At 55.1% G+C, this 115,343-nt stretch carries 96 protein-coding genes and 1 pseudogene (2 of these 97 cut by a window edge); 30 read left to right on the forward strand and 67 right to left on the reverse strand.

Going from position 1 to position 115,343, the window contains the following annotated elements:
• The 4 genes from NYE48_RS26125 to NYE48_RS26140 all read right to left on the reverse strand — a co-directional run.
• Positions 1 to 1,561 carry the 5' portion of a spore germination protein gene (locus tag NYE48_RS26125; RefSeq protein WP_212951100.1) on the reverse strand. It extends 47 nt beyond the left edge of the window, so 1,561 of the gene's 1,608 nt are visible here — the first part of the coding sequence; its start codon is at positions 1,559 to 1,561; its stop codon lies beyond the left edge, outside the window.
• A gap of 245 nt (positions 1,562 to 1,806) precedes the next feature.
• Complete coding sequence (locus NYE48_RS26130; RefSeq protein WP_341000402.1) at positions 1,807 to 3,738, reverse strand: methyl-accepting chemotaxis protein; 1,932 nt, start codon at positions 3,736 to 3,738, stop codon at positions 1,807 to 1,809.
• Between the two features lie 330 nt (positions 3,739 to 4,068).
• Entirely contained in the window at positions 4,069 to 4,485 is a 417-nt protein-coding gene (locus NYE48_RS26135) for a MerR family transcriptional regulator (protein WP_036706279.1), read from the reverse strand.
• A 176-nt stretch (positions 4,486 to 4,661) separates the two neighbouring features.
• Complete coding sequence (locus tag NYE48_RS26140; RefSeq protein ID WP_036706450.1) at positions 4,662 to 5,603, reverse strand: aldo/keto reductase family protein; 942 nt, start codon at positions 5,601 to 5,603, stop codon at positions 4,662 to 4,664.
• Between the two features lie 141 nt (positions 5,604 to 5,744).
• On the opposite strand from NYE48_RS26140, the gene NYE48_RS26145 reads away from it, so the two are divergent.
• A complete protein-coding gene (locus tag NYE48_RS26145) occupies positions 5,745 to 7,301 on the forward strand; it encodes an FAD-dependent oxidoreductase (protein WP_341000403.1) in 1,557 nt (518 codons plus the stop codon).
• 197 nt (positions 7,302 to 7,498) lie between these two features.
• A complete protein-coding gene (locus NYE48_RS26150; RefSeq protein WP_341000404.1) occupies positions 7,499 to 8,167 on the forward strand; it encodes a hypothetical protein in 669 nt (222 codons plus the stop codon).
• Between the two features lie 48 nt (positions 8,168 to 8,215).
• Here the strand turns inward: NYE48_RS26150 and NYE48_RS26155 are convergent, their stop codons facing one another.
• Together NYE48_RS26155 and NYE48_RS26160 are read right to left on the reverse strand one after the other, a co-directional pair.
• Entirely contained in the window at positions 8,216 to 9,304 is a 1,089-nt protein-coding gene (locus NYE48_RS26155) for a nitric oxide synthase oxygenase (RefSeq protein WP_341000405.1), read from the reverse strand.
• A 110-nt stretch (positions 9,305 to 9,414) separates the two neighbouring features.
• Positions 9,415 to 11,634, reverse strand: a complete 2,220-nt coding sequence (locus NYE48_RS26160; protein ID WP_341000406.1) for an MMPL family transporter — start codon at positions 11,632 to 11,634, stop codon at positions 9,415 to 9,417.
• A 163-nt stretch (positions 11,635 to 11,797) separates the two neighbouring features.
• On the opposite strand from NYE48_RS26160, the gene NYE48_RS26165 reads away from it, so the two are divergent.
• Both NYE48_RS26165 and NYE48_RS26170 read left to right on the forward strand, forming a co-directional pair.
• Positions 11,798 to 12,457: a TetR/AcrR family transcriptional regulator gene (locus NYE48_RS26165; protein ID WP_341000408.1), complete on the forward strand. Its 660-nt coding sequence runs from the start codon at positions 11,798 to 11,800 to the stop codon at positions 12,455 to 12,457.
• 82 nt (positions 12,458 to 12,539) lie between these two features.
• A complete protein-coding gene (locus NYE48_RS26170; RefSeq protein ID WP_341000409.1) occupies positions 12,540 to 12,977 on the forward strand; it encodes a ferritin-like domain-containing protein in 438 nt (145 codons plus the stop codon).
• Positions 12,978 to 13,032: 55 nt separating this feature from the next.
• Here the strand turns inward: NYE48_RS26170 and NYE48_RS26175 are convergent, their stop codons facing one another.
• Positions 13,033 to 13,503 (reverse strand): hypothetical protein, encoded by a 471-nt coding sequence (locus NYE48_RS26175; protein ID WP_341000410.1) that lies wholly within the window; start codon positions 13,501 to 13,503, stop codon positions 13,033 to 13,035.
• 87 nt (positions 13,504 to 13,590) lie between these two features.
• On the reverse strand, positions 13,591 to 15,141 hold the full coding sequence (locus tag NYE48_RS26180) for an MDR family MFS transporter (protein WP_341000411.1): 1,551 nt from the start codon (positions 15,139 to 15,141) through the stop codon (positions 13,591 to 13,593).
• Between the two features lie 161 nt (positions 15,142 to 15,302).
• Between NYE48_RS26180 and NYE48_RS26185 the strand changes: the two are divergent.
• A pseudogene (locus tag NYE48_RS26185) lies at positions 15,303 to 15,558 on the forward strand (IS3 family transposase); the annotation flags it as partial.
• Between the two features lie 413 nt (positions 15,559 to 15,971).
• On the opposite strand, the gene NYE48_RS26190 reads toward NYE48_RS26185, so the two are convergent.
• From NYE48_RS26190 to cidR, 5 genes are all read right to left on the reverse strand, one after another.
• Positions 15,972 to 18,263, reverse strand: coding sequence for a 5'-nucleotidase C-terminal domain-containing protein (locus NYE48_RS26190; protein WP_445324084.1), 2,292 nt, complete (start codon positions 18,261 to 18,263; stop codon positions 15,972 to 15,974).
• 289 nt (positions 18,264 to 18,552) lie between these two features.
• Complete coding sequence (locus NYE48_RS26195) at positions 18,553 to 20,433, reverse strand: ABC transporter ATP-binding protein (protein ID WP_341000413.1); 1,881 nt, start codon at positions 20,431 to 20,433, stop codon at positions 18,553 to 18,555.
• Entirely contained in the window at positions 20,430 to 22,166 is a 1,737-nt protein-coding gene (locus NYE48_RS26200) for an ABC transporter ATP-binding protein (RefSeq protein ID WP_212951114.1), read from the reverse strand. The genes NYE48_RS26195 and NYE48_RS26200 overlap by 4 nt, the downstream gene beginning before the upstream one ends.
• On the reverse strand, positions 22,160 to 22,702 hold the full coding sequence (locus NYE48_RS26205) for a MarR family winged helix-turn-helix transcriptional regulator (protein ID WP_052146731.1): 543 nt from the start codon (positions 22,700 to 22,702) through the stop codon (positions 22,160 to 22,162). The genes NYE48_RS26200 and NYE48_RS26205 overlap by 7 nt, the downstream gene beginning before the upstream one ends.
• Positions 22,703 to 22,854: 152 nt before the next feature.
• Positions 22,855 to 23,748 carry a cidABC operon transcriptional activator CidR gene (gene cidR / locus NYE48_RS26210; RefSeq protein WP_341000414.1) on the reverse strand — a complete coding sequence of 298 codons (894 nt, stop codon included), beginning with the start codon at positions 23,746 to 23,748 and terminating at the stop codon, positions 22,855 to 22,857.
• A 178-nt stretch (positions 23,749 to 23,926) separates the two neighbouring features.
• On the opposite strand from cidR, the gene NYE48_RS26215 reads away from it, so the two are divergent.
• Positions 23,927 to 24,301: a CidA/LrgA family holin-like protein gene (locus tag NYE48_RS26215; protein WP_036706259.1), complete on the forward strand. Its 375-nt coding sequence runs from the start codon at positions 23,927 to 23,929 to the stop codon at positions 24,299 to 24,301.
• The gene (locus NYE48_RS26220) at positions 24,298 to 24,972 is read left to right on the forward strand and encodes a CidB/LrgB family autolysis modulator (RefSeq protein ID WP_341000415.1); all 675 of its coding nucleotides are present in this window, start codon (positions 24,298 to 24,300) and stop codon (positions 24,970 to 24,972) included. Before NYE48_RS26215 ends, NYE48_RS26220 begins: the two co-directional genes overlap by 4 nt.
• Before the next feature lie 23 nt (positions 24,973 to 24,995).
• On the opposite strand, the gene NYE48_RS26225 is transcribed toward NYE48_RS26220, so the two are convergent.
• Complete coding sequence (locus NYE48_RS26225) at positions 24,996 to 25,979, reverse strand: Gfo/Idh/MocA family protein (RefSeq protein WP_341000416.1); 984 nt, start codon at positions 25,977 to 25,979, stop codon at positions 24,996 to 24,998.
• A gap of 82 nt (positions 25,980 to 26,061) precedes the next feature.
• Positions 26,062 to 28,356, reverse strand: coding sequence for a helicase C-terminal domain-containing protein (locus NYE48_RS26230; protein WP_341000417.1), 2,295 nt, complete (start codon positions 28,354 to 28,356; stop codon positions 26,062 to 26,064).
• A 287-nt stretch (positions 28,357 to 28,643) separates the two neighbouring features.
• On the opposite strand from NYE48_RS26230, the gene gdhA reads away from it, so the two are divergent.
• Positions 28,644 to 30,023, forward strand: coding sequence for an NADP-specific glutamate dehydrogenase (gene gdhA, locus NYE48_RS26235; RefSeq protein ID WP_052146730.1), 1,380 nt, complete (start codon positions 28,644 to 28,646; stop codon positions 30,021 to 30,023).
• A gap of 310 nt (positions 30,024 to 30,333) precedes the next feature.
• The gene (locus tag NYE48_RS26240; RefSeq protein WP_445324085.1) at positions 30,334 to 32,187 is read left to right on the forward strand and encodes an LTA synthase family protein; all 1,854 of its coding nucleotides are present in this window, start codon (positions 30,334 to 30,336) and stop codon (positions 32,185 to 32,187) included.
• A 68-nt stretch (positions 32,188 to 32,255) separates the two neighbouring features.
• On the opposite strand, the gene allC is transcribed toward NYE48_RS26240, so the two are convergent.
• On the reverse strand, positions 32,256 to 33,503 hold the full coding sequence (gene allC, locus NYE48_RS26245; RefSeq protein ID WP_341000419.1) for an allantoate deiminase: 1,248 nt from the start codon (positions 33,501 to 33,503) through the stop codon (positions 32,256 to 32,258).
• A 272-nt stretch (positions 33,504 to 33,775) separates the two neighbouring features.
• Between allC and NYE48_RS26250 the strand changes: the two genes are divergently transcribed.
• Both NYE48_RS26250 and NYE48_RS26255 read left to right on the forward strand, forming a co-directional pair.
• Positions 33,776 to 35,098, forward strand: a complete 1,323-nt coding sequence (locus NYE48_RS26250; protein ID WP_212951120.1) for an NCS2 family permease — start codon at positions 33,776 to 33,778, stop codon at positions 35,096 to 35,098.
• A gap of 25 nt (positions 35,099 to 35,123) precedes the next feature.
• Positions 35,124 to 36,896, forward strand: a complete 1,773-nt coding sequence (locus NYE48_RS26255; RefSeq protein ID WP_341000420.1) for an adenine deaminase — start codon at positions 35,124 to 35,126, stop codon at positions 36,894 to 36,896.
• Positions 36,897 to 36,995: 99 nt separating this feature from the next.
• Here the strand turns inward: NYE48_RS26255 and NYE48_RS26260 are convergent, their stop codons facing one another.
• From NYE48_RS26260 to NYE48_RS26270, 3 genes are all read right to left on the reverse strand, one after another.
• The gene (locus tag NYE48_RS26260; RefSeq protein ID WP_036706251.1) at positions 36,996 to 37,961 is read right to left on the reverse strand and encodes an alpha/beta hydrolase; all 966 of its coding nucleotides are present in this window, start codon (positions 37,959 to 37,961) and stop codon (positions 36,996 to 36,998) included.
• Between the two features lie 156 nt (positions 37,962 to 38,117).
• Complete coding sequence (locus NYE48_RS26265; RefSeq protein ID WP_036706250.1) at positions 38,118 to 38,573, reverse strand: hypothetical protein; 456 nt, start codon at positions 38,571 to 38,573, stop codon at positions 38,118 to 38,120.
• A gap of 12 nt (positions 38,574 to 38,585) precedes the next feature.
• Positions 38,586 to 39,140: an NAD(P)H-dependent oxidoreductase gene (locus NYE48_RS26270; RefSeq protein WP_341000422.1), complete on the reverse strand. Its 555-nt coding sequence runs from the start codon at positions 39,138 to 39,140 to the stop codon at positions 38,586 to 38,588.
• Positions 39,141 to 39,322: 182 nt separating this feature from the next.
• Here NYE48_RS26270 and NYE48_RS26275 point away from each other — a divergent pair, with 182 nt between their 5' ends.
• From NYE48_RS26275 to NYE48_RS26285, 3 genes are read left to right on the forward strand one after another with little or no spacing between them, the layout of a single operon-like run.
• Complete coding sequence (locus tag NYE48_RS26275) at positions 39,323 to 39,958, forward strand: HlyD family secretion protein (RefSeq protein ID WP_036706245.1); 636 nt, start codon at positions 39,323 to 39,325, stop codon at positions 39,956 to 39,958.
• Positions 39,959 to 39,976: 18 nt separating this feature from the next.
• The gene (locus tag NYE48_RS26280; RefSeq protein ID WP_341000423.1) at positions 39,977 to 41,521 is read left to right on the forward strand and encodes a DHA2 family efflux MFS transporter permease subunit; all 1,545 of its coding nucleotides are present in this window, start codon (positions 39,977 to 39,979) and stop codon (positions 41,519 to 41,521) included.
• Between the two features lie 25 nt (positions 41,522 to 41,546).
• The gene (locus NYE48_RS26285) at positions 41,547 to 41,750 is read left to right on the forward strand and encodes a helix-turn-helix transcriptional regulator (RefSeq protein ID WP_341000424.1); all 204 of its coding nucleotides are present in this window, start codon (positions 41,547 to 41,549) and stop codon (positions 41,748 to 41,750) included.
• A 51-nt stretch (positions 41,751 to 41,801) separates the two neighbouring features.
• On the opposite strand, the gene NYE48_RS26290 is transcribed toward NYE48_RS26285, so the two are convergent.
• Complete coding sequence (locus NYE48_RS26290) at positions 41,802 to 43,058, reverse strand: alkaline phosphatase (RefSeq protein ID WP_212951130.1); 1,257 nt, start codon at positions 43,056 to 43,058, stop codon at positions 41,802 to 41,804.
• Positions 43,059 to 43,312: 254 nt separating this feature from the next.
• Here NYE48_RS26290 and fumC point away from each other — a divergent pair, with 254 nt between their 5' ends.
• Entirely contained in the window at positions 43,313 to 44,701 is a 1,389-nt protein-coding gene (gene fumC / locus NYE48_RS26295) for a class II fumarate hydratase (protein ID WP_036706241.1), read from the forward strand.
• Between the two features lie 145 nt (positions 44,702 to 44,846).
• On the opposite strand, the gene NYE48_RS26300 is transcribed toward fumC, so the two are convergent.
• The 19 genes from NYE48_RS26300 to NYE48_RS26390 form a co-directional block, all read right to left on the reverse strand.
• The gene (locus tag NYE48_RS26300; protein ID WP_341000425.1) at positions 44,847 to 46,067 is read right to left on the reverse strand and encodes an MFS transporter; all 1,221 of its coding nucleotides are present in this window, start codon (positions 46,065 to 46,067) and stop codon (positions 44,847 to 44,849) included.
• A 164-nt stretch (positions 46,068 to 46,231) separates the two neighbouring features.
• The gene (locus tag NYE48_RS26305) at positions 46,232 to 46,819 is read right to left on the reverse strand and encodes a TetR/AcrR family transcriptional regulator (RefSeq protein WP_036706240.1); all 588 of its coding nucleotides are present in this window, start codon (positions 46,817 to 46,819) and stop codon (positions 46,232 to 46,234) included.
• Between the two features lie 253 nt (positions 46,820 to 47,072).
• Complete coding sequence (locus NYE48_RS26310) at positions 47,073 to 47,228, reverse strand: hypothetical protein (RefSeq protein WP_197069894.1); 156 nt, start codon at positions 47,226 to 47,228, stop codon at positions 47,073 to 47,075.
• A 74-nt stretch (positions 47,229 to 47,302) separates the two neighbouring features.
• Positions 47,303 to 49,066 (reverse strand): thiol reductant ABC exporter subunit CydC, encoded by a 1,764-nt coding sequence (cydC, locus tag NYE48_RS26315; RefSeq protein ID WP_341000427.1) that lies wholly within the window; start codon positions 49,064 to 49,066, stop codon positions 47,303 to 47,305.
• A complete protein-coding gene (gene cydD / locus NYE48_RS26320) occupies positions 49,063 to 50,802 on the reverse strand; it encodes a thiol reductant ABC exporter subunit CydD (RefSeq protein ID WP_341000428.1) in 1,740 nt (579 codons plus the stop codon). The genes cydC and cydD overlap by 4 nt, the downstream gene beginning before the upstream one ends.
• Positions 50,802 to 51,821, reverse strand: coding sequence for a cytochrome d ubiquinol oxidase subunit II (cydB, locus tag NYE48_RS26325; RefSeq protein ID WP_212951140.1), 1,020 nt, complete (start codon positions 51,819 to 51,821; stop codon positions 50,802 to 50,804). The genes cydD and cydB overlap by 1 nt, the downstream gene beginning before the upstream one ends.
• Complete coding sequence (locus NYE48_RS26330; RefSeq protein ID WP_341000429.1) at positions 51,808 to 53,214, reverse strand: cytochrome ubiquinol oxidase subunit I; 1,407 nt, start codon at positions 53,212 to 53,214, stop codon at positions 51,808 to 51,810. The genes cydB and NYE48_RS26330 overlap by 14 nt, the downstream gene beginning before the upstream one ends.
• A gap of 359 nt (positions 53,215 to 53,573) precedes the next feature.
• Complete coding sequence (locus tag NYE48_RS26335; RefSeq protein WP_036706234.1) at positions 53,574 to 54,059, reverse strand: hypothetical protein; 486 nt, start codon at positions 54,057 to 54,059, stop codon at positions 53,574 to 53,576.
• A 137-nt stretch (positions 54,060 to 54,196) separates the two neighbouring features.
• Entirely contained in the window at positions 54,197 to 55,837 is a 1,641-nt protein-coding gene (locus NYE48_RS26340; protein WP_341000430.1) for a hypothetical protein, read from the reverse strand.
• A gap of 3 nt (positions 55,838 to 55,840) precedes the next feature.
• On the reverse strand, positions 55,841 to 56,641 hold the full coding sequence (locus NYE48_RS26345; RefSeq protein WP_036706226.1) for an ABC transporter ATP-binding protein: 801 nt from the start codon (positions 56,639 to 56,641) through the stop codon (positions 55,841 to 55,843).
• A gap of 150 nt (positions 56,642 to 56,791) precedes the next feature.
• On the reverse strand, positions 56,792 to 57,643 hold the full coding sequence (locus NYE48_RS26350) for a copper amine oxidase N-terminal domain-containing protein (RefSeq protein WP_341000431.1): 852 nt from the start codon (positions 57,641 to 57,643) through the stop codon (positions 56,792 to 56,794).
• A gap of 183 nt (positions 57,644 to 57,826) precedes the next feature.
• Positions 57,827 to 58,843, reverse strand: a complete 1,017-nt coding sequence (locus tag NYE48_RS26355; RefSeq protein WP_341000432.1) for a S66 family peptidase — start codon at positions 58,841 to 58,843, stop codon at positions 57,827 to 57,829.
• 58 nt (positions 58,844 to 58,901) lie between these two features.
• Positions 58,902 to 60,209, reverse strand: coding sequence for an MFS transporter (locus NYE48_RS26360; protein WP_341000433.1), 1,308 nt, complete (start codon positions 60,207 to 60,209; stop codon positions 58,902 to 58,904).
• Positions 60,210 to 60,267: 58 nt separating this feature from the next.
• Positions 60,268 to 61,428: a winged helix-turn-helix domain-containing protein gene (locus tag NYE48_RS26365; RefSeq protein WP_341000434.1), complete on the reverse strand. Its 1,161-nt coding sequence runs from the start codon at positions 61,426 to 61,428 to the stop codon at positions 60,268 to 60,270.
• A gap of 283 nt (positions 61,429 to 61,711) precedes the next feature.
• Complete coding sequence (locus tag NYE48_RS26370; protein WP_445324086.1) at positions 61,712 to 62,695, reverse strand: siderophore ABC transporter substrate-binding protein; 984 nt, start codon at positions 62,693 to 62,695, stop codon at positions 61,712 to 61,714.
• 242 nt (positions 62,696 to 62,937) lie between these two features.
• The gene (locus NYE48_RS26375; RefSeq protein WP_036706213.1) at positions 62,938 to 63,696 is read right to left on the reverse strand and encodes an iron ABC transporter ATP-binding protein; all 759 of its coding nucleotides are present in this window, start codon (positions 63,694 to 63,696) and stop codon (positions 62,938 to 62,940) included.
• Positions 63,693 to 64,637: an iron chelate uptake ABC transporter family permease subunit gene (locus NYE48_RS26380; protein WP_341000436.1), complete on the reverse strand. Its 945-nt coding sequence runs from the start codon at positions 64,635 to 64,637 to the stop codon at positions 63,693 to 63,695. The genes NYE48_RS26375 and NYE48_RS26380 overlap by 4 nt, the downstream gene beginning before the upstream one ends.
• The gene (locus NYE48_RS26385; RefSeq protein WP_341000437.1) at positions 64,634 to 65,587 is read right to left on the reverse strand and encodes an ABC transporter permease; all 954 of its coding nucleotides are present in this window, start codon (positions 65,585 to 65,587) and stop codon (positions 64,634 to 64,636) included. Before NYE48_RS26385 ends, NYE48_RS26380 begins: the two co-directional genes overlap by 4 nt.
• 247 nt (positions 65,588 to 65,834) lie before the next feature.
• Entirely contained in the window at positions 65,835 to 66,539 is a 705-nt protein-coding gene (locus NYE48_RS26390) for a CPBP family intramembrane glutamic endopeptidase (protein ID WP_341000438.1), read from the reverse strand.
• A 108-nt stretch (positions 66,540 to 66,647) separates the two neighbouring features.
• Between NYE48_RS26390 and NYE48_RS26395 the strand changes: the two genes are divergently transcribed.
• The 3 genes from NYE48_RS26395 (at position 66,648) to NYE48_RS26405 (ending at position 68,539) form a co-directional block, all read left to right on the forward strand.
• Positions 66,648 to 67,448, forward strand: a complete 801-nt coding sequence (locus NYE48_RS26395) for a MerR family transcriptional regulator (RefSeq protein ID WP_341000439.1) — start codon at positions 66,648 to 66,650, stop codon at positions 67,446 to 67,448.
• Positions 67,445 to 67,576, forward strand: a complete 132-nt coding sequence (locus NYE48_RS26400; protein WP_081991960.1) for a DUF4023 family protein — start codon at positions 67,445 to 67,447, stop codon at positions 67,574 to 67,576. Before NYE48_RS26395 ends, NYE48_RS26400 begins: the two co-directional genes overlap by 4 nt.
• Before the next feature lie 360 nt (positions 67,577 to 67,936).
• The gene (locus NYE48_RS26405; RefSeq protein ID WP_212951159.1) at positions 67,937 to 68,539 is read left to right on the forward strand and encodes a DedA family protein; all 603 of its coding nucleotides are present in this window, start codon (positions 67,937 to 67,939) and stop codon (positions 68,537 to 68,539) included.
• A gap of 25 nt (positions 68,540 to 68,564) precedes the next feature.
• On the opposite strand, the gene NYE48_RS26410 is transcribed toward NYE48_RS26405, so the two are convergent.
• The 4 genes from NYE48_RS26410 to NYE48_RS26425 all read right to left on the reverse strand — a co-directional run bounded on the left by NYE48_RS26410 (position 68,565) and on the right by NYE48_RS26425 (position 74,998).
• Complete coding sequence (locus NYE48_RS26410) at positions 68,565 to 70,382, reverse strand: ABC transporter ATP-binding protein (protein ID WP_052146723.1); 1,818 nt, start codon at positions 70,380 to 70,382, stop codon at positions 68,565 to 68,567.
• Positions 70,383 to 70,455: 73 nt separating this feature from the next.
• Positions 70,456 to 72,201 (reverse strand): ABC transporter ATP-binding protein, encoded by a 1,746-nt coding sequence (locus NYE48_RS26415; protein WP_341000440.1) that lies wholly within the window; start codon positions 72,199 to 72,201, stop codon positions 70,456 to 70,458.
• 96 nt (positions 72,202 to 72,297) lie between these two features.
• Positions 72,298 to 73,299 carry a glycosyltransferase gene (locus NYE48_RS26420; protein ID WP_036706204.1) on the reverse strand — a complete coding sequence of 334 codons (1,002 nt, stop codon included), beginning with the start codon at positions 73,297 to 73,299 and terminating at the stop codon, positions 72,298 to 72,300.
• A 34-nt stretch (positions 73,300 to 73,333) separates the two neighbouring features.
• Complete coding sequence (locus NYE48_RS26425) at positions 73,334 to 74,998, reverse strand: PucR family transcriptional regulator (RefSeq protein ID WP_445324087.1); 1,665 nt, start codon at positions 74,996 to 74,998, stop codon at positions 73,334 to 73,336.
• A 217-nt stretch (positions 74,999 to 75,215) separates the two neighbouring features.
• On the opposite strand from NYE48_RS26425, the gene ald reads away from it, so the two are divergent.
• On the forward strand, positions 75,216 to 76,343 hold the full coding sequence (gene ald, locus NYE48_RS26430; protein WP_341000442.1) for an alanine dehydrogenase: 1,128 nt from the start codon (positions 75,216 to 75,218) through the stop codon (positions 76,341 to 76,343).
• Between the two features lie 71 nt (positions 76,344 to 76,414).
• Here ald and NYE48_RS26435 read toward each other — a convergent pair whose 3' ends face one another.
• The 4 genes from NYE48_RS26435 to NYE48_RS26450 form a co-directional block, all read right to left on the reverse strand.
• The gene (locus NYE48_RS26435) at positions 76,415 to 76,639 is read right to left on the reverse strand and encodes a cold-shock protein (protein ID WP_212951165.1); all 225 of its coding nucleotides are present in this window, start codon (positions 76,637 to 76,639) and stop codon (positions 76,415 to 76,417) included.
• Positions 76,640 to 76,855: 216 nt separating this feature from the next.
• On the reverse strand, positions 76,856 to 77,827 hold the full coding sequence (locus NYE48_RS26440) for an alpha/beta hydrolase (protein WP_246537043.1): 972 nt from the start codon (positions 77,825 to 77,827) through the stop codon (positions 76,856 to 76,858).
• 61 nt (positions 77,828 to 77,888) lie between these two features.
• Positions 77,889 to 78,644 carry a glycosyltransferase gene (locus NYE48_RS26445; RefSeq protein ID WP_036706199.1) on the reverse strand — a complete coding sequence of 252 codons (756 nt, stop codon included), beginning with the start codon at positions 78,642 to 78,644 and terminating at the stop codon, positions 77,889 to 77,891.
• A gap of 25 nt (positions 78,645 to 78,669) precedes the next feature.
• Positions 78,670 to 79,257, reverse strand: coding sequence for a TetR/AcrR family transcriptional regulator (locus NYE48_RS26450; protein ID WP_212951168.1), 588 nt, complete (start codon positions 79,255 to 79,257; stop codon positions 78,670 to 78,672).
• A gap of 751 nt (positions 79,258 to 80,008) precedes the next feature.
• Here NYE48_RS26450 and NYE48_RS26455 point away from each other — a divergent pair.
• The 5 genes from NYE48_RS26455 to NYE48_RS26475 all read left to right on the forward strand — a co-directional run bounded on the left by NYE48_RS26455 (position 80,009) and on the right by NYE48_RS26475 (position 84,933).
• Positions 80,009 to 80,293: a GNAT family N-acetyltransferase gene (locus NYE48_RS26455; protein WP_341000443.1), complete on the forward strand. Its 285-nt coding sequence runs from the start codon at positions 80,009 to 80,011 to the stop codon at positions 80,291 to 80,293.
• A 24-nt stretch (positions 80,294 to 80,317) separates the two neighbouring features.
• Entirely contained in the window at positions 80,318 to 81,163 is an 846-nt protein-coding gene (locus tag NYE48_RS26460) for a lipoate--protein ligase family protein (protein ID WP_341000444.1), read from the forward strand.
• A gap of 337 nt (positions 81,164 to 81,500) precedes the next feature.
• Positions 81,501 to 82,760 carry an MFS transporter gene (locus NYE48_RS26465; RefSeq protein ID WP_212951173.1) on the forward strand — a complete coding sequence of 420 codons (1,260 nt, stop codon included), beginning with the start codon at positions 81,501 to 81,503 and terminating at the stop codon, positions 82,758 to 82,760.
• A gap of 213 nt (positions 82,761 to 82,973) precedes the next feature.
• On the forward strand, positions 82,974 to 83,660 hold the full coding sequence (locus NYE48_RS26470; RefSeq protein WP_341000445.1) for a response regulator transcription factor: 687 nt from the start codon (positions 82,974 to 82,976) through the stop codon (positions 83,658 to 83,660).
• A complete protein-coding gene (locus NYE48_RS26475) occupies positions 83,653 to 84,933 on the forward strand; it encodes a sensor histidine kinase (RefSeq protein ID WP_341000446.1) in 1,281 nt (426 codons plus the stop codon). The genes NYE48_RS26470 and NYE48_RS26475 overlap by 8 nt, the downstream gene beginning before the upstream one ends.
• 151 nt (positions 84,934 to 85,084) lie before the next feature.
• On the opposite strand, the gene mprF is transcribed toward NYE48_RS26475, so the two are convergent.
• Positions 85,085 to 87,727, reverse strand: coding sequence for a bifunctional lysylphosphatidylglycerol flippase/synthetase MprF (mprF, locus tag NYE48_RS26480; RefSeq protein ID WP_341000447.1), 2,643 nt, complete (start codon positions 87,725 to 87,727; stop codon positions 85,085 to 85,087).
• Between the two features lie 139 nt (positions 87,728 to 87,866).
• Here mprF and NYE48_RS26485 point away from each other — a divergent pair, with 139 nt between their 5' ends.
• Both NYE48_RS26485 and NYE48_RS26490 read left to right on the forward strand, forming a co-directional pair.
• On the forward strand, positions 87,867 to 88,178 hold the full coding sequence (locus tag NYE48_RS26485; protein WP_036706189.1) for an ArsR/SmtB family transcription factor: 312 nt from the start codon (positions 87,867 to 87,869) through the stop codon (positions 88,176 to 88,178).
• Between the two features lie 119 nt (positions 88,179 to 88,297).
• Positions 88,298 to 89,422, forward strand: a complete 1,125-nt coding sequence (locus NYE48_RS26490) for an NADH:flavin oxidoreductase (protein WP_341000448.1) — start codon at positions 88,298 to 88,300, stop codon at positions 89,420 to 89,422.
• A gap of 134 nt (positions 89,423 to 89,556) precedes the next feature.
• On the opposite strand, the gene NYE48_RS26495 is transcribed toward NYE48_RS26490, so the two are convergent.
• The 6 genes from NYE48_RS26495 to thrC all read right to left on the reverse strand — a co-directional run bounded on the left by NYE48_RS26495 (position 89,557) and on the right by thrC (position 99,078).
• Positions 89,557 to 92,682 (reverse strand): MMPL family transporter, encoded by a 3,126-nt coding sequence (locus tag NYE48_RS26495; protein WP_341000449.1) that lies wholly within the window; start codon positions 92,680 to 92,682, stop codon positions 89,557 to 89,559.
• Between the two features lie 134 nt (positions 92,683 to 92,816).
• Positions 92,817 to 93,428, reverse strand: a complete 612-nt coding sequence (locus NYE48_RS26500) for a helix-turn-helix domain-containing protein (protein WP_341000450.1) — start codon at positions 93,426 to 93,428, stop codon at positions 92,817 to 92,819.
• 345 nt (positions 93,429 to 93,773) lie between these two features.
• Positions 93,774 to 94,403: an immunity protein Imm33 domain-containing protein gene (locus NYE48_RS26505; RefSeq protein ID WP_341000451.1), complete on the reverse strand. Its 630-nt coding sequence runs from the start codon at positions 94,401 to 94,403 to the stop codon at positions 93,774 to 93,776.
• A gap of 138 nt (positions 94,404 to 94,541) precedes the next feature.
• The gene (locus NYE48_RS26510) at positions 94,542 to 95,993 is read right to left on the reverse strand and encodes an FAD-dependent oxidoreductase (RefSeq protein WP_341000452.1); all 1,452 of its coding nucleotides are present in this window, start codon (positions 95,991 to 95,993) and stop codon (positions 94,542 to 94,544) included.
• A 277-nt stretch (positions 95,994 to 96,270) separates the two neighbouring features.
• Complete coding sequence (locus NYE48_RS26515) at positions 96,271 to 97,536, reverse strand: MFS transporter (protein WP_341000453.1); 1,266 nt, start codon at positions 97,534 to 97,536, stop codon at positions 96,271 to 96,273.
• A 303-nt stretch (positions 97,537 to 97,839) separates the two neighbouring features.
• Complete coding sequence (thrC, locus tag NYE48_RS26520; RefSeq protein ID WP_212951416.1) at positions 97,840 to 99,078, reverse strand: threonine synthase; 1,239 nt, start codon at positions 99,076 to 99,078, stop codon at positions 97,840 to 97,842.
• A 175-nt stretch (positions 99,079 to 99,253) separates the two neighbouring features.
• Between thrC and NYE48_RS26525 the strand changes: the two genes are divergently transcribed.
• Complete coding sequence (locus NYE48_RS26525; protein ID WP_341000454.1) at positions 99,254 to 100,141, forward strand: LysR family transcriptional regulator; 888 nt, start codon at positions 99,254 to 99,256, stop codon at positions 100,139 to 100,141.
• A gap of 4 nt (positions 100,142 to 100,145) precedes the next feature.
• Here NYE48_RS26525 and NYE48_RS26530 read toward each other — a convergent pair whose 3' ends face one another.
• Positions 100,146 to 100,514 carry a MerR family transcriptional regulator gene (locus NYE48_RS26530; protein WP_036706184.1) on the reverse strand — a complete coding sequence of 123 codons (369 nt, stop codon included), beginning with the start codon at positions 100,512 to 100,514 and terminating at the stop codon, positions 100,146 to 100,148.
• 119 nt (positions 100,515 to 100,633) lie between these two features.
• Between NYE48_RS26530 and NYE48_RS26535 the strand changes: the two genes are divergently transcribed.
• Positions 100,634 to 100,972 (forward strand): hypothetical protein, encoded by a 339-nt coding sequence (locus NYE48_RS26535; RefSeq protein WP_036706183.1) that lies wholly within the window; start codon positions 100,634 to 100,636, stop codon positions 100,970 to 100,972.
• A gap of 751 nt (positions 100,973 to 101,723) precedes the next feature.
• Here NYE48_RS26535 and NYE48_RS26540 read toward each other — a convergent pair.
• From NYE48_RS26540 to NYE48_RS26560, 5 genes are all read right to left on the reverse strand, one after another.
• Complete coding sequence (locus NYE48_RS26540; protein ID WP_341000455.1) at positions 101,724 to 103,694, reverse strand: FUSC family protein; 1,971 nt, start codon at positions 103,692 to 103,694, stop codon at positions 101,724 to 101,726.
• A gap of 122 nt (positions 103,695 to 103,816) precedes the next feature.
• A complete protein-coding gene (locus tag NYE48_RS26545) occupies positions 103,817 to 104,260 on the reverse strand; it encodes a MarR family winged helix-turn-helix transcriptional regulator (protein ID WP_341000456.1) in 444 nt (147 codons plus the stop codon).
• A 242-nt stretch (positions 104,261 to 104,502) separates the two neighbouring features.
• Positions 104,503 to 105,402 carry an ROK family protein gene (locus NYE48_RS26550; protein ID WP_341000458.1) on the reverse strand — a complete coding sequence of 300 codons (900 nt, stop codon included), beginning with the start codon at positions 105,400 to 105,402 and terminating at the stop codon, positions 104,503 to 104,505.
• A 31-nt stretch (positions 105,403 to 105,433) separates the two neighbouring features.
• Positions 105,434 to 106,135 carry an N-acetylmannosamine-6-phosphate 2-epimerase gene (locus NYE48_RS26555; protein ID WP_341000459.1) on the reverse strand — a complete coding sequence of 234 codons (702 nt, stop codon included), beginning with the start codon at positions 106,133 to 106,135 and terminating at the stop codon, positions 105,434 to 105,436.
• Between the two features lie 215 nt (positions 106,136 to 106,350).
• Complete coding sequence (locus NYE48_RS26560) at positions 106,351 to 106,629, reverse strand: hypothetical protein (protein WP_036706178.1); 279 nt, start codon at positions 106,627 to 106,629, stop codon at positions 106,351 to 106,353.
• 424 nt (positions 106,630 to 107,053) lie between these two features.
• Here NYE48_RS26560 and yedE point away from each other — a divergent pair, with 424 nt between their 5' ends.
• Positions 107,054 to 108,208, forward strand: coding sequence for a selenium metabolism membrane protein YedE/FdhT (yedE, locus tag NYE48_RS26565; protein WP_445324088.1), 1,155 nt, complete (start codon positions 107,054 to 107,056; stop codon positions 108,206 to 108,208).
• Entirely contained in the window at positions 108,198 to 108,425 is a 228-nt protein-coding gene (gene yedF / locus NYE48_RS26570; RefSeq protein WP_036706176.1) for a sulfurtransferase-like selenium metabolism protein YedF, read from the forward strand. Before yedE ends, yedF begins: the two co-directional genes overlap by 11 nt.
• A gap of 82 nt (positions 108,426 to 108,507) precedes the next feature.
• On the opposite strand, the gene NYE48_RS26575 is transcribed toward yedF, so the two are convergent.
• The 7 genes from NYE48_RS26575 to NYE48_RS26605 form a co-directional block, all read right to left on the reverse strand.
• Complete coding sequence (locus NYE48_RS26575) at positions 108,508 to 108,915, reverse strand: hypothetical protein (RefSeq protein WP_341000462.1); 408 nt, start codon at positions 108,913 to 108,915, stop codon at positions 108,508 to 108,510.
• Between the two features lie 280 nt (positions 108,916 to 109,195).
• Entirely contained in the window at positions 109,196 to 110,203 is a 1,008-nt protein-coding gene (locus NYE48_RS26580) for an NADP-dependent oxidoreductase (protein ID WP_246537071.1), read from the reverse strand.
• Between the two features lie 174 nt (positions 110,204 to 110,377).
• Positions 110,378 to 110,668: an ArsR/SmtB family transcription factor gene (locus NYE48_RS26585; RefSeq protein ID WP_036706172.1), complete on the reverse strand. Its 291-nt coding sequence runs from the start codon at positions 110,666 to 110,668 to the stop codon at positions 110,378 to 110,380.
• Positions 110,669 to 110,802: 134 nt separating this feature from the next.
• On the reverse strand, positions 110,803 to 111,237 hold the full coding sequence (locus NYE48_RS26590; RefSeq protein ID WP_341000463.1) for a hypothetical protein: 435 nt from the start codon (positions 111,235 to 111,237) through the stop codon (positions 110,803 to 110,805).
• A complete protein-coding gene (locus NYE48_RS26595; protein ID WP_341000464.1) occupies positions 111,165 to 112,949 on the reverse strand; it encodes an IS1182 family transposase in 1,785 nt (594 codons plus the stop codon). Before NYE48_RS26595 ends, NYE48_RS26590 begins: the two co-directional genes overlap by 73 nt.
• A 107-nt stretch (positions 112,950 to 113,056) precedes the next feature.
• Complete coding sequence (locus NYE48_RS26600; RefSeq protein ID WP_341000465.1) at positions 113,057 to 114,940, reverse strand: M56 family metallopeptidase; 1,884 nt, start codon at positions 114,938 to 114,940, stop codon at positions 113,057 to 113,059.
• A gap of 28 nt (positions 114,941 to 114,968) precedes the next feature.
• Positions 114,969 to 115,343 carry the 3' portion of a BlaI/MecI/CopY family transcriptional regulator gene (locus NYE48_RS26605; RefSeq protein WP_212951427.1) on the reverse strand. Its footprint extends 33 nt past the window's final position, so 375 of the gene's 408 nt are visible here — the last part of the coding sequence; its start codon lies off the right edge, out of view; its stop codon occupies positions 114,969 to 114,971.

Raw genomic sequence — 115,343 nt, forward strand, 5'->3', positions numbered from 1 at the left:
CCCGCTCCGAATTTTTCTTCGACAGCCAGGACGGCCGCGTACGCATTTTCCACCATGGGACGCGAACGAAAATATCTTTGTGGTCCTGCCCATGGAACGGGCTGACGCCCGACATGTACGGAACGCCAAGCGAAGACAACTGCGTCACGTGAACGAGAATCCAGGTAATGCCGAGGATAATGCCGAAAAGCCCCAGCACGCCTGCCAGCAGCATCAGCGGAAAACGCAGCAGGCGAATCGTGATCGCCAGATTGAAATGGGGGATCGTAAAGGACGCAATCCCCGTCATCGAGACGATGATAACCATCGGCGCCGAAACGATCCCTGCCTGGACGGCCGCCTGCCCGATGACCAGCGCACCGAGGATGCTGACCGCCTGGCCGACCGTCTTCGGCAATCGAATCCCGGCTTCGCGCAGCGCTTCAAAGGATATTTCCATCATTAACGCTTCGACCAGCGCCGGAAAAGGAATGGCCTCCCGCGCCGCGGCGATGCTCAGGACAAGCGTCGTCGGCAGCATGTCCTGATGGAACGTCGTGACCGCAATGTAGAGGGATGGCAGAAACAATGCGATAAACAGAAAGATATACCGGATCCACCGGATGAAATTCGTGATGAAAAAACGTTCGTAATAATCCTCGTTCGCCTGCATCAACTGGAAAAACGTCACGGGCGCGATCAGCACGAGCGGCGTCCCGTCCACGAAAATGGCGCACCGGCCTTCAAGCAGCTGCGCCGCGACGCTGTCCGGCCGCTCCGTATAGAGCATTTGCGGAAACGGCGAATACGGGTGGTCCTCGATCATTTCTTCGATGTAGCCCGATTCGAGCACCCCGTCGATTTTAATGTCCTTGAGCCTGTTTTTGACGTCGTTCACCATCTTTGGATCCGCAAGGCCTTCGATATAAGAAACGACGATGTCCGTCTTGGTATCCGTCCCCAGCACCATGCGGTACATCTTGAGATTCGGCGTCTTCACCTTGAACCGGACGAGCGCCGTATTGATGCGGATCATTTCGGTAAATCCTTCGCGCGGGCCCCGGATGACCGATTCCGTCTCCGGCTCTTGGACCGGGCGCCGGATGCCGCCCTTGATGTTGAACAGATGCGCTTCGCTCAGGCCGTCCACGAACACCGCCACGCTGGAATTGAGGATGCCCTCCACCGCGTCGATCCATTTCGTGGCGCTCATCACCTGCGGCAGGGAAACGCGGGTATTTTCCAGCGGTTCCAGATCGGCAGCTTTGATCTGCTCCGGAGGATGTTCATTTTTCATCCGCATGTACGCTTCGACGATCGGCTCAAGTATATGCCCTTCAAGCTCCAGCGAGAGCACGATGCCCTCCACGTAAGCAATGAATGCATTGATGCCCGGAGCGATTTCGATGGAGCGGAATACCATATCCGAGCAGTCTCTAAAAATCGTTTTTAAGGTCTGGATGTTCTGATCGAGGCTTTTCTGGATCTCCAGCTTCTCCCAAGGGGGAGAGGGGAGCCCGAGCGGAGTGCCGGAGGCAAGCCCTTGAGCGCTGCTTCCGGGGTTCTTTCCGCGTTTACTCATGTTCTAACCCCCTCGTATGCCGGCTATAATATGGACGTATGAGCCATAGGTTGTGCCAAAATTGGATAAATTATGTGTTGCCGGCGCCGGCACCCCAAAAAAATGAACATGCCCGCAAAAGCAGACCTCGACCGCTCGGCCGGTTGAGTTGCTTTGCGGGAAAGTCGAAGGATATCATTCGGTCAAATGCGCGAAAAAAAAGCCGTGCCTGTCATGGGCACGACCTTTTCCCTGCCGGGAGACCTTTATTCGATTTTAAATTTGGCCACCAAATGCTGCAGCTTCTCGGCCAGGCTGCTCAAATGCTCGGCGGAAGAAGCGATTTCTTCGATGGACGCAAGCTGTTCCTGGGCGGAAGCCGATACCGACTGCGTATTATCGGCCGCCACCTCCGACAGGCTCCGGATATGGCGGATCGCCTCCACGGCGCTTTCACCGTTCCGCGCAAGCTCTCTCGAAGCTTCCGCCGCGGAGTGGATGCCTTCCGCCGCGCCTTGAACCGCTTTGAGGATCCGGGTGAACGATCTGCCCGTAATGTCTGCGGCTTCCATGCCTTCGGCCACCCGGCCCTTGGCATCTCCCATCGCCGCAAGCACCCGCTGCATTTCCGAACGCATGCCCGCCACCAATTCTTCGATGCGCTTCGCCGAATGGCCGGACTGTTCCGCCAGCTTGCGGACCTCGACGGCCACGACCGCAAAGCCTTTCCCGTGCTCACCTGCACGCGCCGCCTCGATGGAGGCGTTCAGCGCAAGCAAATTGGTCTGCTTGGCGATTTCCGCCATGAGCGTGACGATTTCCCCGATTCGGCCGGTACGTTCGCTCATATGCATGACGACTTCGTCCAGCTCGTGAACGGTGGCATGGATTTCGCCCATTTTGCCCGTGACGTCTTCGACCGCGGCGTTGCCTTCCTCGGCCGACCGTGTGGTCCGCTCCATTTTGGACGAGGCATCATCCATGTGGGTGCGGATTCGCTCCGACTGCGTGGACATGATGTCCATGCTGCCCATGCTTAGCTCCACGCTGCGAAGCTGCTGTTCGCTTCCCGCGGCTACTTCCTGTATCGCTTCCGTCACGGTTTCGATCGCTTGGGTCGTCTGGTCGGCGCTCGTCGACAATCCTTTGGCGGACAGGCTTACCTGTCCGGTAATTTCCTGGACGTTGACGATCATGCTCCGAAGGTTGTCCACCATCGCTTGGAAATGCCGGCTGAGGTGGCCGATCTCGTCCCTGCTGGAGGTATCGATCCGTGCCGTCAGATCCCCTTGGCTGATCCGCTCCGTCGCCTGCGTCAGCTTGCTGATCGGACGGATGATCGACCGGACGTTCAAGAAGATGATCGCCAGCGCCGCCAAGATGGACGCCGTCATCACGATGATCACCGAATTGCGGATTCCGTGCGCGGACGCTTCAATGTCGGCCTCGAACATCGATCCGGCCACCTTCCACCCGGTCAGCCTGTTCGTCGTAAAAGCGAGGCGGCGTTCCTCATTTTCAAAGGTATATGAGAAGTTGCCCTCAGACTTGCCGTAAAGCGGTTTGAGAAATTCGCCCTCCGCCTTTTTGCCGGTATATTTCGGATGGACGACGTAGTTTTGGTCCTGGTCGGTAATGAATATGTATCCTTTGTTGCCAAGCTTCATATTGGTGAGCGTCCGGATATTGTCGAGATTCAGCTCGATCGAGAGAACGCCTTTCCCGGACGGAGCCGCCTGCGAGATCGACACGGCCATCTTTCCGTTGGCTGCCTGGAATACCGGCGATACGACCGGCTTGTCCCCTTGCTTTAAAGACTGGATATACCAGTTCTGCTTCGTGACGTCATATTGCTGCGGCAGAGGATCTTCGGAAGCGCGGACGAAATAACCGCCCTCGATGCCCAGAACGACGTCCTTCACGTCGGAATGCATATCCATGTATTCACGCAGCTGCAGCTTCAGTTCCCCTCCCTTTCCGAGCGGATCGCCGATGGCCCGTTCCAAATGGGGCTGCTTCAGCAGATATTCGATATCGTTCATTTTCGCCTGGATGTTCTGGGAGATGATATTGTCGGCCGATTTCGTGCTTTCGAGCGCGCTGTTCATCAATTCCTTCGCATTTGCGTTTTTGGCGGATTGGTAGGATAGAATGCCGATCATGAAGCTGGGGACGAGCAAAACGATAAGATACGTCATGAATAGCTTTCTCTTAATGGAAATTGAAAATCGTTTCACAATGGCATTTTCCTTTCTGCATCATTAGGACTTAAGGCATGTAAACAACGACATACCAAGGACATAGTTATTTGGGCACTTCTTCATAATATATCGGAAAAGCACACAAATTTTTTTCAACTATTATCCAGTTCATTGAGAATATTCTATCACCTTCCGCTTCATAGGCAAAGAGGCCCAGTTTCAAAATGTGAAGCCAAAAAAAATTTCGCAAAATAACATGACCTGTGCCCCCCTTGGCTTTCCCTAAACGTAAAAAAGGACAACCCTCGTCGTTGGGCTGTCCTTTTTTCAGCTGCGCTTCGCCTTCGTGATCCGTCCGCTGAGATCCGCAAGCTCCTGCCTGACCTTGGTCATCTCCGCGATTTTGTAATCGACAAGTTCGAGCTGCTTGCTTACCGCCTGGGACATCTGCTCCAGCTCGGCTTGCCGCTGCGCCTCGTCCAGGGACGAGGAGGCGTTGCTCCGGTGCTTCATCACCTGGTCGTGGATCTGCAGAAACTCTTGGATTTCCTGAAGCGAGAAACCGAGAACTTTTTTGGCAAGAACGATATTTTTAAGCTGCTGGACATCTTCTTCCGTATATAATCGGATTCCTCCATCCGACCGCTCCGGCGATTTGATGAGGCCGATTTCCTCGTAATAGCGGATGGACCGTTTGGTTAATCCCGTTTCCTTGGCGACATCGTCGATTTTAAGCCATTCCAAGCCGTTCTCCCCCTAGGTAAAGGTATACTTCAAGTATATCGTTCCGTGGAGGCGAAAGCCAATTTTTCAACTGCTCAACGGTACGAAAAACAAAAAAAGAATGGCCGCCGCAGGCCATCCTTTTCGCTGCATCCACGTTTACGGCCGAGCCGCGTGAAGCCGTCTATATAATGGATTTATTTGGAAAGTATTTGCTCGATTCGCTCCAGCGCTTCGGCGGGGATTTCCACACCCGATGCCTTCACGTTTTCGGCGACCTGTTCCGGACGGCTCGCGCCGATCAGCGCGCTGGCCACGTTCGGCTGGCGCAGCACCCAGGCGAGCGCAAGCTGGCTCATCTTGAGGCCAAGCTCGTCCGCTATGGCGCCGAGTTCCTGCACCTTCGCGATTTTCGCTTCGCTGATCTGCTCTTCCTTCCAGTTGAGCTTGGCGGCGCGGCTGCCTTCCGGCGCTTGTCCCGCCGTTTTGTATTTTCCCGTCAGCAGGCCCTGCGCAAGCGGCGAATACACGACTTGGCCGATCCCTTTGGCTTCGCCGAGCGGAATGACTTCCTTTTCGATGTCCCGGTTGAACATATTGTACACCGGCTGGTTCACGACGATCCGGTCCAGCAGGTAACGATCGGCCGTGCCGAGCGCCGCTTCCATTTGAGCCGCCGTCCACATGCTGACGCCGATATACAGCACCTTGCCTTGGCGCACCAGGTCGTCCATGGCCCGCAGCGTTTCTTCGATCGGCGTTTCCTCATGATAACGGTGGCAGTAATACAGGTCGACGTAATCATGGCCGAGGCGCTTCAGGCTCGCATGGCATTGCTCCATGATATGTTTTCTGGACAGCCCCATGTCGTTCGGGCCATCGCCCATTTTGCCGAATACCTTCGTCGCAAGGACATAGGATTCGCGCGGATACGCTTTCAACGTGTTGCCGAGCAGCTCCTCGGCCGCGCCGCGTTCGTATACGTTGGCCGTGTCAAAAAAATTGATGCCCAGATCGTAAGCCGTCTGAATCGCCTTGACCGCGTTCTCCTGCTCCACGTATCCCCCGTACGTCAGCCAGCTGCCCAAGCTGATTTCGCTTACCTTAAGCCCGCTTTTCCCCAGTCTCCGATACTTCATCGTCACAAGCAAAACCTCCCCGTCGGATTATTCTTCCTCCCATATTGTAAACAACCGCGGTTTCGATGGAAAGCACGCCGGTTTCATTTCTGAAAAATATGGAAATAAATATGGTGTTGAATATGATGAGGAGGATACGCCATGCGTCAATCAGATTCCTTTTCCCGGCATTTGCCGCAGTTCCCTGAATCCCTGTGGAGAGCAACGACCGAATTGCCTTCCTTCCCGCGTTTGGACGAGGATATCGAGGTCGATGTCGCGATCGTCGGCGCGGGGATCGTCGGCATAACGACCGCCTACCTGCTGTCGAAGCAGGGGGTGAAGGTGGCCGTGCTGGAGGCAGGCGTCATTTTAAACGGCACGACCGGACATACCACGGCCAAAATTTCCGCCCAGCACGGAAAAATTTATGACGAACTGCTGAACCATTTCGGCAAAGAAAATGCGCAAATGTATTACAAAGCCAATATGGATGCCAAAGCGTTTATCCTGAACACGGCGAACGAGCTCGGCATCGAATGCGATCTCAGGCCGGAAAGCGCCTATATCTACGTCGAAAAAACCGATGACCTCCAAGGGTTGCAAAAAGAGTTCGACGCCTACATCAAACTCGGCATTCCCGGACAATGGAGGGACGAGCTCCCGATTCCGCTGAAGGTCAAAGGCGCGATCGAAATGCCTGACCAGGGCCAATTCCATCCGCTGCATTACTTAAAGCCGCTGGTCGAGGAAAGCGTGAAAAACGGCGCGAAGATTTATGAGCATACGACGATTACCCGGCTTGAAGACGACGGGCCTCCGTATACGCTCAGCGCTTATCACGGCAAAGCCAAGGTGCGCTGCCGCCGGATCGTGTCGGCTTCCCATTTCCCGTTTCTGGACAAAAAAGGGCTCTATTTCGCCCGGCTGCATGCCGTCCGTTCGTATGCCGTGGCATTCAGGCCGGAACGGCCGTTTCCCGGCGGCACGTACCTGAGCGTAGGAAACGCGACGCCCAAACGCTCTTTGCGTACCGCAAGCTATAACGGCGAGGATCTGGTCATTGCCGGCGGGGAAAACCATAAGACGGGTCAAAGCATTCGCACGTATGAGCGCTATGAGCAGCTCGAAAAGTTCGGCTCGGAGCTGTTCGGCATCAAGGAAATTCCGTTCCGCTGGTCGGCGCAGGATTTGGAGACGCTCGACAAAGTGCCGTACATCGGGCAGCTGACCGAAGGCGACGACGGGATTTATGTCGCAACGGGCTTCTATAAATGGGGCATGACCCAAGGCACGCTGTCGGGCATGATTCTTTCCGATCTCATTGTAGGAAAGCCCAATCCTTATGCGCTGCTCTATAACCCTTCGCGCTTCAAAGCCGATCCGTCGGTCAAAAACATGGTCGTGCAAAACGCGGACGTGGCCAAACATTTCATCGCGGGCAAGGTCGGCCTGATTCAGCGGAAAGCGGACGATCTCCAACCCGGCGAAGGCGGCGTCATTTCCTATGACGGCCGGCGGGCCGGCGGCTACCGGGACGACGAAGGCAATCTGTATATCGTGGACACGACATGCTCCCATATGGGCTGCGAAGTGGAGTGGAACGATGGCGAGCGCAGCTGGGACTGCCCGTGCCACGGCTCGCGGTATACGTATGAGGGCGAAGTCATTGAAGGGCCGGCAACGAAACCTTTGGACAAGCTGGAAAAACGAATATAAGCGGCCATTTCGGTCAATGTAAAGAAAAAGCGTTCTCCCTTGCCAAACGCGGCGGTCGGGAACGCTTTTTTATATTGGACGGGCTGTCTGCGGGCATGCGTTAATTTCCACAGGCAACCTTTTTAGGGAAAATTCGTTTATGATTAGGAGAAGAAAAAGCAGCGTTTCCTTCCATGCTGCCAAAAAGGAGAAATAGGATGAAAAGCACCCCATTCATGTTGCGGACGGCATTCGGCATCATTGCAACCGCAGCCGCGCTGTCTTTAACCGCCTGCTCCGGTCAAGGCGCAAGCGAACCGCCCGCCGCCAAATCTTCGGAACGGCCCGTCGCCGTGCAAAACAGCCATACCGAGGCCGGCACCGCTGCCAAAAAGCAGGAAACGCCGGAAGAAGCCTTCTACGCCGCGTATAAGGAAAGCTCGTCCGATCGGGACAAAATCGAAAACATGATGAGCCGCATCACCGGTTTGGATTGGAAAACGTATCGGGAGCTCCGGAAAGACGTTCCCCTTATGGACGAAACGCTGGGCTATCTATATAGAAACCGCAGCATGATCAAGCCGGAACATTACAAGGCGGTGTTCTCGGCCACCCGCAATCTGGACGGCGCAGGGAGCGAAAGTTACGCCGCCCTTGCGAGCGAACTGTTTTGGACGGACAAAAAAGCCGCGATCCAAGCTTTGTCCGGCATGGACGATCCGAATCGGCGGCAATCGGTCATCGGCTTGATCGCCTATGGCTTAAGTTATAAGGATGCCACACAGGTTCAAAAAGAAATCGAGGCATGGCAAGCCGGCGCCGAACTGACTTCGGCCGAACAGCAAATCGTTCATAGCTTGCTCGAGGCCGTCAAAGATCCCTATTAAAGAGATTCCCGGCCCATACATCTGCCCCGGTTTCATCCCCGTGTCGATCTAGTACGGCCGCTCCTGATAAAAGAAATTGGGATATACGATCGTATTGTCGTAAGATTGGTGAAAAATATGGGTCGTCGCCGGGGACACCGGCGGGATGAGCCAATTCCAGTACCCCGTCAGCTTCCGGCCGCATTGGGCCTCCCGCTGCTCGAACAATTGGAACTGGGCCGCCGCGGTATGGTGATCCACCATGCTGACGCCTGCCCGTTTGTACGAATGCAGCACGGCCACATTCATTTCGACCAGCGCGCGGTCGCGCCAAAGCGAGGTTTCGCTTGCGGTTTTTAACCCCATCACCTCTGCCACCTGCGGCAAAACGTCGTAGCGGTTCGTATCCGCAAAATTGCGGGCCCCGATCTCCGTCGCCATATACCAGCCGTTAAAAGGCGCCGCCGTATAATGAATGCCGCCGATGACCAGCTCCATATCGGAGATGAGCGGCACGGCATACCAGCGCAGTCCCAACTCCCCGAAGGCGGGGTAATCCGGATGCGTCAGCGGAACCTCCAGCACCAGCTCATCCGGGATCGAATACAGTGCCGGCTTCCGGCCCTCCGCCTGGATAACGAGAGGAAGGACGTCAAACCGCGTGCCTTTGCCCTGCCATCCCATCTTCAGGCATACGTCCGTAAACGGCACCGAAGCGGGGTCGCCGACGATCCCGCCTTCCGTCCGGTACCCCGCATACCGGATCAGCTGGTGATTCCAGATGCGCACGCCGCTCCCGGTCGGCCCCGCAGGTTTGAACACCGATATCGTCGGCACGATTTTGCCGCCGTTGGTCGCGGTCTCGATATGCTCCAGCAGCGCCGAATGGATGTCGTCCGCATGGGCCAAATGCCGCCGGTCCCGGACCACCATCGAATCCCAGAACAGTCGGCCGATGCAGCGGTTGCTGTTGCGCCAAGCCATTTTGGCCCCATGCTCCAGTTCCTCGAACGTATGCCCGTAGGTACCGGTCAAACCGATTTCCTTTTTGATTTCCTCCAGCCTGCCGTCCGCTTCCTGCTCCGTTTTTCCAAGTTCGGCATAACAAACCCGTATAAAATCCTCCGCTTCCTGCAGCAGAACGTTACGATCCGTCATTTTCCATCATCCTTATGCTCCGTCTACTATGTGTTCGTACCTATTATAGCCTTGAAGAAGGCTGCAGGACCGCGGCAAACTTGATATCTTCGTGAACTTGCATCCCCGTTTTAAGATTCCGTGCGCACGGAACGCTCCTTCGCTGCGGCCGGTCTGGACGGCCAAAACGCAAATCGTCCCAGCAGGGCCGTAATCGCCGGCACCAGGAACGGACGGACGATAAACGTATCCAGCAGCACGCCCACCGCCGTAATGATGCCGAATTGGACGAGAACCTGGATCGGCAGCGACGCCAGCACCGCAAACGTTCCCGCCAAAATGAGCCCGGCGGAGGTGATGACCGAACCGGTCTCCCCGACCCCTTCCTTGATCGCCTGCTTGAAAGGCATCTCCTTTCGCTTTTTCCAAATGCTCGAAATCATAAAGATGTTATAGTCTTCGCCGAGCGCCACCAGGAACACGAACGAATAAAGCGGAATGGCGCTTTGGATGGCATCGGCTCCAAGGCCGTAATGGATAATGATCCAGCCGAGGCCCAGCGCCGAAAAATAAGACAAAATGACCGTCAGCACAAGGTAAACGGTAGCCGTCACCGAACGCAAATAGACCAGCAGAAGCAGCGTGATCATGCCGATCACCACCGGAATGATGACCATCGTATCCCGGTCTCCCGTCTCCCTCGTGTCGTATTGGGTCGCCGTTTGGCCGCTGATCCACACGCGGTCCGCCGGCGAGGCGATTCCCGCTTCCTGCAGCGCTTGCTCCGCAATGCCGCGAAGCTCGGGGATGAGTTCGATCGCCTCCGGCGAATACGGATTCATGTTCAATTCGATATCGTAGGCGAGTATATCGGCGTTTCTTTCTCCTTGTTGCGGCTTGGACACGCTGCTGACAAAGGGCAGGCCTTTCAGTTTTTCGCCCAGCACATCCCCTTGGCCGCCGGTGTTCGCCATCAGCTTAACGGGAGCAAGCGTACCCGGGGAGAATTGTTTGCCGATCAGGTCGTATCCTTCCCGCGAAGCCATGTTTTTCGGGAAAGAAGACATGATGTCGTTGGTGAACTTCACTTGGCTTGAAAAGACGGCGAGCCCTCCGAGGACGACCAGCGTGACGACGACGATCAGCCACGGTTTCGTGACGACCCAGCGTCCGGCAAAGCTCTCCTTTTTCGGCTTCGGAGCAGGAATAGCTTTGCCCTTCCGCCGGGCACGTGCTTCCTCCATCTCCGGCGTCCGCGGAACGAACGGATAAAACGAAGCGCGGCCAAAGACCGCCAGCAGCGCGGGAACCAGCGTCAAACTTGCGATGACCATCACCAGGATGGATACGCTGAACGGCACGGCAAAGCGGTGATAGGCGCCGTATTTGGCCAGCAATAGCGCAAACAGCGACAGCACCACGGTAAACCCGCTCATGGCGATGGCCCCGGAGGTTTCGGTAATGGCCCGGACCAGCGCCTTGCCTTTGCTTGCCTCCTCCTTCAGCAGATGGCGGAAATGAGAGATCAGGAACAGGCAGTAATCCGTCCCGGCGCCGAACAGGAGCACCGTCATGATCGACACCGCCTGCGAATCGACGGTAATCCAGCCTTTGGCCGCCATCAGGCCCAGCAGCGGACTGATCGCTCCGTATGCAAAACCTACCGCCACGATCGGGATCAATGCCAAAATCGGAGAACGGTAAATCAGCAGCAAAATGACCAGGACCAACAGAACGGTCGCCATCATCAGCTTAAAGTCGGCGTTTTTGAACAGCCCGGACGCATCGATGGAAATGCCGACCGGACCCGTCACGCGGGCGCTGAGCTCGGTGCCGGAGTCCACCCCCGCCGCAAAGGGATCGGTTCCGAACGTTTTGGCCGCCTGCTCCTTCAGCAGCTCGGCCCCTTCCTTCAGCTGGTCGCTGCTCGCGGTGCTGCTGAAAAGAACGGGCGTCACCAGCGTGCTTCCATCTTTGGAGAGCTGCGCCGTCAGAGCCTGTGCAGGGACCTGATCCAGCGGCGGGACAAACTCTTGATAAGGGACAGGCGAAGCCCCGAGCCCGGCGTACAGCTGCTGGATCAGCTCGAGATCCTCGTTTTTGATGCCGCCTTCCCGATGCCAAACGATCAGGGCCGGAACGCTTGAGCTGCCGAATTGCTCCGCGGCGATCTTTTCCGCCTGAACGGACGGGGTGTCCTCCCGCAAATTGGCGGCGTTGTTTTTCACCTCTTTGTTGACCATCGGCCATAAGGAACTAAGCACGCCCACGACGATCATCCAAACCGCCAGCGTAACCCATTTGCTCCGTTTTCCGGCAACGAACCGCCCAAATCCCGATTTTTGTTCCATAATCTCCTCCTCACCCTGGTCCGGGCGTACATGGTATAGTGTGTGTATGTATGACCTTGAAGTGTTATGATTCATAGAGCATTCCCTTAAACCATACGCTCCTACAATAATTAAATATACCGGAAGGTTAATTATTGAACAAGCATTTTCAACGGAGGTAACCATGAACCATTCCGAGCAGCCAACCAAAACGAAACGTCCTCCCGGCCGTCCGAAACGGCAGGAACATGAAGAGGCGACCAGCGAGTTTATTTTGAAGACCGCTTCCGACCTGTTTATGGAATACGGTTATGAACCGATATCGCTGAAGCAAATTGCCGAAGCATGCGGGATCACCAAGGCAGCCATCTACTACCATTACGAAAATAAAGCGCAGCTCTTCACCGCGGCCGTCACGGCCATGATGGAGAGAGCGCGGAAGACGTCGGAGGAAATCATGCAGCAGCGGGACCTGCCGTTATACGACCGGCTTGTCATGTTGGCGGAACGCAAGCTTCGCTTCCCGCACGGCGATTTCGAGACCATCCTGCGCAAAGCGTCGGATGCACTGACCAAAGAGCAGCTGGAACGCATCCGCCGGAGCGAGGAAAGCATTCATCACGTTCTGACGGTCAGCTTCACCGAAGCGATCCGGAAAGAAGAGGTCCGACCGCTGCATCCGCTGCTGATGGCCCATACGCTGGCCTCGATGCTGATGCTCGGCAACCGCGAGGTGGCCAATGACATTCAACCGTCGCCCCAGGAGCTTGCCCGCGACATCATCGAAATGTTCTGGAACGGCGTCGGCATGGAGCCCAAACCCCGCTCCGGCGACCCTAAATAAAAGGCATCCGCACAACCGAACCTCTTCCTCTTCGCTTGCATAAGGTATATTAGCCCATCAAGTTGGAGAGGAGACCAGTCCCTTGAATCTATACGGAGCCTACTACCGGCCCTCAACGAGTCCCGACGCCGCGCTGGCCGGAGATCTGATCAAAGCCATCAATGGCGAATTTAGCTCGGTAACCTGTTACGAGCAATTGGCGAAACTCGCCCCATCCGAGAATGCCAGAAAACGCATTTTGGAAATTCGCGACGACGAAGTGAGGCATCTGCGATTTTTCCAACAAGCATACCGGCACCTGACCGGTCAAACCCATACCCCCGTTCAAACGGAGAACTGCCCGAGGGAGTACAGGGAAGGTTTGATATCTTCGTTTCTCGATGAGCAGGAAACCGTCGACTTCTATTTGAAAATGTCCGACCGGGCACAGGATCCTGCCCTGAAGGACACCCTTCGACGTATCGCCATGGATGAACAAAATCACGCCGTCTGGTTCCTGTACCTGATGAATCAGGGTTAGGACGGAACCGAAAAAGAGGCTTTCCTCCGGGAAAGCCTCTTTCATTCAACATTCACTAGGCGATGTCGGCCTCCATCTCGGCCTGCTGAACCCGGCTGCGGTAAGCTTCGAGGGATTCGTCGATGATGCTGCTAACCATGACCCTATCCGCCTCGGGAATCAGGGTCAGCGCGTAATTCCACGCATTCTCTTCAATTTGGAGAGCCGCCCGCATTCGCGTTCCTTCGCTGAGGCGCATATCCTCCGTTAGTTCGCTCAACGAGGACAGATCCGGATCTGCCGCATGTCCAAGCTCATGGGCCAGCACAATCGCAAAATATTCCTCCACCCGTTCAAGGGAGCCGAACATCTGCATGCACTGCTCCTCAATCACCCCGGTATACATCGTAACGCTTCTGGAATGCATGCCGAACTTCCCGCCGACCAGACGCCCGCCATCAAAACGGGATTCAAGCCGAACGGCAACATCAACCTTCGACCGCTCCAGCAGCCGCCTAGCGATCTGATTTAAGCGTAAGATCTCCAATTCCCTATCTTTGTCCCCTTTTTCATCGAAATACACAATAGCCATTATAAGAGGAATCGGCAAGAATGCAACAAGTTAGCAAGCACTTTATGCCCCGGTTTGCAATTCCTCGGCTTCCTTAGGTTTGGAGGACAAGACCTCTTTCTTCAAAAACCAGCACAATATGAACACGATGATCATCGCGGCAAAGGAGTACATGTAGATATACTGGAACGACTCTACGAACATCGTTTTTACCGTCGTGACCAGATTTGACGGAAGATCTTTAGGGATCCCGCCTGCAGCCAAATCGTGCATATGTCCTTTGACGCTCTCAGGCAGCTGCGAGCCTAAGCTTCCTATTTTCGAAATGAGCGTCGACGATAAAAGATTGCCGAACAAACTTACCCCGATGGTGGCGCCAATCGTTTGAAATAAGGGAACGGTTGCCAAGGCAACCCCTGTGTGCTCCTTTTCAACAGACTCCTGTACAATTAAGTTATCGCTGCCGAACAGGACGCCCATGCCAAGGCCCGAGATCACGAAGAACATGATAATCTGCATGATGGTCGTATCCATATTGATATGCGAAAAGAAATAGAAGCCGATAACCGGCAGGATAAATCCGATGCCGAAAATTTCGCGGTAGCGAACCTTCGTCAACAAAAATCCGCAAACCATGGACGAAGCGACGGCGCCAACCATCATGGGCAGCTGCAAATAGCCGGATTCCGTCGGCGTGAGCCCTAACACATTTTGCCCGAAATACGGAAACGACGAGAAGGCACCCATGAGCCCAAGACCCACGATAAATACGATCATGGATAAAACCACTATATTGCGGTTCTTGAATAGATGCAGCGGAACGATCGGTTCCTTTACCTTGGACTCAACCCATACAAAGATTCCAAACAACGCAGCTCCTACGACGAGTATGCTTACAATAAGCGGTGAGTCCCAAGCATATCCGTTATTTTGAACGAGCACCGGCGTGATTAACAGCGATACGATCGAAGCGACCAATAGAATGGCCCCGCCCCAGTCGATAGCCACTTTCTTCGCCTGCTTCGACTCGCGAAGTCCGCTTGCCAAAAAGATCGCCGCAATCACTCCGACCGGGATGTTCACGAAAAAGATCCAATGCCAGCTCACTTGGTCGACGAAAAATCCGCCCATCAATGGTCCGAGCAGCATGGGAATAAACATGACCGGCCCCATCAAACCTTGCACTTTAGCACGCTGCTCCACCGGAAAGAGATCGCTTGATATCGTCATCGCTAGCGGCATCAAACCGCCGGCGCCGATCCCCTGTATGCCGCGCCCAACCAATAATAAGGTCATCGAATGCGATAAACCGCACACGATGGAGCCTCCGATAAATAAGGCCATGCATATTAAATAAACCTTTTTTCGGCCATACAGGTCCGCCAATTTCCCTAGAATCGGCATGAACGCCGACATCGCCAGCATGTAAATCCCGGCTACCCATCCATAGAGGGACAGTCCGCCGAGCTCGCGGATGATCGTCGGCATCGCGGTACTGACGACCGTTTCGTCTAATTCTGAAAATATAATTCCTATGAGTAGGCCGATCATGACAAGGACTTTGTGATTTTTCTTCTCCAGGGTCCCCTGACCGCCCTTTAACACATTTTCCATTTTGTATAGCTCCTTTCCTTTGGTACCACGATTATAAAAGAGCTATATGAACTGAATATGAACTGAAAATATTTCAGAAAAAAAAGAGGGCTCCCGGCTGCCCATAGACTGGACGCTTTGAAAAAAGGTGTCTGGGCTATGGGTACTTAATACAAGCGACCTTTCAGAAACTGCTCAAGAAGTACAAGCTTGATCAGTCGATGTCCAGACGAGGTAACTGTCGGGATAACGCCCCTCAGGAATCCTTCTTCGGTCATCTTAAAGACCATGTTGACCACCAAAGCTGTACAACCTTAGAGAGCCTCAAACAGAAAGTATACCGATACATACGGTACTACAATAACCACAAATATCAGTGGGGACGTAAAAAAGATGACCCCTGTACAGTACAGGAATCATCTTTTATCCGCGGCTTAAAACCACAAGCCTTTTTTATAAGTGTCCTTGACAAAGGGGACCGTTCAGGTCTTCCCCCGTCTTTTTCACATCCAATTTTTCTGACTAGTCCCGATGGCCCAAGCCTTCACAATATTCTAACGGACCTTACAACCGCTAAGTGGCTAAGAAAAGCCGGTTTAAAATTCTAACGGTTATCTCTGCGCTTAATTCCTTCGAAACACTTCTAAAAAGAAGCTTTTTCAAGAAATAGCCGCACCTGCAACCGTTAAAAAACAAATTTATCGGCTTTGCCCTCAATAACGGCGACTGCAACCGTTAGAGTCGCGGGTGCGTATGATTGTTGCTGTTCCTTGACACAAGGTACAGTTCAGCGGGGAGTGCCCTCTCTTCTTTTTGGCGATGAAATTTCACATGATGCTTGGAATGCCGCTTTAAAGAAGCGTGACGTATTTTCCGTAAACAAAGGCCGTTTTTCCTTGGTAAACGACTTTCACCCAGCCGTACGGCGCCGTTCCCGTCACTTCAAGCACGGTTCCTTTCGGAGCCGCACCCAAAATTTTCGCTTTGGCGGAAGCCCCCGCCCGAATGTTCAGATATTCGGCCGTAATTTTCGCCTGCTTGCCGGAGGATGGCTTCGCAGCAGGCTTTGCCGGTTTTACAGGTTTAACAGGTTTAGCAGGCACCGGTTTCTCCGCCGGTTTGGTCGATGGCTTTTCCGCCTCCGGTTTGGCCGGCTTGCCCGGTTTTTCGGCAGGTTGCTCCGGCTTCGCAGCCGCTTTGCGCGCCTCGTTCAGCTTATGGTACAGCTCGCCGGTCGTTTTGACGCCGGCCAGCAGCGCCGGATCGACGCCCGCTTTTGCAGCCAATGAGGCTGCGTCTTCCGCCTTGACCGGATCAAGGATATTGATGGAAGCGATGTTGGTATATTTGCCGTCCGGCGTGGTCGGCACGCTCAAAATGCCTGCGTTCATCAGCTCCACCACATCCGCGCGTTCCTTTGCGGTCGTGTCGACGCCGATGATGTTCCAGTTGTTTTGCAATTTTGCTTCATATTTGCCGTTCGCGACCTCTTTCAGATAGCGGATGGAAAGGTTGCGGATCGTACCGCCGGTTTCCCCGTAGGCGCTTTCCGCTTTTGACGTCCACAGCTTTTCGAACTTGCGCCCTTCCAGCGCTCCGCCTTTGGCCACCAAGGCGTCCATGCGGTAAGCGTTCATGCCGAGCGTGAGCGTTTCATCCATATGGATCGGCGTGCCGTCCAGATGTCTCAGGTTGGTGATCCGGCTGCCGTAAGGTTTGGACAAATCGATGACGTATTTGACGCCCCCGAAGAAATCGTTGGTGCTGTATTTGGAGGATCGGCGTTTTTCATCGAAGCTGACCGTCACGTCGCCCGGACGAGTGCTGTTGAAATAGCCTGCGGCCCATTCCATGTAGTCTTTTAAGTCCTTGCCGGTGACTTTATAGTTGGTGACCTCGCCGAGCGCGAACTGATAGTTGTAGGCGATGTCCTTTTTGCGGATCGGACCGACGTCCAGCCTTGCTTTATCATTGTCGATCTGGTGCGCGACGACGTCCGCTTTGCTGTAATGCAGCATGACTTCGCTGAAAAAGTCGGACAGCGGCGTCTCCTGGACCTGTACGGCCGGAATGCCCTTGATCTCGTTTTCAGGGACCATATTGTGCTTTCCGACCAGTTCGCCGACCACGATATTGGCGTCCTTGCGGGCGAATTCATGGTAAGGCAGCAGCTCTTTTTCCAGATCCGGGTCGGAAACCGCCGGGGTGCCGTCTTCACCTTTGACCGGAATGGCCGTGGCCGTTTTGTCTTTCAGCACCATTTTGCCGCCTTGATTGACGAAGGTGAGATCGATTCGGGACACATGCGTTCCGTATTTGTCGGGTTCGCCGATCAAGACGCCGTTGACCGTCGCGCTTTTCACCAGCTTGTGCATATGGCCCGCAAAAATGGCGGTCAGCTCCGGCACTTCATTGGCGATATCGGTGACGCCCGTTCCCGGAAGTGCATTTTCGTTTTCCAATCCCATGTGCATCAAGCCGATCATGACGTCGACTTTGCCTTCCAGCTCTTGGACGGCTTTTTTCGTTTCGTCGATCGGATTTTTGACGACCAGCCCGTTCAGGTGATCGGTGTCTTTCTCGAAGTCGGTGATGAGCGGCGTCGTCATCCCGATGATGCCGACCTTGATGCCGCCTCTTTCGACGATCGTCGTGGCCGGAAGGAACCGCTCCCCGTTTTCTTTGTATACGTTCCCTGCCAGCTTCGCCGCTTTGAATTGCCCCGCGACTTTGTCGAAGGTATCGAGGCCGAAATTGAATTCATGATTGCCCATGGCCCAGGCATCGTATCCCATCTCGTTCATCGCGACCATCATCGGCGATTTCGGCTGGTCATTGAACAGCTCCGCGGAGTTGTCCTGAATGACGTCGCCCGCATCGAGCAGGATCGTGTTCGGGTTTTCGGCGCGAACCTTTTTGATCAGGGTGTACAGCTGGGTAAAGCTGCCGTTCGTGTTGGCCGTGTCCATCGCGTAGTCCCATGGCATAAACCGTCCATGGACGTCGGAGGTCGCCAGCAGCGTGATGTGCGTCTCCTGGTCTTCGGCGGCCTTCGCTTTTGCCGGCTGGAAACCCGCTGCGCCGGACAACGTGAGCGTGGCGGCGAGGGCCAGCCCCGTCAGCCTTTTGAAGCGGCTTTTCATGTTAAGCATGTTGGAGTCCCCTTTTCTCTTTATTCTTTTTTCGGAAAATGGTAGCGCTATCAAAAAGTTTTCCAAAGGCTCATTTTAATCTAAAAAAAACCATCCGTAAACCTTTATGCGCAAAATAACTCCCTCCCGCATGCCTTGGATTCTGCGGCGGTGACTCCGTTATTTTACAGGGTTCCCAAAATGGGAATCCCTTGTAATTCGCCAAAAAAGAACGCCCCGTATATTCGGAGCGTTCATATTTATAGATTATGCGTAAATCTGGAAATCTCTTTCTACCGCATCAGCCTACATGCTGCGCTTTTCCGCCCGTAAACTGGCTGTTGTACAGATCGGCGTAGAAGCCACCTTTCGCCAGCAGTTCCTCGTGCGTGCCCTTTTCGATGACGCTGCCGCCGTTCATGACCAAAATCAAATCGGCGTCGCGGATCGTGGACAGGCGGTGCGCGATGACAAAGCTGGTGCGGCCTTTCATCAGCTCGTTCATCGCTTTTTGGATATAAACCTCGGTCCGGGTATCGACGCTGCTTGTCGCTTCGTCGAGAATCAGAATGGACGGATCGGCCAAAATGGCGCGGGCGATCGTCAGCAGCTGCTTCTGCCCCTGCGAAATGTTCGAAGCTTCCTCGTTGAGGACCGTCTCGTAGCCGTCCGGCAGCGTCCGGATAAAGTGGTCGGCATGGGCCGCTTTCGCCGCCTCCACCACTTCCTCCTCGGTCGCGCCGCTGCGGCCGTAAGCGATATTCTCGCGGATCGTGCCGTTAAACAGCCACGTATCCTGCAGCACCATTCCGAAAATGCTCCGCAGGTTGCCGCGCTTCAGCTTCGTGATATTGACACCGTCGATCGTAATCGCGCCGTCATTGATTTCATAGAAACGCATCAGCAGGTTGATGAGCGTCGTTTTGCCGGCGCCGGTCGGCCCGACGATCGCAATCGTCTGCCCCGGCTTGACGTCGATGTTCATGTCCTCGATCAGCGTTTCGCCTTCATTGTAGCCAAACTTCACGTGCTCGAAGGCGACCGCGCCTTTAGGGTTCTTCAGTTCGACCGCATCGGCCGCTTCCGGCACCTCCTCCTGCTCGTCGAGGAGCTCGAAGACGCGTTCCGCCGAAGCGATCGTCGATTGAATGACGTTGGCTATATTCGCCGTCTGCATGATCGGCTGCGTGAACTGTCTCGCGTATTGAATGAAGGCCTGCACGTCCCCGATGGTGATCGTTTTATGCGTGACGAAAATGCCGCCGACGACGCAGACGAGCACGTAACCGATGTTGCCGATAAAGGACATCATCGGCATGATCATGCCGGAGATGAACTGGGCTTTCCAGCCCGAATGGTACAGCTTGTCGTTGATTTCGTTGAACGTCGCCACGGATTCGTCCTCGCGGCCGAACGCCTTGATGATTTTATGGCCGGTGTACATTTCCTCGACATGCCCGTTCAGCTGGCCGAGGGAACGCTGCTGGCCCATAAAATGCTTCTGGGACCGCGATGCGATCATCCGGATCACGATAAAGCTCAGCGGCAGCGTTACGATCAGAATGAGCGTCAGCCAAGGGCTGATCGTCAGCATCATCACAATGACCCCGACCAGGGTGACGATCGACGTCATCAGCTGCGTCAAGCTCTGCTGCAGCGTCGTGCTGATGTTGTCCACGTCGTTGGTCGCCCGGCTGAGAATTTCGCCATGCGTTTTCGAATCGAAATATTTGAGCGGCAGCCGCGACAGCTTGCGGTTGATCTGCTCGCGCATGTCGTACACGACCTTTTGCGCCACGCCGGCCATCATATACTGCTGCGCATAACTGAACACGGCGCTGAACAGATACAGCCCGATCAGCCAGAGCAAGATTTCCGTAATGTAGCCGAAATCGATGGAAGCGCCCGGCACGTGTTGCGTTTTGGCCAGGATGCCTTCAAACAGCGTGGTCGTCGCCTCTCCCAAAATTTTCGGGCTGACGATGCTGAACACGGTGCTGAGGATCGCCATCAGGAAGATGACCGCCAGCGCAACGCGGCGCGGCCGCAGATAGCCAAGGAGCCTGCGCAGCGTGCCTTTAAAATCTTTGGCCTTTTCGGCCGGCATCATCTGTCCGGGGTGGCCGCCGGGATGGCGCGGGCCCGGAGGCCGGCTTCCGGGATGTTTTCTGTGTTCGCTCATGCGATCTCCTCCTCCGACAGCTGCGAGGATACGATTTCACGGTATACGTCGCAGGTTTCCATCAGCTCGCGGTGTTTGCCGATGCCGGCCACGCGCCCTTCGTCCAGCACGATGATCCGGTCGGCATCCATGACTGTGCTGGCCCGCTGGGCCACGATCAGAACGGTTGCGTCCCCCGTCACTTCCTTCAGCGCTGCGCGCAGCTTGGCGTCCGTCTTGAAGTCAAGCGCGGAGAAGCTGTCGTCGAACAAATAAATCTCGGGTTTTCGGACGAGCGCCCGGGCGATGGACAAACGCTGCTTCTGCCCGCCGGACACGTTGGTTCCGCCTTGGGAAATCTCGGACTCGAAACCGTCCTTCATCTTGGAAATAAACTCGGTCGCCTGCGCGATGTCCGCGGCCCGGCGCAGCTCCTCGTCGGTTGCGTCGGCTTTGCCGTAGCGGAGGTTGTCCGCGATCGTGCCCGTAAACAGGACCGCCTTTTGCGGGACATAACCGATTTTGGCGCGAAGCTCCTCTTGGGTCATCTCCTTGACGTCCCGGCCGTCCACCAGCACGCTGCCGCTTTCCGCATCGTAAAAACGCGGGATCAAGCTGAGCAGCGTCGATTTGCCGGAACCGGTGCCCCCAATGATCGCGGTCGTTTCGCCCGGTGCGGCGCTAAAGGAAATTTGGCGAATCGCCGGCTGCTCGGCGCCCGGGTAACTGAACGTCACATCCCGGAACTCGAGATAACCGCGTTTCTCCGTTTCTTTGCTTTCGGCGGCCGGTGCGGCGGGATCGACGATTTGCGGCTCCATGTCCAGCACTTCGTTGATCCGGGTCGCCGACGCGGATGCGCGGGGCACCATCACGAAAATGACCGATACCATGATCAGCGAAAACATGATCTGCATCGCGTACTGGATAAACGCCATTAATGCGCCGACCTGCATATGGCCCTCGCTGATCCGGATGCCGCCGAACCAGACGATGGCGATCGTCGAGAAGTTCATGACGAGCATCATGATCGGCATCATGGCCGCCATGATTTTGTTGACTTTGACCGCCGTTTGCGTCAAATCGTAGTTGGCTTCATTAAAACGCTTCTGTTCATGTTCGATGCGGTTAAAGGAACGGATGACGCGTATGCCGGTCAAGTTCTCGCGCAAAACGCGGTTCAGCTTATCCAGCTTGACCTGCATCGCTTTAAAGAGCGGCAACCCTTTGCCCGCAATGATGAAAATGGCCCCGGCCAGCACCGGCACGATCACGACGATCACGAGCGACAGCGTCGCATCCTTCGAAACGGCCATAATGATCCCGCCGATGCACATCATCGGGGCGCTGATCATCATCCGCAGAATCATCGTCAGCACCTGCTGCATTTGCGTAATGTCGTTGGTCGTGCGCGTGATCAGCGAGGCGGTGCCCAGCTTATCGAATTCCTGCAGCGAAAAATGCTGGACATGCCGAAAGACGCGGCTGCGCAAATTTTTGGCGAAACCGCCCGCCACCTTGGCCGACAGGTAACTGGCTCCGATGGAGCAAAAAGCCCCGCCCAAGGCCACCAGCAGCATAAAGCCGCCGATTTTCCAAATATAAGGGATATCTCCGTGCGTGATGCCTTTGTCCACGATGTCGGACATCAGCGTAGGCAAATACAGGTCCGACATCGATTGGATGAACACGAGCAAAAAAACGAACAGAATCGGCCCTCTGTAAGGCTTCAAATTCCGAAACAGCTTCAGCATGTCGGCACTTCACCTCCATCCGATGAATCATCCTTCTTTTTGCTTTCATAATACTTATAGGCCTTGTTCAGCAGCTCGGACAGCTTCTCGCTCTCCTCGATGCCCAGGTAATCGACCAGCCCCCGGAAGGAATGGATCGTCGCCTTGCGGGCTTGCAGAATCACGTCCCGCCCCTCCTCGCTGAGCCTGATCCGCACGACCCTGCGATCGGCCTCATCCGGAGTCCGCTCAATCCATTTTTTCTTCTCCAGCGCTTTGACAAACTGGGTGACGGTCGGAGAGGTGACCCGCAGCATCGAGCTGATCTCGGACACTTTAAGTCCCGGTGCGCCCGGCTCGACATGCCGCATGAGCAGAACCATCAGCCCCATCTCGCTGAGCTTCAATCCTTCGACCACCCGGTGGCGAAATTCGCCCCTGTTAAACCGCATGACCGCCTGAAGCAGCTGGACGACGGTTTCGTGATGCCGATCATGCTCCTGCAGCTCGGGATCCTCGCAGCAAGGTCCCTGCCGGTTGTTGTTATCGCCGTTCATGACGTATATCATCCTCCTTTCCTCAGGTGTGCTATGAAGAATGTTTGCCCGCACAAAAAAAATAATTAGGTCACCAATTAAATAGGCAACCTAATTATATATCCGTTCCGATTTTTATGTCAATTAAAACATATGTAAAATACGATGAGCCGCTACCCCTTGTCTTCCATCAATATCCCCTGCGTAAATGCGATCCATTCCCGCGCGGCATAGGACAGGTAACGGTCCTTGCGCCAGATCATCCCAAGCTGCCACGGAATGACCGGTTCCACCAGCGGCATAATCCGGATCCGCTCCCGGTTGATTTCCCGGCAGATCGTTTCCGGCAGCAAGGCGATGCCCAAATTCGCAGCTACCATGCCGCTGATCAGGTCCCATTGGGAGCTTTCGTAAACGATATGCGGCTGGAAGCCGACCTTGACGCATTCGGTGATGATCCGGTCGTGCAGCGCAAAATCCTCCCGGAACAGCACGAAGTTCTCTTCCGCCAGATCGATAAGGCGGGCGCACTCCCGATCGGCAAGGCGGTGGGAGGGATGCATCAGCAGCATCAGGTTTTCCCTGACGAACGAAAACGAGTGGAACAGCGCGTCGTCGGTCGGCAGCACCACGACGCCGATGTCGAGCAAACCGCTCTCCACGTCGACCTCTACCTTTTTGGCCCCGTCTTCAAAGATCTGCATCGTCACCTGCGGATATTTCTGATGGAACTGCCCGATCACCTCCGGGAAAAAGCTCGATCCGACCATGGGCGGAAGGCCGAGGCGGATATGCCCCTTCTTCAGGTTTTTCAAATCTCCGAGCTCGGAGGACAAGCTTTGAAACGACTTCACGATCGGCTGCGCCTGCTCGTAAATAATCCGGCCGGCATCGGTTAGAACCACCTTTTTGCCGGAGCGGTCAAACAGGGTCACGCCAAGTTCCTCCTCGATGTTGCGGATCGTTTTGCTGATGGTCGGCTGCGTGATGTACAGCGTTTCCGCCGCTTTCGTAAAGCTCTGCAGCCGGGCTACCTCCATAAAGTACTGCAATTGCCTGATGTCCATCTCAAGCCTCAAACTCCTTTCAAAACGCCTGATCTGCAGCGGTATGTCCCAATTGCCGGCGTTCGGACGCGATCTTGTTATGTATAGAAAAAGGGAATGGTCATCATTCTTTTAATTCATTTTACTCATGAAAATAAGGGGTGTAAAATTTTCACGTAAATGAAAGGAGAGAATCCCTGTGAACAACATGATCAAAGGAACGGTGCAGGTTGCGGCGCTCATGGCATTCTCGCTGCTGATGAACAAGCTGGCCGGACTTTTGCATTTGCCGATTCCAGGCAGCATTCTGGGGATTGTCGTGGTGTTTGTTTTGCTGGAAACCGGCATCCTCCGCCTGGAATGGATCGAGCTCGGCGCCAATTGGCTGCTTGCGGAGCTGCTTTTGTTCTTCATTCCCGCGGCTGTCGGCATCATGAAATATATCCCGATGATGGAAAACGACGGCGTCCGCATCTTGATCGTAGTCATTTTCAGCACATTCATCGTCATGGCCAGTTCGGGGCTGCTTGCATCCCGAATCGCCAAACAAAAAGAACGGAGGGCTTCGCGATGATCGGCATTGTCTGCCTGCTCGTTACGCTCGGCATTTATTTCGCGTCCAAGCGCGTTTACGGCAAATACCGCAAAATTTATTTATCGCCGCTCCTGGTTACGCCCATCATCCTTGTCCTTATTTTGATCTGGGCGAATATTCCTTATGAATCCTACAATTCTGGCGGCAAATGGCTGAGCACCATGCTGCAGCCGGCGACGGTCGCGTTTGCGGTGCCTTTGTACAAAAACTTCAAGGTACTCAAAAAGTACGCCGTCGAAATTATCGTCAGCGTGCTTGCGGGTTCGTGCATGGCTATGGTCTCATCGGCGTTTCTTGCCAAATGGCTTCATCTCAGCGGATCGCTCGTCACGAGCATGATTCCCCGCTCCATCACGACGCCGATCGCGATGAACGTTTCGCAGGTCCTCGGCGGCGTGCCGAACATCACCGCCGTGTTCGTCATTATTTCCGGGCTTCTTGGCCCCGTGATCGGGCCGTTCGTGCTTCGCCTGTTCAAGATCGAAAGCGAAGTCGCCCGAGGCATCTTGTACGGCACCAGCTCGCACGGCGCAGGCACCTCGAAAGCCTTCGAGATGAGCGCCTTGTCCGGAACGATCTCGAGCATTTCGATGATTCTGGCCGCCTTGTTTACGCTCGGCGTGGCAACCTTCATGACGGCCATCACGTAAGATGGACATCTGATGGAACGATTTCACTCGTAATTGACGCGTACCGGCTTTCCGGTACCCGCCGATTCCAGCGCGGCGCAGGTGACGGCCTGCGTCTTGTACGCGTCGGCATAATCGGAACGAATCCGGGAGCGGTCACCCGTGCGCAGCGCATGGAGGAACGCTTCCGTTTCTTTTTGGTATGGATTCGAAGGCTCCCGGTATTCCGTCCGCTCGCCCGGCCTGATCCAGGATAAGCGCCGCGGGTTCCAATCCAGCACTCCCTGATCGGTATAAACGGCCAGTCCCACGCCGTCCGCTTCGGTTCCCGCCGGCAGCACGCACGTATTGGAAATATTGGCGACCAGGCCGCTTTTCAGCTTGAGCGTGACCGTGCCGACATCCGAGACTTCCACGCCTTCCTCCTGCTCATGTTTGACGCGGCTGCCGTACAGCGCATACACTTCCTCCACCTCGCCGGCCAAGTAACGAAGCAAATCCGCCAGATGCGTGGTTTGTTCGATGAACTGCCCTCCGGAACCGTTCTGCTTCCTCCACCAGGAAACGCCGGGCATGCCGTCCATCCAGCGGCCGAGAACCATGCCCGCCTTCTGCTGACGCAAAAGTTCCTTCATTTTATCCATGTTGGACTGGTAGCGGAAATGATACCCGACCGAAGTGAGCAAACCGGCTTCCTCCACCCCTGCCAGGATGCTCCGCGGAACGTCCGTATCCAGTCCGAGCGGTTTCTCCGCCAAAAACGGGATGCGGCGCAGGATCAGCTCCCGTTCGATCGCTCCGTGCGACATCGGGGGCACGCAAACGTATGCCGCGTCCAGCCGCTCCGTTTCCAGCATTTCCGTCAGGTCCCCATATCCGGCGGCCCCGTACGGCTGCGCCGCATGCTCCGCCTTCTCCTTGCTGGTCCCCAAAAAAGCCCGAACCTTTACGCCCTCGGCTGCGACCAGCAAATCCGCGTGTACCTTGCTGAACCAGCCTGTCCCGATGATTCCGATCTGAAGCGCCATGGCAGATCCCACCTTCTTCCGTATTTATCCCCTATCATACAGGACGTTCGGAAGGGTTGGCTACGGATTTCATCCGTTCCGCCTAGCTCTTCCATTCCTCCGGAAGCAGCGCCCGGTAATGCGGCTGCGTAAACCGGTCGTCGATCAGCATCAAAACCCCGGTATCCCGCTCCGAGCGGATCAGCCTGCCGCCGGCCTGCAGCACTTTGTTCATGCCGGGCAGAACGTAAGCGTAATCGTAGCCGCTTTTGCCTTCGCGGTTAAAATGGTCGCGGATCAGGTTCCGCTCCAGCCCGAGCTGGGGCAGCCCGACGCCGACGACGGCCACGCCGATCAGGCGGTCTCCCTGCAGGTCGATGCCTTCCGAGAAAATGCCTCCGAGCACGGCAAACCCGGCCAACGTATCGCGATTATCCGCCCGGAAAGCGGACAGGAAACGCTCCCGCTCCTCTTCGGCCATGCCGGGTCCCTGCACGATCGTCCCGACGTCCGGATATTTCATGGCGAAAACTTCATACACGCTCTGCAAATATTGGTAGGAAGGGAAAAAGAGCATGTAATTGCCCCGTTTTCCGGTAACCAGCCGGTAGAGCAAATCGGCCAGCGCTTCGCGCGTCCGCTCCCGGTCGCGGTACCTGGTGGACAGCGGGTGAATCTGCACGTCAAGCTGCTCCTTCTTGAAAGGCGTTGGGATCGAGACGGCATAATCGTCCGCATCCGCCCCCAGCATATCCCGATAATAGGAAAGCGGCGTCAACGTCGCCGAGAAAAACACCGTCGAACGATACCCTTTCTCCGCCTGCGCCAGCAAATAGGAAGGGTCCAGGCAAAACATCCGGATCGTGACGTCGCTGCGCATAATCTCCGCATAGGTCACGTACCGTTCGTCGTACAGCTTGGACGTGCGGATGAAGTTTTGGGCAGCAAAATACGTTTCCAGCAGAAGCTGCTGTTCTCCCGGGCCTGCGGCCAGTTCCCGTTCGGCCTCGCCTGCAAAGGCCTCCAGGAGACGAACCAGCTCTTCGGGAGCTTCTTCGGACACATGCGTCCGTTCGTCGCCGCAAGCCTTCCGAAATTCGATGAAGTATTTGTTCACGGCGTCCGCGGCCTGGGCAACGGCCCGGTTGCGCTGCTTGTAATCCCGTTTCAGCTGGAGAAAGCCGGCTTTGCCGATGTCGGCCGAGAACATCTCCCGCCCCCGATCGACCAGGTTATGCGCTTCGTCCACCAGCAGCACCGTACGCCGTTTTTGCTCTTCCATCAGCCTTTTGAACGACACGCGCGGATCAAAAACGTAATTGTAATCGCAAATGACCGCATCCGCCGCATATGCCGCATCAAGCGAAAACTCGAAGGGACAGACCCTATGCTTCCGGGCGTACCGCTCAAGCACCTCCCGCGTCATGATCGTTTCGTTGGCGAGAATGTCGAGCACCGCGCCGTTAATCCGGTCGTAATAACCGTCCGCATACGGACAGGCTTCCTTCGTGCATACGGTCTCCTCTTGAAAGCAGACCTTCTCCTTGGCGGTGATCGTGACGGACTGCAGGCGCAGCCCCTTCTCCTGCATCAGGCCTAACGCCTGCTCCGCGGCGGTCCGGGTAATGGTTCTTGCCGTCAGGTAAAAAATTTGCCCGAGCAGCCCTTCGCCGATCGCTTTGACGGACGGAAACAGGGTGGACATCGTTTTGCCGATCCCGGTCGGCGCTTTGGCCAGCAGCTTTTTCTTTTCCATGATCGCCCCGTACACCGACCCGGCCAGCTTTCTCTGCCCTTCGCGGTATGCGGGAAAAGGAAACGGCAGCGCCCGGATGCTCTCATCCCTGAGACGTACATTTTCGAGCCGCAGGGCGGCGTAGGGGGCGTACCGCCTGACGACGTCCGTCACGAAATCCGTCAGCTCGGCGAAGGTGCGGGTGCGCTTGAACCGCCTTTCCTCCCCCGTTTTGGCGTCTACGTAAGTGAGCTGAACGCCCACGCGCTCCAAACCCTGATCCTTTGCTACAATATAAGCGTATACCTCCGCTTGGGCCCAATGGACGGCTCGCCCGTCCTCAAGCATGTCCAGTCCGGCCGAGGTCGATTTGATTTCGTCGACGGTCAGCCCCTCGTCCGTGACGATCAAACCGTCGCATCTTCCTTCGATTTGATATATAATGCCGTCAAACGGGATTTCCGTTTTAAGATATACTTCTTTATGATCCCCTTCCCGGTACGCCCGCTGCACCTGCTGGTGAATCCGGGTGCCCTCATGCATCGCGGCCGGGGTCCGGAAACCGGAATCGATGCTCCCGCTGCTGAATACATATTCCACGAGCGGCCTAACCGAAATATGTACGATGTTGCTTTTCGTTTCTTCGCCAGTCAATGGGATCACCCGTTCCCCTGTTGTTTTTCAATATCATACCACATCGTTCTTCCCGCAGCCTACCTCCCCTTCCCAGAAAAAGGGTGTTCCTTCCAAAAAGTTGTCCAAAATGTTTCCGGAAGCCAAAAAAATATTGCCTGTTTAAAGTATTAAAGGGTTGAAGATTTCCGGCACTCTCGTGTATAATTCTTGTTTAAATACAGATTCATGCTTACAGAATGCGTAAGCCTTAAGTTAGATTTTCTTAATGCTTCAGCATTCTGTAATTTTGAATCCAGGGATAAGGAGAGAAGCCAATGACATTTTTGCATGTAGAACTGCCTGCGGAAAAGAAAGCCAAATCGTATGTCAATGAAGTCTTCGAAACGGTGTGTAAAAGGAACCCGAACGAAAGCGAATTCCATCAGGCCGTCAAGGAAATCCTCGACTCGCTCGTTCCCGTGCTGGCCAAAGAGCCCAAATACATGGAGAACGGCATTCTGGAAAGACTGGTTGAGCCTGAAAGACTGATTACCTTCCGGGTTCCTTGGGTAGACGATCAAGGAATCGTGCGCGTCAACCGCGGCTACCGCGTCCAATTCAACAGCGCTATTGGCCCTTACAAGGGCGGACTTCGCTTTCACCCCTCTGTAAACTCCAGCATCATCAAATTTCTCGGTTTTGAGCAAATTTTGAAAAACTCCCTGACAGGCCAGCCGATCGGCGGCGGTAAAGGCGGTTCGGATTTTGACCCGAAAGGCAAATCGGACGCCGAAGTCATGCGCTTTACCCAAAGCTTCATGACCGAGCTGTACAAATACATCGGATCGGACGTTGACGTTCCTGCCGGCGATATCGGGGTAGGCGCCCGCGAGATCGGATTTATGTTCGGCCAGTACAAGCGCATTCGCAGCGGCAACGAAGCCGGCGTCCTGACGGGAAAAGGCATCACTTACGGCGGAAGCTTGGCTCGTCCTGAAGCGACGGGCTACGGCACGGTATATTTCGTCAACGAAATGCTGAAAGCGAAGGGCGACAGCCTCGAAGGCAAAACGGTCGTCGTTTCCGGCTCCGGCAACGTGGCCATTTACGCCATCCAGAAAGCGAACCAATTCGGCGCGAAAGTCGTGGCATGCAGCGATTCCGCCGGTTACGTGTACGATCCGGAAGGCATCGATTTCGAAACGGTGAAACAGCTGAAGGAAGTCGAAAGAAAACGGATCAGCGAATACGTGAAGCTGCATCCGGGCGCAAAATATTTCGAAGGCTGCTCGGACATCTGGACGATCCCTTGCGACATCGCCCTGCCTTGCGCGACCCAAAACGAAATCGACGAAAACGCGGCGAAGCTGCTCGTAGCCAACGGCGTCAAAGCCGTGGCGGAAGGCGCCAACATGCCTTCGACGCTGGCCGCCATCGATGTATTCCTTGAAAACGGCGTTCTGTTCGGACCGGCCAAAGCGGCCAATGCCGGCGGCGTAGCCGTGTCCGCGCTCGAAATGTCCCAAAACAGCATCCGTACGTCCTGGACGTTCGAAGAAGTCGACGAAAAGCTGCATCAAATCATGATCAACATTTACAACAACAGCGCCCAAGCGGCCGAGCAATACGGCTACCCGGGCAACCTCGTGGTCGGCGCCAACATTGCCGGCTTCGTCAAAGTGGCTGACGCGATGATCGCCCAAGGCGTCATCTAATCCGGTCTCATTCATTTTTTACAAGCATCCGGTTTCCCGGAAGAAATTTGCCCCTTGCGGCAAACCTATTTTCTTCCGGAAGGCCGGATGTTTTTTGTTGTTGGCCGCGAAACGGCTTTTTACCCCGAATTTGCCTTGAAATGTTTTGTCCCCGGTTTTGACTTCTGATCTGGCGAGGGGCATAATATTTTTATTACGATCCGGAATTTTGCAAGTTTTTTTGACTCACGAAGCTCCGAAAATCCGCATCCATCACCTGCTTCGCTGCCCGCTGGGCGGCTAGTTGTTTTTCTCAACGGAGGGAAGTCGTATCGTGTCACGTGAATCCATTGCCCAAATTTTAAAAAAGCCGTTTGCGATCTTTACGATCATTCTGCTGTTGAAGGGGTACCTTGCCTGGGCCGTAACGTTTGGAGATTGGCTGCCCTGGAGGGTGCTGATCACGGAAATCCCTTTCATATGGCTGCTGTTTTGCCTGATCGAATGGTGCGCCTCCAAGCGCAAGCTCATGGCCTATACGATCGTAAACATCATACTCACCGGCGTTTTTTTCGCAGTCATCATGTATTTCAAGTACTACGGCGTCATCGTCAACTACCATGCCTTGGCGCAGGTCAACCAGGTAACCGAGGTCAAAAGCAGCGTGTTCTCGCTGATGGACCCGTATTATCTGCTTGTGTTTGCCGATATTATCGTGCTGCTCGTGCTTTTGCTGAAAAGCCGCAAGGTCAAGGAATGGAGAATCAGCATCAAGCGCAAGCCGAAAAAAAGCGTCGTATCCGTTGTCTTCATCTTGTGCCTGGTCGTCTGCCTGTTTAACATTTTGCCGAACCGGGCCAGCATGAACGAAATCAAAAAAGCCCAGCAAATGGGCATTCTCAACTATGAGGCTTATACGATTTTTTCGCAGAAGAAAGAGCCGCTCATTCCGCTGGAAAACATCCATCAGGCCGACATCGACAAACTGAAGGGCATTACCGTGCCCGACCATCCCAAATATTTCGGGAATGCCAAGGGGAAAAACCTGATCATCATTCAGCTGGAATCGTTCCAGAATTTCCTGATCGGCCTGAAAATCGACGGCAAGGAAATTACGCCGAACATGAACAAGCTTGCCAAGGAGCAGCTCTACTTCTCGAACTTTAACCAGCAAGTCGGACAAGGAAATACGTCGGATGCGGAATTCGTGGTCAACACCTCCTTCTACATTCCGCCGGACGGAGCCGCCACCCAACGTTACGTGGACAAAAAGCTGCCAAGCCTGCCGCGTCTGTTGGAGCAAAACGGCTACAATACGCTTACGCTGCACACCAACAAGGTGCATTTCTGGAACCGGGAGGAGCTGTATTCCTCGCTTGGCTTCCAGCATTATTACGACCAGTCTTATTTCGGGGAAGACGATCTGGTATTCTTCGGCGCTTCCGACGAGGTGCTGTACGCGAAGACGGCCAAGAAGCTGCAGGAGCTCGACCGGGAGGACAAACCTTTTTACGCCCAAATCATCTCGATGTCGGCGCATCACCCGTTTACGATTCCGGCCCGAAAATACAAAATGGAGCTGCCTGAACGTTACCAAGGCACTTTTGTCGGAGACTATATCCGGGCGCAAAATTATGCCGATTACGCTTTGGGGCTTTTCATCGAGGATTTGAAGCAAAAAGGGCTCTGGGACGACAGCCTGATCGTCATATACGGAGACCATATGGGACTGCCGATTTATTCCCTGGACCATGACGATAAAGAGCTCATGAAAGAAATTTACGGGCATGAATATTCGTACACCGACATGCTGAACATTCCGCTGATCATTGCCGGCAGCGGCGTTCCGCACGAGCAAATCCGCGAGGAGGTCGGCGGGCAAACCGACATTATGCCGACGGTGGCCAACCTGCTTGGCGTTTCCTTGAAGGATCACGTCCATTTCGGGCAGGACCTGCTGAACCAGACCTATAATTTGCTCCCGCAGCGGTATTACCTGCCTTCCGGATCGTTCTTGAACGACAACGCGATGTTCATGTCCGGCAGCGGATATGAGGATGGCACGCAATACCCGCTGAGCGGAAACGATTCGATCGGCAAAGGAACGACCAAAGATGAATTCAATCGCGCGCTCCGGCTGCTGAAGCTTTCCGACAGCTACGTGAACCAGCAGCCGCTGAAGTAAGCCCCCGCGCGGCAAATAAGCCCCGCTCCTGATGTCAATCAGGGCGGGGCTTTTTCATATCATTACGGCTAATACGCAAGCTGGTGCAGCAAATCGGTCAGCACCTGAACGCCGGCTTCCAAATGTTCGGGTTCCGTATATTCGAGCGGCGAATGGCTGATGCCTTTTCGGCTCGGGACAAAAGCCATGGCCGTCCGGCAGCAGGCCGCCAAGATTTGGGCGTCATGGCCTGCGCCGCTCGGCATCCGCCGGTACGGCAAATCCCGCGATTGGCAGATCCGCTCGATGGCATCCGTAAGCTCCGCATCCATGGCAATCGGCGCGGTATTCATCCAACGTTCGGTCTCGATGTCGACGTTGCGCCGCCCGGCAACCTCATGCAGCAGGCCGACGAAATGGGCGCAAGCCTCTTCCAGCTTGGCCCCGTCGGGATGGCGGACGTCCATGGTGAAGATGACTTCCCCCGGGATGACGTTAGGCGTGCCGGGAATCAGCTCCATGCGCCCGACCGTCGCCACAAGCGGCGCACCGATCTCATCCGCGCCGTCCATGACCGCCGCCACCATCTCGCCGGCAGCCCGCATCGCATCCCTGCGGTACGGCATCGGCGTCGTCCCCGCATGGTTCGCCTCTCCTTTCACGCGGACGGTATAACGCTGCAAACCGACGATTTGCTCGACGATGCCGATCGTTTGCCCTTCCTGCTCCAAGATCGCTCCTTGCTCGATATGCAGCTCGATAAAGGCGCCGATATCCGTCCGCGCCCCGCGCCCCCGGCTTCCGGGCCCGAAGCCCGCCGCCTTCATCGCCTCCATGAAAGAAATCCCCTGATGGTCCCGCGCATGCTCCACATCCTTGTAACCCGCAGCGCCGGTCAGAAACGTCGATCCCCAATAGTTATAAGGGAACCGGCTGCCTTCCTCTTCGCAAAAAGCGACGACCTCGATCGTTTTTTTCGGCGCTCCGTATTTCTCGCGCAGGCGGGCCAGCGCCGCGATTCCGGCCACGATCCCGTACGCTCCGTCGTATTTCCCCCCGCGCTGCACGGTGTCCACGTGCGAACCGGTCAAAATGCACTCGCTGTCCGCATCCGTGCCCTGCAGCCGTCCGAACAAATTGCCGGCATCGTCGAAAGCGGGTTCAAGCCCAAGCGATTTCATTTTTTCCGCCAATGCCTCCTGCGCTTCCTTCCAGGAACGCGTATATAAAAGACGGGTCACTCCGCCGTCCGCATCCGCCCCGTAGCGGCCCAACCACTCGATAAGCTGTTCGGTCATCTGCATGTCTTCCTGCTCCAATCCTGTCTCGGTTTTCAAGCTGATGCAAAATATCCCCGCTCATACCGGATTTTCTGCATACTCTTCTTCGCTTCTATACACCATATCACTGCTGCAACAAAATTTCTATGTATACCCGCAAAGCCCTGTTTTCAGGTTTGCCCGGCTCCTTTTTTTCTGTAAATACGAACATTAATGACTATGATATTGCGCAAAGTTCGCTTTTTCCTTTGACGCGTTCAAAATGTACATGGTATAGTTACAAGGCAGAAGACGAAAACACAACCAGACAAAGGAGTCCTCCAGCAATCATGAACAGCACGAGATTATCTTGGTTAGACCGCTTTTTTAAGCTCAGCCATTATAAGACGAACGTGAAAACCGAAATTCTCGCCGGTCTCACCACGTTCGTCACGATGGCATACATCATTGTCGTCCAACCGGACTTGATGAAAGCCGCAGGCATGGATCAGGGTGCCGTCATGGTAACGGTGCTGCTGGCATCCGGCCTGTTCAGCATTATTATGGGACTTTACGCGAAACGGCCGTTTGGCGTAGCGCCCGGCATGGGCGGAAACGTATTTTTTGCCTACAGCATCGTGGCCGCGGGCCTCGCGACATGGCAGCAGGGACTCGGGATGGTGTTCATCTCCGGCGTGGTATTCCTGCTGCTCACCTTCTTGGGGCTGCGCGAAACGATATCCCGCATCATTCCTAAAAATATCAAGCATGCCATTGGCGCGGCCGTCGGCTTGTTCATCATCGGCACCGGCTTTGCCAATGCAGGCATCATCGTACAAAACAAAACCGGAACGCTCACGCTCGGCAGCTTGCATTCGCCGACCGTGCTGCTTTCCCTGATCGGGCTGGTCATCATCATCGGCCTGATGGCGCGCAAATTAAAGGCGGCCGTTTTCATCGGGATCATCATCACGTCCGCCATCGGGATACCGATGGGCATTACGAAGCTTCCGCATTCTTTCGGGGATTTATTTTCCCTGCCGCCGGATCCGTCTTCGATCATCTTCCAGGTCGATATTCCCGGTGCCTTGAAGCTTGCGTTTTTCCCGCTGATGTTTACCTTTTTCACGGGGGAATTTTTCTCCACCATGGGCACCGTGCTCGGCGTAGGAGCGAAAGCGAACCTGCTCGACAAGGAAGGGAACCTTCCGGATATCAAAAAGCCGTTTATCGTCGACGGGATCGCGACGGTGGGCGGATCCTTGCTCGGACAAACGACCATCACGACTTACATTGAATCCGCGAGCGGCGTCGAAGCCGGCGGACGCACGGGCCTCACGGCCGTCACGACGGGGGTTGTGTTCCTGCTCGCTTTGTTCGTTACGCCGCTCATCCTGCTCATTCCTAGCGCGGCTACGGCTCCGGCCCTGATCGTCATCGGCTTGTCCATGCTCGCCACGCTGAAGAACATCGACATGGAAGAATGGGAAGAATTCCTTCCCGCTTTGCTCACCGTCATCTCTGCGGGACTTACGTTCAGCCTGGCGAACGGTATCGTATTCGGCATTTTGTCTTACGTCGTCATCAAAGTATTCCTGGGCAAATTCCGCGATATCCATATCGGGTTATGGATTTTGTGCATTCCGCTTATCTACTACCTCTGGCTCAAATAATCTGGGATAAGGAGATCGATTCAGCATGAACCGCACACTTATTGCCGCCGCACGCGGCGATCATCCACTGGATTTAGCGATCAACAACATTCGGCTGGTCAACGTTTTTACCGGCGAAATTTACCCGGCTGCCATCGGCATCGCGGACGGCACCATCGTTCACGTCACCGCGCCGGGCGAAACGGAGCTTGAAGCCAACGAAACCATCGACGGGCAAGGCAAGTTCGCCGTTCCCGGACTGATCGATACGCATTTGCACATCGAAAGCAGCATGCTGACGCCGGCCCATTACGCGGAAGCCGTGCTGCCTCACGGCACGACGCTGATCGTGACCGATCCGCATGAAATCGGCAACGTCCTGGGCGAGGAAGGCGTTCGTTACATGGTCGAAGCCAGCAAGGTGCTGGACCTGCGCGTCATGACGCTGGCGCCGTCCTGCGTGCCGTCCGCCCCGGCGGTCGAAACGGGCGGGGCGGATTTCACGCCCGAGGTCATCGAACGCATGTTGACCTGGGACGGCATCGACGGCGTGGCCGAAGTGATGAACTATCACGGCGTCATTCACGAAGACCCGCGCATGATGGGCATCCTCGAAGCCAATGAACGCGCCGGCAAAATTCCGCAGGGACACGCGCCGACGGTCGTCGGCCGCGAGCTGTCGGCTTACCTCGTCGCCGGACCGGACTCCGACCATGAATGCCGCACCATGGAAGAAGCGATCGCCAAACTTCGCGCCGGCATGATCGTGGACATTCGCGAAAGCTCCTTTTCGCTGAATATGGCCGAAGTCGCCAAGGCGATCGCCGGCAAAGGGTACCTGCCGAACGTTACGCTGTGCACCGATGACGTGCTGGCATCCGACCTGATCGACCGGGGCCATATCAACCACGTCGTGGTCCGTGCCATCGAAGAAGGCATTCCGGCCGTGGACGCCATCCGCTATGCGACGCTGAACGCCGCAAACCGCCTGAACCGCAAGGATGTTGGAGCCATCGCTCCGGGACGCCTTGCCGACATCGTGCTGGTCGACGCGCTTGAAACGATGAACGTCTCCGACGTTTTCATCGGCGGCGAAGCGATCGTCAAAGAAGGCAGGCTGATCAAACGCCAGCAGCATCTGGAGCCGCCGCAGGCGTATTTGCAAACCGTGCACCTGCCGGAAATCCACGCCGACGATTTGCGCCTCGACGTCTACGACCCGAACGCCACCGAAGCGCGCGTACGCGTCATCGAATACGATTTTGCGCCCGGCCTTCCTACCGGATTCATCGAAACCGTGCTGCCGGTCAAAGACGGACAGCTTGTCCCGGAAGCATATGACGGACATAAAGGGCCTCTGAACCGCGTAGCCGTATGGCATCGCCACGGACTGAACAACAATAAGGCGCTCGGGCTGACGGCAGGCTTCGGCATTATCGAAGGCGCGGTAGCGACGACGGTTGCCCATGACAGCCACCATCTGGCCGTCCTTGGCGTCAACACCGACGATATGGTCATGGCGGCCAACGAGCTGCGCAAGCGCAACGGCGGCATGATCGCCGTCAAAAACGGCAAGGTGATCGCATTCCTTCCGCTCCCGCTTGCAGGGCTGATGAGCTTGGAGGAAGGCGAAACCTTCGCGCCGAAAATCAAAGAATTCATCGAGATCATCCAGGCCGAAGTCATGCCGGGCAAAAACCCGATCCACCGCATGATCGTCGTCACGCTCCCGGTCATTCCGGCAGCCAAAATTACCGATCTTGGCTTGGTGGACGTCAACAAGCAGGAGCTTGTCCCGCTGATTATCGAAACCAAATAATCCTTTGAACCATAAAAGCCCCCGGGACCGCGCCGGACGTCCAACGTCCTTGCGGTTCGGGGGCTTCTTTTTTCGATCCGGCGCCGATTCCGGTTTTGCTTACACGACCGGCTGGTCTTCCGCTTTTTCCGGCACAGGGGACAAATAACGCTCCACAAAACGGCTTATGCGATACGCATACTCCTTTTTGTCAACAAAATAGGCATTCGCATGGACCGCGGCAGGCACGACATACAAATCGGTTTCTCCTCCGGCCGCCGCTGCGAGGCGATGGACCATTGGAAAAGGAACAAACGCGTCCTTGTCCCCATGGATGAACAAAATGGGAAGGCGCGTTTTGGCGACCTGCTTCAAGGCCGAACCTTCACCGAAAAAATAACCTGCCCGGAGCTTGCACACCAGACTGGTTACAGGCAATAGCGGAAACGGGGGCAGCTTGTACATCTGCTTCAGCTGGTACGTCAAAATGTCCTTGATCGAAGTGTAGGCGCAGTCGGAGACGATGCATTTTACCTGGTCGGGGAGCTGCTCGCCGCTGGCCATCAGCACCGTTGCCCCGCCCATCGAGACGCCGTGCAGCGTTATCTGCATGTCGGGCCCGCTTCGCTCCAAAATATAACGGATCCACTGCACGACGTCCCTGCGGTCATGCCAGCCGAAACCGATGTAATCGCCGCCGCTTTGCCCGTGTCCGCGGTTATCCGGCATCAGGACATGGAAACCCATGTCGCTGTACAGCTTGGCGAAAGCGCCCATTTCCCGTCCTTGGCTGTTATATCCGTGTACCACGATCGCCGTCCGGTTCGACGGCCGGGGCGCAGGGATGTAATATCCCGTCAGCGGCAGCCCGTCCTCTCCTTGAATATGCACGGTTTCGACAGGCTGGCTGCTCAGCCATTCCTCCGCATGTTCCCACGGATGATCCATTTTTACCAGTGCCGGATCGGTTTCCAGGAAATCTTTCCGGCTTCGTTTGATGCCTACATTATAGAAATATATGCTTGCTCCGAAAAGAAGCAGCAGGATGACGATCACGCATAAAAAGACGATCATTGCCGCGGTCATGTTTTCCTCCTTACCGAAATTGCGATCGAGCCACTGTAAATATGTACCTTTTAAAAATACCACTTGCCGCGGTCTTTCACAATGATTGACCCAATCAAAAAAACAGCCCGCGGCTTATGTCCGCTGCGGCTGCTTTTTGAGGCTCGGAGTTCCGCTTCAGGAGTCTCCTTTATTTTGCTGTTTGCGCGCCATGGCCCGCAGCGCTTCGCGGTAAGCATCGTCGGAGCTGGGGTCCGGCTTGGCTTCGGCCTTCTCCTGCCGGACTTCTTCCGGAGCATACCCCGCAAACTTGCGCAGAGCCTCGCGATAAGCCCGGTCGCCTTCGCTTGCGGACCGGTGCGCCTCCGATTCGGCTTCCGCCAGCGCCGTCCGGTCCGCGGCTCTTGGCGCGACCGTCCTTGAAGGTTCTGACGGAGCCGCGGCCGGGGGCCCGACCTCCGGAGGAAGATCCTGAATGGACATCGCAGGCGGAGCTTCGGGCGTTTCAGCCGCTTCTTGCTTTGCAGGTTCCTTTATTTCCTTGCGTTTGCCGGCCCGTTTGCCGGCACGGGAGTTATAGACGAAAAGAAAAACAAGCGCTGCAATGGCGAGCACCACGAATGCAATGACCATCGTTCATTCACCCTACCTTGAGGCCGATGAAGCAACCAGCCGTTTGGTTACCTCAGCCACCCGTCTGCCCAAAGCGCGCCCAAGGATCAAGTCGTTTTCGCTTGGCAGGTTTTTCGGATCTTCATCGGACAGCTCGACGGGGCAGGTGACGCCAACGCCGTAATAAGAGCCGTACAGGGCATTTTCCGGAATGTCGCTCGGGAGCCCGACGATGATCATGCCGTTATGAAGCATCGGCGTAATCAGGTTGATTAACGTCGACTCCAGGCCGCCGTGAACGGTAGCGGTCGTGCAAAATACGCCGCCCACTTTTCCGATCAGCTTGCCCTGGGCCCATAAATACCCCAGACGATCGATCCATGTCTTCAGCCCGGCGCTGATCGTCCCGAAATGCCCCGGGCAGCCCCAGATGATGGCGTCCATGCCTTCCAGCTTGTAAATATCCGCCTCATTGACATGGGCAATCTCCGTTTCCGCTCCTTCGACTTCGCGGGCGCCTTCGGCCACGGAAAGGGCAAGCGCTTCGGTATGTCCGTTTTCGCTGTCATAAACCACGTATATTTTCATGCGGATGATCCCCCTTACTCATGCTTTGATTCCTTATTTATCCCCATTCCCTTTTCATTTATCCATAGGCATGGCGGCCGGATGCAAAAATCGACAATGCTGAATATGCTATCCCCATTTAGGGGATGCTCACTTTATCTGGCTGCAACCAGCTACCCAAGATTAGGAGGAGACTAACACGTATGAACTCTCGCGCACTTCTCGTCAATGTTCTTGTCGTCATCATCGTGCTCGCGTTGGGCGGTGCGGCGATCTACTATTACAACCAGACGTCGAATTACGTGAAAACCGACAATGCGCAGGTGACGGGACAGGCCGTTTCCATTAACGCGCCGGCGGCCGGAAAGCTGGCGAGCTGGAACGGGCAGGTCGGGCATTATTACCAAACGGGCGAAGTGGTGGGAAGCATCGTCGCGCAAGGAACCCGCACGGACATTACGTTTCCGCTCAGTTCCACGATCGTACAGCAGAACGCTCTTCCCCATACGTATGTCGCGCCCGGCACGACGCTGGCAAGGGCTTATAATTTGAACAATCTGTGGATCACCGCCAACATTGAAGAAACGAAGCTGGACAAAATCAAAGTCGGACAAACGGTCGACGTCTATGTCGATGCCTTTCCGGATACGACGCTGACGGGCAAAATCGATCAAATCGGACTGGCGACCGCTTCGACGTTTTCGATGTTTCCAACGACGAATTCCAACGCCAACTACACGAAAGTGACGCAAGTCGTTCCGATTATTATCACGATCGAAGGCTACAAAGGTCTCGGGCTCGTTCCCGGCATGAACGCTACCGTCCGAATCCACATTTAGCGAGGGGGCTTTCCTGCCATGGCAAACGCAAAGGAATTTCATATGGGGCGAACGCTCACCGTCCTGCTGCTGGGAGCCTTTGTCTCCATTTTGAACCAAACGCTTCTGAACGTGGCCATCCCCCATTTGATGAATGAATTCAACGTGTCGGCCACGACCGTCCAGTGGCTCTCCACCGCGTATATGCTCGTGAACGGCGTGCTCGTGCCGGTGACGGCGTTTCTGATCGAATCGTACGGAACGCGCGCCTTGTTCATGTCCGCCATGGGCCTTTTTACCGCCGGGGCGGTCATATGCGCCGTCAGCAACTCGTTCGTGATCATGCTCGTCGGGCGGATCATTCAGGCGAGCGGCGCGGGCATCATTATGCCTGTCGTCATGAACGTGTTTCTGACGGTGTTTCCCCCGGAAAAACGGGGAACCGCGATGGGGACGATGGGCATCGCCATGATGTTCGCCCCCGCGGTCGGCCCGACGCTTTCCGGCTGGATCGTGGAGCATTACACGTGGCGCATTTTGTTCATCATGGTCATCCCGCTTGCCGTGTTGGACATTTTGTTCGCTTTCCGGTGGCTGACGAACGTCAACAAGCTGACCAAACCGAAGTTCGATTTTTGGGGAGTCGTCTTTTCCACGCTTGGTTTCGGCGTGCTTCTGTACGGCTTCAGCTCGGCGGGAGACAAAGGCTGGACAAGCGGGGTCGTGCTTGGCTCGCTGTTCGTCGGCCTCGTCTTTATCGCGTTGTTCGTCGTGCGCGAGCTGAACATGAAGGTTCCGATGCTCGATTTTCGGGTGTTCCAGTACGATATCTTTACGTTTTCCACCATTATCGGCGGCCTGGTCAACATGGCGATGTTCGGCGCGATGCTGCTGCTCCCGATTTACCTGCAAAACATCCGGGGCTTCACGCCGCTCCAGTCGGGGCTGCTATTGCTGCCCGGCGCTTTGCTGATGGGCGTCATGTCGCCGATCTCCGGCGCGATTTTCGATAAAACCGGGGCCAGGCCGCTTGCGATCGTCGGTCTCATCATCACGGCGCTGACGACGTTCGAATTAAGCAAGCTGACCTCGGACACCACCTTCTCCCACCTGATGCTGCTGTACACGGTGCGCAGCTTCGGCATGTCGCTGATCATGATGTCCGTGCAGACCGAAGGACTCAACCAGCTTCCCCCTCGGCTTGGGGCCCATGGCACGGCGATGTCCAATACGATGCGGCAGGTGGCCGGTTCGATCGGGACCGCGCTGCTCGTGACGGTCATGTCCACGCGCACGACGATCCACGTTGAGCAGTCGGCGGAGCTGTATACGCCAAACAATCCGTTTTTGACCGAAAACCTGGCCGCGGTCAGCCAAAACATCTCCGCCGCGGCCGGTGTGCCTGCCGAAACCGGATACGCCCTGGCGCTTCAAAGCGTCATTGGCGTCGTGACCGAAAAGGCAACGATCGAAGGGATCAACGACGCCTTTATCGTGGCGACCTGGATCGCCGTCATCGCATTGGTGTTGTCCTTCTTCCTGCGCCGGGCGCGGAAAGGCAAAAGGACCAAACCCGCGAAATAATAATCCGAACGCCCAGGAAGGCTTGATGACGAAAAACGCTCCCGCATATGGGGATACCCCCCGCGTGCTGGAGCGTTTTTATTGTCCAAAGCGGCAGGACGAAGCCGGGCATGCCTCCATCGACGCCACGAATTTTATCCGCAAGTTCAAAAAAAACGAGGGGCCGACTCCGATCCAATACCGGACCGTCGTCCGCGCCGAACGCCCCCGCGAAGAAGCGAGTTTGTAGCGCTTGCCCCTCATACGAACCTGCATTCCGGGAAGGAACGGCAGGTTTTCTTTATTTTTTCACGCCCCATGCTTTCAGGATCGCGTCATGCACGTACGTGTTTTCGTGCACGCCCGTAAAGAGCTCCGCGCCGCTTCCCATGGCCGTCAGCGGAATGTCCGCCCCGGTATGCCCGGAAGTCGTCCAATCGACGTAAAACTGCTCTTTCGAGCCGTAAATGCTGAACGGTCCGTCCTCTTTCGAAATGCCGTCGCCGGATTCGTCTTTCTCGTCGACGGGCTCGAGCGAAAAGCCGCCGGTTTCATGGTCGGCCAGCACCAGCACGAGGGTGTCCGGGTGCTTTTTCGCGAATTCTTTGGCGACGCCTACCGCTTTGTCCAGCTCCTGCCCGGCTTTGATCGTCAGCTTCGCGTTGTTTTCATGCGCCATTTCGTCGGTTCCTTCCTCTTCAACCATCAGGAAAAAGCCTTTTTTGTTGGTGGACAGCGTGTCCAGCGCCTTTTGCGTCATGTCTTTAAGCGAAACGACAGGGTTGTATACGTCCCCTTCGCCTTCCGGATTTTGCTGGAACATCTCCTCGTTGGCGAACAGCCCGAGGATTTTTCCGTTTTTCGCCTTTTGCAGCTCTTCTTTGCTCGTTACGTATTGATAGCCGAGTTTTTTCGCGTGATCGACGAGATTGCCTTCCGTGCCTTTGCTTTCTTCTTTAGGATCTTCGGCCGGATGATCCGGGAATTTGCCCGGATTTCCCGCAGGGTACCAGAAGTCTTCTCCGCCGCCGAGCAGCACGTCGACTTTGCTGTTATCCAGATACTGTTTGGCGATTTTGCTTTGCTGCGAACGGTCTTCGACGTGAGCGCCGAATGCGGCCGGCGTGGCGTCCGTAATTTGGCTCGTCGTCACGAGGCCCGTCGATTTGCCGAGGCCTTTTGCCGCTTCAAGCAGCGTTTTGGCCGGTTTTTTGTTGGCGTCGACGCCGACCGCGCCGTTATACGTCTTCACGCCGCTGGCGATCGCCGTGGCGGCTGCCGCGGAGTCGGTCACCGCCGACGTGGAGTGGGTACGCAAAAATGCGGAATAAGGCATGTCGTCCATCTGCAGCTTGCCGTTCAGACCCACCGTGTTCAAACGAATGGCATCGCGCTGGGACGTTCCCATGCCGTCGCCGACGAACAAAATGACGTTTTTCGCTTTGGCGGGCGGCGCCGCGTTCCCTTTCGCTTGAACGGCTCCCCCGGATACGATAAGGCTGGCTGCCGCCGTCAGGCACAGCGCGGCTTGCACGATACTGCGTTTCTTTTTGCTCATCATAATTCCTCCTTCATATCGTTCCTGCTAGGGTTAGTATAGAAGGAAACTATGAAAAGAAATGAAGAGAAATGTAAACGCAATGTTTAATTGCATCCTTTTGCTCGCGCGCTTTCTTTTTTTCAATTTCAACTGGCCGGGAGATTATGATATATTTCATATGGAGACAGGTCCGTTTCTTGCGGCCGGTTTCGGCCCGGTAACGAGCCTTGGAATCGAATATGAACTCACGAGTGGTGAAGGAGGAAATGCAAGTGGAATTCAGAATCGAAAAAGACACCATCGGCGAAATTAAAGTTCCCGCGGACAAGCTGTGGGCAGCCCAAACGCAGCGGAGCTTTGAAAATTTCAAAATCGGTACGGAGAAAATGCCGCTGGAGCTGATCCGCGAATTTGCGATCCTGAAAAAAAGCGCGGCGCTCGCGAATAAAGAGCTGGGCAAGCTGAACGCCGAAAAAGCCGATGCGATCGTGGCGGCGGCCGACGAGGTGATCGAAGGCAAGCTGAACGAACACTTCCCGCTGGCCGTATGGCAAACCGGAAGCGGCACCCAATCGAACATGAACGTCAACGAGGTGATCGCGAACCGCGCCAACCAAATGCTGCAGGAAAAAGGCAGCGAGCAGCGCGTGCACCCGAACGACGACGTCAACAAATCGCAAAGCTCGAACGACACGTTCCCGACAGCGATGCATATCGCGGCCCTGATTGCCGTCGAGGATCAAGTCCTCCCCGCAATCGCCAAGCTGAAGGAAACGTTCCGCACGAAAAGCGAAGAGTTTATGGATATCATCAAAATCGGCAGAACGCATCTGCAGGACGCCACTCCGCTTACGCTCGGCCAAGAAATCAGCGGCTGGCACCGGATGCTGGAAAAAAGCGAAGGCATGATCCGCACAAGCATCGAATCGCTGCGTGAGCTGGCCATCGGCGGAACCGCGGTCGGCACGGGCATCAATGCGCATCCGAAATTCGGCGACATGACGGCGGCCAACATCAGCAAGCTGACGGGCAAAACCTTCACCTCCGCCGCAAACAAATTCCATGCCCTCACCAGCCATGACGAGCTCGTGTATGTTCACGGCGCTCTGAAAGCGCTTGCCGCCGATCTCATGAAAATCGCCAACGACGTGCGCTGGCTGGCCAGCGGTCCGCGCTGCGGCATCGGGGAACTCACCATCCCGGCCAACGAACCGGGAAGCTCCATCATGCCTGGCAAAGTGAATCCGACCCAAAGCGAAGCGATGACGATGGTCGTCTGCCAGGTGATGGGCAACGATGCGGCGATCGGCTTTGCCGCCAGCCAAGGCAATTTCGAGCTGAACGTGTTCAAGCCGGTTATCATCTATAACTTCCTGCAGTCTGCGCGTTTGCTCGCCGATGCGATGGTATCCTTCAATGACCACTGCGCGGTCGGCATCGAACCGAACCGTGCCGTCATCGAGCGCAACCTGAACCAGTCCCTGATGCTGGTCACGGCGCTGAACCCGCATATCGGCTACGAAAATGCCGCAGCGGTTGCCAAACTGGCGCATAAAGAAGGGCTGACCCTGAAAGAAGCCGCCCTGAAGAGCAACCTGCTTACCGAAGAGCAGTTTGACGCCGTCGTGCGTCCGGAACAAATGATTCATCCGAAAGAATAAAGGAATCTTGATTTAGCAATAAATCAGCCCGTCCGGAATGGACGGGCTTTTGTGGTTGGGCTCAACTTTAAGCGTTTGAAGCTCCTAGGGCATGCCTCCATTCGTTCCGAATCGCTTTGGTTCGGCTAGCCCACCAGGCACGCGGTTACGCAGATACGCTTCGGCGCTTTCCCGTCAGCGGCTTCCCGCTGCGCTGGGCATAATATCGGGCGAACTTCACGGAATATGCCAGCATGTAAACGACCAGCAAGGAAGCAAGAATATTCAGTACGATCAGCGACACGTTCATATCGAAGAAATAGGTCAGCACGCCGGTGCCGACGACCGGAACGATGAATCCCGAATATCCGGCGAAATAAAAGGTCGAAACGACCTTCGACCGGGCTTCCGGGTTCGGCAGTTCCCCGGCCAGGCGCAAACTGACCTGGAACGTCCATCCGCTGCCGAGCGCCTGAATCAAAACGCCCGCCCAGAGCAAGCCGATGCTTCCGGTCGAACCCGAAAAGACGACCAGCCAGGCCCCAAGGGACAGCAAGGCGATGCCTACGCGCAGACGGTGGACCGGGTGTTTGACGAACGGCAGCAGCTGCAGCAGAGCGCCGCCTCCAAGCAGCAGCAAAATCAGTAGCCCGGATACCGACAAGTTCGACGAATGAAGGACGCCTTTCACAAACGAAGGAATCAAGGACAGGATGATGCCGTTCAGCGTAAACAACGTAAAAAAAGGCAGTGCGCTGAAGGACCAGAACGGACGGCGAATATCGTCGGGAACCCCGAGGGAAACCGGTGCCGGGGGCGTTTTGGCAAGCTGCTTGCGAGCCTCGAAGTCCCGGTCTTTTAACGTTTCAAGCGTGATCAGCCCGCTGAGCAAAAACAAAGTCAAGATCCAGAACGGCACCCTGAGCGGCATCAGATGGAGATATTGAATGACTAGTCCGGTTATGGCCGGTCCCAGACCAAATCCGACGGACACCGTCATTCCCGATAACATAAGCGCCTTGCCCGTTTGCTCCTTGGGGGTTTGCTGCAGCAGGAAGGCCACGGACGTTCCCGTAAAGATGCCGTACGCGATGCCTTCCAAAATTCTGGCGGCATAGACCAGCCACGCCTGCTGGCTCCCCATAAAGACAAGCGTGGCAATGATGGATAACCACATACTAAAGCGCAAAACCCTTTTAAGTCCCCAGCCGCTCCCTCTGGACCCGGAAATGAGCAGGGACGGGAGCAAAAACAGCGCATAAACCGCAAATAGGACCGTGATTTGCAAACTGCTTAACCGATAATGCTCCTGATAAAGCGGAAATAAAGGCGAAGTAAACGTCGTCCCGATGGACATCATCAGAATAACCCATAACATGCGTTTCATAAGATTCTCTCCTTTTTTGGAATGTTCGTTCAAGAAAACGAGACAAAAAATCGTCTATCGCCCCCACTTTCAAAGATTGACAGACGTATTTTTGCAAATTTCAGAAAAGCGTTGTTGACGAAAAAAATACTTGAATGATGATTCAAAAATTAGTCAAAAAAAAATTAGAAGACCGCCGAAACCGCGACTTTGCAAAAATCCTCCATCACGCTGCGGTCCGCCGCGTTCCGGGCCATCACGTGCAGCCCCTGCTTGATACCGGACAGGAAACGCGCCAGCTCCCGCGGGCTATGCTTGCTTTTCAGGCAGCCTTTATTTTGAGCGCGCATCAGAAAGCTGAAAAACAACGATTCCGTGTTCATCGCATGCGCCTCCAGGCGGCGCGCCACGTTCGGCACGTTCGCCACCGGCCCGAGCGTCGTATTCGTCATCAGGCAGCCGCGCCCGCGCGCCGCGTTGTTCATCGACACGTCGATGACCTTTGAGAAAAAGCGCTCCAGCTGTTCGCGCGGCGAATCGCTGTCCTCTTTTAAAATATAATTGTAATTTTCGTCCGCACGCTGGCTGAACCGGTCGAGGCAGGCCAAAAACAGCTCGTGTTTATCCCCGAACGTATCGTAAAGGCTGCCCCGGTGAATGCCCAAATGATCGCATAAATCCTGGATGGAGGTGCTTTCGTAGCCTTTTTCCCAAAATAGCTCCAGCGCTTGGTCGACGGCTTTTTCCTGGTCGAATTCTTTATGTCTGCCCATGGCTTTGCCCTCCTTTTCGTGTCTTATACTATAATATTTCTTGAACGATAAGTCAAGTATTGGACAGGGGGAAGATTGATAAATGGGCTGCAATAAGAGCGGAAGAAAGCAACTACAAAGCCAAACAGGGGTGTCCCGACGGATTTCATAGACCCGAAAGACACCCCTTGCAGCCGTGATTCCACATGTTTAGTAAAACATGAGCCTCAGAACGGCAATCTAGCTATGTTTTGTCCATAAAGTTCGCGGCCAACTACTCGGATTGCTGCTCGCCGAACGCTTCCTTCGCGTCTTCGACCATTTCCTTCGCGAATTCCTCTCTTTGCTTGTCAGGCACCGGCATTTTGTTCAGTTCGGTTCTTTGCACTTCATATTTGCTTGGCTCTTGGGAATTGTTGTTGTCAACCATTCGATCGCACCCCCTTCGCGCACCATTTTAACCATATATAGGATGCGCGGATTTGGCGATCTTATTCATTTCCTTTACCATCCAAACTCCGGCCGATCCAGCCGGTACAACCGGCGATACCGCTCCGACGCCGCCATCAGCTCCGCATGGGAACCCCTCATCTCGATGCGCCCGTTCTCCATGAAAATGATTTCGTCCATCTGCTCCGCGCCTGCCAAATGATGCGTCACCCAGATGAGCGATTTGCCCTTCATCGTCTCCAGGATCGTGGCCATGAGATCATGTTCCGTGCGCGGATCGAGCCCGACCGTCGGCTCATCCAGAATGACCACCGGGTTGTTCTGCAGCAGCACCCTGGCCAGCGCGATCCGCTGGCGCTCCCCGCCGGAGAAACGCTGCCCGGTTTCATGCATCGGCGTCCGATAGTCAAGCGGCAGCGATTCAATCAGCCGATCCAGCTTCACCTGCGCAGCCGCGCCGCGGATTTCCCCATCGGTTGCGTCCCTATCGCCGAGGCGGATGTTGTTTGCCACCGTCGTATCGAACAGATGCGGGTTTTGATTCAGCACGGAAATGACCTGCGGCATCCGGTCGCCGATGGCATAAGCCTCGATTCCGTTCAATCGGACGCTGCCCGACGTCGGCGCCAAAGCTCCTTCGATCAGCTTCAGCAGGGTCGATTTGCCTGCGCCGCTGCGCCCGATGATTGCGATCCGTTTGCCCTGCGGCAGATCCAGGGAGATATCCTGCAGCGCCCACGGGGAGCGGTCGTCATAACGATAACACAGGTTCTGCACCTGTAAATGGACATCTCGCGGGTTTTCCCCGCCAAGCGGTCCGGCCTTCGCCGTTGCCCCGGCCATGCCTTCGCTGTCTGCCGTCTCCGCATGCGTGCTTATTTCGTTTAAACGCTGCAAAGAGCTTTGATACCCCGGGATTTTTTCGATCGCCTCCGATACCGGCAGAAACGCATCCATCATCGGGAAGACGACGAGCGTAAAAGCCGCGATCAGCACGGCCGGGATGTGCCCGGCGGCGTATTCTCCGGCCGCCCATACCGCCATCGAAAGCACGCAAAAGCCCACCACGATTTGGCCGGCGAGCTGCCGCCAACGCGCCCAGCTTTTGAGCTGGCCGTCCACCCGCGCAGCCTCTTTCGCCGCCGCATCGTATGCAGCCAAAAACTGCCGCTCCCTGCCGCTGATCACCCAATCGCTCATGCCGAGCACGGCGTCGGTCAGCATGGCGTACAACCCGCTGCGCTGTTTTTTCGCCAAACGGCTTTTCGCCTTGGTGACGAGCAGCGATGCCCACGGCAGGACGACGATCAGCACCAAAATGTACAGCGCCATCACCAAAGCAAAACGAAGATCGAACCGCCCCAATGCCGCGATCGATCCTATATAAAGCACCAACGCCGCTACGCTCGGGAATACCGTCCGCAAGTATACGTCCTGCAAATATTCGATATCGTCCGCGAGCACGCCCAGCACGTCTCCGGTTCGGAACCGGGATGAAATGAACAACGCTTGCGGTTCCAGGACGCGATACAATCGGGTCCGCATCCGGGAGACGATCCGCAGCACGGCGTCATGGCTGACCAGGCGCTCCACGTAATGGACGACCGCGCGCCCGATCCCGAACGTGCGCACAAGCACGATCGGCACGTACACCATCAAAATATTTTCCGGCCGCATCGCCGCCTTGGAAATAAGGAAACCCGAGGTAAACATCAGCATCGCCGCGGTCAGGAGCGTCAGGCAGCCAAGGGCGATAATGACCAGAAAACGGCCGAGATACGCCCGTACATAAGGCCGAAGCCAGCCTTCTTCCCTCATGCGATTCCCTCCCTTTGCGACCGGATCAGGCCATAATAAGCTCCCTTGCGGGAGATCAGCTCCTCGTGCGTGCCGACTTCGGCGACACGTCCGTGTTCCAGCACGACGATCAGGTCCATGTCCGGCATCCAGTGCAGCCGGTGCGTCGCGAGCAATACCAGCTTCCCTTCGAACAGCGGCAGCATCGTCTGCTTCAGTTCATATTCGGTCTCGATATCCAGATGCGCCGTCGGTTCATCCAAAAGAATAACGGGCCGATCGCTGAGAAAAGCCCGGGCCAGCGCCACGCGCTGCGCCTGCCCTCCGCTCAGCTGGCGGCCGCCACCGCCGATCGGCTCCTCCACGCCGTGCGGCAGGCCCCGAACGAGTTCCGTGAGCCCGGCCGCAGCGACGGCGCGCTCCACGTCTGAGCTGGATGCTTCCGGCGCATAAAAACGAATGTTATCCGCAAGCGTGCTGCTGAAAATAAACGGATGCTGCGGAATATACGCCATCAGCTTTCTCCATTCCCCCAGCGCCGGGGCATCCAAACGCCGTCCATCCACTGCCATGAACCCTTCGGACGGCTGCAAAAATCCGCCAAGCACGTCGATGAACGTGGATTTGCCCGCGCCGCTGGCGCCGATGATACCGATTTTGCCCGTCCCCCGCAGTTCCAGCGAAAGGTCCCTCAGCGAATAAGGCCCTTCCTGCTCATGCCGTACGGCCACTTCCGATAAGGACAGGCGGCTTTGGGCCGTCCAGTTCAGTTCTCTTTTTTCCTGACCGTCCTTCGGCTCATCCGCGGTCCCGGGAAGCGGCTCCTCGATGATGCTCCGCATGGCGGCCCCGGCTTCCTTGCCGTCCAGCGTGGCATGAAAATCGGCGCCCACCATCCGCACGGGCAAAAAATACTCCGGCGCCAGAATGAGCACCGTCAATCCGGTCACCAGCGCCAGATCGCCGCTGATCAGCCGCAAGCCCAGTCCGACGGCAACGACGGCGACCGACAGCATCGTAAAAAAGTCAAGCGCAAAGGAAGACAAAAACGCCACCCTCAGCGTGCGCATCGTCGCCGACCGGTATCGATCGCTGACCCTGGCGACGCTGCCGATATGCTCCCGGCTCTGCCCAAGCAGCTTCAGCGTCTCCAGTCCGCGGAGCGAATCGACGAAGTGGTTGGAGAGCGTGCGGTACGTATCCAGCTGCTTTTCCGTCGTTTTGCGCGCAGCCAGCCCGACCAGGATCAAAAACGCGGTCAAGATCGGCATCGCCAGGATCAGAATAATTCCCGACGTGATGTCCTGCATGAAAATATACGCGAGGACGACCCATGGAATGAGCGCCATTCCGGCCATCCGCGGCACGATCAGCTCCAGGTAGTTCCGGAATTTCGCCGTTCCTTCCAGTATGAGCGTGACCAGGTTGCCCGTGCCCTCCTGCTTCGCGAATCTTGGCCCGAGCTGAAACAGCTTCTCCATCACTTGCCGCCGCAGGCCGGCTCCGGTCCGTTCGGCGAAGGCATGGCTCATTTTTTGCTGAACGAAACCTATGAGATGCCGGACCAGGAACGCTCCGAAAAACATCGACAACTTCAGGTACTGGCTGTGAAGCGGTTCGCCGGCAAAAAGGGCGGAGAGCGCCTCCGCCAGCCATCTTGCCAGCAGGATGATCGACAGGCTTTGCGCAAGCGTTAATGCAAGTGAGGCGGCAAGAATTGGCTTTATCCCTTTATAGCCGAGCAAATTCCGATCCATTAATATTCCAGATGCCCTTTCTCGTGAACCCGCTTATGGAAGACAAAATAACTCCAGATCTGGTAACCAAGCACGAACGGCAGCAGGGATAAAGCCACGATCGTCATCACTTTCAGCGAATAATGTCCGGAAGCCGCGTTGTCCACCGTCAGGTTGAAGGCGGCGTCGATCGAACTGATCATGACGTTCGGGAACAATCCGATGAAAAACGTCGCGATCGTCATGGCGATCACCGCGCCGGTCATGCCAAACGCCCACCCGTCTTTTTGCTTGCCGGAAAACACGACCGCGAGCACGAACGCGATAGCCAAAGCCGCAAGCACGCCCACCAAGATACCGCCATGGGCTTCAAAAATGCCGGTGTTGAAATACGTCAGCGTAAAGAACGCGACAACGAGTACCGCAAGCGGAACCATCAGGCTGCGGGCCATGCGGCGCGCGCGGGCCTGAAGGTCGCCCGTCACCCGCAGCGTCGCGAACAGCAGGCCGTGCACAAGGCAAAGCACCACCATCGTCAATCCGCCGACCACGGAATAGAAGTTGACGATATCGCCGAAAAACGAAGCTTTCATTTCCATCGCCCGGTCGATCGGCAGGCCTTGAATCAAATCGGCGAACACGACGCCCAGCAGAAGCGGCGGCAGCAGGCTGCCGAGCAGGATGACGATATCCCATGTTTTTTTCCAGGACGCCTTTTCCACCTTGCCCCGGTATTCAAAGGCCACCCCCCGCCCGATGAGCGCCAGCAACAGCAGTACCAGCGGCGTGTAGAACCCGCTGAACAACGTGGCGTACCAGTTCGGAAATGCCGCGAACATCGCGCCTCCGGCCGTCAGCAGCCATACCTCGTTGGCATCCCAGAACGGGCCGATGGAGTTGATCAGCACCCGGCGTTCGGTATCGGTTTTCGCCAAAATGCCCGTCGACATCCCGATGCCGAAATCAAAACCTTCGAGGAAAAAGAACCCCGTAAACAGCACCGCGACGAGCACGAACCACAGCTCATTAAGAGATAGCATGGCGGTATTCCTCCTTATCGAATGGATCGCTGGACGTTTCCGCCTGCGTTTCGGCGGCATACGGTCCCTTTTGGATGACGCGGATAAACAGGTAGGCCATCACGACGGCCAGTATGGCATAAATGGCTACGAAGGCGATCAACGAAAACAGCACTTGGCCCGCGGTAACGCTCGGGGACACGCCGTCGGCGGTCGTCATCAGTCCGAACACCGTCCATGGCTGGCGCCCGATTTCCGTCATGATCCAGCCCGACGTATTGGCGATGATCGGCAGCGAAATCGCAAAAACCATCAGGCGCATAAACCACTTGTTGCCGTTTTCCAGCTTTTTGCGGGCCGCCAAGTATACCCCGTACATGCTGAGCAGAATGAGCAGCGTGCCGCTCGCCACCATGATCCGGAAGCTCCAGAAGGTCGTGCGCACCGGAGGAATATAATCGCCCGGCCCGTATTGCTGCTCATATTGCGCTTGCAGCTCTTTCATGCCCTGCACTTCGCCCGAAAACTTGCTGTAAGACAAAAAGCTGAGCAGGTAAGGGATCTGGAACTCCCCGGTATTCCGCTGGTTTTCCGTATCGATGAACGCCGTCACCGTCCAAGGCGCCGGGTCGCCGCTGTTTTCCCAAAGCGCTTCGGTTGCAGCCATTTTCATCGGTTGGGTTTTGACCAGATATTGGGCCTGCTGGTGACCGACAAGCGCCACGCCGATCGAGGAAACAAGCCCGATGACGGTGGCGATCACAAACGATTTTTTGAAAAACGGCACGTCTTGTTTCTTGAGCAGCTTATACGCGCTGACCCCGGCAATGAGGAATGCGCCCGTCATGAACGCGGCCAATATCGTATGCGGGAACTCCAGCAGCAGCTGGCCGTTCGTGATCAGCGCCAAAAAGTCGTTCATTTCGGCCCGGCCGTTGTTGATCGTAAAACCGACGGGACGCTGCATGAAAGAGTTTGCCGCCAAAATCCAAAACGCGGACAGGATCGTCCCGATGGCAACCAGCCAGATGCACAGCGCATGCACTTTTTTCGAAAGCCGTTCCCAGCCGAAAATCCAAAGTCCGATAAACGTCGATTCCATAAAAAAGGCAAGCAGCGCCTCTACCGCCAGCGGAGCGCCAAATACGTCGCCGACGAACCGGGAATACGCCGACCAGTTCATGCCGAACTGGAATTCCTGCAGAATGCCCGTCACGACGCCGATCGCGAAGTTGATCAGGAACAGCTTGCCCCAGAACTTCGCCATCCGTTTGTACTCTTCTTTGCCTTTGACGACGTACATCGTCTCCATGATGGCGATCGTAAACGCCAGGCCGATGGACACGGGCACGAAGAAAAAGTGAAAAATCGTCGTCGCCGCAAACTGAATCCGCGACAGCATAATTACGTCCATTGTTCTTCCCTCTTTCTCATAGTTTTCAAGTTAGAACCCTTGGGCGATGGATTCGAATACCCCATCCTTTTGTTTTCCTCGGCATTTTGCAAAACCCGGCTTTCGCGCTCCCGGGCTGCAAAATCCCCTTCTTCCTGTATTCTGGCAGAGCATCGGGATTCTAAATGTGATAAATGTCACAATCTTAGGTCCAAAAGCCCACTTATGTGAATTATGTCACAAAATATTAAAAATTTTAGGCATCGCCCCAAACAAAAGGGACCGTTCCAAGCCGCACGCGGCCCGAAAGCAGTCCCTTAATGGTTCGGATTTCCTCTATATCTTCTCGCCCGGACGGGGGCGTTTCGCGCAAATTCCTGCTAGTCTCTTGCTACGTAATACTTGTTCGTCATGTACCAGGCATCGCCTTTGTCCGTAGCCACTTTGCCCTTCTTCTTGTCCAAAAACACGATCTCGTTGCATTTGGAACAATACCATTTGGTCGTGTAGTACTGGGAATAGGTCGTGTAAGTCGTGCCGCATTTGCAGTCGACTTTGAAGTACACGCGGTTCTCTTCATACGCTTTGGACAGCTGATCGGTATTATCCGATTCCGTGGGGCGGTTGCCTACGGGCTTGATGACTTCGGCGTAGTTGGAGAAACGGTTGTGCACTTTGAAATCCGCGACCAGCTCTGGATTAAGGCCGAAAAACTCCTTGCCAATAGCTGTAATGAATTTCGCATCGGTGCGATAGCACTCGATCCATTCCTGAATTTGCTTATTCGATAAAGGTACAGTTCCTTTAATGCCACTATTCAAGGTGTAGGTCATGATGGTCAGGTTCTCATTGTCTTCATAGAACATTAATTCAGAAACCTCCTTATGATTTCATCTATTAATGTACTACTTCTTTGTACCATAATCAAAGTGTGAAATATAGGCAGGAAAGTGCAAATTTTTTTCGCCGGTGCAAGAACGGGTAATTTTACCTATTCAGGTACTTAAGACGCAGGCAGCTCGCGGAAAGCCAGCTTCCAAGCCAGGAGATTCAGAACGAGCAGAAGCAGCATATATAAATACTCGCCGTAAGGTAAAAATGTAAAGCCAAAATGCGCACCCGCGAAGACGCCGAGCAGCACTAAAAGCCCAAAAATGACGAACCCGCTGCCGGATTGCGAGCCTTGAAACGGCTGCGAAAACGGCAGTCCCTTCTCCAGCGCCATAAAGCTGACGACCACGTACAATAGCACCCCGAGTAAAATGACGATGAGACTTGGCACGATCCTTGCTCCGAAAATGATCAGGAAGATCACGGCCTGCAAAAGAAACACCGGAGCAAACAGCCGGACGACCATGGCTTTCAGCGCGCCTTTGTAGATGGGTGCGGTATCCGTCAGCGGCGCGGTTTGGTAGATCCAGGCCCCTTTATAGTTGCCCGAGTATTTGAGCATCATGATGATGCTCGGGATCATCAGCGCGCAGAAGTACAGGAACAGGAACCCTTTGCCCGTCCTCATGGCGGCAAAACCGCCTTCCGAACGCAGCGTGTTGAACATGAAAATGAACGGAAAGATGATCGAAAAGCCAAGCTGCGGATACACCTTGAGCTTGAAGTCCCTCTCCCGGCCCATCATGTCCCAGGAAAAACGGAAAAAGAGCCTTTCGAGCTTCCCCCGGCAAAAGAGCTTGCCCAGCCCTTCCTGCAGGCGGAAACCTCCCGACTTGCCCCGCCCGTGATGGCTGGCGAGCTTTTGCAAATTGCGTTCAAAGGAAGGCATCAGCAAGGAATACACCCACCATGCTACCAGCGGCCCGACAACGGACAGCACCGAAAAGACGACGATCAGCGGCGATTTCCCTTCGCCAAGCAGCCATTCGAACGGAGAAGCGAACCAAGCGGGAAAAATGAAAATTTCCCACCATTGCGGCCTGAATGCGACCTTTAAATCCACGAAGTTGAATAATCTGGAAATAAACTGATAACCTACCGTCATCACGATGGTCAGTCCGATCTGGACGTAATTGATGATGTCTTTCAGCTTCTCCCCGTCGAAAAACCGCAGCACAAGCCAATAGAGCACGGCCGTCAGGACCACGATAAAGAAATCCATCAGGATGACTTCTACGAGAAAGAGCAGGAAAAACAGGACGCCATGCCGGAACAAACCGACCACAAGCGGCACCACGGTCAGCGATCCGGTCAGCAGCAGCAGGTAAATCAACACATGCAGCAGCTTGGCCATACTGATCGTTCGGCGCTGCACCGGTTTGGAAAACAAAATGTTCCTGTCGCGCACATCGAGCATCACCGAGGAAAAGTCGGAGATCATGGAGGTCGTAATCATAAACATGAGGATGCCGAACACCAGGCTCATCTGAAACATGTAGTTCGTCTTCATGACGACAAACGGTACCAGCACGACGCTGATGACGACGTAAATCCACAGCGACTTGATAAATTGGTTGGACTGATTGTCAGGGTCGGCCGTTTTGGAGGATTTCTGGATGAGCGTCGGCACCCTGCGGCCGTCCATCAGCAGCTTGATCTCCAAAATGCGGCGCATCATATCGTAGTCGATCCCGGATTTTTCAAACACTCTCCGCAGCGGATCAAGGATTTGCAGCCATTTGACCGTTCCCATCCGCTACACCTCCTGGACGATCGACACGAAGGAAGCCGCCACGTCCTTGTACTCATGAAATCCGGTCAGATCGTTGAAAATTTGCTCCAGAGACCGTTCATGCGACTGTTCCCGCAGCTCCTCGAAGCTGCCGTCGGCGACGATCCGCCCCCCGTTCAGCAGCAAAATGCGGCTGCTGATCTTTTCGACGACGTCCATAATATGCGAGGAATAAAAAATCGTTTTGCCTTCCGCCGCCAGCGCGGCCAAAATCTCTTTTACGATCATGACGCTGTTGGCGTCCAGCCCGCTCAGCGGCTCGTCGAGGAACAAGATGTCCGGGTTATGCAGCAGGCTTGAGATGAGAAGCACTTTCTGCCGCATCCCTTTGCTGTACGAGGAAATCCGGTCGAAATAAACCTCTTCGAGCCCGAATTTGGCCATAAGACGCCGTGCTTTGTGATCCGCCTTCCGCTGCGGGAGCCCGTACAGCTCCCCAATGAAAACCAGATATTCCTGCGCTGTCAGGCTGTCGTACAGCTCTGCTACCTCCGGCACATAGCCGATGCGCCGCTTGTATTCGATATCCCCGTCCGAGATGTCCCTGCCGAAAATCTTCACCTCGCCCTGGTGGCCTTCGACAAGGCCCAGCATGATTTTGACCGTCGTGCTTTTGCCTGCGCCGTTCGGGCCGATATACCCGATGATTTGCCCTTGGTAGACGTCCAAATCGATTCCTTGCAAAATCGGCTTGCTTCCGTAGCTCATTTCCAAATTGCGGATGGATATGACCGGCTCCTGCCGGCCTCCTGCCGTTTCGATCATCCGTATCACTCCCTTGAGTGTTGCTTTATGTATTTTTGAAATCTTCATACATGCAAGTGAACGCTTCGGTTATAGATCGCCCTTCCGATTGCCGTTTCTCTTCCAAATAATAGCATACAGCTGCTTAATATGCTGGTTAAAAAAGTCAGATCATTTAAAGACCCTTCCAACGGCTAGGATATACCTCAATTTCTCATCATCATTACTCGCCGTAAAACCCACAGTTCTATTAAAGATTTCGTTCAACCCGAGTTTTGGGCGTGGCCGTTCATTGTTCTGATCCGTCGTATTCGAGTCTGCTTCCATTTGAAATGCTTTATCAAACAGGAATATTACATGAAGATCCTCTTTTCCTTCGGCTATGACTTTTCCGCTTATATTTTTCGATTGGATATGGAGCCTACCATTTTGCAATTCACCGCTGCCGTTATTATTCAATGTCAAGTCGTAGGAGAGTGGAAGAATTGCGTTATGATCCGCAATATCGGCAGGGGAAAGATCTGACTCTTTCATGAATTCAATCATTTGATTTTTGTCCATGGATTCGCTGCTTATATGAACGAGCCCTGTATTTGGGTCTATAATTACCGGAAGATTCAAGTTATCGATCAAGGCACGAACCGGGATAAAAAAAGATTGTTGATACAGAACCGGGACCGTATCCATCATTCGGGGGACATTATTCACTTGGATACTCTTAGAGCCGGCTGTAATCTGGAGATCTTTATTATTCATTTGAATTAATGCTGTCTTGTGGGTTGGATTATAACTCACTTTACCACCGATTAATTCGCTTACAGCGCGTAAAGGTACCATTAATCTATTGTTTTTATCGAGGTATGGCTGCTTCGGGTAGGTGTATAATACATCATATTCATTAATCTGCAGCAGCACCGGAACCTTCTTTTCGATCATGGAAGCAGATGCATAGCTGCCCTTCGGGAAACCTAAAAACAATGCCAAAGCAGCAACTGCCATAAGAAAACGTTTTGTTTTTCGCACATGAACCCCCCCAGTAGTTTTTTTGTTAGTTTAGCAAAGTTAATTTTGAAAAGGAGAATAAGAAGTCGGCAGCTATTCCTATTTGCGACATATTCATAAAAACAGCCAAAAAGGTAAAAAGTTACATGTTGGATAAAAAAACAAAGCCACTTGGAATCCAAGTGGCTTTGTTGGGGGAAATCTTTACGGCCTAAAATGCTGCACGACCTTCCCGCGGCCGTCTTCCACTTCAACCTCGGCGTATGCGCCGTTGATGAAGGTAATCTGCGGAGGCACATGGCCGCAGTCGATGTCGTAAATGACGGGCATCTGCAGCTCTTCCGCAAGCTCCTGATACAAGTCCTCGGCGGTGTAATTTTCGACCGGATGGTTGGCCGGGCTTCGGCCGAACATGAGGCCGGTGCAATGGTCAAACCAACCCGCCAGCCTCATCTGCACGAGCGACCGGCGCAAATCGGCCGTATTCAGCTCGCAGTTTTCAAGATACCACAGGATCGGTTCCCCGCCGATCCGCTCCTGCTGAAAGGTGCGGACATCGCCAAACGGCGTGCCGATCAAATGCCGGATCACGTCGACGCAGCCGCCGAGCAGGCGGCCCTGAACATGAACCTTGCCGCCGGTTACCGTTTTCCAATCGGTCGGTTCCGTCAAATGAAAGATGCATGGCGACGGATTGGCATGGTCCCACTCCTTCTGAAACTTTGGAGACGAATGCTGCACGACGGATTTCCCTGTTTTCGTCGACAGCACGGTTCGCCACATGGCCGTCGTCTCGTCGGAATATTCACTCCTTAAGTCCACCAGATTCGTGCCATGGGCGGTAGCCAAGCCTGTTGTGAGCGTCACGGCAAGCAGCAGCACGCTGATGTCCGAATAGCCGAGCATCCATTTTTCCGGCAGCATCTCCAAATCGAGATGTTCCAGAATCTCAACCAGCAGCTCTCCGCCCCAAGGCGGCACGATCAGGTCAACCCCCTCGTCCCGGACCATCCGGTTCAGCTCGGCGGCGCGGACCTTAGCGGGAGCGGACTTGGCTTTGTTTTGAGTCCATACGCTTTCTCCGACAACCACCCGAAAGCCGTCCTTCTCCAAACGCCGGGTCGCTTCCCGAATCAAACCATGCAAGCTTTCCGGGACGCCGGATGACGGCGCTGTCGTGCCGATGACGGCACCTTCTTTTAAAATGGGATAACGTATCATTGCCGACCCTCTTCCATTAGAAATTTCAACTAAATTTCCCAAGGAATGCATAAAGAATTTACCCGGAAACCTCCCGCATTTCCTGCGACAGCGTTGCTGCCTGCTTGGACGGCCATAACGCTGCCTGAAAAACGAGGCAAGCGATCCCGATCGCCAAAACCACGGCTCCTAAGAGGAGAAACGCCATGCTTACGCCCCATCCATGAATAAGTACCCCGCCAATTAACGGGGCGGCGACCATCAGGGTGCTGGCGGACATGTTTTGGATGCCGAAAATGCGTCCGGTCATGCCCTCCGGCGTTTCTTTCTGCAGAACATAGTTATACGTTACGATAAACAGCCCGTTGCCAATGCCGATGACGAAGCCCAAAGCGATGCTCCATATGTCCGGCGAGCCCGGAACCAGCAGCCCCATGAAGCCGAAGGCGGCTCCAACCAGCGCTACGCCTCCCCCGATGCCGAGGCCGTATCTTACTCTGCCGAGACGGTTCAGCAGCAAAATGGTGATCACCGCGCCTACCCCGGTCGCCGACAGCACCCAACCCAGCAGCGATTCATTATGGGGTGCGATTTCCCGGTATAACGTCGGAAACTGAAAATCGATCATCAGGATGACCAGCATCACGGACATGTTGACGAGAAAGCTGCTGAGCAACATCCGGCGCTGCAGCAGCGCGCCCCATCTCTGCTTCCACGATCTGACAAAGCCTTGTTTCTCCCCCTCATCGTCCGAATGGCCGCCGTACGACTTCCGCTCTACGGCCTCGTTTTGATCGATATGCCGCAGCGTAAACAGGAGTACGCAGGAAAGCAGCCGCGTGACCGCATTGACCAGAATGCAGAGCTGCGGGGAAAAAACCGTCAAAGCCACGGCTCCGAGCAGGGGACCCGCGATTTTGGAAAACTGGTTGACGAGTCCGTTGTAAGATGTCGCCTTCAGCAGCTGGTTTTCATGGACCACTTGGCGGGTCAGCGCCTGATGCGCCGGGACGCGGAATACGCCCATGGCGGCGCGGAGCGCAAGAAGCGGCAGCAGCCAGTACATGCCCGGGACAAAAAGCAGCAGCACGGTAAGGACCGTCTCGGCCGCATCGGCGATCAGCATTAAATTGACCTTCTTCCACCGATCGGCGATGACGCCGGCAAACGAACCGAGCAGGATGCCCGGAAGAGCCATCATGACGGGAATGAGGGCAATCATAAACGGATCGGCATGCCAGCGGTAAGCGACCAGGATTTCAATCGCAAAGGCGTCGAACCATTCGCCGAAAGACGCCATGGCGTAGGCCGCAAACATTTTCGAATACGTCCGGTTGGCCCAAACCGATGCCGGGCGGTTGCCGGACGCAGTTGATACGGTTGACATCAGAATTCCTCCACCAATCAGAATACGCTTACTTTAATGGAGGAATATCAGAAGATTATCAGACGGAATCAAGAATCCGCTCGATCATCCGTTCAAGCGGCTGTTTATGCGGCAAAAACCCGTACCTTCGGTCGAATTCATCATAACGCGCCTGAAACTGCCGCTGGAGAGGAGGATCGTGATGCACCGTTTGAAGAAAGTCGAGCGTGCCCAATACGGAACTTACGAGAACAGGCACATTATGCGCGGCTTCCCCGGCTTCGAGGCCATGCTCAAAAGCGGAAAGCGCCTCCGTCCGGCGGCCTTGAAGCAGCAGCAGCCTTCCCTTTAACCCTTGATAGCTGCAAATCTCCCTTAAATAAGGGGTTTCGGCCAGCATGCCCTCGATCCGCTCCGAGCAGCGCTCCGCCTCCGAAATATGCCGCGCTTTCAGATGAACGTACAGTTCCGACGTGGCCACATGCACCTTAAAACCGTCAAGCTCACCGGCAAGTCCGTCAATCACACGGTAAGCCGCTTCGATCTTGAGCAGGTCTTCTTCAAGGCGTCCGTTGTCGGTATAAAGTCCGATGATGTTCAGCATCTCCAGCTCCCGGTGCATATGAAACGGCAAAATTCCGGCTTTGATGGCCCGCTCGAAGTAGTCCAGGCATTTCTGCGGCTCTCTGTAAAAAGCGTAATAGGAAACCAGCAGCCAATACAGTTTATCCCGATCCTCCGCGTCGGGGCTGTGCAGAAACCAGTCCAAGTCCGCCTGCACAAAACGGAGAAAAATCAAATAAAACGCATCAATGTTTACGCCAAGCAGCTCCTGATGGTTGGCCAGAGCCAGCATCGATTGGCTTTGTCCCAGCTTTTGATACGTTTCGAGCAGCTGCGCGATCTGCTGCTGCAGACCGCCATCCGACCGCGATGGAACGGCAATCGCCGGGGTTTCCTGCACGATCAGGCTGTAACCGAGTCCCCGTACGGTAACCAGCCGGATCTGCCCGCTCCACCGCGTTAGCTTCTTCCGGAGGCGATATATATGGTCGTCCACGGTGCGTTCGCCGGGATATTCCTCTCCCCACACCTGATCGAGCAGCTGCTCCCGCGTGAAGGGCCGGCCGGCGTGGCGGTACAGAAACTGAAGCAGCGCGTATTCCTTGGCCAGCAGCACAATGGTATCCGACTTGTAAGTGACGGAATAATCGTTGGGGTGAAAGTCCAGATAAGCCATGCCGCTCTCCTCTCCTCGTTGCCTGTATTTATCAGTAACCCCATTAAATCATATACAGGATTTGACAGACAAGATATCGTTTAACGACGGCAGTAAGAAAAACGTCTATCGACGCGTTCTCTAAGAAGAAAGGCCGCCTTTATAGATAATGATGCTTGCAGGATCAGGAGGAGGCAGCGTCTCTGAAGTTCAACATCCTCATATGCCAAAAAAAGCCGCCCGCAATTCCCTAAGGGAAATTGGGGCGGCCTTTTGGGCCATAACATGCGTGCTTTGCGCACCGTTATTTGATACTGTCGCCGACTTCCTTCACCATTTCCTGAACGGACAGCAGGCCGCCGCCGGAGAGGTACCAGTAGTTCGGGTCAAGATAGACGATATGTCCTTCTTTGTATGCATTCGTGTTTTTCACGAGGTCGTTTTCGACCGTTTGCTTCGCTTTTTCCCCGTCTTTATCGGTTGCCACAGCGGCGTCGCGGTCGACGACAAACAGATAATCCGGATTTTTTTCGGCTACGTATTCGCTCGTTACGCTTTGACCATGCGTCGATACTTCGATTTTGTCGTCCGCCGCGGCAAATCCGAGAACGTCATGGATCAGGCCGAAACGGGATTTCGGACCGTACGCGCTCAGTTTGCCTTCGTTGGAAAGGACGATCAGCGCTTTTTTGCCGGAAGCCGCAGCTTTGTCATGCACTTCGGCGATCGATTTGTCGATGGCTTCGAGTTCGGTTTTGATTTCGTCTTCCTTGCCGAAGATTTGACCGACGGTGGTCATGTTTTCCTTGAACGAATCCATGTAACGGGTCGTGTCCAGCCCAAGGTATACGGTCGGAGCGATTTTGTTCAGTTCTTCGTACGCTTCGGATTGTCTGCCGGAAATGATGATCAGGTCCGGATCCAGCGCGTTGATTTTTTCGAAATCGGGTTCTTTCAGGCTGCCGACGTTTTGATAAGCATCTTTATCTTCGTATTTGGACAGGTACGGAGGAATGTTGGCCTGCGGCACGCCGGTTACCTTCACGCCCAGCTTGTCGAGCGTATCCAGGATGCCGAAGTCGAATACGACGACCTTCTGCGGGTTTTTCTTCACTTTCGCTTCGCCGAGCTTATGTTTGATCGTCAATTCTTCCGAAGCGGAGGCATCGGAGGAGCCGCCGGCCGCATTGGCCGAAGTTTCCGTTACCGGCGTTTCCGCCGTCTTGTTATTGTTGCCGCAAGCCGCCAGCACGAACACCAGCATTGCGGATAGGATCAGCATGAACATGTTTCTTGTTTTCAAGGGGGTCACCTCATTTATATATATTAGTGTAAATTGTGCATTGTAGCCGCTACGTTGACGGATCGTTCTTCCGATCGCTGTTGTCTTCAGATCGATTCCGTCCCCTCCGCTACACTGCACCTTAATTGAAATAAATTTATAAAATGATGCGATGCACAGCCGTCCTGCCGGGCCCTGGCAAATTTGGCGAGCATCGATCTCATTACCAACGTCGGGAAACACAAGTCTTACGCAAAATAAACGCAAATCCGGTGATCGTTGATCGTTTCGATCTGGATATCCATGCCGTACACCTGCTTCAGCACGGACGAATCGATGATTTCCGCCGCCGGTCCTTCCTTGACGACCCGCCCGTTTTTGAGGGCGACGATATCGTCGGAATACACCGAAGCGAAGTTGATGTCGTGAATGACGATAATGACGGTTTTGCCGAGCTCGTCAACCATCCGCCGCAGCACCTTCATGATTTGCACCGAGTGCTTCATGTCCAGGTTGTTCAGCGGCTCGTCGAGGAGCACGTATTCCGTGTTTTGCGCGATGACCATCGCGATAAACGCCCGCTGCTGCTGGCCGCCGCTCAGCTGATCCAGGTATTGGTGCTGCAAGTCCTCCAGCTCCATGTAGCGGATCGCCTCGTCGACGTATTCCCAATCCTCCGGCTTCAGCTTGCCCTGCGAATACGGGAAGCGCCCGAAGCTCACCAGCTCGCGGATCGTCAGCCGCACATTGATATGGTTGGACTGCTTGAGAATCGATATTTTTTTCGCGAGATCCCCGCTTTTGCACTTGTCGATCGGATCGCCTTCGATCAGGATGTCGCCTTCGTCTTTTTTGTTCAGGCGGCTGATCAAGGACAAGAGCGTGCTTTTGCCCGCGCCGTTCGCGCCGATGAAGGAAGTGATTTTTCCCTTGCGGATCGTGACGGACACATCGTCCAGGACCGTTTTGTTGTTGTATCGTTTGGTTACGTTTTTGACCTCGATCACGACGATTTACTCTCCTTTAGCAGCAGGTAGAGGAAGTAGATCCCTCCGGCCAGATTGATGATGACGCTCAGCGTCGTAGAGAACGTAAATACCCGCTCGACCAGCAGCTGTCCGCCCACCAGGGCGATGATGCTGAGCAGCATGGAGCCAAGAATGAGAAAATGGTGTTTGTAGGTTTTCATGAACTGGTAGCCGACGTTGGCGACGAGCAGGCCGAGGAACGTAATCGGTCCGACGAGCGCGGTCGAAATCGAAATCAGGATCGCCACGACCACGAGCATTCGTTTGACCACCCGGTCGTAATCGACGCCCAGGTTCACGGCCTGGTCTTTTCCCAGGGCAATGACATCCAGAAACTTGGTATAACGCGCAAAATAAATCGCGGTACCCGCCATCAGCACGATCGACAGAATCAGCAGCTCGGTGTTGATGTTGTTGAAGCTCGCGAACATTTTGTCCTGGACGATCTGGAATTCGTTCGGGTCGATCAATACCTCCATGAAGGTCGACAAGCTCTGGAACAACGTCCCGAAAATCAGCCCGAGCAGCAGCAGGAAGTAGATGTTTTGCCCCTCCCGCTTAAACAGCAGCTTGTAAAAGACCATCGAAAAAAGTCCCATCAGTGCGACCGAAATGATGAAGTTCACGTTTTTGCCCATCGCCGTAAGCCCTGCCGAACCGAATATGTACACCATAAACGTTTGGAACAGCATATACAGCGAATCCAGTCCCATGATGCTCGGCGTCAGGATGCGGTTGTTCGTAATGGTCTGGAACACGACGGTCGAAAAAGCGATCGCCCCGCCGGTAATGATCATGGCCAGCACCTTTTTGCCCCTGCGCGGAAGGATGTAGTCCCAGTGGCCCCCGGCCTGGATCAGCATGAACACGGCGATGAGGGCAAGCGCGATGACTGCCAGAAATATCAGCTTTTTTTTCATGACGCATATGCCTTTCTTCTCAGGAGTAGGAAAATAAAGATCGCGCTGCCCAAAACGCCGACCGTCAGGCCGATGGAGATCTCATACGGATAAATGATGATCCGGCCCAGGATGTCGCAGAACAGGACGAACACGGCTCCGAGCAGGGCGGTATGCGTCAGGTTTTTTTTCAAATGATCGCCCTGGTACATCGTCACGATGTTCGGGACGACCAGGCCAAGGAACGGAATCGTGCCGACCGTCAAAATGACGACCGACGACACCGCCGCGACCAGCACCAGCCCGATGTTGACGACGGCCTTGTAGTTGAGGCCCAGGTTGACCGCGAATTCCTCGCCCATGCCCGCGATGGTGAAGCGGTTCGCGAACAGGTACGCGATGATGAGGAGCGGGATGCTGACGTACAGCATTTCGTAGCGCCCTTTCAGCACCGTCGAGAAATCGCCCTGCAGCCAGGCGGACATATTCTGGATCAGGTCGTTTTTGTAAGCGAAAAAGGTCGTGATCGAACTGACGATATTGCCGAACATCAGTCCCACCAACGGAATGAAAATCGCATCCTTGAACTTCACCCGGTCCAGAATGCGCATAAAAATGAACGTGCCCAGCAGCGCAAACACGGACGCGACCAAAATTTTCTCCAGCGTGCTCGCGTTTGAAAACAGCATCATCGCGACCAATATGCCGAACCTTGCGGAATCCATCGTTCCCGCCGTCGTCGGCGAAACGAATTTGTTGCGCGTCAGCTGCTGCATGATCAGGCCGATGATGCTCATGCTGGTGCCGGCGATGATAATGCTGACGAGCCTTGGCAGACGGCTGATCCACAGTACCTGCTGCTGCTCCGGAGTCAGATGGAACAAATCCCACGGCGCGATGTCTTTGACTCCCACGAACAGGGAGATGATGGATAAAACGATGAATGCTGCCCACAAGTACCAAATTTTCATAAGGAATCAGACTCTTTCTATCCAGACTATATGTCATCATATTACATATAATAAGAATGATATTCATTCTCAATTAGATGGATTCTGTTATCATTCTACCAGCTGAACCGGTTTTGTCAATCGTTAAATCGTGATCAAATCAAGGAATTTTAGGAGCAATGCAAAATTACGGAACGGCGAAAAGGCCGTAACCCCAAGGATTACAGCCTGCCCGATTTGTGGATTTATGCACAAAACTGTATACAATTTATGCAAACACCGTCAGCAGCACCGCGACCGTGTTGGTCAGCCCGTGAACGATCATGCCGGGGACGACGGAGCGCGTTTTTTCATAGGTCCAGGCAAAAATCAGCCCGCTGGCGAAATTGAGGGGCAGCGTGTTATACGTCGGGATGTGGGCGATCGTAAACAGTGAAGAGCTGATGAAGAGCGCCCACCCCGCCCCGAAACGCGTCCGAAACCAGCGGTACAGAAAACCGCGATACAGAATTTCCTCATAGATGGGCGAAATGGCGCCTCCGACCGTAATGGCGATCAGGATGCCTAGAACGTTTGCATGGCTTTGCAAACTATCGGTTTTGCTGTTTTCGTAGCCGCCTCCAAGCAGCGTCATCACCAGCAGCATAACCGCACCAAGCGCAAGAACCGCAGCCGACCACAGCACAATGGCGCTCCAATATTTGCGCGGAAAAGAACGGAGACCCACCTCGGACCATCCGGCTTGATGCGGGTAGAGCGCAATAAGATAAAGGCTCGCCATGTACACGACGCTCAGGACGAACCCCATCAGCGTACCCGCATACAACGTGTTGCCAAACCACTTTTCAAGAAATGCGTATAATTTGACCTCGACCAGCCATGGCACCAGCACAAAAGCCAAAAATACGATGGCGGCCAGCTCTTTGACCGACCAGGGATCTTTGGGCCAAGCTTGTTGGTTGGTTGTTTTCATTTGCGATTCCCCCTATATTTTCCTTCGGTTATCATGTAGTCTACAAGGTGACGCAACGTCACCTGCAAGCACAAATTTCAACCTTAAAGAAAGCGGGGTCTGATCGACATGGGCCATACCTGGACGACGGGGCAAGCAGCCGCGAAACTTGGGGTATCCATCCGCACCATCCGCTATTACGACCAGATCGGGCTGGTCACCCCCGGGATCAAGGAAGCGGGCGGCAGACGGCTTTATACCGAAGAGGATTTATTGCGCCTCGAAAAAATATCGCTGCTGAAGTCCTTGTCGCTTCCGCTTGAAGAAATCCGGCATCTGCTTGACGAGCTGTCCATCGGGCAGATTTTGGAGGCCCACCGGAAGCATTTGAAAACACAACTGGAGAATCTGCAAGAAAGCTTGGACAATACGAACGCTTTGCTGAATCTTCTCGAAGCGGAGGGCATGATCCGGTGGGAGACGCTGCAGCCGCTGGTGAAAGGAGCAAAAGACCGCACCGTAAGCTGGGAAGCTTATTTTGAAGAAGAGGAATTGCAAGTATTGAAGGCGAAACTGCCCCGCCTCGAGGGCAGCGATGAAATGACGCGCGGCTGGGTGCGTGTAATCGCCCGAATCGAGCAGTGTTTGCGAGAAGGCCGCGGACCGAAATCCGGCGAGGGAAAGGCGATTGCCGGCGAAATCGAACGGCTGTCCGAGCTGACCTTCGGCGGCGACCGGAAGCTGATGGAGAAGTTCTGGAAACTGCGCCGGGACCCCGCCTCTTCGAAGCAGGGCCTCGCCCCGATCCGGGAAGAAGTGCTTGCTTTCGTGGAGGCATGCCTCGCATCCCATGAATTCCATTCGCCCTCTTCGGAAATCGTAACAGGGAACCCCATTTCCGAAACAGAAGGGAGCGTGAAGGCAACATGACGGACAGCACGCGCGATTTCGTAAACAAGGTCCACGAGCAACAGGAAAACCAGCGCAAAAACAAGCAGCGCGCCGCAGGCCAGCCCCAGGCCCAGCTGCAGAACAAACAGCACAGCACGAATAAGTAAGACGCAAATAAGCACCTGACCTTCCATTTTGCGGAGGCGGGTGCTTTTTTCATGCTCTCCCGCCGGCGCATGCTTCGGGCGTTTTCCCGTCCCTAGCCATTCCTTGTACCGAACCATTTCCTGAGAACTTGCAGGGAACGGCGGGGCTAAGTCGTCTAAATCAATAACAGGCACGCGCGGGCGCGGCCAGACCAAGGTCTAGGGCTTAGACTGGACCGCGGTCAGTTCCGAACGCTCTTCCGTTTCCTATAGAATGGACAATAGAGGGAAACTCATTCCTGAACATGCGGATTTTGTATTGCCATTTAAATAAAATATCCGGACATTTCCGGCGATTAGAGATAAAAGGAGACTGAAACGATGGAGTGGATGAATCAACTGTTTGAACAATACGGTTACCTGGTGCTATTCCTCGGATTATTTTCGGAGTCGCTGGCGCTCCCTTTTCCGGGCGAATTGGCGATGGCCATATCGGGCCACATGTCCTCTTTCGGGGATTTCCATATCCCCTTCATCATTTTTTATTCCTACGTGGGCGCGATCATCGGCACGACCGTCACCTTTTTTGTCGGCTACAGGCTGGGGACGCCCTTCCTCGAACAGTACGGCAAATATGTGTTTCTCAATCAGGCGCGCCTGGCCAAGGTCAAGGAATGGTTCGGAAAATACGGCAACAAGCTGATCCTGATCAGTTATTTCGTGCCGGGGCTCCGCCATTTTACGGGGTACGTCTCCGGAGTGCTCAAAATCCGCCCGCGCACCTTTTTCATTCTGAACTACATCGGCGGATTGGTATGGGTTCTGGTTTACGTCATGATCGGCAAAATCTTCGGCCCGAACATCGAGGAGCTCCTCCACGTCGCCACCCGTTATTTTGCGCTGTCCATGGTCATTTTGGCCGTTGTCGTGGCCGCGTTGTTCTGGTTCAAGAAAAAAAGAAGCACGGCAAAAGGGCGCCTGTAATTTCAGGCGCCTTGCGCCTTTTTCGTTAATCCTGGGCCGTTTCGGCGGCATCCGCCGCGCTTTCGAGGTTTTTGAACTGGCTTTCGAACATGCGGGCGTAAAAGCCCTGCCGCCGCATCAGCTCGTCATGGCTGCCCTGCTCGATGATCTCGCCATGGTCGATGACCATGATCGTATCGGCATCGCGGATCGTGTTCAGCCGGTGCGCGATAACGAAAGTCGTCCGGCCCTGCATCATCTGGAGAAGCGCATCCTGGATATGCAGCTCCGTCCGGGTATCGATGCTGCTGGTCGCCTCGTCGAGGATGAGAATGGACGGCCTCGCAAGCAGCACGCGGGCGATCGCCAGCAGCTGGCGCTGGCCTTGGCTCAGGTTGCCGCCGTTCTCGGACAGCACGGTATCGTATCCGTCCGGCAGCCGCCGGATAAACACGTCGGCATTGGCCATGGCCGCGGCCTCCCGGACCTCCTCGTCCGTCGCTTCCGGCTTGCCGTATTTGATGTTTTCCTTGATCGTCCCCGAAAACAAATACGTATCCTGCAGCACGAATCCGAAGCTGCGCCGGAGGCTGTCCCGCGTATAATCCCGAATGTCCGTCCCGTCGATGCGGATCGAACCGTCGGTCACGTCGTAAAACCGCGTCAGCAGGTTCACGATCGTCGTTTTGCCCGCTCCCGTCGGCCCGACAAGAGCCGTGCTGCTGCCGGGCTTCGCGGTAAAGCTGATATTTTTCAGGATCGGAACGTCCGGCCTGTACCCGAAGCTTACCTGATCGAAGACGACCTCGCCCTGAATCCGTTCCAGCGCTTTGGCATGTTCGGCATCAAGCGGCTCTTCGCGTTCATCCAGCACTTCGAAGACGCGCTCCGCGCCCGCGATCCCTGATTGAAGCAGGTTGTAAATGTTGGCGAGCTCGTTCAGCGGCCGGACGAACTGCCGCGAATAGCTGATGAAGCTCGCGATGACGCCGACGGTGATCAGGCTTTTGACCGCCAGCACCCCGCCGACGAGCGCCACGGCGGCAAAGCCGATATTGTTGATCACGTTCATCATCGGCATCATGAAACCGGAACGGATCTGCGCCTTTAAGCCCACCTCGAACAGCTTCCGGTTTACGCCCTCGAATTCCTCGATCGCTTTGTGTTCATGGTTGAAAGCCTTGACCACTTCCATCCCCGAAATGCTTTCTTCGATATGTCCGTTCAGCCTGCCCAGCTGCACCTGCTGCTCTTTGAACAGCACCTTCGTTTTCCGGGTGACGGTCCGCGTCAGCCAGAACAGGATAGGCACGGTAATGAGGCTCGCGAGCGTCAGGATCGGGCTCAAGACGATCATCATCGCAAGCGACCCGATGATGGTGATGATGCCCGACATCAGCTGAACAGTCGATTGGGAAATGGTCGAGCTGACATTGTCGATATCGTTCGTCAGGCGGCTCATCACTTCGCCGTGCGAGCGGGCGTCGAAATACGATACCGGCAGCTTCTGCAGCTTCCCGAACAGCGCCCGGCGCAAGGAGGCGACGATCCGCTGCGATATGCCGGCCATCAGCCAGCCCTGCAGAAAGCTCAGCACGGCATCGGTTACGTACGCGGCGGCCAGGACGGCGATCAGGATGCGGAGCAGATGAAAATCGACGCCGCCAATATCAAGCGACATCGCGTCGATCGAGCGGCCGATCAAATACGGGCCGACCAGCGTCACGCCCGCGCCGAAGACGATAAACAGCATAATGAGCGACAACAGGCCGCGCTCCCGGCCGATATACCCCCACAAACGCTTAAGCGTTCCCGCGAAGTTTTTCGGCTTTCCGCCGGGCCCCCCGCCCATCATTCCCCGCATGGGACCCGGTCTTCCCCCGGGAGCGCCGGCCCCTTGGGGCGCGGGAGGAGCCTGCTGCTGGTCGCGTGCGGCATCATTGTGCGGCATTCGGCTGCATCTCCTTTCCCAGTTGGGACTTGTAAATCTCCTGGTATACGCGGCAAGTCTGCATCAGTTCCTCATGCGTCCCGCTGCCCGCGATTTCCCCGCGGTCCATGACGACGATCCGGTCGGCGTCCATCACCGACGTAATCCGCTGCGCGATCAAAATGCAGGTTAACCCCTTCGCATACGTTCGCAATGCCTGCTTGATCCGTCCTTCGGTCGCAACGTCCACCGCGCTGGTGCAGTCGTCCAAAATCAAAATCTCCGGTTTTCGGACAAGCGCCCGTGCGATGGAGAGCCGCTGCTTCTGCCCCCCGGAGAAATTGACGCCGCCCTGGCCGATCCGGCTCCGGTATCCTTCCGGGGAGGCCATGATAAAGTCATGCGCCTCCGCCGTCCGGGCCGCCTGCTCCAGCTCCTCGGCCGTCGCATCCTCTTTCCCCCAGCGCAGATTGTCCTCGACCGTTCCCGTAAACAGCATGATTTTTTGCGGGACGATGGCGATCGTTTCCCTAAGCTTGGCCGGGTCCATTTCCCGAACGTCCACGCCGTTCACTTTCACCGTGCCGGACGTCGCGTCGTAGAATCTCGGGATGAGGTGAACCAGCGACGTTTTGCCCGCCCCCGTCGACCCGATGATCCCTACGGTTTGCCCCGGCAAACAAGTCAGCGTAAAATTCCGGATGACCGGATCGCCCGACGAACCGGCGTAAGCGAAGCTGACCTGCTCGAAATCGATCCGTCCTCGCTCCCCGGAGGCAGGCGCGGCATCCGCTCCTTCGCCCGGCATCCCGCTGTCCTCGGACATCACTTCGCCGATCCGGCCCGCCGATGCTTTCGCCCGAACGAACATGTTGAATACGTTCGAAATCATCATCAATGAAAACAATATTTGCGTCATATAATTGATGAATGCGATGATGCTGCCGACCTGCATTTGCCCGTTGTCAACGCGCAGGCCCCCAAGCCATAACACCGCGATGATGCCGAAATTGACCGCAAGCGAAATGCCCGGGCCGAATACCGACATGACGCGCATCGAGGTCACCGAACGGGCCGTAAGTTCGTCGTTGGCGGCACGAAACTTCTCCACCTCGTAATCGAACCGGTTGAACGCCTTGACGACGCGCACGCCGGACAAATATTCCCTCATGACGCCGTTCACCCGATCCAGCGCGCGCTGCACGCGGATGAAAAACGGGAAGCCGATCTTCATATTCAGCACGATGAGCACGGCCACGAAGGGCACGACGACCGCAAGCACGACGGATAAATGGACGTCCAGCCGGACCGCCATGATCAAACTGCCGAGCCCCAGCAAAGGCGCTTTGACGAAAAACCGCATCAGTCCGTTCACGAAGTTCTGCACCTGCGTTACGTCGTTCGTCAGGCGCGTGACCAGCGAGGCCCGGTCGAAGCGGTCCATCCGCTCAAACGAAAGCGACTGGATTTTGCGGAACAAATCGGACCTGACCTCGGCCCCGAAACGCTGCGACACATGGCTGGAAATGACGTTGCGGATCGATGCCGACAGCGCGCCGATGCCCGTCACGAGCAGCATCAGCCCGCCCAGATCGAATACCTTGTCCATGCTTCCTTTCGCGACGCCGTCGTCGATTACCTTGGACATGATGGTCGGCTGCAGCAAATCGCAAAACGCCTCCAGCGTCAAAAAGAGCACCGCCACGCAAAACAGCTTTCCGTATTTCCGGACATATTTCCGTAGAAATGACAAAGCGACACCCACCTCCCGCGGTTTAGGGCCGTATTTTCCGAACGCCCAAACTCTTTATGTATGTACATACATATTCGCCGATCGGGACGGCATCCGTCAATCTCTCAGCCATGCATCGAAAAAGTTTTTGTACCCTTCCTTCATCACCCGGCTGGAAAACTGGTCGAACGCATAATAACGGTTGTCCATCGAATGGGACTGCGGCAGCGCGGCCGCCATGTTCACGAGCTCGAACCAATTTTCCTCATGACCGGAAAACGAATGGCGCGCATTGATATGGCGGTAGCACGGATGCTCCGGCTTCACGACGATTTTGCCCATCGCGAGCGCCTCCGTGAGCGGCATGGCAAACGTATCGAAACGGGAGCAGTTCCAGTACACCTTGGCGGTGTTCATCAGCGCAAACACCTCGTCCTGGCTCAACGCAAACCGCAGCCGCACGTTATCGGGAACGTCGTATTTTTTCATGCTTTCCCGGTAACGCTCGCCGCCGAACACCATGAACACTTCCTTGTCCGGATTCTGCTTCGCGTATTTCAGCACCAGATCCGGCCGCCGGTTCTCCTCGTCCCTGCCGATCCATAAAATGCGGTTATGCACGACCTGCGAAGGGTCAAAATGCTTTTGCGCCAGGCTTTCGCTGAAGCCGATCGGAATGACGTCCACGTCGGTAATCCCGAAATTCCGGGCAAATTCCTCTTTCAGAAACTCCGTCTGCACGATGGCTTTGTCCACGATTTGATAAAAAGGCTTCATCATGTCGTATCCCGTCAAAGCCGGATCCGGGAAGCTGTGCGGAAAAAGGACGCTTTTTTCGATGAACATCTTGAGGTACGTAAAACCGGACACCGTGTAAATGACATGCTCGATGCCGTGTTCGTGGATCTGGTCCAGCACGATGTCGTAATTGACCAGATCCCCTTTCTCATGCTCGTATCCCGGCAGCCAATCATACCCGCTGACATGGCGCTCCGGGGAAATGAACACGATGTCCACGCCCAGCTCCTGCCCGATCGCTTTCAGGCGGTCCGCAAACACGCGCGGCCCCTGGTTTTCGCGAAACTGGATTTTTCTCATGACCAGTCCGACTTTTTTCATATGTCTAATCATCCTTTTTTGCTGTGTCTTTGTTTTAAGTTAAAAGCGGCAGCGCCAGCAGCGCCATTTCCAGGCAGACGCGCCGCTCGGGCTCCAAATAGTCTTCGCCGAGAATCTCCATCAATTTATCGAGCCGGTTGTAAAGCGTCTGCCGGTGGATATACAGCGCTTTGGCGGTGTCGTTTTTGGAACCCATGCATTTCAAATACATGTCGAGCGTCTGCAGCAGATGCAGATGATGCTCCTGATCATAGGCAATCAAGGCGCCGAGCTGGTCCTGGACGAACGATTCGAGCGCTTCCGCCGGAATCGCCTTCAGCAGCCGGTATACCCCGATCCGGTCGTAAAAAAGGGCATCCTGAACGGCAGCCCTTGATCTCGCCACCTCGAGCACCTGCTCCGCTTCCTTGAAGCTCCGGTGCATATCCGTCATCCGGTTGCGGACGAGGCCAAACCCGGCGTGCAGCCGGAATACAGGCGCCCCCGAAGCCGGATGCTGCAGCCGTTCCACGATTTTGCGGATCGTCTGCTGCAGGGAAACCGGCGTATCCTCTTTGGCGGGTTTCTCCCGCGCGCACAGCACGTAAATCCTGCGTCCCTTCTGCATGATCAGGTTGTGAAGGGCGTATTTTTTCAAAAGCGCGCGCAGCCGAACCAGCAAGTCCTGCTGATCCGATTCGACCTTGTCCCGGTCCGGCTCTTCGTCTCCCCCGCCATATTCCGTTTCGATCATCCCGCCGGCAAACCACATTTCGCTTTGCTTCGGCGGCCGCAGCCCCATGCGCATCCGCGCTTCCTCTTCGTCTTCGATCTGGTGGTTCAAAATGTCCTGGATCAGCTGGTTCTGGTCGCGGAGCATTTTTTCCTCCAGAAAAAGCATTCTAAGGAGGAGCGAAGCCAGCGATTTGGCGGTGTAATCCAGCAGCAGCGTCAGCCTCTCCTGCACCTGCCGGCGGGGCAGCACCAGCCCGACATGGGCCAGCGTCTGCCCGAGGCAAATGACGGGCTGCGTCAGCAGCAGCCTCTCCTGCGGCAGCTCGAACATGCCCGCCTCCTGGTGGGCGGATTCGTTTCCTTCCACGCGCTGCCGGTAAAAGGGGGCAATTTCGTCCGCAGCGGCCGGGGATATGCCGCGGGGTATAAATTTATTCGTATCCACGGTGGAGTAGTACACAACCTGCTGCTTGGCGTATTCATATAATACATGGAGGACGGCGCTCACGTCGGTGCTTTGAAGGGTGATCTGCTGAAGCCTGCGGGAAAAGGCCTCCAAGTCCTTCAGCATCTGGTGCTGCTGGTTGATGAGCAGGCCGTGGATATCCTGGGTAATTTCCACGAACCGGACAGGCTGCTCGAACACGATCAGGGGAAAATCGGAAACGTCTGCAAGTTCGATGATTTCGGCCGGGATGTTTTCGATGCTCGTGCCGAGCTCCACGCATAGCCCCGCCGCTTCCTGGCGGATGAGCTGCTGCATGTAGGACAGGCGCTGCTGCTCATAATGGCGGAGCCAAAGCCCGGTCGTCATGATCAGATCGTTTTTCGTGACGTATGGGGCCACGTTGGCGATTTCCAGGATGTGAACCCATCCGACCTTGCGGCCGGTTCCGCCCGCGCCTGCGATCAGCCGGGCCTTCCGAAATACGGGGCGTTCCAGAACGTCCCGGATATATAGCGTAAATTCGCCCAAAGCCGTCACGTCCCCTCTCGTTAATGGAGTCATTATAGAAGTTTGGAGATCCATTTTCAATATGGGCGACATGCCCGCCCGGCTGAACAAAATGTCCTGTCATGTGATCTATTCCCTTGACAAGACGTATGATGCTTCGCCGCAAAATCGATTGTAAACTTTTACTGTCAAGGTTTTGCGCGATTTGACGGAGCTTGCATTTATTTTTAGGAGAAGGTGATCTGTCATGAACATCGGAATACCGAAAGAGATCAAAAACAATGAAAATCGGGTGGCCGTTACCCCGGCAGGCGCCTTGGAGTTCGTCCAGCAAGGCCACAAGGTCCTCGTCGAGCGCGGCGCCGGTCTTGGAAGCGGATTCACGGACGAGGAATACCATGAGGCAGGCGCGGTCCTGTTGGCGGAGGCCAAGGATGTATGGGATCAGGCCGACATGATCATGAAGGTTAAGGAGCCGCTGTTAAGCGAATACGGTTATTTCCGCAAAGGGCTGATCCTGTTCACCTACCTGCATCTGGCTGCCGAACCCGAGCTGGCCAAAGCGCTTGTCGCCTCGGGCGTGCATGCCATCGCATATGAAACGGTCAACGTGAACGGCACGCTGCCGCTCCTGACGCCGATGAGCGAAGTGGCGGGACGGATGGCCGCGCAGATCGGCGCGCAGCTGCTCGAACGCCCGCATGGCGGCAAAGGCATTTTGCTGTCCGGCGTTCCCGGCGTCGCCCGAGGCAAGGTCACGATCATCGGCGGAGGCGTCGTCGGCATGAACGCAGCCAAAATCGCCGTAGGATTGGGCGCTGACGTGACGCTGCTCGATTTGAGCATTCCCCGTCTGCGCCAGCTGGACGATATTTTCGGCAACCAGATCCATACCCTCGTCTCCAGCCCGGCCAACATCGCCAAGGCGGTGGCGGACACCGACCTGCTGATCTGCGCCGTTCTCATTCCGGGGGCCAAAGCGCCCCGTCTCGTCACGGAAGCGATGGTCAAAACGATGAAGCCCGGTTCCGTGATCGTCGACGTCGCGGTCGACCAGGGCGGCGTGGTCGAAACGATCGACCACATCACGACGCACGACAACCCGACTTACGTCAAACACGGCGTCGTCCATTACGCCGTCGCCAACATGCCGGGCGCGGTGCCCCGTACGTCGACGCTGGCGCTTACGAATGCGACGATGCCTTTCGCGCTCAAGCTTGCAGGCACGGAGCTGCGGCAGCTGCTTGCGGCGAACCCCGCCATCCGCAGCGGCGCCAACGTCATTAACGGCCGCGTGACGCATGAAGCGGTCGCCCGCGATTTGGGATACGACTACGTCCCGGCGGAAAAAGCGTTCAGCCAGGTGACGATTTAACCTATGCCGGCAACGAAAAACAGGGTCCCTTGCGGCGGCCCTGTTTTTCCTTTTCATATGATGGCGTGCACCTAGATCAAGGTGCCCTTTTTCAGCATTTTGATAGGATGATCGTTGACGACCAAAGGCAGCATCTTCGTGCCGCTGACCATGGGCGAGCTGCAGTGTGCGCAAACCGGCTCCTGCTCAAAGGCAAAGTTATCCCGCATCCAGCCATTGCAGTCCTCGTTGGTGCAGGACCAAATCGCCGTATCCGCTTGAGGAATCTCCTCAACCACTTTTTTTCCGAAGTACATTTAATCCCATCCTCATCCTATATTTTCGTCAGCATCCCAGCTGTTTCCTTAGTATGACCCGGAAGGGCTGAATTATGTTCCATGCATAAAGAATGGATCGGCCAGCCCTCCGCCACTACAAAGGGATGGTCTGTCTTACTATATATATTTCGTATCGGGACTAATATTGCACCTTTTTCAAAATTCGAATGCTGCAAACGCTTTGGCGTCAGGTTATCATCCATGATTTGATTGAACGAACCGGCCGATGAATCCGGCGACCGTTTTTTCGTACGTTTCGGGATCCATCCGGTATGCCTCGCCGTGCCCGGCTTTCGGAACGATATAGAGCTCTTTTTCGGCGGCGCAGCTTTCGTATACCTCATGCACCATCTCCGTAGGCACGAACTTGTCGTTGGCGCCGTGGATGAAAAGGGTTGGCGTTTTCGACTTTTTCACCTGCTCCAGCGCCGAAGCCTCGCCGAAAAAGTACCCTGCCCGCAGCTTGGTCAACAGGCTGGTCGTTTCCACAATCGGAAACGCCGGCAGACGGTACATGCGCCGCAGTTGGAAGGAAAGCTCCGCTTTTGCGGAGGTGTACCCGCAATCTTCGACGACGGCCTTGACGTTCGGCGGCAAATCCTCGCCGCTGGTCATCATGACGGTGGCTCCTCCCATCGACACGCCGTGTAAAACGATTTGCGAATCCGCGCCGTTCTCGTCCAGTACCCGTCCAATCCATTTCAGATAATCCTTGCGTTCGGGCCAGCCGAAGCCGATATAACCGCCTCCGCTTTCCCCATGCCCCCGGGCATCCGGGAGCAGGACGTTGTAGCCCCATTTTTCATGGTACATTCTGGCGTAGCTGCTCATTTGCGTGGCGTTGCCGGAATATCCGTGGGCAATGATGACCGTTTTGTCCGACGGCCCGGTTGCCGGCAAATAATATGCCTTCAGGTGAATGCCGTCTTCCGAATCCATGTCCCTGCGCTCAAAGTTCTGGCTATTCCACCATTCATCGTCGGCCAGCGTCGTTTCCTTGGATTCCTCCACCTCCGGACTGGTCTTCAAGTCGGGGCTCTCGCTCAAAAACTCTTTCGAGGCGCGTGCCACCGCCACATGATAAAAATAAAAGCTCCCGGCACAAAGGACCACGACGACCAGCGCCAACAAGGAGGAAGCAAGGCCTGCTATCATTTTTTTCTTCAATTCCGTTCTCTCCTAAACGAACCCCCGTCTTATTTGGTTTAGTATATCACAAAAATTCCCATCATTTCTTTTCCATTTCATAATAGGCCTGATCCGCGTACTTCCGGTCATTGCCTTTCAGGTACGCCCGCACGATGCCCGGATTTTTAACTAAACACCAATCCCCATGCTGGTCGAATTTGCGGCATGAAGTCGTCATCAGCGCTTTTGTGACGGTACCGTATTTTTTCCCGTTCTGTTTGCCCCATTTGTTCAGGCGGCTGGCAAATTCGATATCCTCGGCCATGAGCATCTGTTCGTTAAAACCGCCCACCGCGTCAAAGTCCTTTTTGTACCCCCAGAAGAGGCCTACGGTTAACGGACCGTATTTAAAAAGGAGCGGAACGATCAGCACAAGCGCCGACATGGCGATGCCGAGCGAATTCCGTTCAAAAGCCGAGCGGACGCCGCCGCCGATATATTTGCCCGTTTGCAGCATCCGGTCGATTTCCGTCAGCATATTGTCCGTCACCCAGCTGTCGGCGTCGATCGTGACGATGATTTCCCCTCTGGCGGCCCCAATGCCGGCGTTTCGGATCTGCGACAAGTTTTTGTGCTCGACCGGCAGCGTGACAGCGCCGTAAGATTGGGCAATATCGGCCGTCCGGTCCGTGCAGCGGTTGATCATCACGATCACCTCGACCTGCCCCGGATAGGGTTTGGCGGCGGCAGCTATGGAATCGAGGCAGCGGCCGATATATTTCTCCTCGTTTCGTGCCGGAATAATGACGGAAAACTTAATGGGTTGACCGGTACCCGATGCAAACGGGCTATTCATGATTCATCGCTCCTCAAGGAATAGGTTATTTTTGAATCCCTTCGAGTAATAGCTTGGTTGCTTTGCGGTAAAACCGTTTGGCGTCTTCCTTGCCCATCATCTGGATGTGGTCGCTGAGGCCGGAAAAATAGCCTAGAATCATCATGCTCAGCTCCTGCGCGTTGCCGCCTTTCCACTCGCCGCGGTCGAGACCGGCTTGCACGAGCCGCTCGAAGCGCTGCATATACGCCATCATTGTGCCGAGAAACCGCTGCCCCGCCTCGGAATCCGCGCCGACGCGGCTTATGAATTCCTCTCCCGCCTTATTGAGCGGCTTTTCGAGCGTGTCCACAAAATAATCCGCGTACTTATACAGCTGCTCCGTGGCCGTCATTGTCCCGTCGATCGCCTGATCCCAGTTCTCCCACGACGCCGTAAACGCCTGGTCGGCGATATAAATAAACAGATCTTCTTTGCTGTCGAAATGGTGGTAGAGGCCTCCCCTGCTGCAGCCGGCGGCGCTGCAAATATCGCTCATGGAGGTTGCCGCGTAGCCTTTCACCGCAAACAGCCCCTTGGCGGCTTCCACAATATCCCGTTTCGTTTGTTCCGCTTCGTCTTTGCTTTTTTTCATGATCCCAATGCCTTTCCCGTTAATGCGACCGACTGATCGGTCTGTATAAATTGTATTCCATGTATTTCCTTTTGGCAATATGTATTTGTGAATGTTTGACGAGCGGCCGATCAAAAATCAATCGTTACGTCCAAGGAAGTGTAAGCGTTGTACTTATATAGGGTCATGGGCACAGGCAAGGAAATGCCTCCTTGTTGTCGAAGAAGTATAATAGACAAACCAGGATAGGAGCAACAAACATGATTCGCAAACTGACGCCGGAAGAGCTAAAGGCCATCCTCGCTTCGCTCGACCGCGAAAGACATCTTTTGTATTATTCGTATTTGACGTTCCGCAAGCCGCGCACGACGCATTACGGGCAATTTACAGACCAAGGCGGGCTGCTTGGCGTGTTGGCCTTTCTGGAGGGGCTTCCGTTTTATGCCTTTTTCGTATTCCCCGTGCATCCATCGTTTGATTTTTCGGCCGTTTTGGCGTTTACGAAAAAAGAACTCCGGCTGCCGGACGAGGCGATCGGCAATTTCATCGTGCACGAGGAGGACATGGCCGCTCTTAGCGGACAAATGGCGTTCGCCAAACCTCCGGAAAAACTGTTTCTCATGAAGCATATACATCATCAGATGCTGCCCGCCGCGGATCCGCGGGTCCAGCGTTTGGAGCCATCCCACTTTGATAGGATTGAGGCCTTGATGAAAAAGCTCGGCACCATGGCATTTCGGCCGACGAGCTTCAGTACCCTTTCTATGGTGTCATGGACAACGAGCGGCTTGCCGCCGCAGAAGGGTATCACATTTACGGCGCGGATTACGTGGAGCTCGGAAATATCGGGACGGATCCCGCTTTCCGGAGACAAGGCTTGGGGAAAATGGTTTGCGCAGCGCTCACCCGCGCAGGAGCGGCCGCGTCTCCGAACGTTTACCTGAATGTTTTTGAACAGAATGAAGCCGCCATCCGGCTTTATCGGTCCATTGGCTACGAAACGGTTGCCATTCAGCACATCATCCAATTTTTCATGCCTGCTGATAGCCATAAATAACCCTTGCGAAAGGAAGTGATCCCGATGTCCGATTTCAACGACGAATTCAGCTCCATGCTCATTCTGGACCGGATGAACCCCGATCCGCAGCAGGATGCGCTGTATCCGTTCGCGCTCGACGAACTGCTGTGCAAGGAGACCGGCAGAGGCGGACCGCCCTTGCTGCATATTTGGCGCCAACCCCGCTCCTTTATCATCGGGCTGCGCGACAGCCGCCTGCCGGGGGCGGCCAAAGCCTGCGCCTGGCTGGAGGCGCTCGGGTACAAAACGGCCATCCGCAATTCCGGCGGCGCGGCCGTGCCGCTTGACGCGGGCGTCGTGAACCTGTCGCTCATCCTGCCCAAGCAGGGCAAGGGCGACGAACGTTTCCGCGGCGATTTCGAGCGGATGTATGAGCTGATCCGCGAGGCGCTTGCCTCAACCGGCGTGACCGTCGACAAAGGGGAAATCGCCGGTGCGTATTGTCCCGGCGATTTCGACCTGAGCATCGGCGGCCGGAAATTTTGCGGGATTGCGCAGCGTCGCCAGGCGCATGCATTCGTCGTGCAGGCCTTTGTCATCGCCGACGGCTCGGGGCAGGAGCGGGCCCAGCTCGTGCGGGAATTTTACGACCGGGCGGGCAAAGGGGCGGACCCCGGCGATTTCCCGCAGGTGGACAGCGGCAGCACCGCTTCCCTCGCCGAACTCGCGGGGCTCGGCCCCGGGGCGGCGGCAAGCTTCGCGGAGGCGGTCAAAAGCGTCGTCCGCAGCCGCCAATCCGCCGAAGGCATCGCCGAATCGGCCGCGCGGCTGACGCTGCCGGGCACCCGGGAGGTTACCGCGATGGCGGAGCAGCTTAAGCAGCGTTATGCTCCGAAGGAACAGGTGTAACCCAAACATCGGCCCGTGAATTTATATCAGAAAAGACGCGGACATCTGCAAGATGCCAACCCGGCAACCGGGCATGTCGGCGGTTACGGAAATCCATCAAGCGAAGCTTCCCGGATGCCCTAGGGCTCCCATCGGCTTCGCTACTTTTATGCGGCGGCGATGCCCTCTCGTACCCTTGCCTCGGTCCACAGACGGAGAACGATTTCCTTCTCGCGCCGTTATCCGGAAAATTCAGGATATTGTACACTCATATCAATTCCCGCGCCCTGAGAACTCCCGAGAAGTCGCCAGGACGCATGTACCGGATAAAATTTTTAGGAAATGAGGCAAACCCCGTATGGAACTTTTCCGCAACGCTATTTTTGTCAGAATGTTTTTGGCCGCCTTCGCGTCCCAGCTCGGCTCGATGGTCGGCAGCATGGCTTTCGCCTTCTATTTGGTCGACCGGTTCAGCAATCAGCCGGCTTACGCCTCGGTTGCCGAACTGATGTATTCGCTGCCGACGCTGGTCGTTTTCCTGTTCGTCGGCGTGCTGGCCGACCGGCTGGACCGCAAACGGATCGCCGTGCAAAGCGACTGGATCCGGGCCGTTTTGTCCGTCGTCCTGCTGTTTGCCATTCATCAGGATTGGATCATCGCCGCCTTCGCCATCCTGTTCCTGCGGAGCGCGATTTCGAAATTTTTCACCCCTGCCGAGATGAGCTTGATGCAGGGCATTATGAAGCCGGAGCAATATGTGAAGGCGTCCAGCCTGAATATGTCGATCATGGGCATCTTCATGCTGTTCGGCATGAGCATGGGCTCCGCCGCTTACTATTACCTCGGCATCGAAGGAGCCATCATCATCGATACCGCAAGCTTCATCATATCGGGCATCCTGCTTGCCACATGCCATTTTCCGGCCGAAGTGCGCCAGCCGAACGGCAAAGCGAAGCTGCGCGACCTCAACCTGAAAAGCATGGCGGCCGACTTTGGCGCAGGCTTCAAATATATCGTCCGTTCCCGGCTGCTCCTTGCGATCATTCTCGGTTTCTTTTTCTTCGGCATCGTCAACGGCGTGTTTTCGATCCTCCCCCTGTTCACGATGAAATACGAGCTCAGTCCCGACCGCTATCAGGTGTATACCCCGCTGGTCATGGTTTTCCTCGGCATCGGTTACCTCGCAGGCAGCGCGTTTAGTTCCCTGTTGATTAAAAAATGCGGCAAGGTGGCCGTGCTGATCACCGGACTGTTCCTTACGATGGCGCTGACCCTTGCTGCCGGACTCTCCGGAAACATTCAAATTTACTTGGGGGTCATGGTCCTGCTCGGGATCATCCTGGCTCCCATCAACGTGGTGCTCGGCGGTTGGCTGCCGGAGCTGGTCGAGCCGCAAAGCATGGGCCGCGTCAGCGCCTGGATCGAGCCCCTGAACACGACCGGGCAGGCGATTGCGCTCGGCTTCATCTCGGTGGCGTTTCCCGCGATCGTGAACGTTACGGCGCTGTACTGGATTTTGGCCGTCAGCATGCTGATCGTCAGCGTATATTACCTGATCGCCCTTCCGGGGCTTCACCGCAAGCATCAGCGCGCCGTGAAGACGGAGATGACCGCCTAATTTACGCATTTTGTCCGAACGCCCCATTTGACTTTCCGGGAGAAATGTTTATGTTTAGATATCAGGACGCCAACGTTCGAATCCGAAATCACTCGCGATCCTGATACCGCAACAATAACGCGCCTCCCGGATGCTTCTTTCGTTCTTCTTCGGCGAATGAAGGCTGACAACGCATGCTCCGGGAAGCAGAAAAACGATAGAGGTGAACAGGCCATGCGGCTCCTGGTCATAGAAGACGATAAGCATTTGTCCGATACGATCTGCGCAACGACGCGGGATTTGTACGAGACGGAGCAGGCTTTTGACGGCGAAGAGGGCTTGTATCTGGCGGAGCAAAACATTTATGACGCCATCGTTTTGGATGTGATGATGCCGGGACTGAGCGGCTACGAAGTGCTCGGAAGCCTCCGGCAGCAGGGGATTCTGACGCCGGTGCTCATCCTGACGGCCAAAGACGGGATCGACGACAAAATCCGCGGCTTCCAACAGGGAGCCGACGACTACCTCGTCAAGCCGTTCCACCGCGAGGAGCTGCTGCTGCGCCTGGAGGCGATCCTGCGCCGCTCCGTCGGCGGGTTCAAGCAGCATACGCTGCTGTTCAAGGAGCTTAAGCTGAATTTGAAAAGCCGCGAGGTTCAGATCGGCGAAGCGCCGGTCCTGCTCAACGGCAAACAAATCGACCTGCTCGAATATTTGATCAACAACAAAAACATCATTTTGACGAAAGAGCAAATTTTCGACCGCGTCTGGGGCATGGACTCCAGCACCGCCAACACCGTCATCGAAGTGTACGTGAGCAATTTGCGCAAAAAATTCAAGCCCTTCGGTTACGACAAGTACATCAAAACGATCCGGGGCATGGGATACATGCTGACCGAGAACGGAGACGGCCATGAATAAAAACAAAGTCATCCGCAGCCAGCAGCTGCGGTTCATGGTCTATACGCTGATCGCCTTTACCCTTCTGTTCGGCATGTTCGGGGCGATCATTTTCGGCCGGATCCAATCGACGCTTTACGCCAAAACCGACTCGGACCTGACGGCATCCAAAAGATGGCTCGAGACCGGCGGAGCCGGCGCCGAACGCGGCAAAGAACCGGTTCGCGACAAATACGGCTTCCCCCCTGCCAAAGGCCGGGGATTGAACCCGCGGGTCATTCCGCTCCTGTGGAGCGACGGACATATCGCCAATGCCGAGCAGATCGGCTTCACTTACAATCATTACTTCAGCGAAATGAGCTTCGATCCCGCCACCATCGGCGTCATTTCCAACGTGACGGTGCAGGGCAAATACCATTTCCGGACCGTTTCCATTCCCTATCCCGCGGCAGAGGGGAGCTATGTGCAGCTGCTGGTCAACGTGGACCCCGAGCAAAACCTGATCGACAATTTCAAACGGATCATCATTTTATGTTCGGCCCTATTTATTTTGCTGTCGATCAGCGCGAGTTACATTTTGTCCCGGAAAATGATGAAACCGATCATCCGCTCCTGGGACAAACAGGTGGAGTTCGTGGAAAATGCCTCGCATGAGCTGCGGACGCCGCTGACGGTCATCCAGAACAAGCTGGAGCTGCTGCAGACGATGCCGGAGAAGCGGATCATCGATACGTTCGAAAATATCGCCCTCTCCCTTTCGGAAACGCGGCGGCTGTCCCGCATGACGGCCGACCTGCTGACGCTGGCGAGAGCCGATTCGACCGAAACGCAGCTGGAAAAGCAGACGATCGAGCTGGACGAATTCGTGAACAACGTATGCGGCCCCTATAAGGAAATCGCCGAGCTGTCCGAAAAAAGCATGCAGCTTAGGCTGCAGAGCCGGACCCGGCTGAAGGCGGACCCCGAGCGGCTGCACCAGCTGCTCGTCATCCTGCTGGACAATGCCCTGAAATATACCGGCGAACATGACAGCATCGCCATCAGCACGTACGCCAAAGAAAACAAAGCGTTCATCGAAGTCAGCGACACCGGCATCGGCATCAGCGAGGAAGGGCTTTCCCGCATCTTTGACCGCTTTTACCGCGAAGACCAGGCGCGGTCGCGCGAGCAGGGCGGCTCCGGGCTCGGCTTGTCCATCGCCCAGTGGATCGTCCACAGCCATCATGGGACGATCCAGGCGCTGCATAACGAGCCGAAGGGCGTCATCTTCCGGATTCGGCTGCCGAAGCAGTAGGCTTTGATATAAAAAAAACAGCTCGGTCCCTCTCACGGGCCGGGCTGATTGGTTATGCCGGATATGGTTTTCCTAAGGCACCATGTCATGACATGCGCGCCACAGGCACGATCCCTAAGAAGAGACGCCGAGGAACGTAACTACGTATCCTCTACCTTTTTCCGCCTTGCCGCACCCTTCTCGACACCAGCCTCACCAAATCTACCGTAAGCGCCGGCAGCGACACCCAGGCGGGATAAGCCAGGAAACGCGGCTCCCATTCAGGGGAAAATTTCTCTTTATATCTCCGCAAACCTTTGAATCCGTACCAATGGCCGCCGTATTGGAATACGAGAGCCGCAAGCTTTTCCTCGCGCAGCGCGCTTTTGCTCTCCCCGACGCTGGACAAGGGCGCATTGCCGAGGTTGAAAACCTTGTATCCCTGGGCCTTGCACCACTCCAACAGCCGGATAAACAGAACATCCATCGTGCCGTTCGGGGTGCCGCTGCGGTGGCGCATCAAGTCGATCGACATCGTCCGGCCCCCGTCGTATCCCGGGGCTAGCGACGCAAACGCCAAGATCATGCCCTGATCGTCCCTGAGAACCGCGATCGGGGCTTGTTCCAAGTAGGTTTTATCGAACCAGCCGAGCGAAAAGCCCTTCTCCCTCCGCCCCTTGATCCATTGATCCGAGACCGTCCGAAGTTCTTCGAACAACGGATCGGCAAAAGGCGGGTGCACCACTTCGAAAACATACCCCTCGCGATCGAAACGGTTGCGGACGCTCCGCAGGTCGGCTGCCTTTTTGCCGCTGAGGGTGAAATTCTCCAAAGGAACGAGCGCTTCTTCCCCCAATTTAATAAAACGGTAGCCGTGTTCATGGTAAACGGGCAGAAATTCGGGCGTCGCCTGGTAAAACACGACGGACATCGCGTATTCGTCGGCATACTGCTGGAATTCGGCAATGGCGTCCGGCACCAGCTTCATCGGTCCGATCGGGTCGCCCAGCACCACCAGCTTGTCCCTTGACTTGGCATAAGGAAGCAGCACCTGACCGTCCTGGGCCCAGAAAAAGCTTTTGTCTCCCGCAAACAGCATGTGGGTGAGCATATTGCCTTTGGTGCCCCTTAGGAAAAGCCGGAGCTTCTCAAGCTCCTCCGGACCCGCCCCGGTCGCGATATTCCGGTTCGGGCGCAGCAGCATCAGCATCGTCAGCAGCAGCCATGCGCCTGCCAGGCCAATGCATGCCGTCATGGCATACGGTTTCGGCCCGAACATCCAGTGGATGCGGTCGGCCGTCGGCAGATGCCTGAGCCAGCCATGGTGGACATGGCTTCCGATCCAGTAGTACGCAAAAGCGATGACCGCCGACAATGCATACCAGAGCAGGTAGCTTCGGTAGTCGACAACGGCGCCCTTGCGGTAAAACCTGGACCGGGACATCCAAAGCGCAAGGCCGACGACCAGCAGAAAAATCGCTTCCTCGAAATCAAACGCCTTCGTAAACGTAAAAATCGCGCCGGCAAGCAGCAGAACCCCTGTCCAGACATATGCGCGGCGAATCCGCAGCGAAATGCCCCGGGAAAGAATGATGAGCATAAACCCGATAACGACCGTCAGCAGATGGGAGATGCGCATGATGGGCATCGACAGCAATTCCTCCGTCAGTTTCAGGCGGTAGAGCAAGCCGGGCATCGCAGCCGAGAGCAGGAGCGCGAGGCCGCTCACGAATACCAGCTTCCCGAGCGCCCACGCGCCCAGATCGCTTAAGAACCGGAATTGCCCCGGCCAACGCCACAACCGCTGCCATATGTTCAAAGGGAACTCCGGGGTCGCGTTTTCCCCGGCCCGCTTGGCCGCGCTGCCCAGCTCAAAGGCCGACAGGATCAGGCCGATCAGCCACGGCACGATGTAATAAAACAGCCGGAACAGGACAAGCACCACCATGGACCGGCCGGAAGGGAAACCCATCTGCTCCAGCCCGAGCAGCACCATCAAGTCGAACGCCCCGATGCCTCCCGGCGCCATGCTCAGAATGCCGGCGATCGCTGCGACCGAATACATGCCGATCACGTCCCGGAAGGATACGTCGTGCAGGACGCTGCCGGCGATCATCCAAAAGGTGATGCCCGCGCAGGCCCATTCCAAAAGCGAAGCGCTGAGCGATACGCCGACCGTCGTCCACGGCGTTCTCCCTTCCCCGCGGTTAAACCACTTCGCAAACAGCGAAGACCGCTGCATCAGGACAAATAAAGGCAAATACAAAGCCATCCCCCAGACGGCAAAAACAAGCCACCCATGCTCCTGCAGGAGCCCGTCCACGTTAAAAAGCCCAAAGATGATCCCCCAGGATAGGACCGACAGCCCCGTCACGACGACCGGGGAAAGGAACACGACGGCGGAAGCCATCAGTACCGGCGATATCCCGCTTCGTTTATATAAAATCGTCCGGAGCCCGGCCCCGGTCAATCCCGCAAATCCAATGATGTTGTTAAACGTGTTGGCAATCCACGCATACCGAAACGTGCTCCAGAATCCAACCTTTAACCGAAAATGGCGGCGGATCATAAAATCGTAAAGGCTCATCACCGCAACGGAAAAAAGGGCAAACAGGAAAATTTCCGCAACGGACGAAGCCGGGAGCCGGCGCAACTCCCCAAATGTGCGTCCAATGGAAATCTGGGACAGCTCCCTTTTCCCTTCCCAGTAGACGAATCCGATCACCGCAAGCGGGATGAGCAGCCGAACGGCTTTGATCCTATATATGGATGCCAGGACGCGGAAAATTTTGTACCGCTCCAGCGTTTCCTTCATCGTCAAGCACCCTTTCACTTGAAAAGATTGGAATCGAAGTCCTCTCCTATCCTAACAATAAAGCCATTCCGACACAAACCCCTGTCCCATGCCCAAAAAGGATATTTACATTTCCATAAAAATAGATATAATTAAACCCATGGATATATTATTAACGATCAAAGCATTGTCAAACGAAACCCGATTTAACATTTTGGAATGGCTAAAGCATCCGGAGGAGCATTTTGGACCCCAGGAGCATATGCCTGCATCCTGCGATTTCAAGGGCGGCATTTGCGTCGGTTCCATTTCCGCGAAAACGGGGCTGGCCCAATCGGTCATTTCGGGTTATCTCGTCAAATTGCAGAAGGCAGGCTTGCTGGAATCCCGCCGGGCGGGACAGTGGACTTATTACAGACGCAATGAGGAGGGAATCAGCCGCTTTATCGAACAACTCAAGAAAGAGCTTTAGGCTTAAGAGCTTTCGTTTTCATGGTCTGCCATAAGCATAAAGCTCCTTCTTTTGATCATATATATCTATTTTTATAGAAATACAGAAAAATAAAATCTAGATTTTGAGAGGATCCATACATGAGCAACTCGCAGCAAAACATCCGCTCAACCGCATCCTTATTTAAGCCTTATACGTTGGGCAGCCTGACGATTCCGACGCGGGTCGTGATGGCGCCGATGACCCGCAGCTTTTCGCCAAACGGCGTGCCCGGCCCGGATGTGGCGGCCTATTACCGCCGCCGCGCCGAAAACGGCGTCGGCCTCATCATTACCGAAGGCACGCTGATCGACCATCCGGCAGCCACCGACGATCCGAACGTGCCGAACTTCCATGGCGAAGCGGCCTTGAAAGGCTGGGCGGAGGTCGTCAGACAGGTCCATGAAGCCGGCGGCAAAATCATGCCGCAAATCTGGCACATCGGCATGACGCGCCACGTTGGCGCCCGGCCGAATCCCGAGGCGCTGCCCATCGGTCCATCCGGACTCGACCTGAACGGCAACCCCGTGACCGAGCCGATGACGGTGGCGGAAATCAAGCGCGTCATCCAGGCTTATGCCGATGCGGCAGCAAACGCAAAACGGATCGGCTTTGACGGCGTGGAAATCCACGGCGCCCACGGGTACCTGATCGACCAATTCCTGTGGGAAAGAACCAATCGGCGTACCGACGAATACGGCGGCGACATGATGAAGCGCGCCCGCTTTGCCATCGAAGTCGTGGCAGCCGTCCGCGCGGCGGTAGGACCGGACTTCCCGATCGCCCTTCGCCTCTCCCAATGGAAGACGACCCATTACGACGCGAAGCTGGCGGATACGCCGGAAAAATTGGAGCAGCTGCTGACGGCATTGGCCGAAGCCGGCGTCGATATTTTCCACTGCTCCACCCGTCGCTTCTGGGAGCCGGAATTTGAAGGCTCCGACCTCAACTTCGCCGGATGGGCCAAAAAGCTGACCGGCAAAACGGTCATCACCGTCGGTTCCGTCGGCCTGGACGAAGCGTTCACGAGCCTATTCACCGAAGGCAAAGGCGCAGGCCAAAAGGACATCGACGAGCTGCTGAACCGCTTGGAAAAACAGGAATTCGACCTGGTGGCCGTCGGACGGGCGCTGCTGGCCGATCCCGAATGGGCTGCCAAAGTCCGCGAAGGCCGTTTCGGCGACCTGAAGCCGTTTTCGCCGGAAGCCCTGAAAACCCTGGTGTAAGGCAGCCCGCTCCCCCTCTGTGGCGATCGCCTTTACACCTTCCATATAGATTAAAGAACCGGAAAGAGCTTGCGCTCCTTCCGGTTCTTCTGCTTTATGGCCATCAATTTTGCCGCGTTTCATGAAGCTTCTTCTTACATCGGCTTGCCATCGGCATCCGAGCCGCTGACATGGACCGCTTTCAGCTGGTGTCCGCGTTTCTGCCCGAGCCGCTCCGGCATCGTGATCAGCGCCGGAACGAGCATCGGCAGCAGAATAAAGCAGAGCACGACCAGCCCCACGATGACCGCGGTAGCCAGCTCAATGAGCAGCACCAGGCCGGATGGAATAAGGGTCGCAAACGTTCCGCCCAAAATCACCATCGCCGAAATGATGACGCCGCCGACGCTTTTCGCCGCTTTGACGATCGCTTCGCCAGGGTTCATGTCGCCATGCTCCCGGTACCGTTCCATCAGGAAGATGCTGTAGTCGACCCCTACCGCCACGATGACGATAAAGGAGAAAAACGGCACGAACGAGGACACCCCGTCGGCTTTGATGATATACGTCGTCACCAGATTGGAGGCGCTCATCGCGACATAATAGGAAGCGATCAGCGACAGCACGATAAATACCGACGGCCAGAAGGAACGGATAACGAACAACAATACGATAAACACGCTCACGATGACGATCACGGCCGTGCTGTTGAAGGAATTCAACTGTTCCTTGTTCATGTCGTACGTGGTTGAGCTTGGTCCTGCCGCCCCGTAACTTGCGTTGTCCAGGACGGTTCCTTTCAGGCTGCCGGCGACCGTGTCGTTGATCTTTTCGATCGTGGCCAGCGCCGCCGGGGAATACGGGTCATCGTCCAAAATGACGAGCAGCTTCGTGATTTTCCGGTCTTTGGACATAAAGCTGTCCTCGGCCTTTTTGAAGTCCTCGCTTTCCAGCGCTTCACGCGGGATAAAGAACGTCTTCGAACCGCTGAGCTGCGTCAGGAAATCGCCGGTTTTGCCCAATCCCTCGGAAATGTCCCCGAGTCCGCTGCCGCTCTTGTCGATGCCTTCCTTCAACTGCGACATGCCGCCGGTAAGACCGGAAAGCCCGTCGATCAGCTGTTTCTGGCCGCTTTGCACTTCTCCGAGCGCCAGATTCAGCTTTTTCATGTTCGCCTCGATCTCCCGGGAACCGCTGCTGCCCTGCTCCAGGCCTTTTTGCAGCTCCGCCGCGCCCTTTTGCAAAGCCGCAAGTCCGGCGGACATCTGCTTCTGGGCCGCCTGGATTTGGCCGAGGCCTCCCGCGGCCTCGCCAAGGGAACCGTTCAGCTTCGCAAAATTGGATTCCAGCTGCTGCAAGCCCCCGTTCAGCTGGGCCAAAGAGGACGCCAGCGTTGCGCCGGTCGCTTTCAGTTTCGCGTAATCCGGATCTTCCGCCAGCTCGCCGTGTTTGGCGCCCAGTCCTTCAATCAAAGCGTTCATGCCCGCCAAACCTTGCTCGATTTGCGGAATTTGTCCGCCGAGCTGCTTATAACCTGCCTCCAGCGCCGCGTAACCCTTCGAGATTTCCGACAGGCCCGCGCTGATTTTGCCCGTGTTTGCGCTGACGGCATCCAGGCCGCCTTTTAATCCGGCGATTCCTTTCTTCAGCTCGCCCGCGCCGCCGGCGCCTTTGCCGATGCCCGCGGCAACCTGGCCCAGGGCGTCCGTGATTTGGTCATAACCGTCTTTGACCTGCCCCGTGCCGTCTACCAGCTGGTTGGCGCTCGACGTATCCGGCGCAGCCAGTTTGCCCGCGATCTGATCCAGGCCGCTTTTGATTTGATCCACGCCTTTTTTGGAGGCCGAAATGCCGTCCGTGACCGTTTCCGACTGGCTGCTGATATAAAATTCGTCGATCGGCTTCGACTGCGGCTGCGTCACGCTGGCCACCGTTTTTACCCCGTCGATCGCTTTCAGCTTGTCGGTCAGCTTGTCGATGACGCCCAATGCTTCATTGTTGTCCATCGCCTTGTCGTCTTCGATGACGACGCTTGTCGGCAGCGCCTGCCCCCGGCTGAAATGCTCGGCTACAAGGCTGAAGCCTTTGGTGGACGGATAGCCGTCTCCCAGTTCCTTAAGCTGGTCGAAGGAAAGTTTTTGCGCGCTCGTCAGCAGCGCCGGAATCATCAAAATGACGATGATCACCGTCACGACCACCGGATACTTGACCGAGACGGACGTAAGCTTCGCCCAAAATTTGCTTTCTTTATGCCCCGCATTCTTTTTCGAAGGCCAAAAGAGCTTCGGACCAAACACCTTCAGCATAAACGGCGTCAGCGTCAGGATTTGCAGCACGAGCACGATGGTGCCGATCGCAACCACATTGGCGGACTTGTAAATGCCGAAGCTTGAGAAGCTCAATCCCGCAAAGGCGATAAAAACGGTGGCGATGCTGTAAATAATCGTTTTGCCTGCCGTTTTGTACGATGCGACGATCGCCTCGTCCACGGTCCGCCCATGCGACAACTCCTCTTTGAAACGGTTGAACAGCAAAATGTTGTAGTCCGTGCCGATCCCGAACAGGATAAGCACGAGCAGCATTTGCGTCACGCTGGTGACGGGGAAGTCCAGCTTGTCGATGATCTGCGCCGCGATCCCCATCGAAACCAAATATGTGATGCCGACCGTCAGCAGGGACACGAACGGCGTGAGAATCGAACGGAACATGACGATCAGCACGACCAGAATAAAGATGACGGTAAGCGCCGCGCTTTTTTCCACCCCTGCGGTCGTCGCTTTGATATAGTCGTTTTGGATAAAATCCTCGCCGCTGAAGTAGTACTGCACGTTCACATCCTTCAGCGCGTCTTTGAACTGTTTGTCGATTTCGTCGATGTTGCGCCCCATTTTATCCAGGCTGAAGCTCACCATCAGCGTCGTGTTGTCCCCGGAGACAAGGGACGACTTCGCATCCGGCGTCGTAAACGGATCGATCAATTGGCTGAAGCCGAGTTCGGATTGATGTTCGATCATGTTGCGGATCCCCGCCTCGATCTCCTTCATGTCCTGATCCGTCAGTTTGTTTTCCCTATGAAATACGATGATATCGCTGGTGCCGGTAGTGCCCGTCATTTTGTTGAGCAGCTTGCCCGCAACCTTCGACGGGCTGTCTTCCGTAAGCGGGTCCTGCCCCCGCTCATGCAAAATGGCGTTCACGTCCGGCTGAAACACGGTCAGCAGCACGGTAGCCACAAGCCAAAGCGCCAGAATCGCCCAGCGCCATTTGATGATTTGCCGCATCCTTTTGTTTTTCCTCCTCGGCTGAATTGTTAGTAAACAGGTGTTCATTTTTGAAACAAAAAAATAGGGTTTCCTATGCATCTTACAAAAATAAGAAAAAAATTATTCATCCGCAAAGAAATCCGGGCCCCGATTTAGTCGGGAAGCCCGCACATCATGCCTGCATGATACAGACGAATAAACTCGTTGACGAGCCGCTTGACCGTCTCCCCATCCTCATGCTCCCGCAAAATCAGGCAGACGCCTTCGACGATGGTTCCCGCCAGCATCCGCGCGCTTTGGCGCTGCTCGGCCGTCAGCTTCGCCGCGTGTTCGCGGCCGGAAGCAAACGCATCCTCCAAAATCGTGGCGACAAGCCGCACCATATCCGCTTTGACGCCGCTGTACTTCGATCCCGTGCTGCGGTTCATCAGGATGGTCAATTCCGCGCTGTACGCATCAAACAGCCCGACGACCGTATCCTCGATCATGCCGAAATACTTCATTTCGCCGTTGCCGTCGATATAGGAGCGGTCGAGCTCGTTTTTCAGACTCAGAAGATAGTCCAGCAGTTTCTCGTATACCGGTTTGACGAGCGCTTCGAACAGTTCCTCTTTGTTTTTGAAGTAGCGGTAAATGTTGCCCGTCGTGATGCCCGCCGCCGCCGAAATCCGGCGCATGGAGGCATCCGCGTAATCATGGGATTTGAATTCGGCCAAGGCAGCCCGCAATATGTTTTGACGAACGTCTTCCTTTAGCGTTTGCATAAATAAACACCTGTTTACTATTATTTTGATGAAATTATTATATAGCGCCGGCATGCCGGTTGGCAAATCGCGGTCCACATGGACATACGAAGGAGGGTTAAGCCCGGCAGCTACCGGGTTCAACCCTCTGTCCGGGAAGGGATGTTGCTTGAGGATGCGCGTGGGGAAATGTCGGGGAATTCGTTGGGAGGATGTAAGGACTTGCTTTCTCTTATCAGATTACCAAGAACAAGTTTGAAAAAAAACTAACCAAAGTTAGATTTTTCCACCAAAATTCGTTTTTCCGGGTCATAATTATGGATGGGTATGGCATGAAAAACGTCGTTTTCTGTTGATTTTTGATCCTTACCCGTTGTTGTAGCCGTCCCAATCGAAATCATCGACCTTCACGAACATTCCCGTTGCCGGATCCCGTTCATAGGCGCATTGCGGCGCGTCATCGATGAACTCGAGGATCGAATCGTCCATATTCAGCACGACGCCGATGGAAACGACCTGCAAATGGTCGGCATGTTCCCAATAGTCTTCTTCTTCATACCCGCTCGATGCGGTCCATCCGGTGTCGCCGTCCCGATTGGGAAAGTCCCTCAGCAAAAAGTTGAATTCTTTCCTCGCAAGCACGTCGCGGCTTACCACGATCCTGTTGTCAAAATAGTAATTCCACCGCTGCTCCTCGGGGTCTTTATATTCGGTGTCGCACACATGCTCGCCGCGAAAATGAACGGTTTCGCCCCGGACCGGCTGCTCCATGCTTACCGGCTCGTTCACCAGCGTGCCTGCAAAACGGTCCCCGTCCCTTTCCGTAATTTCGACCCACATCCGTTCGCAAACGTAGTCCTCTTCCGCGCCGGACATAAAAAGAAGTCTGACCCGATCGCCTTCCCCGAGCTTTTCGATGACGGAAGGCGACGGGACGTAAAACGTATACGGCGCTTTTTTATGGCGTTCCAGCGCGCTGTCGAGATACCAAGCCATCTTTTAGAGTCCCCGCCTTTTCGCAGTATTTTGAACGCAATATTTTAATCACTATAAAACCTGTACCCCGAGGATTCAATAGCCGATAAAAAAGCCCCGCCAAAACGGGGCATTGCCTTTGCAGCCGATAAACTTTCTTCAAATATGTTCGACATCGATGTGATGTCTTCGTTTCAGATACTGGTGAATCCGCTTGAAGTCTTCCGGCGTCAGCTCCTTCAGCCGTTTCCGGTCTGCTTCGTACCCGAGGATGATTCCGATCGTCTGGGCCGCCAGCGCGTTGTTGGCCATGATCCGCGACGAACCGTATGCTTTGATGTCGGCCCCGATGTTTTTTCCGACGACGAGCACGTTGTCGTATTCCTTCAGCTCGAAAGAGCGGAGCGGAATCCCGTAGGCATCCGGCACGCCGAAGCCGATTCCGTGCGGGATGTGAACCGTTCCCTGCAGGTCGACCGGATAAGCGCCGATGCTGACGTTATCCCAAAACATCCTGCCGCCCATCACGTCCTCGTATTTGAGCACGTAGTCCGTTTCGAACCGGTTGAAATCGCGGATATACAGGTAGCTTGGAAATCCGTTTAATTCGGCCTGTTCAAACCCGGGGAGACGGGAACGCAAATATTCCAGGATACGCGGCGCCTCCGCCTCTCCCTTTCGCATCGCCTCTTTGACGGAGGCATCGCTGGACGGATCGACGTTATACATGATTAAGGCGTTAATGATGACCTTCCCGTCCCCCTGGTTCGCCATGTTGAGGCCACGCAGCCGGACGAGCTTTTCGGCGGGAACGTATTGGGCCATGACGTTGCTGAACCCTACCGCGAAGTTCCAGTCTACGTAGGTATTGGGGCCAAAAACCTTCCGGACGTTGGACAGCGGGTAATGCTTCAGCACCTCTTTGCTGAGTTTTTTCCAATCGACATTTTTAAAGTTCAGCATATAAGTAGCGCCCATATAGTCGGGCTTATGGCTTTTTTCGATCGTCTCCATGCCCGGAATCCGCCGTTTATGCTTAAGCCGGCCCGTCAGGGCATTAAAATCGGTGTTTTCCACCCAATAGCCGGCCTCCACCGTATAAGTCTTCCGATCCCGGTCCTTATAGGTGAGCGATTTCATCCGATGGCCTTTGCCTGCGGCATCTTCCTCCACGCCGCTGATGGTAATGCCGCTTTTAAGCGTTATATCTTGAATCAGCTTATCGTAATAAGCCTGGAATTCGTGCAAGTCGCGGATTTTGCCCTTGTTGTACCCGTCAAACAGTGCCTTGAGCTCGCCTTGTACCAGGCTTTTGCGCTCCTTGTTCATAGGCTCGTCGAGAAAGAGCATTTGACCCTGGATCAACTCTCCTCCGGGTTTCTCCCGGGGATCGAGGATCAGGACGCTCCGTCCGAGATTTTGGGCTTCCTTGGCGAGGAGTACCCCTTGAATTTCGCTCCCGATGACGACGATGTCATAACGGCTGCAGCCTTCCCCGCAGGATTCCGGCTGGCTGATCCGCGTCAATCCGCGCGGAAGAAAAAAAGTCATGATGAGCAGGGATACCATGCCCAGGAGCATAAGCTTCCACGTTTTTTTTGACCGACGCACAGGCAATAATCAGCTCGCTTCTTGATAAGATGAAAATGAATTTTTTAACACCGTAAAGCTCAAGACTAACGTTTCCTATTTATTACTTTTTTTCAAATCGCCTCCGTTCCCAATATACAATATTTAACACTCCGCTTACAATCCAAAGGATGAATATTAAGAAACATATGCTAAAATATTGATTTATCTTCCATTTGGCCCATCAAAAAAGCCATCCTGTTAACAGGACGGCTTTAAACCGAAAAAAGTTACCCGATTGTAAAAATATTGAAAAATTTTAGCTTTGGTTTTGTTGATGGCTTTTCTTGCGGCGGGCCATGCGTCCGAAGACGCCCAAAACCGGGAGCAGCAGCACGCCCGCGGTCAAAACCGAAGCCCGCACGGACAACCGGCTGCCGATCCATCCGACCACGGGGCCGCCCGCGGTTTGGCCGAGCGCGTCGGATTGGCTGACCATGGACAGCACGGTAGCGCGCGTTTTGCTTTCCAGGTTCATGTTCAGCCATGTATCGTATACGGGCTCGCTAACCGAACGCGCCGCGCTAACGACGAGCACCGATAGGAGCGCCCAAACGAAATTCGTTGCGGCTGCCAGAGACAGGATCGCCGCTACGCGGATCAGGGTGAACCAAAACATCGCGACCGATACCATGCGCCGGCTTGCCATGTCCATTTTTTTCTCGGCCAGGCGAACCCCGGCCAATCCGAGCAGCGTTGCCGCCGCGGACACGATGCCGAACCAGGCGGCCAGCGACACAGGCAGATCCGGCAATCCGATGCCGGTGATCAGAAGGCTCTGCCACAACCGGTCGTATCCCTCCGAAGCCGCGCCGCCGAGCAGGGTTACCGCCACCATCGCCAGGAGCAGCGGCTGCCTGCGCACTACGCCGGCCCCTTCAAGCCAAGTGCCTAACATTCGTTTGAAATGGGACTCTTGGAGGGCATGCTGTTTTCGCATGAATTTGGTTTCCTTCATCCAAAAGACGAGGGCGACCCCGAGCGCGGCATACAGGAAGCCCCCGGCCAAAAACGTCAAGTTCGGAGAGGCCGTGGACAGGCCTACGCTGCATGCGATGCCCATAAGCGAAGCGACCAGCGACATGCGCTGCGACTTCATCAATATGGTCCCCGCGCGCTCCTCGCCTGCTTCGTCCACCATCCAAGCGGTGTTGGCGCCGCTGACGAACGTCCAGCCGATCCCGAACAGCAATTGCGAGATGACCACCCAAGCAAAAACGGAAATGACCGAAACAAGGCCATGAAGCCACAGAATGCTCCCTTCCACGGCAAAACCGACGCCAAGAATGAACATGCCGATGATGACGGAGACCTTGCGGCTGTACGTGTCAGCCACCACCCCGGTAATGCCCTCGAAAATGAGCACGGTCAACTCCAGAATCGTCCCCATCAGCACCAATTCGAACGGGTTTAGCCCCAAAGACGCGACATGGTAAATCCCGCTGGTCGTAAACATGATGCTGTTGCCCAATGCCATCATAAAACTCATAAACACATAAATTTGTGACGCAGATTTAAAATTCAAGACAGACTCCGCCCTTCCGGCAGGCGGTGCGTCACGTAAACACATATCGCGAATATCTTTGATTATTCAAAGATCGAAAACACCTCTGCTATGACGTGCGCATCACGCTGCCTGTAGTTTTTTTCGAAAACCGCTTCCGTTTGCGCGTTGCTTCCATATCGTTTTTGAGACACTTCAATAACCTCCTGTCGGGATTCCAGGAACCCCTCTGATATTAGGACTCTGCCATCAAAAGCAAAATGATTTGCTTTTTTGGCAAACCGCCCCCAAATTAATTTGATTATACGCGGTGTTCAGCCTCCGTCACAACCATCTTTCCGTCCCTTTCACCGTCAGATCCGATCTTACCATTCTTTCATGTTCCATCATCCCGGACAGCACCTGCGTATCCTTGAGTAGGTTGCCCGTCAATATGCACAGCGCCGTCTCCTCCTTGTCGATGACCTTCTCCGCCATAAGCTTGCGGAGGCCCGCCAAGGAAGCGGCCGACGCCGGTTCGCAGCCGATCCCGCTCCGGTCGATGATTTGCTTCGACGCCAAAATCTCCTCATCCGTCACGCTGCAGGTGACGCCCCGGCAAAATTCCAATACGCGGCGCGCAGCCTTCCAGCTTGGCGGGTTCCCGATATTCAGCGCGGAAGCGACCGTCTGCGGCTGAGGTTCGGGGCGCAGCTCCTCGGCCCCCGCCGCCATCATCTTATGAAAGGGGCTCGCCCCTTCGGCCTGAACCAGCGCGATCCTTGGGCGCTTCGGGATCATCCCGAGCGTCCACAAGTCCTCGATCCCTTTGCCGATCGCGGTGACGTTGCTGAGCGCGCCGCCGGGCACGACGATCCAGTCCGGCAGCTCCCAATTCAAATATTGGGCCGCTTCATAGATGATGCTTTTCTGGCCTGCGATCCGGAACGGATTGATCGAATTGCAGACATACAGCCCCAAATCCTTGGCATGCCGCTCCAAAAAAGCAATGCCGTCATCATACGTGCCGTCAAAACGGATCACCCTCGCCCCATACGCCAACGTTTGCAGCACCTTATTTTGGGAAATGCCGCTTTCCGGCACGAATACGTACGAAGAGCTTTCCCCCATGGCGGCATACATGGCCAGCGACGCCGACGTGTTGCCGGTCGACGAGCAGGCAAATCGCGTATATCCGAGATGCCGGCCATGGGAAACCGCGACGGTCATTCCGTTGTCTTTAAAAGAACCACTGGGGTTCTCGCTTTGGGCTTTGAAGTACAGCCCGCGAATCCCCAGGCTTTTTCGGATCGTTTCCGGCGCGTACAGGCCGGTATTCCCCTCGTATTTCGTCACGATCCGGTCCTCCGGGAGTTCCGGAAAAATCAGCTCCTTATACCGCCATACGCCGCTTGCGTATACCGACATCCGTTCCCCTAACCGTTCCCGGAAAATCCCCTTCAGCTTCTCCCCGTCCAGCCCGGTCACGTCCTGCTTGACCTCCAGCCTGCCGCCGCATGGGCATTTGATGATGAATTGCTGCCAATTCCGCGTTTGGCCGCAGTGAACGCATTCCAGTTTCATTTGCCGGTTCATCCTCTCCGTTTTGGGCTTTGGCTCCAAGATACCCTTGCCCCAAGCCCTTCTCAGGATTAGAATAAGCAGAAACGTCCCATAAATCTAATATATTATATTTACGTTTTCATAATATTTTGTTATGAATTGACCACCCAAACTGCAGGAAAGGACGGGAACCCCGATGAACTTACATGCCCTGAGGTTTTTTAGCAAAGTGGCCGAAACCGGCAGCGTGACGCTTGCTTCCGAGTTGCTTCGAGTCAGCCAACCGGCGGTAACGGCACAAATCAAAAGGCTTGAGCAGGAGCTTGGCATGCGGCTGTGGATTCCCCAGGGCCGCGGCGTGGCCTTGACCGATGCCGGGCGAATGCTGGCTTCCGAAGCGCAAAGGCTGTTTGACCTGGAACGGTCGATCGAGGAGCGTCTCGAAGGAATAAAAGAAGGCAAAGAAGGCAAATTGCATCTTTCGGCGACGTATTTGCCGGCCAACTTTTTGCTGCCAAGGCTCGTTGCGGAATTTAAAAAACGGCACCCCGCCGTGGAGCTGGAATGGACGACGACCAACTCCGCCCGGGCGCTCGAGCTCCTGCTCCATTACAAAGCGGACATCGCCGTCGTCGGCGGCATTCGCGGGGAACATCCGCAGCTCTACAAAACGGCGCTTCTCGAGGACGACATGTGTTTTGTCGTCCACCCGGAACATCCTCTGGCCGGCAAGGATGTCCCGCTCGCCGAGATGCTCCGGGAGCCTTTCATTTACCGCGAAGAGGGAAGCTTCTCCCGGGAGCAGCTTCTGGCGCTGTGCAGCGTCCGCGGCCTGCCAGCCCCGGCGGTCGGGCTGCGGATGAACGGGCTGCATGAGACCCTGCGCGTCGTGATGGAAGGCTACGGCACGGCCCTTCTCTCTTCCCTCGAAATCGAATCGTTTATAACGGAGGGACGCTTGGCCAAGGTCCATGTGCAGGAAGCCAAGCTGGGCAACCCGATCTCCGCATATACCCGCAAGGAGCCTCTTCACCCCGTTGCCCGGCTTTTTTTCGAGGCGCTGGCCCGGAGCTTCAATGGGTAATCCGTCACGGGAATAGCCGCTTCGCTTTTTTCACCTCCCGCAAAGTTTCCTCTAGCTTCAGGCGGCTCTCCCTTAATCTTGCCTCCTTTTCCTGAAGGAGGGTAAGCTGCCTTTCCAGCACCTTCTCTGCGAAAAGGATCAATTCTTCGCTGCCGCAGCCACCATGACGTTTCCATTCAAACACAGCCTGAATGTCACTCAAGGCCAGACCATAACTTTTTAATTCTTGAATGACACTAAAGTCTTCTAAGTGCCTCTCCGTATACTCTCTCCTCCCATCAGGTCTTAACGACTCGATCAGCTTCAAGTCCTCGTAATGCCTAACCGTATCTTTGGTCGTTCCCGCTTGAACCACGAATTCACCAATCCGCATGGTTCTTCCCCTCCCTGCCATGAATCATAATTCAGTTTGACACGGGGTCAACCCCGTATTGTTTACTTCTTTTGGCGATAACTGCTTCAAATATGTAAAACGAAGGAGGTTTTCTCTACATGGTTCTCAGCGTTATTCTGTTTGTTTACAGTCTGGTAAGCTTGGCTGCCTCTATTGTTCTTCTCTACCGGAGGCCGGTTTCCTGCAGCGGTTTTGGCAGTGCCGCAGCCTGGTGTTCTGCGCTCTTCTTCCTGCTATGCCATCTGATTCTGGCGATCCTGGCTCTTTATCACGCTCTATACCCGCTTGCCTATCGATGGTTTATCGGATGTCTGATTATGATTTTGCTGTCACGCTGGATGAATGGGCGTATTCTTTTCGGCCGCACTCATTGGCGGCATTACGCCATTACGACGCTTCTCTTTTCTGCAGCCATGATACTTGACCGGATATTTTAAATCTTTCGCGGCTTGAAAAGCGTCGTACAAATCAGAACAACGCTCGCCAAATTCCATCAAAATGGTCGTTTTTTCGCGGTTTGGCCCAGGAAGGAATACTTCAGTTCAAACACGAATGCATACATCATAACTTGGCCGGATTTGAGCGAACTGGCGGCTGGAACCCAATGCTTTAGAATGATGGAGGGCTTTCGCATGGAATTTCGGATCATTGAAAAAAGACGCTTTTACCGTAACGGGAAAAATTCGCGAAGTTGCTACGCAGGATGAAAGCAATTTGAGGGAGATCCCGGCATTTTGGCAGGAGTGCGCCCAAAACGAAAACGGCCATGAAGCTGGACGCGTTGAAAGAGGGCGGGGAAATGTTCGGCATCTGCATGGATTTTGCTGAGGAAGGCCGGTTCGATCGGGGTTGAGGCCGCTGCGTGTGCAGACGAAACTGCGGGACTCGTCTCGCGTTATGATCCCTAAAGGGGTAAGCAAGCTCATTACTGTAAATAATCAATATTTTGTGAAATTCGAAATCACAGATAAGGTTAAAAAGAAGGAACTCTCATTGAAATTGATCCTACTACAAAAAAATGAACCGGGATTTGCCTAAGATTTTCTTGGCCGGTAACCGAAAGGCATGATCAGCTTCGCCTGCAAATTCCGCATGATTCAAAACAGCCTCGGAATTGTCCGAGGCTTGTTTTTATCGTGAGAGGTCTGCTGCCCCTCTAACATATCTAAAATACTGCGTTACATAAGCTTATTTCAACGGCGCGGTGCCTTCCCCTACCTGCAGAGCATGTTGCAGCTCCATCAGTGCATCACGAAAAGAGGGAGAGGACGGGATCTCCGGGACACGAACCCGTGCAGGAGACTCCGAACGCGCGACCGCCAGCGACATCTCATCGAAGAACTGCCTCAGACTTTGCAGCGTTTCCGGCGACTCTTTGCGTTCAGAGCCTTTCTCCGACGCCGCGATCAGCACATATCCGAAATGCTGAATTTCCGCCACGGCCGGCCACCATAAGCCGATTCGCTCGCGCTTGCGCATCGATTCGGCCAGCGCCGCGTTATAGAGCATACGGACGCGCAGAAGCAGCGTCTCCAGCTCTGCGGGCGATATCCGCTCCCCTTCCGGCCTTCCGCCCGATAGAATTTGTCCAAGCAGTACGCCCTCCTTGCGGATGACGTCCGCGATGGCCCCGGGCAGCCTGCTTGAGGAGGCCCGCCGCCATAACAGCAGCACGCCTGCAAGGCCGATGGCGCTGCCGACCATGATGTCGACGATCCGGGCGGACATAAAATAGCCCATCGCTATATCCGGATGGCTGCTTTCGGCGATCAGCAGCGCGCTGGGCGTAATGAAAATGACGGCCAGCGCGTAGTTGCGCAGGTAAATCAATTCAACGATAAACTGCAGCACTGCCATGGCCAGCGCGACGTATACGCCTTCCGGCTTCAAGGACAGCAAGGTCCCGCCGACAAACAGCCCGATGATCGTCCCAGCCGTACGCTGAAGCGCGCGGTGGACGGTACCGATCGCGGTCGTTCCCAGCATGACAGCCGCACAAGAGAGCGGAACCCAGTAAGAACGATGGAAGCCGAATCCGTAGGCAACCGCCGCCGCGATGGCGATCGTAAGTCCGTAACGGCATGCCGTGCTAAGCAGCGTCGAGTGGCGGTTGAAAGCACCGGCGAACATCAGGCGAAGCCGGTTTCCGGGCTCGTCTTTACTCGGATGGACCGTAGCCGCCGCGGAGCCGCGGAGCAGGAATTCGGCTTCCTCAATCTGAGCGGCAAGCCGCGCGTTCACATCCCCTTCCAAAGGCCCCGAGGTTGCGGCGGTCCTGATTGGCCGGATTTGCCCGGGATTCCGGATGCCTGCGGCAATGAGGCGGATGGCCTCGGCCATATCCGTTTTAGCGCCTTGATGCTGAAGCAGCATTTCCGAAATCGTCGAATAGATCTCGTTGGCCTTCTGCGATAGCCGCAGCAGGCGCTGCCCCGGCTCATAAGCACGGCGCCACCGCAGTTCCCCTCCGGACACGGTTTTGGCCGCGTTCTGCAAGGCGACGGCAGCCTGATGCTGCGCGTCGTTTTGATGCTCCGTGCCCAGCGATTCCAACAGTCGGGCAAGCGAAGCATACACCCCGGCCACGGCTTTCGTTTCCGGATGATGCGGACGATACAGCCAGCCGGCCATGCCGACCACCCACGCCCACGCTCCGCCCGCCAGCACGAACCCGGTACGCAGGGGAACCGCCGCCAGATCATGCGGAAGACTGGTACCGACGGAAAACGTCAGAATAAAAAACATCGCCGACGGCCCGGCTACCTGAAACACGCCAAAACAAAAGACTGCCGCCGCTCCTATGAGTCCGAACAGCAGGACCATCAGCCAAGGCAGGTTCCCCGTCAACGTCCCCAGACCGAATGAAGCAGCCAGCCCAAGAGCGACGAACAACAGCTTGATGGCCCGCTGTCTGTAGGTTTCGTTTGACACGTATAAAAAAGCAAAGCCCCCGATGGAGGCGCAAAGTCCGTAATCCATATGACCGGCGAGCGCGCCGATCCCTACCGGAAGGGCTGCGCTGATGGCAGACCCGAAGGCCCGGAACCACTGCAACGGCAGAGGTTTGATCCGGAACGCGTCGCTTACCTTCCCCGCCGCAGGCGCCTTTTGCGCGATTTTGCGGCGAATGGAGGCAGGTTGATGCGGTTCAATGATCATAAAGCTTCTCTCCAGTCGAAAATCTAACGTATGTCTCTTTTTCAATCAAACATTTGCAAATATCGTTAACGATGCGGCTTCAGGAAACGCGCTCTGTCAGCAAAACGCCCCTGCGACCGCATTTATTGCGTATCCTTGTTGGCTTCAACGTTATGCTGAATTTTCTGCAGGGTCGACACGAAAATCTTCAAATCGTTTTCCGGAATCCCTGCCACGACTTCCTCCGCAAAAAGCCGGTTCACATAAAAAAACAGCCGCTCCCGCAGCTCTCGGCCTTCATCGGTAATAAAAATAAGGAACGAACGCCGGTCCTCTTTGTTTTTGCCCCTTCTTACGAGCTTTTTGCGCTCCAAGAGATCCAAAATTTTGGTCAACGTCGCCTGGTCCTTATCCGTTACAAGCGCCAGTTCCTTCTGCGTGATCCCGTCCTCTTCCCCCAGTCGTTTCAGGACGGTCCACTGCTCGGGCGTAATGTCGTCTTCCTTGAAATGCGCCGTCAAATAACGAATCAGCGCCCGGCTCGTTCTGGACACCATTTGCCCGTACAGATGCTCTTTATCCTCCATGCCGGAAGCCCGGCCCTCCTTTCGTTTGCTGCTCTTGTATATATTGTATACAAACGAATTGTTTTTGTAAATATAATATGTATACAAACTATTTTCGTGATAACTAAAGTTCCGGGATGAAAGCGCTAATCGAAGCGCCAAAAGCAAAATATAATCCCCACAAAAAAGAACAGCTTCAAAAGCTGCCCTTTTGGTCTTACGCGTAAGATACCCAATAACGCCGTTTCATATAAGATTAACCGTCATTCTGCCTGCAGTTGGCCCAAAATCAACCCGGCCGCTCCGATGGCTCCCGCCTCGTTGCCGAGCAGCGCGGGGCGCACATCCGCGTCTAGCCTCAAATCAGCCATTGCATCCGACAATAGCGGCCACCAGACCTGCTTCGAATCGACCAGTCCCCCGCCGAGGATAACCGCCTGCGGATTCAAGCCCAAATGAAGATGGTTGACCGCAATCGCCAAATGCTCCGCAAACCGCCTCATCACGTCCGCTACCTGCGGCACGCCTTGGACGAAATCGTCCAACACCTCCATGCCGGACGCATAGGATTGACCGGTCGCTTCGCTAGCCAGCCTCACCAGGGCCGTTCCCGACAAATACTGCTCCATGCACCCGCGAACGCCGCAATTGCAGGGACGTCCTCCCGGCATCAGGATAGTGTGCCCAAACTCGCCTCCGTTCCAGCGCGCCCCCCGATACAGCCGGCCGCCGACCATATTGGCTCCTCCGACGCCTGTTCCGAGCGTCAGCATGGACACGTCGTCCAAATCTTTTCCCGCTCCGAGCCAGACCTCGCCGGCAAGCGCCGCATTGACGTCATTGTCCACGAATACCGGCAAGCTGCGGGCATCCTCCAAATAAGCCTTGAGGTTCGTCCCCTGCCAGCCCGGCAAATTATCGGTGGCATAGACGACTTCGCCCGTCCGGACGTTCACCCGGCCTGCCGTGCCGATTCCTATCCCTTGAATGTCGGCATGTTGAGCGAGCAGCCGATCCAGAAGCGACAACAGGTTGGCCAAAATCCGATCCTTGCCCTCCCTGGCATCGGTTTCGATTTTCCCCTGATCGAAAAGCCGCCCCGTACGATCCACGACCATGCCTTTGATGGAAGTTCCGCCGATATCGATGCCGATGACCTTCATCCTTCCCCATCCTTTCGCGTTTGATGGCACGCTAATGCACTTGTCCTTTACGCACGTCGCGAATCGCGTGTGTAAACCTCTCCGTGATCAGCTTCGGCCTCGTGATCGCCGACCCGACGACGACTGCGTGGGCCCCGAGTTCCAGGCTGTACGCCGCCTGCTCCGGAGTATGGATCCTGCCCTCCGCGATCACCGGAATGCGGATTTGCCGCACGGCCTCCTGCAGCAGCTTGAAATCCGGGTCCTTTTGCCGCGGCGAATAAGGCGTGTATCCGGAGAGCGTCGTTGAAACGCAGCTCACGCCGATCGATTCGGCATAAAGCGCTTCCTCCAGCGTCGAAATATCGGCCATGACTTTTTGTCCATGGCTCTTCATGAAAGTTACCAGTTCCTCCAGCGTTTCCCCGCCCGGCCTCGATCGGCCCGTCGCGTCCAGGGCGATGACGTCCACGCCGACGTCCATCAGTTCGCGCACCTCGCGCAAGGTGGGCGTAATATAAATCTCGCTGTCTTCATAATCCCGTTTAATGATGCCGATGACCGGAAGTTTCGTTGCCTTCTTGATGGCGGCGATATCCTGAACGCTGTTGGCGCGGATGCATACCGCCCCGCCCTGGTCGGCGGCCAACGCCATTTTGGCCATCATGTCGCTCCCGTGAAGGGGCTCATCCTCCAATGCCTGGCAGGAAACGATCAGTCCGCCCCGAATGTTCTCGAAAAAATGATCGCTCATGGCTTCATCTCCTAACGCTCTACTCGCAAGTAAAGCGGAACTTTTTTCCACCTTGTTCGCATTCATTATAGCAGCGATTAGAGATTTTCTCCAATAATAATTTTATTATGGGAGATTTTTTTCTATCAGCGACAAGCGCTGCCTTGGGCAAAAGAAAAAGCCCCGCCTCCCGGCAAAAGGGGGCATGGGCTTCATTTTCCGAAAAAACGCCGCGATTAATCCTCGTCCACGGCAATTCCTTTATCCATCAGATAATCCATCTCGGCATCGAGCACGGCTTCGACGGTCATTTCATCCAATTTGACGTCTTTGCGGCTCATGACATAGTCGACCAAATCGTCGCTGTCGATTTCCACTTCGCCATGTTCATTCGCTTCGGCAGTGTTGATGTACGTCTTTTCATGTTTCAGGACAACCCTGATGCTCTCGGGCTCAGCGCCCGTCTCAGCCGCTATGTACTGCACAAGCTCCTGCTCGTTGATTGTGCCGCTCATGGCTTTTCATCTCCTTATTTCATGTCCTAGGGAACATTGTAACATAAAAAGCGTCCGTTTCCATTTTTTCATGCAGTATTTTTACAAAATTTACAAAACTTTAACAGGAATCCGGACCGTCCGGCTCACAAGATCACCCGGCGGAGAATCCGGCCCACCCGCCAGCGATGCAGAGGAAAATGCATCAATCTGTAGTTTTCCCATCTCATCGCTTCTTTAAGCAGCCTGAGGTTCATAAGATTGGCAGAGAGCTATTCCCATTCAGTGACTTGTATTCCGCGCAAACGCGAAAAGCGCCCACATCATCCGAAAAATCATGTAAAATGGGAACATCCAAGAGAAAAAGAATTTCGGCAAGAGGAAGGCAGGAGTCAACATCGTGTTCAAAAAAGCAATCGATACATACTGGAGTCCTTACCTGGTGATGGCGATCGCCGGCGTGCTGAGCGCGCTGTACTTCGGCATCACCGGCACCGTCTGGGCCGTGACCGGCGAATTTACCCGTCTGGGAGGACATATCCTCGAATGGTTCGGCGTGGACGTTTCGGGCTGGGCCTATTTTAACCTAGTCCATATGGAAGGAACGACGTTCACCCGCACGGACGGCTGGATCGTCTGGGGCATGTTCATCGGCGCGCTGCTGATGGTGCTGCTCAGCAACAATTTCAAAATCCGGATGCCCCGCCAAAAGCGCCGCCTGCTGCAGGGGCTGATCGGCGGGTTCGTGGCCGGCTTCGGGGCCCGCATGGCGCTCGGCTGCAACCTCGCCGCGTTTTTTACCGGCGTGCCGCAGTTTTCGCTGCATGCCTGGTTGTTTATCGTGGCGACGGCCGTAGGCACCTTCGCGGGCGCCAAAATCGTCGGCACGTCGTGGTGGAAGGGCAAGCCGGTTCTGCAAAAGGGCAACACGGCCCGCATCGTCAAGGAACGCAAAAAAATCCAGCCCTACATCGGCGGCCTCATCGGGCTGGCTTATGCCGGACTGATCATCTATTTTTACGCGGACGGCAAAACGATGCTCGGCACCGCCGCCTTGTTCGGCGCGGGTTTTGGCATTTTGATTGAAAGAGGGCAAATTTGCTTCACTTCCGCATTCCGCGATTTGTGGATCAGCGGGCGCGCCACGATGACCAAAGCGATTACGCTGGGCATGGCGGTCAGCTCGGTCGTCACCTTGATCATCATCGTCGCCGGCGGGATGGACCCCGTCACCAAAATAGCGGCGCCAAGCACGCTGATCGGCGGTTTGTTGTTCGGCATCGGCATCGTCATGGCCGGCGGCTGCGAAACCGGGATGATGTACCGTTTGATGGAGGGGCAGGTCGTGTTCCTGCCGGTGTTTATCGGCAACATTGCCGGAGCCACCGTGCTGGCGTACGGATGGGATCATCTCGGCATTCAGAAGGCGCTGGTGTCGATGGGCAAACCGGTCAACCTGATCGAAGCCATGGGCCCCGCCTGGGCGCTCATCCTTACGCTTGTCCTGCTGGCGGCGGGCTTCGTCACGGCCGTCCTTTGGCAAAAAAATTACCGATTCGGCGTCGGTTTCAAGAAAGGAGAAACGCATCATGTCCATTGATTATACGCTTGATCTTCGCGGGGAATCGTGTCCTTACCCGGTCATTTATACCCTGGAAACGCTGCAGGGAATGAAAAAAGGGGAGCTGCTGCAAGTCATTGCCGATTGCCCCGCGGCATTCCGCAACGTGCCGGAGGAGGTCGTCAAACACGGCTACACGCTGGAACGGGAGCCGGTCAAAAACGGCCGCGAGCTGCTGTTTTATATCAGAGCCTAGACATAACGCCCCTGTAAAGCGGCGCCTGCGGCTTCATAGCCAATGCAGGATGTAAAAAAGGATTAGGTGCGACTCTCCCGCCCTAATCCTTTTCGATATCTAAATGTTCCGCTACCCAAGCCATAAACGGAACACGTCCCGGCACGTCCAAATCCTTCAAATGAATAAATACGTCGCGGTCGGCCTTCATCATGATTCGGATCCAATGATCGTAAATCTGTACCTTCTCCACGTCTTTGACCTCGAACGTCCGGGTTGCTTGAACATTCGCAATCGTGACCTTGCCGTCCTGAATGCGGATATAACGGGCATAAACGTGCAAGAACCGGAAAGACAGCAGTACGAGCGCCGCCATCAGAATCACGTTCCAGACGCCCTCCGTCCAGGTATAGTCCGAGGACCACTGCAGCAGGAGCCGAGTCAATGCCGCCAGCAGCAGCAGTCCAAACAGCGCAATGTTCATCTTGTTGCCTTTAAATTGTGCAGTCATCGTTTGAAACATCCCTATCCTATGATTTCTTTTCTGCCCGAATATGGGAACAGGTCTTCACTATAACCCTATTTGACGTGCCTGCACAAGTCGATCGTTAAAAAAAGCCCCCCGCCCCCATCCGGGAAAGGGGGGGAACGTAGCACGTATCGCAGGTTTGCCCTCCGGCCAATGCAAAAAGCCCCTCCCGGATTTCCGGAAGAGGCCTTCGCGCGAGCTTATCGATTTTAACGGTACGCTTGCCGTTTTCTCCGCATCCCGCGAGCTCACGACGCGCAGCTTACCCTACTTTAACGAGCATTTTGCCGAGGTTCGCGCCCTCGAACAACTTCAGGAAAGCGTCAATGACATGATCGAACCCTTCGATGACCGTTTCCTCATATTTCAGCTTGCCTTCAGACAGCCATTTGCCAAGCTCCACCATTCCTTCCTGCTGCCGGGAAGCATAGTCTCCAAGAACAAAACCTTTCATCAGCGAGCGGGTCTTGATTATTTTCGTTTGAATGCGAGGACCTACATCCGCGTCCGTGGTGTTGTAGGAGGAGATGGCGCCGCAAAGCGGAATCCGCGCATAGTCGTTCAGCAGGTTCATGACCGCGTCCGATACCGGGCCGCCGACGTTGTCGAAATAGACGTCCACGCCGTTCGGGCAGGCTTCCGCCAGCGCTTTGTCCAAATCCGCCGTCTTGTAGTTGACCGCAGCGTCAAAGCCAAGCTCGTTCACGAGATAAGCGCATTTTTCGTCCGTTCCGGCGATGCCGACGGCGCGCGCGCCTTTGATTTTCGCAATTTGGCCGACAAGCATGCCGACGGCGCCGGCGGCGCCGGAGACGACGACGGTTTCTCCCGCCTTCGGCTGGCCGATGTCGAGCAGTCCGAAGTAGGCGGTGAGCCCCGTTAGGCCAAGCACGCTCAAGTAAGCGGACAACGGCGCGATGGATTCGTCGACCTTGCGGACAAGCTTCGCGTCCACCACGTTGTACAGCTGCCAGCCCAGCATGCCGATCACTTTGTCTCCCGGCTTGAACTGATCGGATTTGGACTCGACGATCTCTCCGACGATGCCTCCGCTAATCACTTCATTCAGACGATACGGCTCGACATAAGATTTGGCATCGCTCATCCGGCCGCGCATGTAGGGATCGACGGACAGGTAGATGGAACGGACCACGACTTGCCCCTCGGCTGGAGCCTGAACGGGCGCTTCGCGGAATTCGAAATTGTCCATGGAAGGCATGCCGACCGGACGGGATACAAAAACGATGGATTTATTCATTAGCTGACTCATGAAAAAGAAACATCTCCTATGTTCTTATTTTGTGGTTCAAGGATGGTATAAGATCCTTCATTCAAAAGAAAACCTTCAGCAGATGGCGCGCAAAACTCCATGGCTTTGACAGTCTTGAGTCAGATAGTTTTAAAACTTTAAAACTATCTGCCGGAAATAAGGGTTTCCCGTCCATCATAAGGTGTCCAGGAAACCCGGCAAAAATTCGTTAAACGTATCCTCTTTGAGTTGGCTGAGCCGATTTTGGCCCGCACGGCTCACGTCGATCAAGTCGGCTTCGTATAAAATTTTGAGATGGTACGACACGTTGGACTTGTCCATTCCCATCGCTTCCCCGATCGTCCCGCAGGTGTTGTTGCTGCGGTGGGCACGCAGGTAACGAATCATTTCAATCCTTTTTACTTCCGACAGCGCCTTGAAAATTTTGGCCCGCTTTTCGTCTTCTTTTGATAGTTTGATTGTCATACAACTATACTAGTACCCGCTTTGGAAGAAGTCAAACCGCCAAGGCTTCCTTTTTATGGTTGACGGGACATCCAATGTGCCTCAAGGGCCGCCGCTAAGTTTTATCGATATAGGAGTGCGTCGCTTACTCTTGCTTATTTCCGTTCCATCAAATATTGAACGATCTTCTGTTCCTCCGGACCCTGGCCCGTGAACTGTGCTTGGTAGCATACGCCCTCGTCCAACCAGAAATAGCTGACCAGATCGGTTTCGTTCGGGCTGCTTAACGGACCGTCCACTTTGTATTTGTCCGACCGGAGAACTTCCCTGCCGTCAATGAGAATCGGCTGCAGCTTCACCTTGTTACGCTCGCCGTCGATTCGCGTGAAGGAGACCGTATTGCCTTTTTTCATATCCTCGTACATCTGCCCGTTCAGCATTTGCGTGAATTTGACGCTCTTAATGCCCGAAGTCTTTTTCTCTTTATCCGTTTTGTCCCGGTCCTTCGGGTTGTAGGTTACTGCAAGGGGCTGTCCAATAAGTCCCCAAAATAAAAAGTTGGTCGGAAAAACGTCATGTTTTCCGTCCAACTTTTTTTGTTCTGTCGCTTTTGCAGGAAAGTAGCGAGGCGGATGCCTGCCACCTTCAGTAGATTGTGGGCCAAAGCCACAATCCCAAACTCGGTGTGAACCTTCTCCAGCCCTCGCAAGGAGAACCGCCGGAACGACCGATTGCCCTTGATGTGACCGAATACGCTTTCTACCTCGACTTTACGCCGAGCATAGATCGCGGATTTCTCGTCATCCTCAAGGGCTTTTTTGGCCTTTGCTTTTAGTTCTTCCCAGATCGTATTCCAGTGTACCTGGCGGTTCCCCTTGGCCTTGGTGCAGCTTGCCTTGAATGGACAATCACTGCAATCTTCACATTCATATATCTTAAAGCTTTGTTCCAAGCCGGAAGCATTTTTTTTCGTTTGGTATTTCTTAAAGCGAACATACCGGCCATTCGGGCAAACAAATCGGTCATCGCGCTCTTCATACATCCAGTTCGAGGCATGCCGAATGTCCTTCTTGTAGCGACGCGTTTTCTCTTTCATATAACTGCCGTAAGGAATGAGAAAATCAAAACGGGACTCTTTTTCTTCGCCCATCGCATACAAATAGTTCTCTTCGCTACCATAGCCTGCATCAGCAATCACCGTTTGGGGCATCGGCAAAGAAGACGCGGCCAATCGCTTCATATGCGGGATGAAAGAGCGCGTATCGGTGGGGCGCTGGTGGATACTGTAAAATAACACGAACTGGTTTTCTGTCGCCATTTGCACATTGTAACCCGGTTTCAGCTGACCATTCTTCATGTGGTCTTCCTTCATACGCATAAACGTGGCGTCCGGATCTGTTTTGGAGTAGCTATTGCGATCGCCAAAGCACGCCTTCTGCTGCTCATACTTGGCGAGCCGAGGAAGAAAGTCCTCCCGAATTTGTTTCAGTGGCTTCTTCAAGGCACTGCGCTCTTTGCGTAAGGCTTTCCGTTCTTCGCTGTCGTTTGCCTGAGCGATTTGTTCGGTGAAATCCTCCACCTTTTCTTCCAGTATGGCGGCTGCTTTTTCGAGTCTTGCAGGGAGTTCGTCCGGTTCTGCCGCCGCGTATCCGCCAGCTTCTTGCTGCGTGAGCGTATGAATATGCGCAAGGGCCGCCTGCACCTTTTCCTTGAGCTTCTCTTCAAAGTGAAGGGTGGATTTTTTCCACACAAAAGAATACTTGTTAGCATCAGCTTCGATCTTCGTGCCGTCTAAAAAGTAGTTCTCCATCGTGATGTAATTGTCTGCGATAAGCTTTCGGATCATCGTTTCAAACAGCTCGTCCATAAATGCCTTCATGCGCACGCCACGGAAGTCGTTCAAGGTGCGGAAGTCGGGTTGCTGCATCGCTGCCAGCCACATAGCCGGGAGGTTTTCTTGCAGTAGCTTTTCAATCCCGCGACAAGAGTAGACCTTTTGCGAGTAACCGTAAAGGATGACTTTGAGCATCATTTTGGGATGGTAGGAACTGCGGCCTCCGCCTGTGTAATGAGCAAACAATTGCTCATCCGGGATGGCTTCAATCATTTCATCAATCACACGCGCCACATGGTGGGTAGGGATACGCATCTCCAGATCAAGAATCATCTGAGCCTGTCTGTTGTCATAGGGTTTGAAGGCAGGGGCAAGGCTTCGCTTGGAAACTGCTTTTTCTTCCAAATCCCCTAGAGGAAGTATCATTTGCATGGTATACTGTTCTGTAGTAGTCATTTGATTACGCATAAAAACCGTCCTTCTGTAAAATGGTTGTCTGGTAACTTTCATTTTACAAGATCAGACGGTTTTTTTGTGTTATTTTTTGCATTCAACGAAAATGGGCGGACCAGAAGTCAGTTTTCACTGACTTTCTGGACAGCCCCTTGATTTTCCGGATAGTTGAAGTTTACTTTTCTCGAAACATACGATCCGGTGGCGATGAAACCTCCGGGCAGCCGGCGCGGAAAAACGGCGTTGTAACCGATCAGTTTTTGCGCCCGCCGGATATCTTCGGTATCAAATAGAAAGTTGATGGTTTTCCCGTGATAGTCATTGTTTTCATACCGATGGTTCAGCTCCGCATCCGGGGATTTCATGGATGAAATCATCGCCTCTAGGTCGCTGCTCGGCAGCCGATCTAAGCACTCCATTTGATACATGACGCCTTGATCCTTCCAGACGTAGTAGTACTGCTCCGGCTGCCCTTTCCACCCGGTCATGCGGATGGTAATTTTGAGGCCGTTTACGCCCGGGAGCGCAATCGGCTCTTTTTCGACGACGAGACCGGCCTTTTCATCGTAGTTGCCTTTTTCGCCTTCGGCGATCCTTTCATAGGCTTCCTGCAAACCGGAGCTGCGTGTCATGTTCAAGATCATATGTCCAAAAGTCGTCGTCTCGTTCGCTTTTAAGAAATCAAACCGGATCTCGGAGCCGGCCGACGACGTGTGAGGTTTTAAATCAAACGTCACGGCGTCAAAATGATAGCCTTCCGGCAGCTTCGCGGGCACCTTAAACGGGAAAGGCGCCATACGCGCCGCTTTCTCCAGGTTATCATATTCGCGAAATTCTTCCGGAAACAGTACCTCATTCCCGCCCCTTTCGGCATGAACCCACTCGGCACCGTCCGCTTCCGTTACCTTTCCGTTGGTCAGCGTTAAGGTGCCGATCAGCAGCATAAGCAGGATCGCCAGCATGGAAAATTTATAAGAACCCTTTTTAAAAGATTGAATCATCCGAATCCTCCTCACAATGTCCTTTTCGCCGGTCAAGCCCTTAAAATACAGCAGCTGAGGCTGGCTTCCCCGTGAAGAGTAACGTTTCAAAAAACTGATGATCGTCATGCCGTAGGCCACGGCCTCCGTTTCGCCCAGCGCCTCGAGGACGCAGGCATCGCATGCCAGCTCGCGGTCGGCCTTCATTCTCCGGATGATCAGCCACGCAAACGGGTTCATCCAATGAACGGCAAGGACCAGGCTGCCCAGCATGTTCCAGGCCGTATCTTTCCTTTTGTAATGGGCCAGTTCATGCGCGATGACATGCTTCAGCCGGGCAGCATCTTCCGGTTCATGACCGAACCCTTCGGGCAGGTAAACGGCAGGACGCCGGATTCCCGTGATGTACGGACTGCGAACCGACCTTCCCGAATAAACGGAAACCTCCCGCTTGATCGAAAATAAACGGCGGCATTCCTCCACTACGTTCAGGATGTCAGGGTCGGCGACGCGAAGGAAATGTCTATGCCTCCCCTTCATTCGCAGCAAATACATCAAATGATAGGATAAAAAGGCTGCAACGCCCGCCAGCCAAACGACGGACCATACGCGCACCATGGGATGCGATTCGGTTCCGGCGGCCGCCGCTCTCTTTGGGGAGTCTTGCGGCACGAAGGTTTGCGGGATGTTCCCGTCACGTGCTTTCGTTGTATAATGTGGTTGGATCAATGTATTTTGTTTGCTGTTTTCGGCTTCGGAAGCAGGTTCGTCCTGCGAAAACAAAAGCCCGGAAACAGCCTTTTTTATGTCTGCGGCTTCGGGCATCATGTTGAACAAACTGACCGGGCTTTCCGGAACTACCGGCAGCATCAGCCTGGCCAGAACGATCAGCCATAACGCATACCTTAGACGGGCGCCAATACGCCTGCGCAGGACATGCTGGACCGCCATGACCAGCACAGCGGCGAGACTTGCCGTCAACGTGGATAGGGCGAACCATCCGAAGAGGCTTTCGGCTACACTCATTTGGAATGACCTCATTTGATTTCAAATTTCACGGTTTTGGCCGTGATGCGTCCTGCGAACCTTTTCCCTGCTTTTCCGTCAGAATCCGCTGCAAACGTTCGATCTCCTGATCGGAAAGCGGGGTTTCCTCCAAAAAATTGGTCATCATCAGCCCGGCCGCCCCGTTAAACACGCGGTTGAGAAAAGACCGGCTTTCCGCCCTTACGCATTCCTTTTCCGAAATGAGCGGGGAATACAGGTAGCTTCGCCCCGACTTTTCATAGCCGAGCGCTTTCTTTTTCACCAGCCGATTGATAAAGGTCCTCACGGTCTGATCGCTCCATCCCATGCCTTCCGGCAGCTTGTGCGCGATTTGCTCGGCAGTCAGCGGGTTCTCCTTCCAGACGATTTTCATGATTTCCCA

Origin of the sequence: Paenibacillus sp. FSL M7-1455 (assembly GCF_038004655.1) — a bacterium.
Classification (GTDB): Bacteria; Bacillota; Bacilli; order Paenibacillales; family Paenibacillaceae; genus Paenibacillus_AQ; species Paenibacillus_AQ cookii.

Coding starts and splice junctions, on each gene's coding strand:
- NYE48_RS26130 (WP_341000402.1), bottom strand. CDS start 3,738: ATGACGTATCTTATCGTTTTGCTCGTCCCCAGCTTCATGATCGGCATT.
- NYE48_RS26140 (WP_036706450.1), bottom strand. CDS start 5,603: ATGAAGTATCGGAGACTGGGGAAAAGCGGGCTTAAGGTAAGCGAAATC.
- NYE48_RS26145 (WP_341000403.1), top strand. CDS start 5,745: ATGCGTCAATCAGATTCCTTTTCCCGGCATTTGCCGCAGTTCCCTGAA.
- NYE48_RS26150 (WP_341000404.1), top strand. CDS start 7,499: ATGAAAAGCACCCCATTCATGTTGCGGACGGCATTCGGCATCATTGCA.
- NYE48_RS26155 (WP_341000405.1), bottom strand. CDS start 9,304: ATGACGGATCGTAACGTTCTGCTGCAGGAAGCGGAGGATTTTATACGG.
- NYE48_RS26160 (WP_341000406.1), bottom strand. CDS start 11,634: ATGGAACAAAAATCGGGATTTGGGCGGTTCGTTGCCGGAAAACGGAGC.
- NYE48_RS26165 (WP_341000408.1), top strand. CDS start 11,798: ATGAACCATTCCGAGCAGCCAACCAAAACGAAACGTCCTCCCGGCCGT.
- NYE48_RS26180 (WP_341000411.1), bottom strand. CDS start 15,141: ATGGAAAATGTGTTAAAGGGCGGTCAGGGGACCCTGGAGAAGAAAAAT.
- NYE48_RS26190 (WP_445324084.1), bottom strand. CDS start 18,263: ATGAAAAGCCGCTTCAAAAGGCTGACGGGGCTGGCCCTCGCCGCCACG.
- NYE48_RS26195 (WP_341000413.1), bottom strand. CDS start 20,433: ATGAGCGAACACAGAAAACATCCCGGAAGCCGGCCTCCGGGCCCGCGC.
- NYE48_RS26200 (WP_212951114.1), bottom strand. CDS start 22,166: ATGCTGAAGCTGTTTCGGAATTTGAAGCCTTACAGAGGGCCGATTCTG.
- NYE48_RS26205 (WP_052146731.1), bottom strand. CDS start 22,702: ATGAACGGCGATAACAACAACCGGCAGGGACCTTGCTGCGAGGATCCC.
- cidR (WP_341000414.1), bottom strand. CDS start 23,748: ATGGACATCAGGCAATTGCAGTACTTTATGGAGGTAGCCCGGCTGCAG.
- NYE48_RS26220 (WP_341000415.1), top strand. CDS start 24,298: ATGATCGGCATTGTCTGCCTGCTCGTTACGCTCGGCATTTATTTCGCG.
- NYE48_RS26225 (WP_341000416.1), bottom strand. CDS start 25,979: ATGGCGCTTCAGATCGGAATCATCGGGACAGGCTGGTTCAGCAAGGTA.
- gdhA (WP_052146730.1), top strand. CDS start 28,644: ATGACATTTTTGCATGTAGAACTGCCTGCGGAAAAGAAAGCCAAATCG.
- NYE48_RS26250 (WP_212951120.1), top strand. CDS start 33,776: ATGAACAGCACGAGATTATCTTGGTTAGACCGCTTTTTTAAGCTCAGC.
- NYE48_RS26255 (WP_341000420.1), top strand. CDS start 35,124: ATGAACCGCACACTTATTGCCGCCGCACGCGGCGATCATCCACTGGAT.
- NYE48_RS26260 (WP_036706251.1), bottom strand. CDS start 37,961: ATGACCGCGGCAATGATCGTCTTTTTATGCGTGATCGTCATCCTGCTG.
- NYE48_RS26265 (WP_036706250.1), bottom strand. CDS start 38,573: ATGGTCATTGCATTCGTGGTGCTCGCCATTGCAGCGCTTGTTTTTCTT.
- NYE48_RS26270 (WP_341000422.1), bottom strand. CDS start 39,140: ATGAAAATATACGTGGTTTATGACAGCGAAAACGGACATACCGAAGCG.
- NYE48_RS26275 (WP_036706245.1), top strand. CDS start 39,323: ATGAACTCTCGCGCACTTCTCGTCAATGTTCTTGTCGTCATCATCGTG.
- NYE48_RS26280 (WP_341000423.1), top strand. CDS start 39,977: ATGGCAAACGCAAAGGAATTTCATATGGGGCGAACGCTCACCGTCCTG.
- NYE48_RS26285 (WP_341000424.1), top strand. CDS start 41,547: ATGACGAAAAACGCTCCCGCATATGGGGATACCCCCCGCGTGCTGGAG.
- NYE48_RS26290 (WP_212951130.1), bottom strand. CDS start 43,058: ATGAGCAAAAAGAAACGCAGTATCGTGCAAGCCGCGCTGTGCCTGACG.
- NYE48_RS26300 (WP_341000425.1), bottom strand. CDS start 46,067: ATGAAACGCATGTTATGGGTTATTCTGATGATGTCCATCGGGACGACG.
- NYE48_RS26305 (WP_036706240.1), bottom strand. CDS start 46,819: ATGGGCAGACATAAAGAATTCGACCAGGAAAAAGCCGTCGACCAAGCG.
- NYE48_RS26310 (WP_197069894.1), bottom strand. CDS start 47,228: ATGGTTGACAACAACAATTCCCAAGAGCCAAGCAAATATGAAGTGCAA.
- cydC (WP_341000427.1), bottom strand. CDS start 49,066: ATGAGGGAAGAAGGCTGGCTTCGGCCTTATGTACGGGCGTATCTCGGC.
- cydD (WP_341000428.1), bottom strand. CDS start 50,802: ATGGATCGGAATTTGCTCGGCTATAAAGGGATAAAGCCAATTCTTGCC.
- cydB (WP_212951140.1), bottom strand. CDS start 51,821: ATGCTATCTCTTAATGAGCTGTGGTTCGTGCTCGTCGCGGTGCTGTTT.
- NYE48_RS26330 (WP_341000429.1), bottom strand. CDS start 53,214: ATGGACGTAATTATGCTGTCGCGGATTCAGTTTGCGGCGACGACGATT.
- NYE48_RS26335 (WP_036706234.1), bottom strand. CDS start 54,059: ATGTTCTATGAAGACAATGAGAACCTGACCATCATGACCTACACCTTG.
- NYE48_RS26340 (WP_341000430.1), bottom strand. CDS start 55,837: ATGGGAACGGTCAAATGGCTGCAAATCCTTGATCCGCTGCGGAGAGTG.
- NYE48_RS26345 (WP_036706226.1), bottom strand. CDS start 56,641: ATGATCGAAACGGCAGGAGGCCGGCAGGAGCCGGTCATATCCATCCGC.
- NYE48_RS26355 (WP_341000432.1), bottom strand. CDS start 58,843: ATGATACGTTATCCCATTTTAAAAGAAGGTGCCGTCATCGGCACGACA.
- NYE48_RS26360 (WP_341000433.1), bottom strand. CDS start 60,209: ATGTCAACCGTATCAACTGCGTCCGGCAACCGCCCGGCATCGGTTTGG.
- NYE48_RS26365 (WP_341000434.1), bottom strand. CDS start 61,428: ATGGCTTATCTGGACTTTCACCCCAACGATTATTCCGTCACTTACAAG.
- NYE48_RS26370 (WP_445324086.1), bottom strand. CDS start 62,695: ATGTTCATGCTGATCCTATCCGCAATGCTGGTGTTCGTGCTGGCGGCT.
- NYE48_RS26380 (WP_341000436.1), bottom strand. CDS start 64,637: ATGAAAAAAAAGCTGATATTTCTGGCAGTCATCGCGCTTGCCCTCATC.
- NYE48_RS26385 (WP_341000437.1), bottom strand. CDS start 65,587: ATGAAAATTTGGTACTTGTGGGCAGCATTCATCGTTTTATCCATCATC.
- NYE48_RS26390 (WP_341000438.1), bottom strand. CDS start 66,539: ATGAAAACAACCAACCAACAAGCTTGGCCCAAAGATCCCTGGTCGGTC.
- NYE48_RS26395 (WP_341000439.1), top strand. CDS start 66,648: ATGGGCCATACCTGGACGACGGGGCAAGCAGCCGCGAAACTTGGGGTA.
- NYE48_RS26400 (WP_081991960.1), top strand. CDS start 67,445: ATGACGGACAGCACGCGCGATTTCGTAAACAAGGTCCACGAGCAACAG.
- NYE48_RS26405 (WP_212951159.1), top strand. CDS start 67,937: ATGGAGTGGATGAATCAACTGTTTGAACAATACGGTTACCTGGTGCTA.
- NYE48_RS26410 (WP_052146723.1), bottom strand. CDS start 70,382: ATGCGGGGAATGATGGGCGGGGGGCCCGGCGGAAAGCCGAAAAACTTC.
- NYE48_RS26420 (WP_036706204.1), bottom strand. CDS start 73,299: ATGAAAAAAGTCGGACTGGTCATGAGAAAAATCCAGTTTCGCGAAAAC.
- ald (WP_341000442.1), top strand. CDS start 75,216: ATGAACATCGGAATACCGAAAGAGATCAAAAACAATGAAAATCGGGTG.
- NYE48_RS26435 (WP_212951165.1), bottom strand. CDS start 76,639: ATGTACTTCGGAAAAAAAGTGGTTGAGGAGATTCCTCAAGCGGATACG.
- NYE48_RS26445 (WP_036706199.1), bottom strand. CDS start 78,644: ATGAATAGCCCGTTTGCATCGGGTACCGGTCAACCCATTAAGTTTTCC.
- NYE48_RS26450 (WP_212951168.1), bottom strand. CDS start 79,257: ATGAAAAAAAGCAAAGACGAAGCGGAACAAACGAAACGGGATATTGTG.
- NYE48_RS26455 (WP_341000443.1), top strand. CDS start 80,009: ATGGACAACGAGCGGCTTGCCGCCGCAGAAGGGTATCACATTTACGGC.
- NYE48_RS26460 (WP_341000444.1), top strand. CDS start 80,318: ATGTCCGATTTCAACGACGAATTCAGCTCCATGCTCATTCTGGACCGG.
- NYE48_RS26465 (WP_212951173.1), top strand. CDS start 81,501: ATGGAACTTTTCCGCAACGCTATTTTTGTCAGAATGTTTTTGGCCGCC.
- NYE48_RS26470 (WP_341000445.1), top strand. CDS start 82,974: ATGCGGCTCCTGGTCATAGAAGACGATAAGCATTTGTCCGATACGATC.
- NYE48_RS26475 (WP_341000446.1), top strand. CDS start 83,653: ATGAATAAAAACAAAGTCATCCGCAGCCAGCAGCTGCGGTTCATGGTC.
- mprF (WP_341000447.1), bottom strand. CDS start 87,727: ATGAAGGAAACGCTGGAGCGGTACAAAATTTTCCGCGTCCTGGCATCC.
- NYE48_RS26485 (WP_036706189.1), top strand. CDS start 87,867: ATGGATATATTATTAACGATCAAAGCATTGTCAAACGAAACCCGATTT.
- NYE48_RS26490 (WP_341000448.1), top strand. CDS start 88,298: ATGAGCAACTCGCAGCAAAACATCCGCTCAACCGCATCCTTATTTAAG.
- NYE48_RS26495 (WP_341000449.1), bottom strand. CDS start 92,682: ATGCGGCAAATCATCAAATGGCGCTGGGCGATTCTGGCGCTTTGGCTT.
- NYE48_RS26500 (WP_341000450.1), bottom strand. CDS start 93,428: ATGCAAACGCTAAAGGAAGACGTTCGTCAAAACATATTGCGGGCTGCC.
- NYE48_RS26505 (WP_341000451.1), bottom strand. CDS start 94,403: ATGGCTTGGTATCTCGACAGCGCGCTGGAACGCCATAAAAAAGCGCCG.
- thrC (WP_212951416.1), bottom strand. CDS start 99,078: ATGAAACTGGAATGCGTTCACTGCGGCCAAACGCGGAATTGGCAGCAA.
- NYE48_RS26525 (WP_341000454.1), top strand. CDS start 99,254: ATGAACTTACATGCCCTGAGGTTTTTTAGCAAAGTGGCCGAAACCGGC.
- NYE48_RS26530 (WP_036706184.1), bottom strand. CDS start 100,514: ATGCGGATTGGTGAATTCGTGGTTCAAGCGGGAACGACCAAAGATACG.
- NYE48_RS26535 (WP_036706183.1), top strand. CDS start 100,634: ATGGTTCTCAGCGTTATTCTGTTTGTTTACAGTCTGGTAAGCTTGGCT.
- NYE48_RS26540 (WP_341000455.1), bottom strand. CDS start 103,694: ATGATCATTGAACCGCATCAACCTGCCTCCATTCGCCGCAAAATCGCG.
- NYE48_RS26545 (WP_341000456.1), bottom strand. CDS start 104,260: ATGGAGGATAAAGAGCATCTGTACGGGCAAATGGTGTCCAGAACGAGC.
- NYE48_RS26550 (WP_341000458.1), bottom strand. CDS start 105,402: ATGAAGGTCATCGGCATCGATATCGGCGGAACTTCCATCAAAGGCATG.
- NYE48_RS26555 (WP_341000459.1), bottom strand. CDS start 106,135: ATGAGCGATCATTTTTTCGAGAACATTCGGGGCGGACTGATCGTTTCC.
- NYE48_RS26560 (WP_036706178.1), bottom strand. CDS start 106,629: ATGAGCGGCACAATCAACGAGCAGGAGCTTGTGCAGTACATAGCGGCT.
- yedE (WP_445324088.1), top strand. CDS start 107,054: ATGGCGATCGCCGGCGTGCTGAGCGCGCTGTACTTCGGCATCACCGGC.
- yedF (WP_036706176.1), top strand. CDS start 108,198: ATGTCCATTGATTATACGCTTGATCTTCGCGGGGAATCGTGTCCTTAC.
- NYE48_RS26575 (WP_341000462.1), bottom strand. CDS start 108,915: ATGACTGCACAATTTAAAGGCAACAAGATGAACATTGCGCTGTTTGGA.
- NYE48_RS26580 (WP_246537071.1), bottom strand. CDS start 110,203: ATGAGTCAGCTAATGAATAAATCCATCGTTTTTGTATCCCGTCCGGTC.
- NYE48_RS26585 (WP_036706172.1), bottom strand. CDS start 110,668: ATGACAATCAAACTATCAAAAGAAGACGAAAAGCGGGCCAAAATTTTC.
- NYE48_RS26595 (WP_341000464.1), bottom strand. CDS start 112,949: ATGCGTAATCAAATGACTACTACAGAACAGTATACCATGCAAATGATA.
- NYE48_RS26600 (WP_341000465.1), bottom strand. CDS start 114,940: ATGAGTGTAGCCGAAAGCCTCTTCGGATGGTTCGCCCTATCCACGTTG.